60 protein-coding genes, 1 tRNA gene and 2 pseudogenes are annotated in these 115,343 nt (G+C 41.5%); 20 read left to right on the top strand and 43 right to left on the bottom strand.

Features of this window, described 5'->3' with window-relative positions:
* The first annotated feature begins 304 nt into the window (after positions 1-304).
* The 3 genes from DMZ48_RS08535 (at position 305) to DMZ48_RS08545 (ending at position 5,645) form a co-directional block, all read left to right on the top strand.
* Positions 305-2,830, top strand: a complete 2,526-nt coding sequence (locus tag DMZ48_RS08535; RefSeq protein WP_143954718.1) for a PIG-L family deacetylase — start codon at positions 305-307, stop codon at positions 2,828-2,830.
* A gap of 111 nt (positions 2,831-2,941) precedes the next feature.
* On the top strand, positions 2,942-4,669 hold the full coding sequence (locus tag DMZ48_RS08540) for a sodium:solute symporter family protein (protein ID WP_143954719.1): 1,728 nt from the start codon (positions 2,942-2,944) through the stop codon (positions 4,667-4,669).
* On the top strand, positions 4,653-5,645 hold the full coding sequence (locus tag DMZ48_RS08545) for a Gfo/Idh/MocA family protein (protein WP_143954720.1): 993 nt from the start codon (positions 4,653-4,655) through the stop codon (positions 5,643-5,645). The genes DMZ48_RS08540 and DMZ48_RS08545 overlap by 17 nt, the downstream gene beginning before the upstream one ends.
* 42 nt (positions 5,646-5,687) lie before the next feature.
* Here the strand turns inward: DMZ48_RS08545 and DMZ48_RS08550 are convergent, their stop codons facing one another.
* Positions 5,688-6,533: a DUF2911 domain-containing protein gene (locus tag DMZ48_RS08550; RefSeq protein WP_143954721.1), complete on the bottom strand. Its 846-nt coding sequence runs from the start codon at positions 6,531-6,533 to the stop codon at positions 5,688-5,690.
* Between the two features lie 176 nt (positions 6,534-6,709).
* Between DMZ48_RS08550 and DMZ48_RS08555 the strand changes: the two genes are divergently transcribed.
* Together DMZ48_RS08555 and DMZ48_RS08560 are read left to right on the top strand one after the other, a co-directional pair.
* Positions 6,710-7,171, top strand: coding sequence for an SRPBCC family protein (locus tag DMZ48_RS08555; protein WP_143954722.1), 462 nt, complete (start codon positions 6,710-6,712; stop codon positions 7,169-7,171).
* Between the two features lie 34 nt (positions 7,172-7,205).
* Complete coding sequence (locus DMZ48_RS08560; RefSeq protein ID WP_143954723.1) at positions 7,206-8,513, top strand: cryptochrome/photolyase family protein; 1,308 nt, start codon at positions 7,206-7,208, stop codon at positions 8,511-8,513.
* Between the two features lie 82 nt (positions 8,514-8,595).
* Here DMZ48_RS08560 and rpsA read toward each other — a convergent pair whose 3' ends face one another.
* The 3 genes from rpsA to lon all read right to left on the bottom strand — a co-directional run bounded on the left by rpsA (position 8,596) and on the right by lon (position 13,990).
* Positions 8,596-10,413 carry a 30S ribosomal protein S1 gene (gene rpsA, locus DMZ48_RS08565; protein ID WP_143954724.1) on the bottom strand — a complete coding sequence of 606 codons (1,818 nt, stop codon included), beginning with the start codon at positions 10,411-10,413 and terminating at the stop codon, positions 8,596-8,598.
* A 429-nt stretch (positions 10,414-10,842) separates the two neighbouring features.
* On the bottom strand, positions 10,843-11,541 hold the full coding sequence (gene cmk, locus DMZ48_RS08570; RefSeq protein WP_143954725.1) for a (d)CMP kinase: 699 nt from the start codon (positions 11,539-11,541) through the stop codon (positions 10,843-10,845).
* Position 11,542: 1 nt separating this feature from the next.
* Entirely contained in the window at positions 11,543-13,990 is a 2,448-nt protein-coding gene (lon, locus tag DMZ48_RS08575) for an endopeptidase La (protein ID WP_143954726.1), read from the bottom strand.
* 322 nt (positions 13,991-14,312) lie between these two features.
* Between lon and DMZ48_RS08580 the strand changes: the two genes are divergently transcribed.
* The 4 genes from DMZ48_RS08580 to DMZ48_RS08595 are packed head-to-tail and all read left to right on the top strand — an operon-like array spanning position 14,313 to position 17,262.
* Positions 14,313-14,870 (top strand): RNA polymerase sigma factor, encoded by a 558-nt coding sequence (locus DMZ48_RS08580; RefSeq protein WP_199287958.1) that lies wholly within the window; start codon positions 14,313-14,315, stop codon positions 14,868-14,870.
* Between the two features lie 10 nt (positions 14,871-14,880).
* Positions 14,881-15,444, top strand: a complete 564-nt coding sequence (locus tag DMZ48_RS08585; protein ID WP_143954727.1) for a hypothetical protein — start codon at positions 14,881-14,883, stop codon at positions 15,442-15,444.
* Positions 15,425-16,504: a hypothetical protein gene (locus DMZ48_RS08590; protein WP_143954728.1), complete on the top strand. Its 1,080-nt coding sequence runs from the start codon at positions 15,425-15,427 to the stop codon at positions 16,502-16,504. The genes DMZ48_RS08585 and DMZ48_RS08590 overlap by 20 nt, the downstream gene beginning before the upstream one ends.
* A gap of 23 nt (positions 16,505-16,527) precedes the next feature.
* Positions 16,528-17,262 (top strand): head GIN domain-containing protein, encoded by a 735-nt coding sequence (locus tag DMZ48_RS08595; protein ID WP_143954729.1) that lies wholly within the window; start codon positions 16,528-16,530, stop codon positions 17,260-17,262.
* 58 nt (positions 17,263-17,320) lie between these two features.
* On the opposite strand, the gene DMZ48_RS08600 is transcribed toward DMZ48_RS08595, so the two are convergent.
* Together DMZ48_RS08600 and trxB are read right to left on the bottom strand one after the other, a co-directional pair.
* Positions 17,321-19,498: a prolyl oligopeptidase family serine peptidase gene (locus DMZ48_RS08600; protein ID WP_143954730.1), complete on the bottom strand. Its 2,178-nt coding sequence runs from the start codon at positions 19,496-19,498 to the stop codon at positions 17,321-17,323.
* 365 nt (positions 19,499-19,863) lie between these two features.
* Complete coding sequence (gene trxB / locus DMZ48_RS08605; RefSeq protein ID WP_143954731.1) at positions 19,864-20,832, bottom strand: thioredoxin-disulfide reductase; 969 nt, start codon at positions 20,830-20,832, stop codon at positions 19,864-19,866.
* Between the two features lie 212 nt (positions 20,833-21,044).
* On the opposite strand from trxB, the gene DMZ48_RS08610 reads away from it, so the two are divergent.
* Positions 21,045-21,488: a hypothetical protein gene (locus DMZ48_RS08610; RefSeq protein ID WP_143954732.1), complete on the top strand. Its 444-nt coding sequence runs from the start codon at positions 21,045-21,047 to the stop codon at positions 21,486-21,488.
* Here DMZ48_RS08610 and DMZ48_RS08615 read toward each other — a convergent pair.
* From DMZ48_RS08615 to DMZ48_RS18770, 9 genes are all read right to left on the bottom strand, one after another.
* Complete coding sequence (locus DMZ48_RS08615) at positions 21,485-21,901, bottom strand: DUF6691 family protein (protein WP_143954733.1); 417 nt, start codon at positions 21,899-21,901, stop codon at positions 21,485-21,487. The two genes, DMZ48_RS08610 and DMZ48_RS08615, sit on opposite strands and share 4 nt — an antisense overlap.
* A gap of 10 nt (positions 21,902-21,911) precedes the next feature.
* Positions 21,912-22,469, bottom strand: a complete 558-nt coding sequence (locus DMZ48_RS08620) for a YeeE/YedE family protein (protein ID WP_143954734.1) — start codon at positions 22,467-22,469, stop codon at positions 21,912-21,914.
* Positions 22,470-22,757: 288 nt separating this feature from the next.
* Positions 22,758-23,795: a cytochrome d ubiquinol oxidase subunit II gene (cydB, locus tag DMZ48_RS08625; RefSeq protein WP_143954735.1), complete on the bottom strand. Its 1,038-nt coding sequence runs from the start codon at positions 23,793-23,795 to the stop codon at positions 22,758-22,760.
* Between the two features lie 2 nt (positions 23,796-23,797).
* Positions 23,798-25,183: a cytochrome ubiquinol oxidase subunit I gene (locus tag DMZ48_RS08630; RefSeq protein ID WP_143954736.1), complete on the bottom strand. Its 1,386-nt coding sequence runs from the start codon at positions 25,181-25,183 to the stop codon at positions 23,798-23,800.
* A gap of 148 nt (positions 25,184-25,331) precedes the next feature.
* A complete protein-coding gene (locus DMZ48_RS08635; protein WP_143954737.1) occupies positions 25,332-26,591 on the bottom strand; it encodes an NAD(P)/FAD-dependent oxidoreductase in 1,260 nt (419 codons plus the stop codon).
* A gap of 129 nt (positions 26,592-26,720) precedes the next feature.
* Positions 26,721-28,136, bottom strand: coding sequence for an MBL fold metallo-hydrolase (locus tag DMZ48_RS08640; RefSeq protein ID WP_143954738.1), 1,416 nt, complete (start codon positions 28,134-28,136; stop codon positions 26,721-26,723).
* A gap of 374 nt (positions 28,137-28,510) precedes the next feature.
* Entirely contained in the window at positions 28,511-29,143 is a 633-nt protein-coding gene (locus DMZ48_RS08645; protein WP_143954739.1) for a Crp/Fnr family transcriptional regulator, read from the bottom strand.
* Between the two features lie 130 nt (positions 29,144-29,273).
* Positions 29,274-36,188 carry a PKD domain-containing protein gene (locus DMZ48_RS08650; RefSeq protein WP_162558687.1) on the bottom strand — a complete coding sequence of 2,305 codons (6,915 nt, stop codon included), beginning with the start codon at positions 36,186-36,188 and terminating at the stop codon, positions 29,274-29,276.
* 524 nt (positions 36,189-36,712) lie between these two features.
* Positions 36,713-57,577: a malectin domain-containing carbohydrate-binding protein gene (locus DMZ48_RS18770; RefSeq protein ID WP_143954741.1), complete on the bottom strand. Its 20,865-nt coding sequence runs from the start codon at positions 57,575-57,577 to the stop codon at positions 36,713-36,715.
* A gap of 510 nt (positions 57,578-58,087) precedes the next feature.
* Here DMZ48_RS18770 and DMZ48_RS08660 point away from each other — a divergent pair.
* Positions 58,088-58,777, top strand: coding sequence for a Crp/Fnr family transcriptional regulator (locus DMZ48_RS08660; protein ID WP_242009160.1), 690 nt, complete (start codon positions 58,088-58,090; stop codon positions 58,775-58,777).
* A 500-nt stretch (positions 58,778-59,277) separates the two neighbouring features.
* On the opposite strand, the gene DMZ48_RS08665 is transcribed toward DMZ48_RS08660, so the two are convergent.
* The 16 genes from DMZ48_RS08665 to DMZ48_RS08740 all read right to left on the bottom strand — a co-directional run bounded on the left by DMZ48_RS08665 (position 59,278) and on the right by DMZ48_RS08740 (position 87,282).
* On the bottom strand, positions 59,278-60,678 hold the full coding sequence (locus DMZ48_RS08665; RefSeq protein WP_143954742.1) for a TlpA family protein disulfide reductase: 1,401 nt from the start codon (positions 60,676-60,678) through the stop codon (positions 59,278-59,280).
* Between the two features lie 18 nt (positions 60,679-60,696).
* The gene (locus tag DMZ48_RS08670) at positions 60,697-62,151 is read right to left on the bottom strand and encodes an aspartyl protease family protein (RefSeq protein ID WP_162558688.1); all 1,455 of its coding nucleotides are present in this window, start codon (positions 62,149-62,151) and stop codon (positions 60,697-60,699) included.
* Positions 62,152-62,288: 137 nt separating this feature from the next.
* Positions 62,289-63,668 (bottom strand): TlpA family protein disulfide reductase, encoded by a 1,380-nt coding sequence (locus DMZ48_RS08675; RefSeq protein ID WP_162558689.1) that lies wholly within the window; start codon positions 63,666-63,668, stop codon positions 62,289-62,291.
* Positions 63,669-63,678: 10 nt separating this feature from the next.
* Positions 63,679-64,833 (bottom strand): thioredoxin family protein, encoded by a 1,155-nt coding sequence (locus DMZ48_RS08680; protein WP_199287959.1) that lies wholly within the window; start codon positions 64,831-64,833, stop codon positions 63,679-63,681.
* Positions 64,834-65,002: 169 nt separating this feature from the next.
* The gene (locus tag DMZ48_RS08685; RefSeq protein ID WP_162558690.1) at positions 65,003-66,490 is read right to left on the bottom strand and encodes a PKD-like family lipoprotein; all 1,488 of its coding nucleotides are present in this window, start codon (positions 66,488-66,490) and stop codon (positions 65,003-65,005) included.
* A 19-nt stretch (positions 66,491-66,509) separates the two neighbouring features.
* Positions 66,510-67,283, bottom strand: coding sequence for a DUF4843 domain-containing protein (locus DMZ48_RS08690; RefSeq protein WP_143954747.1), 774 nt, complete (start codon positions 67,281-67,283; stop codon positions 66,510-66,512).
* Positions 67,284-67,298: 15 nt separating this feature from the next.
* Positions 67,299-68,741, bottom strand: coding sequence for a RagB/SusD family nutrient uptake outer membrane protein (locus DMZ48_RS08695; RefSeq protein WP_143954748.1), 1,443 nt, complete (start codon positions 68,739-68,741; stop codon positions 67,299-67,301).
* A 95-nt stretch (positions 68,742-68,836) separates the two neighbouring features.
* Entirely contained in the window at positions 68,837-72,172 is a 3,336-nt protein-coding gene (locus tag DMZ48_RS08700) for a SusC/RagA family TonB-linked outer membrane protein (protein ID WP_143954749.1), read from the bottom strand.
* Between the two features lie 102 nt (positions 72,173-72,274).
* Positions 72,275-73,510, bottom strand: coding sequence for a FecR family protein (locus DMZ48_RS08705; RefSeq protein WP_143954750.1), 1,236 nt, complete (start codon positions 73,508-73,510; stop codon positions 72,275-72,277).
* A gap of 105 nt (positions 73,511-73,615) precedes the next feature.
* The gene (locus DMZ48_RS08710) at positions 73,616-74,161 is read right to left on the bottom strand and encodes an RNA polymerase sigma-70 factor (protein ID WP_143954751.1); all 546 of its coding nucleotides are present in this window, start codon (positions 74,159-74,161) and stop codon (positions 73,616-73,618) included.
* A 273-nt stretch (positions 74,162-74,434) separates the two neighbouring features.
* On the bottom strand, positions 74,435-75,964 hold the full coding sequence (locus tag DMZ48_RS08715) for a peroxidase family protein (protein WP_143954752.1): 1,530 nt from the start codon (positions 75,962-75,964) through the stop codon (positions 74,435-74,437).
* Positions 75,965-76,170: 206 nt separating this feature from the next.
* Positions 76,171-77,715: a M61 family metallopeptidase gene (locus tag DMZ48_RS08720; RefSeq protein ID WP_162558691.1), complete on the bottom strand. Its 1,545-nt coding sequence runs from the start codon at positions 77,713-77,715 to the stop codon at positions 76,171-76,173.
* Positions 77,716-77,735: 20 nt separating this feature from the next.
* Positions 77,736-79,691: a glycoside hydrolase family 97 protein gene (locus DMZ48_RS08725; RefSeq protein ID WP_143954754.1), complete on the bottom strand. Its 1,956-nt coding sequence runs from the start codon at positions 79,689-79,691 to the stop codon at positions 77,736-77,738.
* 124 nt (positions 79,692-79,815) lie between these two features.
* Positions 79,816-82,509, bottom strand: a complete 2,694-nt coding sequence (locus DMZ48_RS08730; RefSeq protein WP_338420300.1) for a DUF5695 domain-containing protein — start codon at positions 82,507-82,509, stop codon at positions 79,816-79,818.
* A gap of 12 nt (positions 82,510-82,521) precedes the next feature.
* Entirely contained in the window at positions 82,522-84,855 is a 2,334-nt protein-coding gene (locus DMZ48_RS08735) for an alpha-L-arabinofuranosidase C-terminal domain-containing protein (protein ID WP_143954755.1), read from the bottom strand.
* A 174-nt stretch (positions 84,856-85,029) separates the two neighbouring features.
* The gene (locus DMZ48_RS08740) at positions 85,030-87,282 is read right to left on the bottom strand and encodes a S9 family peptidase (protein ID WP_143954756.1); all 2,253 of its coding nucleotides are present in this window, start codon (positions 87,280-87,282) and stop codon (positions 85,030-85,032) included.
* A 570-nt stretch (positions 87,283-87,852) separates the two neighbouring features.
* Between DMZ48_RS08740 and DMZ48_RS08745 the strand changes: the two genes are divergently transcribed.
* Together DMZ48_RS08745 and DMZ48_RS08750 are read left to right on the top strand one after the other, a co-directional pair.
* Entirely contained in the window at positions 87,853-90,852 is a 3,000-nt protein-coding gene (locus DMZ48_RS08745) for a SusC/RagA family TonB-linked outer membrane protein (protein ID WP_143954757.1), read from the top strand.
* Positions 90,853-90,863: 11 nt separating this feature from the next.
* A complete protein-coding gene (locus tag DMZ48_RS08750; protein ID WP_143954758.1) occupies positions 90,864-92,459 on the top strand; it encodes a RagB/SusD family nutrient uptake outer membrane protein in 1,596 nt (531 codons plus the stop codon).
* Between the two features lie 81 nt (positions 92,460-92,540).
* On the opposite strand, the gene DMZ48_RS08755 is transcribed toward DMZ48_RS08750, so the two are convergent.
* The 4 genes from DMZ48_RS08755 to DMZ48_RS08770 all read right to left on the bottom strand — a co-directional run bounded on the left by DMZ48_RS08755 (position 92,541) and on the right by DMZ48_RS08770 (position 100,761).
* The gene (locus DMZ48_RS08755) at positions 92,541-93,380 is read right to left on the bottom strand and encodes an AraC family transcriptional regulator (RefSeq protein WP_143954759.1); all 840 of its coding nucleotides are present in this window, start codon (positions 93,378-93,380) and stop codon (positions 92,541-92,543) included.
* 125 nt (positions 93,381-93,505) lie between these two features.
* Positions 93,506-96,310: an alpha/beta hydrolase family protein gene (locus DMZ48_RS08760; protein ID WP_143954760.1), complete on the bottom strand. Its 2,805-nt coding sequence runs from the start codon at positions 96,308-96,310 to the stop codon at positions 93,506-93,508.
* 232 nt (positions 96,311-96,542) lie between these two features.
* On the bottom strand, positions 96,543-99,185 hold the full coding sequence (locus DMZ48_RS08765) for a twin-arginine translocation pathway signal protein (protein WP_242009162.1): 2,643 nt from the start codon (positions 99,183-99,185) through the stop codon (positions 96,543-96,545).
* A 7-nt stretch (positions 99,186-99,192) separates the two neighbouring features.
* Entirely contained in the window at positions 99,193-100,761 is a 1,569-nt protein-coding gene (locus tag DMZ48_RS08770) for an arylsulfatase (RefSeq protein ID WP_143954762.1), read from the bottom strand.
* A 257-nt stretch (positions 100,762-101,018) separates the two neighbouring features.
* On the opposite strand from DMZ48_RS08770, the gene DMZ48_RS08775 reads away from it, so the two are divergent.
* On the top strand, positions 101,019-102,743 hold the full coding sequence (locus tag DMZ48_RS08775; RefSeq protein WP_143954763.1) for a SulP family inorganic anion transporter: 1,725 nt from the start codon (positions 101,019-101,021) through the stop codon (positions 102,741-102,743).
* Positions 102,744-102,857: 114 nt separating this feature from the next.
* Positions 102,858-104,267: an MBL fold metallo-hydrolase gene (locus tag DMZ48_RS08780; RefSeq protein ID WP_143954764.1), complete on the top strand. Its 1,410-nt coding sequence runs from the start codon at positions 102,858-102,860 to the stop codon at positions 104,265-104,267.
* Between the two features lie 209 nt (positions 104,268-104,476).
* Here DMZ48_RS08780 and DMZ48_RS08785 read toward each other — a convergent pair whose 3' ends face one another.
* A complete protein-coding gene (locus DMZ48_RS08785; RefSeq protein ID WP_143954765.1) occupies positions 104,477-104,896 on the bottom strand; it encodes a DUF6157 family protein in 420 nt (139 codons plus the stop codon).
* Positions 104,897-104,902: 6 nt separating this feature from the next.
* Complete coding sequence (locus DMZ48_RS08790) at positions 104,903-105,457, bottom strand: DUF4251 domain-containing protein (RefSeq protein WP_162558692.1); 555 nt, start codon at positions 105,455-105,457, stop codon at positions 104,903-104,905.
* Positions 105,458-105,721: 264 nt separating this feature from the next.
* Between DMZ48_RS08790 and DMZ48_RS08795 the strand changes: the two genes are divergently transcribed.
* The 4 genes and pseudogenes from DMZ48_RS08795 to DMZ48_RS08805 form a co-directional block, all read left to right on the top strand.
* Positions 105,722-105,795, top strand: a tRNA-Pro gene (locus DMZ48_RS08795).
* Positions 105,796-106,142: 347 nt separating this feature from the next.
* A pseudogene (locus DMZ48_RS18890) lies at positions 106,143-106,268 on the top strand (DUF4861 domain-containing protein); the annotation flags it as partial.
* Between the two features lie 12 nt (positions 106,269-106,280).
* Entirely contained in the window at positions 106,281-107,921 is a 1,641-nt protein-coding gene (locus DMZ48_RS08800) for a glycoside hydrolase family protein (protein ID WP_143954767.1), read from the top strand.
* 123 nt (positions 107,922-108,044) lie between these two features.
* Positions 108,045-108,182, top strand: a pseudogene (locus DMZ48_RS08805) (tyrosine-type recombinase/integrase); the annotation flags it as partial.
* A gap of 146 nt (positions 108,183-108,328) precedes the next feature.
* Here the strand turns inward: DMZ48_RS08805 and DMZ48_RS08810 are convergent.
* A complete protein-coding gene (locus DMZ48_RS08810) occupies positions 108,329-109,219 on the bottom strand; it encodes a LysR family transcriptional regulator (protein ID WP_143954768.1) in 891 nt (296 codons plus the stop codon).
* 106 nt (positions 109,220-109,325) lie between these two features.
* Between DMZ48_RS08810 and DMZ48_RS08815 the strand changes: the two genes are divergently transcribed.
* A complete protein-coding gene (locus DMZ48_RS08815; protein WP_143954769.1) occupies positions 109,326-109,946 on the top strand; it encodes a LysE family translocator in 621 nt (206 codons plus the stop codon).
* A 48-nt stretch (positions 109,947-109,994) separates the two neighbouring features.
* Here DMZ48_RS08815 and DMZ48_RS08820 read toward each other — a convergent pair whose 3' ends face one another.
* The 5 genes from DMZ48_RS08820 to DMZ48_RS08840 all read right to left on the bottom strand — a co-directional run bounded on the left by DMZ48_RS08820 (position 109,995) and on the right by DMZ48_RS08840 (position 115,052).
* Positions 109,995-110,216, bottom strand: coding sequence for a type 1 glutamine amidotransferase family protein (locus DMZ48_RS08820; protein ID WP_143954770.1), 222 nt, complete (start codon positions 110,214-110,216; stop codon positions 109,995-109,997).
* A gap of 65 nt (positions 110,217-110,281) precedes the next feature.
* Entirely contained in the window at positions 110,282-113,443 is a 3,162-nt protein-coding gene (locus DMZ48_RS08825; protein ID WP_143954771.1) for an ABC transporter permease/M1 family aminopeptidase, read from the bottom strand.
* Positions 113,440-114,315: an ABC transporter ATP-binding protein gene (locus DMZ48_RS08830; protein WP_143954772.1), complete on the bottom strand. Its 876-nt coding sequence runs from the start codon at positions 114,313-114,315 to the stop codon at positions 113,440-113,442. The genes DMZ48_RS08825 and DMZ48_RS08830 overlap by 4 nt, the downstream gene beginning before the upstream one ends.
* Before the next feature lie 21 nt (positions 114,316-114,336).
* Positions 114,337-114,540, bottom strand: coding sequence for a helix-turn-helix domain-containing protein (locus DMZ48_RS08835; RefSeq protein ID WP_143954773.1), 204 nt, complete (start codon positions 114,538-114,540; stop codon positions 114,337-114,339).
* Positions 114,541-114,542: 2 nt separating this feature from the next.
* Positions 114,543-115,052, bottom strand: a complete 510-nt coding sequence (locus DMZ48_RS08840) for a DUF2975 domain-containing protein (RefSeq protein WP_143954774.1) — start codon at positions 115,050-115,052, stop codon at positions 114,543-114,545.
* Positions 115,053-115,343 lie beyond the last annotated feature (291 nt).

Genomic DNA, 115,343 nt, shown 5'->3' on the forward strand with positions numbered 1-115,343 from the left:
TGTGTTACGAGGTGACGAAGTGACGATGTTACCTTTAACCTTGTAACTCGGTAACCTGTAACGGAAAACAGATTACAGTTTACTGCTTCACTGTGTTACGAGGTGACGAGGTGACGAGGTGACGATGTTACCTGTAACTCTGTAACCTTGTAACTCTGTAACCTTGTAACTCAGTAACCTGTAACAGAAGCCTAAAATCATCAATTATGAATATATAACGGTTTTCCGTTAAAAATAATGTAAAAACCGACGCTCACGGGTATTAATTTTTATATTTGAATCAACTACCTTAAACCAACCAAGTATGAACAAACTGCTAGTCTTTCTCTTCTGCACTTTGTGTTCCGCAGCATTTTTAAACGCTCAACGACCGGAAGCGCAATCATCAGCAGAGATCTATCAGTCTATTAAAAAATTGAATTTTCTGGGTACAGCCTTATATCTGGCTGCACATCCCGATGATGAAAATACGCGTCTCATCTCCTATCTTTCGAATGAACTCCACGCGAGAACTGCCTACCTCTCCCTTACCAGAGGTGATGGCGGACAAAATCTTATAGGTCCGGAATTACGAGAATTACTCGGCGTTCTCAGGACTCAGGAACTTCTCGCAGCCCGCAGGGTTGACGGAGGCGAACAATTCTTTACCCGTGCAAACGACTTCGGATATTCCAAACATTCCGATGAAACCCTGGAGATCTGGAATAAAGACAGTGTGCTGGCTGATGTAGTTAAGGTTATACGAACTTTTCAGCCTGATGTGATCATCAATCGATTTGATCACCGTACTCCCGGTACTACTCATGGTCATCATACCTCCTCCGCTATACTGAGTTATGAAGCATTTGATCTGGCTGGTAATAAATCGGTCTATCCGCAACAACTCACCTCTTTGGATCCATGGCAACCAAAACGGTTATTCTTTAATACTTCCTACTGGTTCTATGGAAGCCGTGAAAAGTTTGAAGCGGCCGATAAATCTAAATTATTATCCTTCCCTACAGGAGTGTATTACCCTTCACTCGGCGAAAGTAATAACGAGATCGCATCTGTGGCAAGCAGTCAGCATCTTAGTCAGGGTTTTGGTCGTATGACCTCAAGAGGTGAAGAAACTGAATATATCGAACTGCTAAAAGGTGATATGCCGGAAGAAAATGACCTTTTTAGTGGTATCAACACAAAATGGACGAGAGTTGAAGGGGGACAGGAGATTCTTAACCTCCTGAAGCCTATCGAGGAAAATTTCAATTTTAAAGATCCTTCGGTTCATATTCCAGATTTGATGAAGGCCTATGAATTGATCCAGGGATTAAACAATGAGTATTGGAAAAACTATAAATCGCATGAGATTCAGGAGATCATTCTGCAATGCGGAGGAATATTGCTTGAAGCTGTGGCGAATGAACATGCTGCAGTCCCTTCAGACAGTCTTCATATCGCTGCAGAAGCGCTGAATCGATCCAATCTCAACGTTCGTCTATTATCTCTTTCACTACAACCGGAGGGTACCACATGGCTTATCGCATCTCCTTTGGAGAACAATAAGGAAAATTCTTTTGATCTCGATACCAAGATTTCAGGAGGTACCGGATACAGTGGCCCATACTGGCTTCGCGAAAAGGCTACTCTAGGGATGTATCATGCAAAGTCTGAATATATCGGCTTGGCTGAGACGCCTGCCCCACTTCAGGTTACCTTTCAGTTAGCAATCGATGGAAAACCGCTTAAGATCACCAGAAATGTAATCCATAAGTTTGCTAAACCGGATAAAGGTGAGATTTATGAACCTTTTGAGATCCTGCCTGCCGTAACCGCTTCGATCACAAACAAAGTAAACCTTTTCACTAATGATCGTGCCAAGTTTGTACCTGTTGTGCTCACCGCAGGTAAGAATGAGATCGCCGGTACCGTGTCACTAGACCTGCCAGAAGGATGGAAATCAGAACCGGAAATATCCAACTTCAATATCGCCAATAAGGGAGATATTGAAACCATCACATTTCGGGTGATTCCACCAGCAGCGGAAAGTGAAGGAACAATACGTCCGGTGGTTCAAATGCAATACAGCTCCTTTGACAAAGAACTCGTCACCATCAATTATGAACATATCCCCCGACAATCGGTATTGATGCCTTCTGAAGCGAAGGTAGTTCGTTTAGATATTAAAAAATCCGGTGAATATATCGGATATATCAATGGTGCAGGTGACGAAGTAGCAGAAAGCCTTAGACAAATCGGTTATAAAGTTGTAATTATAGAACCTGAAGATATCAATGCAACTAACCTTCAGCGTTTCGATGCTGTGGTGGTTGGAATACGTGCCTACAATGTTTTGGACAATTTAAAGTTCAAGCAACACTACCTGTTCGATTATGTTAAAGAAGGGGGAAATCTTATCGTTCAATATAATACTGCAGGACGGAGAGATCCGGGACTCAGCAATCTGGCCCCTTACGAGTTAAGCCTGTCCAATGATCGGGTGACCGACGAAAATTCTAAAGTGAAGATTCTCGATAAGAAAAGTTCCCTGATCAACTTCCCGAATCAGATCACCGATAAGGATTTTGAAGGATGGGTACAGGAACGAGGCTTATATTTTCCTGATCAATGGGGACCGGAGTTTACACCTGTGCTATCCATGCACGACAAGGATGAATCTCCAAAAGAAGGAAGCCTGCTTGTTGCACCCTATGGAAAAGGACATTATATCTATACAGGGTTAAGCTTTTTCAGAGAATTACCGGCTGGTGTTCCCGGTGCTTTTAAAATATTTGCCAACATGCTATCCGTTGGCCGCGAGGAGACTCCAAAAGAAAAAATTAAAGGTTAAAAACAATGTTCGAAAAGTTCAAATGGACCCGAATTTATTCAGTGGTATTAATAGCCAATGCTGTCTATATTATCATATTTTATCTAATCATGACCTCAAACCGCTAGATTCATGGAGTTAATCGATTGGATCGTACTTGCCGGAACCCTTGCCTTTATCGTAATCTACGGATACCTTAAGACCAAGGGCAGCAAAGATGTTAAGGAATATATCCTGGGAGGAAATGACGCAAAATGGTGGACCATCGGTCTCTCCGTTATGGCAACCCAGGCAAGCGCCATAACTTTTCTATCAACACCAGGACAGGCCTTTCACGATGGTATGGGATTCGTTCAGTTCTATTTCGGACAACCGATAGCAATGGTATTTATCTGTTTGATCTTCATCCCTATCTATCATAAACTAAAGGTATATACCGCCTACGAATTACTGGAAAACCGTTTTGACCTTAAGACCCGTAAACTCGCAGCTATTTTATTCCTGATCCAGCGCGGACTTGCTGCCGGGATCACAATATATGCACCTGCGATCATCCTTTCTGCTGTATTGGGTTGGGACCTTAAAACCCTTAACATTATCATCGGTATTCTCGTGATTATCTATACTGTATCCGGAGGAACAAAAGCGGTGAGTGTAACCCAAAAGCAACAGATGTTTGTGATCATGGTGGGCATGTTTACTGCATTTTATTTAGTGCTAAGCTTTTTACCGGAAGACATCTCCTTCGGAAAAGCTCTTAAGATAGCAGGAGCGAACAATAAACTGGATATTCTTGATTTTTCACTGGATACCAGCAGTCGATATACCTTCTGGAGTGGTATAACAGGCGGATTCTTTCTGGCCTTTGCATATTTTGGTACGGATCAGAGTCAGGTTCAGCGATATCTTTCAGGAAAATCTGTGCGGGAGAGTCAACTCGGACTCGTTTTCAACGGGTTATTCAAAGTTCCGATGCAATTCTTCATCCTGTTGGTTGGCGTAATGGTATTCGTTTTCTATCAATATAATAATTCACCTCTGAATTTCAACCCGGCTGCTGCTGCTGCCATAGAAAATTCCCAATACAAGGAAGAATACCAGCACCTTGAAAAGGAACACGAAGAATTAGAACGCAAGAAGAAGATGGCTCAGGAACATTATTCCGCCGTTCTGGACGTTAAAGATTATGAAATGATCGTTGCCGGGAAGAACCGGATACAGGCTATCAACAAGATCGAAAGAGAACAACGTGAGAAAGCACGTGAGATTATTGAAAAAGCAGACCCTTCGATTGAAACCAACGATAAAGATTATGTTTTCATTCATTTTATTCTGAACAACATACCGAAAGGTTTGATCGGACTTTTACTTGCGGTGATCTTCTCTGCAGCCATGTCATCAACGGCGTCTGAACTAAATGCATTGGGTACCATCACGACCATGGACCTCTATAAGAGAGGCTTCAGAAACGATCGGTCTCAAAAACATTATCTTAATGCTTCCCGATGGTTTACCTTATTGTGGGGACTGGTCGCCATATTGTTTGCCAGTTTCGGATCACTCGTAGATAATCTTATCCAGTTGGTAAATATTATCGGTTCTATTTTCTATGGAACCGTGCTTGGAATTTTCCTGGTTGCATTCTTTATCAAATTTATCAGAGGGAATGCAGTTTTCTTTGGAGCTATTGTTACACAGCTTTTGGTAATTCTTATCTATTACTATTTTATCCACAGATATGAAGCCGGTGAAGAAAAATTAGGATATCTCTGGCTGAATTTTATAGGCTGTGCACTAATGATCGTAATTTCACTTTTCTTTGAACTTTTAAACAGATCAAGAAATGTCATCAACCGATAAGGCTATAAATTGGGGAATCGTCGGGCCGGGAAATATCGCCCGCAAATTCACGACTGATCTTATCCGAACAGAACAAGGAAGACTTTATGGAGTTGCTTCCCGCAGCATACATAAAGCTGAAGAATTCGCCTTAGAATTTGGAGCACAAAAGACTTTTGATTCATATGAATCCTTATTCTCTGATCCGGCTGTGGACGCAGTTTATATCGCCTTGCCTCATAGTTTTCATTGTGATATCACTATTTCAGCACTGAATCACGGCAAAGCTGTATTGTGTGAAAAACCTCTGGCACTCGATAGCGATCAAGTAGCTAAAATGTTCAGCGCAGCATTGAAAAACGATGTTTTGCTTATGGAAGCCTTATGGACCCGTTTTCTGCCTCATTTTAGCTATTTAATGGAATTACACAAAAAAGAAATCTATGGTAAACCCCTGCGATTGGAAGCCGATTTTGGTTTTGTCGCAGATCTGAATCCGGAAAGCAGGTTACTTGATAAAAGCCTGGGCGGCGGGAGTTTACTGGATATCGGGATATACCCCGTCTTTGCGGCTCAAACCCTTCTCGGTATACCGGACAACATCACCGCTAAAGCCACATTTTTCAATACCGGAGCCGACTCAGGCTGTGCCATCGAATTCGATTATCAGAAGGGTTGTAAAGCAAAATTACTTTCCACCTTGCTTAGGGAAACACCAACCCGCCTGAAAATTATCTATGAAAAGGCTGTGATTGAAACCAATCAGGATTTTTTCAGACCTTCTGATCTGACAATTACCACGGAATCCGAAAAGAAGACCATCACGTTTGATCGCTCTCATCTGGGATTTAAATATGAGATCGACCATTTCAATACGTTACTACTTACCGGGAAGACCAACAGCGACCTCTTCGGCAAAAATGAAAGTATAGCATTGATGAATACTTTGGACACCATCAAACGAATGATAGGACTCTCCTATAAAAAAAATGTGTGACCCATGGGCCACACATTCTTTTAAATTCTATGGAAAGGATTTTTACTTCCCTCCCCACTCTTCTAAAGACTTTTTATTCAATGCTACATAATCTTTATTGCCTGCCTTTTCTGCTGCAGCCAGCGATTGTTTTGCAGTAGCGATCGCTCCTTTCTTATCGCCATTTGCAGCCTGAATCAAAGATTTTTGTCTCAGCATCCAGTATGGTGGCTCATCTTGCATAGCGATAGCTTTGTCGATCCATTCTCCGGCTTGTTTCAGATCTTTACCTTCCTGCAGATAATATACAGCAGCACTGAAGTAATCCTGTGAACCGGGACCGTTCATCACTCTGTCGATACTTTCCATAACCATTTTATCGGTGGGAACATCAAATGGGATTCCAACATAAAGATCTTCCCAAAGTATTCCTATCAATGCACCATTATTCGTTAGATCATCAACAGACATGGTAAAGGTCTCGATCTTAGTTGGCATTTTTAATGGCTTCGTCATTACAGTGGCAACAACCTTCTTATCATCCCATTCCTGCGGCAATCCCCAGTTAGAAGTATCACTATAAAGCATTATTTCCCAATCTTCAACACCTGGCACTGTATAAAGTGCATAAGAACCTGCTTTTACCTCTTGTCCTCCGACGGTTACATCAGTACTGAAGGAAATTATGGTATTTGAGTTAGCTCCTGTTCTCCAAACTTCCCCGTAAGGCACAAGATCACCAAAAACGGCACGACCTCTCATAGAAGGTCTTGAATAGTTGATGGTAACATCTGTCAGACCCACCTTTTGTTCAATCTTGGAAGAAGGACTCGGTTGAGGTGTCTGGATCTGAGCACTTACTATAAAGGAAGCCAAAAAGAAACATACAGCGATAAACTTACTTTTCATTCTATATATATTTAATTAGTTTATTGGCTAATTTATAAATATCCTACTTTATTTTTCCATTTATCTCAAACAAATTAATTAACTTCTGTATTATCTTTAGTAACAGTTTGTTTCATCTATCTGTATTCTTATGTTTAGTTATTTTGTATTTTTGTTAAACAGAATATGTAAGTAGCATGAAGATTTACCGAATACATTGCAGGCAGGAATTAAAGACAGATCTTAAAACTGCCTGGGAATTTCTTTCAAACCCGAAGAATCTTTGCAATATTACCCCGGACCATATGAAGTTCGAGATCGTATCCGGGGCAGAAAAAGAGATGTATGCGGGTCAATTGATACAGTATGTGGTATGCCCCTTTCCCTGGATGAAGACCCGGTGGGTCACGGAGATAACCCACGTACAGGAAGGAAGCTTCTTTGTAGATGAACAAAGATTCGGTCCTTTTCGTCTTTGGCACCACAAACATTTTCTAGCACCTTCAGAACGAGGGGTTGTTATGGAAGATATTGTGGATTATAAAATACCATTCGGATATGTGGGACAGTTGGCTAACCATTTAATTGTAGGGAAGCAGGTTAAAATGATCTTTGATTACCGACAGGAAAAGCTGGCAGCACTATTCGGCACGCCTTAATGTCAAAATAAGAGTATAATTAAATAGTATAAAATTGAGTAGAGAATCCATCAATGTTTTCTGGTTTCGACGTGATCTGCGTTTAGAGGACAACCGGGGATTATCCGAAGCCTTACAGGGAAGTTTACCTGTTTTACCCATCTTTATTTTTGATCAGAACATATTAAAAGGTTTACCTCCTGATGACGCAAGAGTAACTTTTATATTCGACCGGTTGATGGCGATGAGAAAGATTCTTAAAGAAGAATATGGTAGTTCGCTGGCCATGTTTCATGGTACTCCGGAGTCGGTCTTTTCTGAGCTCCTGGAAGATTTTGAGATTGAAGCGGTATTCGCCAACCACGATTATGAACCTTACGCGGAAAAACGTGATGATCAGGTCAATGAATTGTTTGAAGAAGAGTATATCGAATTCAGAACGTTCAAGGACCAGGTGATCTTTGAACGAAAGGATATTGTAAAGGAAGATGGAGACCCTTATCTGGTCTATACCCCTTATATGAAAAAATGGAAATCATCCTTGAAGGACAAAGACCTGAAGCAACAGGAGATCGCCAGATTCGGAGATAATTTCCATAAAATAGATCATGTACCGGAGCTTACCTTAAAAGAGATAGGTTTTAAAACTTCTTCCATCAAAGTTCCTGAATATGACATTTCGAAATCTCTGATCGCTAATTACGGAGAAGAAAGGGATTACCCCTCAAAAGATGCCACCTCACATTTGGGACCTCATCTAAGGTTCGGCACCATTAGTATCCGTTTGCTGTGCCAAAAAGCGATGGATGAAAGAGACGAAACCTTCCTTGAAGAACTGATCTGGAGAGAATTCTTTATGCAACTCTTGTGGCACTTCCCTAAAACGGTCAATGATAGTTTCAAAAAGAAATACGACCGTATCGAATGGAGGAATAATGAAGAGGAGTTCAAAGCCTGGTGTGAAGGCAGAACTGGCTACCCTTTGGTGGATGCCGGTATGAGGCAACTCAATGAAACCGGATATATGCATAACAGGATTCGTATGGTAACCGGTAGTTTTCTTTGTAAACATCTCTTGATCGACTGGCGTTGGGGAGAAGCCTATTTCGCTGAAAAGCTGCTCGATTATGATATGTCCAGCAATATCGGGAACTGGCAATGGGTTGCTGGTTGTGGTGCAGACGCGGCTCCCTACTTCAGAATCTTTAATCCTACGACACAGATCACTAAATTTGATAAGGATCACCAGTATATTAAAACCTGGGTCAAGGATTTGAACGAACTCACCTATCCGGATCCAATAGTTGATCATAAGACCGCCAGGGAACGATGCCTGGAAGAATACGGAAAAGTAAATGAATAAAAATAAAGCGTATTAGAAATATAATTGAAATAAAAAAGCCTCCCGAAATCGGGAGGCTTTTATCTTATAGAAAGATGGTGGATTATTGTCCTTTACCTTCCATTTTGTCTTTAAGAGCCTGAAGCTGATCGTTAGCATCACCAAGAGTGGTTTTCTCTGCCTGAGTGCTTCTTTTAGCTGCGGCCTTAACATTCTTCTCTTCTTCTTCTTTGAAGATAGCGGTGTGAGAAGCTACAACTCTCTTGAATTCTTTATTGAATTCAATAATCTTAAAGTCAGCTGCTTCACCTTTCTTCAATTTCTTACCGTCTTCTTTTTCAAGGTGACGTGAAGGAATGAATGCTACGATATCTTCGTTGAATTTAACAGTAGCACCTTTGTCTACGATCTCATCGATCTCTGCATGGTGTACAGTTCCTTCAGCGAAATCTTCTTCATACTTATCCCAAGGATTCTCGGTAGTTTGCTTGTGTCCAAGGCTTAGTTTACGTCCATCAACATCAAGTTCAAGAACTTCAACTTCCAACTTATCTCCAACGTTTACAAACTCAGATGGGTGCTTGATCTTCTTAGTCCATGAAAGGTCTGAGATATAGATCAGTCCGTCGATACCTTCTTCAAGTTCAACGAATACACCGAAGTTAGTAAAGTTACGAACGATACCTGTGTGCTTAGAACCTACTGGGTACTTAGCTGTGATATCTGTCCATGGGTCTGGAGTAAGTTGTTTGATACCAAGTGACATCTTGCGCTCTTCACGATCAAGAGTAAGAACAACAGCTTCTACTTCATCACCAACATTTACGAAATCCTGAGCAGATCTCAAGTGAGTTGACCATGACATTTCAGAAACGTGGATAAGTCCTTCAACACCTTCAGCAACCTCGATAAATGCACCGTAATCTGCAATTACAACTACCTTACCTTTAACTTTATCACCAACTTTCACTTCATCACCAAGGGCTTCCCATGGATGCTTCTGAAGTTGCTTAAGTCCAAGCTGGATTCTCGATTTGTTATCATCGAAATCAAGGATAACAACGTTGAGTTTCTGATCAAGCTCAACAACTTCGTTAGGATGATTGATACGTGACCAAGAAAGGTCAGTGATATGGATAAGACCATCAACTCCACCAAGATCGATGAACACACCGTAAGAAGTGATGTTCTTAACAGTACCTTCAAGTACCTGACCTTTTTCAAGCTGACCGATGATCTCTTTTTTCTGTTCTTCGATATCTGCTTCGATAAGAGCTTTGTGAGAAACAACAACGTTTTTGAATTCATGGTTGATCTTAACAACTTTGAATTCCATTGTTTTACCAACGTAAGCATCGTAATCACGGATAGGCTTAACATCGATCTGAGAACCTGGCAAGAACGCCTCGATTCCGAATACATCAACGATCATACCTCCTTTAGTTCTGCACTTAACAAAACCGTTTACGATCTCTCCTTTATCGTGAGCAGCATTAACTCTATCCCAAGCCTTAATAGTTCTTGCCTTACGGTGAGATAATACCAATTGACCTGTTTTGTCTTCTCTAACGTCAATCAAAACTTCAACCTTATCTCCAACTTTTAAGTTCGGGTTGTAACGGAACTCATTTAAAGAGATAACCCCTTCAGATTTAGCGTTAATATCAATGATCGCTTCTCTGTCGGTAAGGTGAACTACAGTTCCCTCTACTACCTCTTCATCAGCAGTATCAACAAAATTCTCCTCTACAAGAGTTTCGAATTCCTTTAATTTAGCATCCTCTACCTGATCAATTCCTTCTTCGTAATTGTGCCAGTTAAAGTTTTGAAGGAAATCTTCCTTAGATACCGCTTCTTTTTTCACATCCTGAGTTTTGGCCTCTTGTGCCTTAACTTCTTGTGTTTCTTTAGTTTCAGCCATGTGCTGATTAAAATTTGTATTCTGTATCCGATCGGAAGGTAAACATCTCAGAAACAGAAGATTGTTAATTGAATGATTTTATCAAAATCCCTTTTGCCTTCCGTATTTGTCAAAAAGGAGTGCAAAAATACAACTATATTATTTGATTAACAAACGTTTAAAGAAAAATTAAACATAAGTTCGAATCCATAGGATGAATTGAGAATTTACTGTTCATTACACCCGCCAAGTAACAACCTAACTCAAATGAATTGAGAATGAAGGATTAGTTTCACGAAGCCCGTGAAGTTAGCCTTTTAATCCAAATGCTAACAAACGAGGACTAAAGGCCCTAAATAGCGATGACACCCGACGCTGCCGAAGGCCAGAAGCCAGGATCGTCACTCCATGATGCGCCAGCAGACGAAAGGTTTATATCTTTCAAAGGAATTACTCCTCTATAATCCCCTTCACATAATTAAGAATTCTTTCAAACTGATCTTCCAGCCCTAAATGACTGTTATCGATTTCTATGGCATCGTCTGCTTTGACCAAAGGGGAATCTTTACGGGTAGAATCGAGATGATCTCTGGAATTCACATTTTCAAGGACCTCTTCATAGGAAACATCATCACCTCGTTCCAGAAGTTCTTTATACCTTCTGCCTGCCCTGGTTTCAGGGGAAGCCGTCATGAAGAGTTTCAGTTCCGCCTCGGGGAAAACCACAGTGCCGATATCCCTTCCATCCATTACGATCCCTTTCGACTGCCCCATCCGTTTCTGTTGTTCCACAAGCTTTTGACGAACTTCCGGAATCGCAGCCACGCGACTCACCTGATCAGCTACTTCCATGGTCCGTATAGCATGTTCGACATTTTCATCATTCAAATAGATGTCGGCATTACCGGTATCCTGATTCACACGAAACTCCAGTGCGATCTCTGGCAGTGCCTTTATCAGGGAGATTAAATCAGCTGCTTCTCCGGTTGTACTGACAAATCCTTTGCGGATACCATACAGGGTTACCGCCCTGTACATGGCACCTGTATCAACATACACGTATCCAAGTGCTTTTGCCAGTCTTTTTGCGATCGTACTCTTCCCGGTAGATGAAAACCCATCGATAGCGATAATGATCTTTTTCTTCATTTTAAAGAGACTTGGCATTTTTCACTTTCTGATCAGTGATGGCGATATCGATCACCTCACTCATCTCCGTTACATAATGAAAGGTCAGTCCTTTTAAATAATCTTCTTTGATCTCTTCGATATCTCTGCGGTTTTCTTCACAAAGTATGATCTCTTTGATCCGTGCACGTTTAGCAGCCAGAATCTTCTCCTTGATCCCACCTACCGGTAAAACTTTACCGCGGAGTGTAATCTCTCCGGTCATGGCAAGGCTCTTTTTCACCTTCCTCTGGGTGAAAAGTGATACCAGTGAAGTCAACATCGTTATACCCGCACTTGGACCATCTTTTGGAGTTGCTCCTTCAGGTACGTGAATATGTACATTATATTTATCGAAAACTTCCGGATTAAGACCTAGTTGCTCGGCGTTGGATTTAATGTATTCCATGGCAATAGTAGCTGATTCCTTCATTACCTTCCCAAGATTACCGGTAATGGTAAGTCCGCCTTTACCTTTTGAGAGGATGGACTCAATGAAAAGAATATCTCCGCCCACACTGGTCCATGCCAGTCCGGTCACAACTCCTGCCACTTCATTATTTTCATATTTATCGCGCTCAAGTCTTGCTGGCCCCAGGATCTTTTCAACATCTTCTGCGGTGACCTTAACATGGTACTCTTCTTCCATCGCGATGGATTTTGCAGCATAACGCACCATTTTAGCGATCTGCTTCTCAAGTCCTCTCACTCCAGACTCACGGGTATATCCTTCTACGATTTTTTCGAGTTCCTTTTTACCGATCTTAAGATCATTTTTGGTAAGCCCATGTTCTTCGAGTTGTTTCGGTAACAAATGTCTTTTAGCGATCTCAACTTTCTCCTCAATCGTATACCCCGTTACATTGATAATCTCCATACGGTCACGAAGAGCAGGTTGAATTGTACTCAGATTATTTGCGGTAGCGATGAACATCACTTTAGACAGGTCGTATCCCATTTCAAGGAAATTGTCATGGAATTCGCTATTCTGCTCCGGATCCAATACTTCAAGCATCGCAGAGGAAGGATCCCCTGTATGGCTTGCAGATAATTTATCGATCTCATCCAGGATAAATACAGGATTCGAGGTCCCTGCCTTTTTAATCGACTGAATAATTCGTCCGGGCATAGCACCTATATAGGTTTTACGGTGTCCTCGTATCTCCGCTTCATCCCGTAAACCACCTAACGACATACGTACATATTCTCTCCCTAAGGCTTCCGCAACTGATTTACCAAGCGAAGTCTTACCCACACCCGGAGGACCATACAGACAGAGAATCGGTGATTTCATATCATTTCTAAGCTTAAGAACTGCGAGATATTCGATGATCCTGCGTTTCACATCCTCCAAACCGTAATGATCGCGATCCAGAATCCGTTCCGCCTGCTTAAGATCGAACTTATCTTCTGAGTATTCATTCCAGGGTAACTCCAAAAAGAGATCCAGATAATTACGCTGAATCGAATATTCAGCCACCTGAGGATTCATACGCTGAAGTTTCACAAGTTCCTTATCGAAATGCTCTTTAACCTTTTCACTCCATTTTTTCGATTTGGAACGTTCACGCATTTCTTCCACTTCTTCTTCAGAAGTACCTCCACCCAGTTCTTCCTGGATCGTTTTCATCTGTTGATGCAGAAAATATTCACGCTGTTGCTGATCCAGATCAGATCGCACTTTTGATTGAATATCATTTTTCAATGCAAGCTTCTGAAACTCGACATTCATATATTTTAACGTAGCCAATGCACGTTCCTGAAGATCGCTGTTCTCTAGAAGCTCCTGTTTTTCAGCAACCTCAAGGTTCATATTTGAGGAGATGAAATTGATCAGGAACGATGAACTTTCTATGTTCTTGATCGCAAACGATGCTTCCGATGGAATATTCGGACTGTCCTTAATGATCTGTAATGCCAGCTCCTTAATCGAATCAATAATTGTATCGAATTCTTCATTGGTTTCCGGCTTCACTTCAGGTAAAGCACTGATCTTTGCGGTAAAATAAGGTTCACTGGATACGATGTCATCGATCGCAAAACGTTTTTTACCTTGAATGATCACGGTGGTATTTCCGTCAGGCATCTTTAAGACTCTTAAGATGCGAGCTACAGTACCCACTTTATTCAAATCCTTTGCTTCAGGATCTTCGATATTCTCATCCTTCTGAGCCACCACACCGATCACCTTGTTACCATTGGTAGCATCCTGAATCAGTTTAATGGATTTATCCCTGCCTGCAGTAATCGGAATTACAACACCGGGAAATAATACCGTATTTCGAAGGGGTAAAATAGGTAGTGTCTCAGGCAATACCTCATTGTTGATCTCCTCTTCATCCTCAGGGGTCATAAGGGGGATCAGTTCCGCATCTTCATCAAAATTCTGCAGTGACAAACTGTCAATATTTAAAAACTTAGAGTTGCTCATATTTTAATTTAGGTCATTCTGTCAGACAGAATGGTGTACTTCATTCAGTTTCTATTCATCCTGATCGCCTGATATAACACAGATTACCTTCAACCTGTATCGTTATGTCGCAGCGATCATTTTCTTTAGACAATACTCATGCCAATAATTAAACCGACCTGACCAATCTTATCTACGAAAGTCAAAAAATATGCCGTAAACCCATATTCGTTATGGGGAAACAGACAAAGGTATTAACTTTAGGTGTTAGATTGCAATAACTTTTTTTTCAAAAACTGTAACATTTCAGTTTCGCTTTCATCTTTATATAAAGAACAACTTTTTGAGCCAGATTGTTAAAAATACTGATGATGTATTGGAACGATGCCTTAAAGGCGATTCCAGGGCCCAGATGGAGCTTTACAACAGTTATTACCATGCCATGTACAATACTGCGGTAAGAATTGTAAAGGATCCTTATGAAGCCGAGGATGTAATGCAGGAGTCTTTTCTAAACGCGTTTGACAAGCTGCATACGTTTCGAGGAGAAGTTGCTTTTGGCGCCTGGTTAAAACGCATCGTCATCAACAACAGCATCCAGCATTACAGAAAAAAACAATCAGAAAATGAAATACCAATAGACAATGTATTGTACAGGGTTGAAGACAATGACGGTATTGATCCTGATTATGAGTTTACAAACATTAAGGCTCAAAAAGTGTTGCAAACCATGAAAATGCTGAAGGAAAATTACCGGCTTGCTTTAACCCTTCATCTTATCGAAGGTTACGACTATGATGAAATGAGTGAGATCCTGCAGATCAGTTATGCCAATTGCAGGACCACTGTATCAAGGGCAAAGGAAAGCCTGAGACAAATACTGGCAACTCAATGTATCTAAAAATGACACCATGAGTACGAAAAAGGATAATTTGGAAACACTATTCAGTGAACTTCACGGAAGCTTCGATCTGGAAACACCTCAAGAAGGGCATCAGGAACGTTTTCTCGAAAAACTAAATCGTCATAACCATGCCGATAAAGTTGAAAACTCCCCCAAACCCCGACGCTTTAACTTGGTGCTACTTTCGGTAGCAGCATCACTGGCACTGATCCTGTCCATAGGATATGGCATCTTCAGTAAGCATGATAATGATTCCGGAAAAAGTCTTGAAGTCCAAAAAACTGAGTTCTACTTCGCCTCCCTGCTACAGGAAGAGATGGAAAAGATTCAGGCAGAAGCAAGTCCGGAAACCAAAAATATTATCGATGATGCTATGGCCCAAATGGATAAGCTGGAACTGGATTATTCCAAACTGGAATCCGAACTCAAAAACTCTGGAAACAGCAAGCCCATTTTACATGCTATGATCACCAATTTTCAAACTAGAATCAACCTCCTCCAGGATGTACTGGAACAAATCGAAGAAATTAAAAAATTAAAAAACGAAGAAAATGAAACGCATATTATCTAAAATTACGCTATTGATCTTACTTTCACCGTTGCTTTGTCTGGCAGGATCTCCAGGATGGACTGGCAAGTATACCAAGGAGAAAAAGATCAACAAGGAATTCACAGTAAGTCCTGATGCCCTGTTAAAGATCGATAACAGCTACGGCAATTTATATATCACTTCCTGGAACGAAAACAGAACCGTGATCGAAGTGCATATCAAAACCAATAGCAATAGCGAAGACAAGGCTCAGAAGAAACTCGATCAGATCACCGTTGAATTCGATGCTAATTCTGGAATGGTCTCCGCAAAGACTATCTTTGAAAAAAGCAGCTGGGGATGGAACTGGGGAAATAATAATAACGTGAGTATGGAGATCAATTACACGGTTAAAGTACCGGTAGGCAATCACGTTGACCTTAGTAACGATTACGGTAGTATCAATCTTGATCGTCTTGACGGGAATGCAGAGATCAGTTGTGATTACGGAAGAATCGATATCGGGTACCTGAACGGAAACAGCAACCGATTAAGCTTCGACTACACCTCTAAATCTGAGATCGAATATGTAAAGAATGCCAGAATCAGTGCCGATTATTCAGGGTACACCATCGCAAAAGCAGGAAATCTTGAGATCAGTGCCGATTATACAAATTCAACAATTGAAGAAGCCGCCAATGTGGAATACTCCTGCGATTACGGAAGCTTCAAGATCGACAAGGCAGGCAACGTAAAAGGTAGTGGTGATTATGTGACTATTAGGTTAGGTGAGATTCACGGTAATGTAGAATTGAGTTCAGATTATGGTTCCATCAGAATTGACGAACTCGCAGCCGATGCAGGAAATGTTGCCATAAGCAGTGATTACACAGGAATTAAAATCGGTTATAACAGCGGATATCACTTTGATTTCGAAATTAAAATGGAATACGCAGGATTAGGTGGAGGTGAGAACTTCCAGTATAATATCAAACGAGAAAGGTCTACCGAAAAATACTATACCGGATATCATGGAAGTACCGGAAAGAACAAGCTGGCCATCTCTACCGATTACGGAAGCGTACAATTCAATCAAAAATAAATCAATTATCAAAAACCACAGTTATGAAATCATTTCTAGTAATTATTACCGCCCTTCTAAGCCTGCAAGTTACAAACGCTCAATGGTGGGGCAGTAGTGAAAAAGTAAAGGGAAATGGCAATGTGATCACTGCCGATCGGGTAACCGAAGATTATGACGGAGTAAGCGTAGCCGGATCCTTTGATGTGGAACTCGTAGCCGGGTCAGAAGGAAAGTTAACTATTAAAGCCGAGGAAAACCTGATTCCGCATCTCGAAACAGAAGTGGTGGGTGGTATCCTGAAGATCAATCCTGAAAAAGGTTACAACCTGGTTCCCAGCCGTGGAAATAAGATCTTCATCACCGTTCCGGTTGAGGAGATCTCTAAAGTAAGCCTTGCAGGATCCGGAGATGTCGTTTCAAAAACGACCCTTAAATCTAAGAATCTTAAGGCATCTCTTGCAGGATCCGGAGATATCAAATTGATGTTGGACGCAACTAATGTTGAAGGCAGTATCGCAGGTTCAGGAGATATTCAACTGGAAGGTACTACAACAAATTTCGAATGCTCAATCGCAGGTTCAGGAGACGTAGATGCTTATGGACTGAAAGCTGAGAATGTAGAAGTTTCCATCGCCGGATCAGGAAATGCCAAGGTGTATTGCGACGGAAATCTCAAAGCAAGCCTCGTTGGATCAGGTGATCTTATCTACAAAGGAAATCCTAAGAAAGAAGACAGTAAAGCACTTGGATCCGGAGATATCAGAAAGGCCGGATAATCAATATATTTCTATAGAAAAAGAGGCTGATTCCACAGGAATCAGCCTCTTTGCTTTTTTAATGATCGGAAATGGCCAATCCCGGTTGAAATTCCGGATGTCCGGTTTGCCATAACATAAACACAAATTCTTTCGAAAGATTATCCAGTGTCTTCGATAAGGTTACTCTGCCTCCATGTCCGCCTTCAAAGTCTGTAAAGAGTAATACCGGTTTATCTGAGGAGGAACAGTTTTGCAGCTTTGCGGCAAATTTTGCCGGTTGCCAGGCGATCACCCTATTGTCGTTAAATCCGGCAGTGACATAGGTCGCCGGATAGGCTACGCCTTTTTTTAAGTGCAAATAAGAATCCATTTCCACTAATCCCCTGAACTCATCTTCATCGGTAACCGTTCCAAATTCAGGTGTATTTACAGGTCCGTTTGGAGTTGCCTCCATTCTCACGGGATTCATCACCCCTACCTCGGGTACTGCCGCCGCAAAGAGATCCGGTCGTTCAGTAATCGATCGACCCACGAAGATCCCTCCGGCACTACCTCCGGTAATCGCGAGCTTCTCCGGCTTAGTATACCCTTCAGCGACCAAATACTCTGCACAGGCGATCGCATCTTTCCATGTATTGGGTTTATTCAGTTTCTGTCCGGCTCTATGCCAGGCATCTCCTTTTTCACCCCCGCCCCGAACATGAGCCAAAGCATAAACCACCCCTTTATTTGCAAGCACGGCTCCTATGGGTTCAAAACCGGAAGGGATGGAATAACCATAGGCACCATAACCATACATGATCGCTGAATTGTTTCCATCAAGTTTCAGATCCTTATGATAGATCAATGACAAAGGAACCTCAACGCCATCATGGGATGACACCATCACTTCCTTTACTCTGAGATCCTTGATCCCTTTTACCTTTTTACGTTCAGCCATTGACATTTCCTGAAATTTTCCGGTAGACCGATCATAAAGAATCTTTGACAACGGGGTTAGCCATCCTGTATATTCAACAAGAAGATCATGGGATTCAGGATCATTCGTGGTGACTCCAATGAAACCTGCCGCTTCCGGTAAGTCGATCTCCTGAACATCAGATTCACCATTAGGAAGAAACCACAGTTTACCTTCTATCCCATCCTTCAATGTGGTGTAATACAACCCATCAGCATTCACAGCGATTTCCTGAATCACAGCCGAATCATCTTCAGGAATCAATAATTCTCCTGACTTATAGGCCGGATCATAAACGCTGGAGCGCACAATCTTAAAATTCGGTGCATTTTCGAAGGACTTATAATAAATATGATCTGCAGTAATAAAATAGTTATCCACTTTATCTTCGGCTGTAGTTAAGGTTTTCCAGGCAGAAGGTTTGTAAGGATCATCCCCTACTTTCAAATAGGAACGTCTGGCGTTATCCACGCTACCAATATTTCCGATCACGCCTTTCAGATCACGATCGTAATAGCTATTAGGAATTTCCAATGGCTTCATCCCCAGTTCAGGATTAGTCACAGAGGAGAAATATTCTATATCTTCATCCTGAGGAGTACCCAGTTTGTGAAGAAAGGTCTTGACGTTCTTCTTTAGATCGGTATCCTTGACGTTGTTAGAATTCCATCGAACATAGGTAAAATGTTCTCCGTCAGGTAGCCATGAAATTCTAGACGTGGAGTTCTTTACAAAATCATCGACAATATTTCCATCCAGATCCATGATCAATACTTCACAGATCTCTGTGCCGTTCGGTGCCAGTGCCACGGCTAACTTTTCGGCATCATGACTTGGAACCATTCCGTAAACCGCATAAAAGAGCCCTGATTCCGGTTTAAAGGTTTCAGGATTATACAATAATCGCTCTTTGCCTTTGTACGTATCTCTGTAATATACCTTGGAGACCTTACCATCGAATGCGAGTTTGGTATAAAAGAAACTCCCTTTACGGGTTCTTCTCAAGTTTCCAGTCATTTCAAATCCGGCTTCAACGGCTTCCTGAATTTCTTTCATAAGCAAATCCCGATTAGGAACTTCAGCCAAAACAGCGTTGGAATAGGTGGTATTCTCTTTGATCCAGTTGAGTACTTTCGGATCATCGAGATTCTCCATGTACCGGTAGTCATCGGTAACTTCTGTACCGAAATATTCATCATTCACAGGTTCAGATGGTGCCGGGGCCGGTTTAACGATCTCCTGAGCATAGGAGAGGTATCCGCAGATAATTGCGAAAATAAAAATTAGTTTTTTCATCGTAAAGCTTTATAAATTAGAATTGTTTATGCCTGTTTCAAGCGGTTAAGAAAGTTGCGTCAAAATTCTAAACCGTTGAATAAGTGGTCGGTTGTTTAGCCGGAAGATTAATTACCGGAAGAGCAGGGACAAGAAGAAATTCAAAACAGCGGTTGAGGGGAAAGTATTAAATAAAGAGACTGAACCCTTTTGAGCAGCAAAATAAATGTTATTCTTCCGAGGAAGATGCACAAATATATCAATAAATCAACTTGAAGCATCTAAATAACTGATTTTTAGAGCATATAAGTCGAAAATACAGGGTTTTTCCCCATAAAAAAAGCCCGTCATATGACGGGCTTAAAAATATTATTAAGGGTTTTGGCTTACGCTTCCACTTCTTCGTTACTTTCAATTGTAGCAAGATATCGCTCTGCATCTAAAGCAGACATACATCCGGTACCTGCAGCGGTGATCGCTTGTCGGTATTCTTTATCCTGAACATCACCACAAGCAAATACTCCTGGTTTTGAAGTCTTGGTAGACTTTCCTTTGGTAATTATATAACCGGTTTCATCCATTTCGAGTTGCCCCTTAAAGATATCGGTATTCGGTTTATGACCGATAGCGATGAAAAGTCCGGTAACCGGAACTACTTCTTTCTCTCCAGTTTGATTATTCACCATTCGGATACCTTCAACAACCTGCTCTCCCAAAACTTCATCGATCTCAGAAAAATAACGCACGTCCAGATTTGGAGTATTCTCCACCCGGTGCTGCATCGCTTTAGAAGCTCTCATTTCTCCTTTACGAACAAGCATGGTCACTTTATTACAGATATTAGACAAATAGGTCGCTTCTTCAGCAGCCGTATCTCCACCACCTACGATCGCAACATCCTGTCCTTTGTAGAAGAATCCGTCACAAACGGCACATGCAGATACACCACCACCACGCAAGCGTTGCTCGCTAGGTAAACCAAGATATTTAGCGGTAGCTCCAGTAGCGATGATAATGGTTTCAGCTTCGATATTTGTAGTATTATCTACCACTACTTTATGAATTCCTCCCTGCTCTTCACTGAAGTCAACAGAAGTAACCATTCCAATTCTTACCTGTGTACCAAAACGTTCTGCCTGTTGTTGTAATTGAATCATCATGGTAGGACCATCGATTCCTTCCGGATATCCCGGAAAGTTATCTACTTCGGTAGTTGTCGTCAACTGTCCTCCGGGTTCCATACCTGTATACATTACCGGTTTCATATCGGCACGAGCCGCATAGATCGCAGCCGTGTATCCTGCTGGTCCTGATCCAATGATCAGACATTTAATTCTTTCTACTTTATCAGCCATTTTCTAGTCATTCAAGTTAATCCAACAAAAGTAAATTTTTTAGCCAAATAGCCCTATGCTATTCTCTTAAAATATTCTGATAATTACATAAGGTTTATTTATACATCTCTCTTCAGAATTAATATTCAATAAAATTTATCGTATTTAAATATAATATTCGTAAATTAATAGTGATAATATTGTTAATCATTAATTTCTTTATCGAAGATGTTATGAAATCCTTATTTTATTTTCTTTTAATTGTTGTTTCGGTTGTTTTCATAGGATCCAAACCGAATCATGATCCGTCAAAACGTTCTCTTGAAGGCACCTGGGAGCTTCGTGACCAATATACCTACGATGGAACCAAAGTGGTTGACACCATTCCGAACACAGACGGATACCGTCAGATAAAAATGTATTACAACGGCAAAGTCATGTGGACTCGTTTTGTTCCCAAAGATTCCGTGGAATGGTTTGGGTATGGCACGTATTATATAACCGACACCTCACTGGTTGAAACCCTGGAATATGGCTCTGCCTCCATGATGCAGATCGTTGATACGATGCGCGTATTCAGTTTTAAACTGGAGCTTCAGGACAATTATTACAGTCAGATCGCAACTGATGGTGATGGTAATCCCATCTATTCAGAGAACTATATACGTATCGATTAATGCGGAAGTTTATCCCGAAGTAATCCATAAAAATAGGTTCCTGCTATAGCACCCAGGATCACTACGATTACCGGCAAAAATCCCGCTCCCAGCAATGTAAACATCGGGCCCGGACAAGCACCTGTGATCGCCCATCCCAAACCGAATAATATACCGCCCAATAAGTATCTTGCTATACTCATTTGTTTCGGATTAAAGGTAATCTTCTCTCCTTTAAAGGAGCGAACACCTTTTCTTTTAATGATTTGAACCATAATGATCCCTGCGATCACTGCCGTTCCTATGATTCCATACATATGGAAAGATTTGAACTGGAACATTTCATAAATTCGGAACCATGAAGCTGCTTCCGACTTGAACATGGTGATCCCGAAGACCATCCCTGTTATTATATAAACTAAAAATCTCTTCATTGTATTTCGATTAAAAAATTAGTGGAAAGATCACATGTACCATAATTAATCCTCCTATAAAGAATCCGATCACTGCGATCAATGAAGGCACCTGAAGATCACTTAATCCTGAAATCGCATGCCCGGAAGTACAACCTCCGGCATAGCGCGCACCAAAGCCAACCAGCATTCCTCCGATTGCCAGTATAAGCAAAGTGATAGGGTTAGTAAATGCCTCTGTACCAAAGAAACGATCAGGAGCATAGGCATTTCCTGCACTTTCAAACCCCATCTGCTGAAGATCGGTAACCACTTGCGGGTCGATATGAACTGCAGGATCCGGTGTTAAAAAGTGATATGCTATAAAACCACCCATTACGGCACCGGCCAGAAATAATAAATTCCAACGTTGATCTTTCCAGTTAAAGCGGAAAAATTCGCAATTTTTGTCTGCCCCACACATGGTGCACAGGGTTCTGAGGTTGGCCGAAACTCCAAAGTTCTTTCCCATCAATATCAGAAAGACCATGATGAAAGCGATCATCAATCCGGAAACATACCAGGGCCAGGTATTAAAAATCCAATCCATTTTTTATAATTTTTATACAAAGAACGGATTAGAAAGAGACTCCTACAGTAACAAATGTTACTTGAAAAAAGTTCGGATTGCCAATACCTTTTTAAGAAGAAACCAGGTTTTGGGTGATTGAGAATTGAGAATTGAGAATTGAGAATTGAGAATTGTGTACGTTGTACGTCCCTGATATAGGTTGACCACTGATCAGTAGACTAAAGGGATTTATGTAGTTAGAAAAATCACGAAGTGATTTTCCAATCAATTTTTAATTCTCAATTCTCAATTTATAATCCGGTACCCTTAATAGCTATGTTCGTCGAGCTTCACCTTTCCTCTGAAAGTTCGATAAACGAATACCGTATAACCCAGCACCAGCGGACCTCCAATAGCTACAAACAATAACATTATGCCCAGCGATTTATCGGATGCTGCCGCTTTATAGATATCAAGAGAGTACGCTTCATCGACTGTAGAAAAAAGCAACGTCGGGTAAAGTTCAACCGCTACCAGAACCATCATCAGACTTATGGTTAGCGATGTAAAGACGAAAGCCATACGATATTTACCCTTGCTTGCAAGACGGGGAACGTTCGCAATACTCAGAAAAGTAGCCAATGGCACTACGAATAATCCTGGATTATGACTAAAATCGTCTGAAAGATGCGGATAATACAATAACGTGTATAACGAAGTGATACCAAAACTAACCATAAAGAAGATCATACCTTTCTTTAACAACAGTTTTAATTTCTCATAAAGCTTACCTTCTGTCTTTAACAGCAGATAAATAGCTCCATGACTCATAAAAAGAAATAATGTTGTAAATCCGGTCATCAATGCATAAGGATTCAGGAATTCGAAAAACCCTGATCCGACATAATTATGATCTGGACCCAAGGCGATCCCGCCAAGTATATTTCCCATGACCACTCCCAACAGGAATGCCAGCATGATACTGGAGATACTGTAGCAAATATCCCAGGTCTTTTTCCACCATTTCATCGGTTCCTTACCTCTGAACTCTATCGAAATTGCCCTTAGAATAATAAAAAGCAGGAATAACATGAACGGTGTATACATAGCTGAGAATAGAGAGGCGTACATCACTGGAAAACCGGCGAATAAAGCTCCCCCACCGATGACCAACCAAACCTCATTCCCATCCCAAACCGGTCCAACAGCATTCAATGCGATCCTTCGGTTCTCTTCTTTATTAAAGAAGAGATGCCATGCACCGGCCCCAAAATCGAAGCCGTCAAGAATTGCATAACCCGAGAATAAACCACCGACTACCAGGAACCAGAGTGTTGGATAATCAATACCTAAAATCGTTTCCATATTCAATATTTTCCGGTTAATACCTCTGTGATCTCTCTTGTATGGGGTCTGTCATCGTCCGAATCATCTTCGGAATACGGACCGTTCTTAATCTTCTTATTCAAAAGATACACGAACAAAAGGAATAATAACAGATAGATCAAAAAGAACATAATCAGTGAAAACAACACCTGATTCGCGCTTACGGCCACTGACAACGCATCTGAAGTTCGCAATAATCCGTAAACCACCCAGGGTTGTCGGCCCATCTCAGCGGTAAACCAACCAGCCTGATTGGCGATTTGCGGTAAAATCGCTGCGAAAACGAAGATCCAAAGCAACCATCGCATTTTAAAGATACGCTCTTTTTTAAGCATAAAGATACCAACGACCGATAACAGGATTAATAGGGTACCTATGAATACCATAATATGATAGAATTGAAAGATTGCGTTTACCTGGGTAGGCCGGTCTTCCTTTGCAAAATCGCGTAACCCCTTTACCGGGTGATCAAAATCCTGAGCGAGTAAAAACGACAAGCCTCCGGGAATTCCCAATCCATGAACGGTCTCTTCGCCCTGATCTACCCAACCAAAGAGATAGAGATCGGCAGGAGATTCATTTTCGTAGTGACCTTCCATGGCAGCTAGTTTAGCCGGTTGATTTACCGAAACGCCATCAGCGGAGTGATGGCCCGTTAATAACTGCCCAAGTGAAAAAACCAGTGCTACGATAAGCGCTATACGGAATGCGGTTTTTGAAAGTTCTACATAGCGATTCCTCAATAAATAATAAGCATGTACACTTAGTACCAGAAAGGCACCTGAAAGAAATGCGCCGAGCCAGACATGAGTCAGTCGATCTACACTGGAAGGATTGAATACCATTGCCCAGAAATCGGTGATCTCAGCCCTTGCTTCCATTCCTTCTCCGACAATGTGATATCCGGCTGGTGTTTGTTGCCAACTATTGGCCACGACGATCCAAACCGCCGAAAACATAGAGCCCAGAAATACCCCTATCGTTGCTACCAGATGCACCCAGGGTTTCACCCTGTTCCATCCAAAGAGCAAAACTCCCAGGAATCCGCTTTCCAGTGCAAAGGCGAAAATTCCTTCTGCTGCAAGTGCACTTCCGAATACATCTCCCACGTATCGGGAATACGTGGCCCAGTTTGTTCCGAATTCAAATTCCATGACAATACCAGTCACCACACCGATTCCAAAGGTCAAAGCAAATATTTTTGTCCAGAATTTAGCGAGTTTATGATACGTATCATCTTTGGTTCTGATATAACTCGCCTCAAAGATCACCATCAGCAAACCAAGGCCGATGCTTAAAGGCGGATAGATGTAATGAAAGGCAACTGTGAAGGCAAATTGGATCCTTGCGAGTATCTCAACGTCCATGGAAGAAATTTTAGAATAAAGATACGCTGAATCGGGCATTCTGGAAGAAAAAAAATGAACTTTTATCCCATAGAATTTTCCTCTTCTAAAAATTGATAATAAAAAAAGGTGTACCGTTAAGCACACCTTTTATCAGTCAACAAATCAACTAAACATCCACTCCTTTCATCATTTTATTCCAATAGAGATAAGGAAGGATATATTTCTTCAGGATCCATAATCTCCAGTGTTCTTTAGAAGAATCTGTGATCAGCATTTGCTTTAACTTCGGATCTGGTGTAAACTTATTATTATAATCAAATTCCGCCAGTACCATTTTACCTTTAGCCGTCACCAGCGGACAACTAGAATAGCCATTATAGGCCATATTATCGGCTTTTTTACCTTGCATCAGCTTCAGTAGATTATCTACAACCACGGGCACCTGTTTGCGAACAGCTGCTCCGGTTTTTGCGGTAGGCAAGCCTGCTACATCTCCAAGTCCGAAAACCTCCGGATATTTTTTATGTTGCAAACTATGAATATCTACATCCAGCCAGCCACTTTCATTGACAAGACTTGATTTTAATATGAATTCCGGTGCAGCCTGTGGCGGAGCAAGGTGTAGCAGATTAAAAGGAACGGCAAGTAAACCTTCATCGGTTACATAGGCACCTGGCATACCTTCAGGAGAGCCTTCTGAATTGCCTTCCGGGGTTGTATTTTTAAAATATGCGATCTGCGCTTTTCCATCGATCTTAACCGGTGTATGAAAAGGTTTGAAATTTATACCATATCGCCTGATCACATTTTCGAGTGTTTCCTTTATTTCGGGAACACCAAAAATTACCGTACCCGGTGTGGCAAATATCATATTGGTATCCTTAAGCAAATTCTTTTGCTTTAGGTAGTCAGCAGCCAGATATGCTATTTTCTGTGGTGCACCACCACATTTAATAGGCGTTGCAGGTTGTGTAAATATGGCATTTCCTCCTTTGAAATTCTTCAATACTTCCCAGGTATGTTCCGGGTCGGTATAATTACTGCAAACAACCCCTTTATCGATAGCTTCCTCAAGGCCTTCGATCAGATCATTTCTCATCACCAGTCCGGGGGCCACAATAAGATATTCATATCCTATTTTACCATTATGAAGTGTATCAACAAATCTATTTTCAGCATCGATGGCAGTTGCATAATCTTTCACCCATGTTACACCCGCTGGAATTAATCCGGCCATCGGCTTTGCGGTATTTTTGAAGTCATAGGTACCAGCCCCGACAAGCGTCCAGGCAGGTTGATAATAATGCGTATCTGAGGGTTCTATGATAGCAATATCCATCGAAGGATCTGCTTTCCGCAGTCGGGCTGCAGTCATGATCCCTGCAGTACCACCGCCTATGATTAAAACCTGATGATTATTTTTCATAATATATTCATTTACAATAGTTCAAAGGTACAACTATACCCATACCCTATCAGTAACACAGGTTACAATACCCGGTTACTAAAGAAAGAAAAAGTCTCACTTTCGTGAGACTTTCAGTCCATTATTACGTTACAATAGCGTAGTAGGGCAAACGTAGTCAGTTTTGGGTATTTCAGTTTCTGCGATCGCTTTGAATCCACCACTTACATCCACGAAATTATCCCATCCGCGTTGTTTCAGGATAGAGGCTGCAATCATACTGCGATATCCACCTTCACAATGCAGTACAAAGAATTTATCTTTTGGGATCTCAGCCAGATGTTGATTGATTTCATTAAGCGGTATGTTAATGGCATCTACCACATGTTCAGAATCGAATTCACTTTTTCTTCTCACATCGATGATAACCGGTCTGTCATGATTGTACATTTCCACCAGGGCTTTAACACCGATTCTTTCTACTTCTTCTACTTCACGTCCCGCTTCCTTCCAGGCTTCAATACCACCATTGAGGAAACCGATAGTGTTGTCATAACCCACTCTTGAGAGTCTGGTTATCGCTTCTTCTTCTTTACCTGGATAGGTAACCAAAAGTATTTTTTGTTTCACATCCGGGATCATTTCACCTACCCAGGGAGCAAAATTCCCTTCAAGTCCGATATTGATGCTGTTCGGAATAAATCCCCGAGCAAAGTCCTCTGCATCCCTGGTGTCCAATACCAGTGCCTCAGTTTCATTAGCTACTAATTCAAAACTATCAGGTTCAAGCGGACTATCGGCTTTTTCCATGACCTCATCAAAACTTTCATATCCCTGAATATTCATCAGAACATTCTGTGGGAAATATCCGGGAGGTGCGGTGAGCCCAGTCAAGAGTTCTTCTATAAATTCTTCCCGGGTCATATCTGCTCGAAGTGCATAATTCACTGCTTTCTGATGCCCGAGTGTATCAGTAGTCTCCTTACTCATTTTTTTACCACATGCCGAGCCTGCTCCATGATTCGGATAAATAATCAGGTCATCGCTTAATGGCATGATCTTATTCCGGAGGGAATCAAACATATAGTTTGCCAGTTTGCGTTCGGTAAGATCTTCGATAACGTGCTGAGCAAGATCAGGCCTTCCTACATCTCCTATAAATAACGTATCTCCGGTGATGATCCCATGTTCCTTACCTTGCTCATCGATCAGCAAATAGGTAGTACTCTCAAGGGTATGTCCCGGTGTATGAATAACCTTCACTTTATAATCACCCACTTCAAATACCTGTCCGTCTTCGGCAACGATAGCCTCAAATCCGGGTTTGGCAGTTGGGCCGTACACTATAGCAGCACCGGTCTTCTTCTTTAGATCAAGATGTCCGCTTACAAAATCAGCATGAAAGTGTGTCTCAAAAACATATTTGATCTTTGCCCCTGATTTAGCCGCGCGGTCGATATAGGGCTGTACTTCCCGCAATGGATCGAATACGGCTGCTTCTCCTTTACTTTCCAGATAATATGCTGCATGCGCCAGACATCCTGTATAGATTTGTTCGATTTTCATAATGATCAGATTTATTGATTAACAAAACAAAAGTAACCTCACGTAAGGGCGCTTACAGTTACAATTGTTACAAAAGTCTGTAACCATCACCTAAAAAACACTGATAAATATCATATGAAAGTTCTGAGTGCGTAGTTTGAAGCAGGGGTATGGGTTATGAATGAAGAATGAAGAATGAAGAATTAAGAATTGAGAATTGAGAATTGAGGATTATGGATTATGGATTATTTACTGCGTTACTGTTTCACCGCTTCACAAGGTAACATGTAACAGTGTAACTAAATCGAATTGAGAATTGGGAATTGATTTAAAAGCTACTATTTACAATCTACCATCAAAACGGCTTCCGGCGGTACGCACTCGCGCTGTCTTGATCACAGATCAAGAACACTGATATAGTTTCTGTGAAGTTTTATCTGACCTTTCTTTTCGAGGGATTTCAACAAGCGGGAAACTACGACTCTTGAAGTGTGAAGATCATAGGCGATCTGTTGATGGGTGGTATTTAAGAGGTCATTCCCTAAGACCTTGGCCTTATCACGCAAGTATTTTAAAAGTCGTTCATCCATTCTTAAAAAAACAAGACTATCAATGGTTTCGAGCATTTCATCAAGGCGATGGTGGTAACTGTTCAATACAAAACTTCGCCAGGAATGATATTTTGTCATCCATTCTTCCATCTTTTCGATAGGTATCATAATGAGTTCGGTATCTCCTTCGGCGACGGCACGTATCTCACTTTTCTTGTTCCCAAGGCAGCAGGTCAGAGTCATCGCACAGGTATCCCCTCTTTCAAGAAAATAAAGCAATAATTCATCCCCATCACCGTCATCTCTCATGATCTTTACGGCACCGGAAAGCAATAAAGGCATGAACTTGATGTAGTCACCGATCTCAATGATGCGGCTACCATCTTCGTAGAATTTCAACATTCCTGCTTCATTGATTTCCTGTAACAGTTCATCCTCAAATAAATATCCGTAGTTTTCTTTAAGTTCGGTGATCATGAAATTGAAATATGACTTTCCCCAAAGTTAATTTTTTTGAGACAGGTAACCCAATTTTATTAACTGAAGGGAAATTTTCATACTTCCAAACTATTCGAGAATGATGATTCTTTTATTGAAAACAGACCAATTAATGTATGATCATCAATCGTTTGTTGAATATCGTTTTTCCATCTTCATCTACATTCAGAATATAAACTCCCTGCTGTAATCCGCGCACTGGTATTTTCAGGTTGGTACCATCGAAAATATTTACAGATTTATGTCTGCTTACCACACGTCCCTGCAGGTCATAAATAAAGACCTGTTGATCAACCGGGTTATACCGAAGACCAGAAATCACAACGTGATCATTCGCCGGATTCGGATAAAGGTTAACAACATCTTCCCCTAACACACCGATCATCTCCTCTTCTATCGAAGCTTCGGTCGGTATTGGTTTCGTCGCAATCTGAGGATTGGCTATACTGAACGATAAGGTTAATGACTGACCTGCGGTTCCTCCTCCACCGGAACTGCTGTATGGAGTTGCTGTCAAAGTGTAATTACCTGTCGGGAAATCCTGTGCATAATAATTACCCTGAAAATCTCCGTATAAAGTATACGGTGCACCACTTTCTGTTCTGGCGGCATTTAAAGCTCCGGTCATTTTCAGCTTTACACTTCCTACTGTTGAAGGACTGGTTACTGCCTCAATATTGAGTCCTACGCCGGATACCTGGGTTGCATCGATCACCATACCGTTGGTCAGCGAGGTTATCGGGGTATCTGTGTCTGCATTGATCAAAGTGAATGAAGTTACGGCATTGCCGGAAACAGTTGGAGTAACATTGATAGATACCGAAGCAGCATCAGTAAGTCCGTCATTATCGGTAATCAATAAAGTTGTTGTATAGGTACCGGCAGCGTTGTAAATATGAGTAGGATTGGCTTCGGTTGAAGTTCCGCCATCACCAAATGTCCAGGAATACGATACAATTGTTCCATCGGAATCAGTGGAACCGGCACTTGAAAAACTTACCGACAGCGGTGAAGTTCCCGATAACGGCAGCGCTGCTGCCTGCGCATCCGGAGCAACCAAACCGGTCACTTCCGTCATACTAAAATTGATCGTAAGGGGTGTTCCTGCGGTGCCTCCACCACCCGATGAAGAATAGGGTGTGGCGATAAGAGTATAATTTCCTACTGGAAGAACTTGTCCGGTATAATTTCCTGCATTATCCCCAAACAAGGCGTAGGGCGCCACCGATTCCACTCTGCTTGTATTTACCGGCCCGCTAAGTTCCATCACAACGCTTCCAACCTGTTGTGGATTAGTGATCGCTGCAACACTCAGGGGTGTGCTCCCGTACATATCTGTCCCCAGAACCGTACCATCAGACAATGTAGAAATGACTACATCCGTCTGTGCATTGATCAGGTTGAAACTGGATACCTGATCCCCGACCGGAGGGGCAGTTACGGAGATGCCGATCTGTTCAGTATCGGTTAAACCATCGCCGTCGGTAACGACCAGTGTAGCCGTATAATTTCCTGCAGAAAGATAATTATGGGATGGATTCGGAGCTGTTGAACTTCCACCATCACCAAAATTCCATGCATAGGATACGATACCGATATCATCGAAAGAACCGTTACTGCTGAATGCCACGTTGAGCGGTGCGGTACCGCTGGTTGGAACTGCCGCAACAACTGCAACAGGTGCGCTAAGTTGTATTTCACCCGTCACTGTGAATTGTATGGTTAACCCGGTGCCTGCAGTACCTTGTCCACCTGAATTTGTATAAGGAACAGCCGATAACGTATAGGAGCCTTCCGGAAGCGCCCCTACATTATAATTTCCATTACTGTCTCCAAATAAAGCATAGGGAGCTACCGATTCCGTTGCAGAAGTAGTAACCGTTCCGCTTAGATTCATCACCACGCTACCTACCACAGCTGGATTCGTATTCGCTCTTATATTTACCCCGGATGCGATCAGATCGAGATCGATCATACTACCATTCGTAAGATCTACGATATCCGTATTCGTATTCGGGTTTACCAAAGTCAGACTGTTGACTGTATTTCCTGAATTATTCCCTCCTTCCACCTGAAGAATGACTGTATCCGTGGTTCCGTTGTTATAATTGATCACCAGCTGGGCAGTATCGTTCGCGCCGCTTCCGGTATGGGAAATATTAACGGAGTAAGCAGTACCGGATGCTAAAAGCGAATTACTCAAAGGATTGATGATATTAAAGGAAGCTGCATTAGTTCCCGACAATGCCATACTATTGATCCAGATACCGATATTTCCATTCTGAACATTAAGGGGCACCGATTTCGTACTTCCAACTTCAAACAACTGACTGTCGGGTAAAACCAGGTCACTGGCATTACTTGGATTTCCCTGGGGAGAATTTTGATTGAAATATTCCATATTCTTTTGGTTCCCTCCCCCTCTATTGGGTGATCCTGCAATAATAAAAATACCCGGACCGGAGACGATTGTCTGCGTTCCGTGACGCGGGTTATTCATATCAGGTCCATCTGACCAGGTTTCTGTAACCGGGTCAAAAACCTCTGTTATTTCAAATGCCGCTGTCTGATAATCGACCTCACCACCCATTACGTATATTTTATTCTCGAAAAGTGCATTAGCTGCCGCTGCTCTTGGTGTAGGCAGATTTTTAGAAGCCGCAAGTGTAGTCCAGGATCCGGTGGCAATATTATAAACATCTACCTCGGGTACAAGAGGTGCAAAAACCCCTCCGGTACCTCCGGATAATCTACCGCCTATGGCATAAATTTTACCGTTATATACTTCAGCCTGAAAGTGATCTCTGGCATGAGGAGCATTCGGGAGTACGGTCCACTCACCTGTTGCCGGATCGAATTCATCCAGCCAGTTAACATAACCGCCATTATGACCTATTGTATTTCCTCCGACTACATAGAATTTATTGTTATAAATTACCAATCCGGCACCCCCTCTTCTTCGTTCCGCGGGTATTTGTGGTCCTTGTATCCATTGCTGTGAAGCCGGATTGAACATCCAGATGAATTCTGCGGGTTGTTCTGTCGGATAATTATTATCCTGAAAGGCACTAACTACCCAGATCAGTCCCTGATATTCTAATGCCTGGAAGTGATTGAATTGTTTGGGAGCACTATTAGTGAGTGCCGCCCAGGTATCCGAAGTATAGTCGTACACATTAAGAGTGGCTGCGCTTTCCCGACCTCCAAAAAGGTAGAACTTGTTACCTGCCTGTACAAAGGAACACTCATGCCGCGCTATATAAGAAGTATTTTCATTCGCTAAAAACCATTGCCCTGAACTCGCTGCCGTCACGGCCCAAGAGAAGGATTCAGTATCCGACTGGGAACTGGGTTTGGAAGCTGTTACCGTAACCTGATGCACCCCATTTCCGGAAGGACCACCTGATAGTGCTGCACTACCTATAGTTCCTGAAATGTGACCATTTGTGGGCTCTATCACCACTCCTGAAGGTTGGCCACTTATGGAATAGGTGAAATTTTCTGATGAACTACCTCCGCTTGCGCTAACACCCATGTCAATAACAGCCCCAACTGGGTCTGTACGATCAGGGATGTTGGTAATCGATATTGGTGTTGGGCTTGAAACAGATTTACTGATGACTTCTATTGCAGAAACCTTAGGTTGGTTGGCTCCTCCGTTCAACCAGTACGAATTAAAGTTAATATTAAGGACCCCATCCTGCACGTTTACGTCAAAAGGTTTAATAACGACAGTCTCTGATCCTACATCATCGATGATGCTGTAATCATTCAATACGAGAATATCTTCTATGGATACATCCATAATACGGGTACTTCCATCTCCGGAACCTCCTCCGGTAGCATTCCAATATATTTCGGCAAAATACAGGTTTACTTCATAATCTCCGTTGGAAACAGGTATGTTGTAATTAAACCCGGTTGGTGAAGACGTTGAGGTACGTTCCGTCTTGAACATTTCGGGTACATTCGCACTGCTATTGGTATACGAATACCCACCATCAGAAAAGTTATCTGCAGCGAAACTCTTTCCATTATAGGTAATAGCTCCTCCTCCTGCATTGATTCTGATCTCTGAAGTTGCAGACACTTCACCTACAAGCTGACCTGTCATGGCCACGGCCAGGGGAGAATTTGAACCTGTATGATTGAATTGCATCGTTGCTGATACACTTTTTACGGTACCATCGGGAATCAAATCAACATAAACCGGTGCTGATTCACCAGGACCTAAGATGAGCGGGAAAGTTGTAGATGAACTAAATAAACCGGCGTTGGCTCCGGAGAAACTTACACCATTAACCGTGATACTCTGATCCGTTGCTCCTCCCTGGTTGGTAAGTGTGACCGCCAGTTCACTTCCGGTATCATTGGTATCTACCTGTCCGAAGTTAAGCGAGGTGGGGTCTGTGGCCAGAACTCCTGATGCATTGTAGAATACATCGATATAATCCCAGGTGGCTGTATACGGAGAACTACCCCCATTGGTACTAATGATTCCTACCGCCAGACCGGCTCCATCAGACTGACTGAAGAACGATGCCGGAACGGTTTGCTGTGATCCAACAGGTATGAGTGTGGTACCATCATTCAGCGAATATAATGCCTGCACCGTAAGGCTGGCAGGATTAACATTCAGGTACAAACTTATGGTACTCGCCGATATCAATCCTGAAATATCATAACTAGTCTTAACAGGACTACCATTAACTTCTTTGACGATATCGATTCCGTTTACGCCATCACCGGAAGCCGTTCCTGTAGACACGGCTACTTTCAGGTAGTTATTCTGGTCACCAGTTCCCATGAAGATCCCATAAGACTGTCCGGTTACTGCTGCATTGTTATTAAATGGGGTCTCCACTCTACCGTGAATTGTGAATACCGGAGTTTGCTGATCCACATCGATTCCAAACTGAAAGGCATATTCCTGGTCATTTGCTGAGCCATAGGCATCTCCTGTGGTAGTAAAATCTACAGTGGCCTTACCAGCCGCTCCACCGAATGACATATTATTTACATCAAATTGATCGAGGTAGTCGGTATTTCCGGATGGATCGAGCATTAATCCGGTAAATCCAAGGCCCAGGAATCCGAATCCCGGATCATTGTTCCAAAAAGGATAGGCTATTGGGAGACTGGTAGATAAACCGTTATCTGCATCGATAGCAAAGGCATCGGATACATCAGGGATTCCATCATTATCATCATCGGTATCCAGAAGATCTGAAACCCCATCACCGTCATTATCCGCAGGTTTACTACCGGCAGAACAGATATTGGTTCCATTTGCTTCTTCATCTGCATTCGTATATCCATCATTATCATAATCAGCATTAGGATCATATCCCGTATCTCCGGGTAATAAACAATCGATAAAATCGACGGGTTCGAAAATGGTGATATTACTGGCCCCATAAGTTGCGGCCCAAATCGTTCCCGGAAAAATGTCATCATCACCCTGTGCAATAATATCCAGAGGCTGACTTCCGAAACCAGATAAGAAAGAAGTATTTTTGGAAATAAGTCCGGTTCCTGAAGCATTAGGTTTATATCTGAGAATATATCCGTCATTATAGGATGCGGCCAGAAGATCTCCCTGCATGGCTCCACTGAAATTAGTGGCAGTATATTCGCATAAACCGTTTACAGAAGAATTATAAATATCCAGCATATTAAGACTGGATTCATTGATGTCATCGGTAATATAATGGCCCTGTCTTGTATCTCCGGTGAAATCTGACGTAGTGATGCTACTGTCAAAATATCCTCTGACATTGATGAGCATTGCACTCAGATCATATTCATTCGAAAGAATCCAGGAACCATTGCTAAATACATAATTTGGTATTTTTGCTTTAAGCGGGAAGGCCCTGATCGGATCAGGATGCCCACCATAATAACTTCCGTTAGCACTTGTGGTCGTTCCGATATAATGCAACTGATCACCGTGCGTGATACCCGTGGTAACATTAAAACCGTTCGTTACATAATCACCAGATCCCGGGTCATAGATAGTTGTAAGATCACCCCCTTTTAAATTACCGGCACTGTTATAAATCGGTGGAATTCCTCCCCAACCACTATTAGGTCCGTTGTCAAAGGTGAATACTTTATTGGCAGCCGTAACAAGAATATCATAAGCATTTCTATATCCAGGTGAAAAAATCTGTACAGGACCTCCTGCTTCCGGAAAAGCCTGATTAAGTCCGTTATTCCCTCCGAAAGGATCACCGAGGTCGATCGTTGCATTTCGCATAGGGTGACCTGCAGGATAAGGAAACCGACTATCTGAACTGGTAATATCAATTCGGCTGGGATCATTAAGTGTTGGAAGATCATAAATAAACTTCGTACCGGTTCTCTGATCTGTATAGGGTCCGCCATTTGCGGTCTCCATTTGTTCAAGCTGCGTAATGTCTACGATCAAAATCGCACCGGAAAGGAAAGTTTCTGAAGAACCTGCAAAGTTATTGCTGGGTGCTCCCATATTGGTATTTCCCCCTTGGGCGATATACATATAGGTTCGTCCGTTTTTATTGAACATGGTCATACCGTTGGTGGAGTGATTCTCTTCACAACGGGGAAGACCACGAACTAAATCGGTCTTTTCCCAACTATTACCATTCCAATACAATCTGGAAAGTACGCCGGAATTTGTATCCAGATTCAGATCACGACCCAAACTGGATCCACCACCGATACGGTAATCAGAAGAAGTTGCATAGATCACCGGATTGTTAGCCGTTCCGGTAACATAGATTCCTGTGATCTGCCTGTTGGTGGAGGCGGTGAATATGGTACCATCATCATTGTGGTTTGGCGTAAGTGTCTGAATTAGATTGATAGAATTCTTACTTACTACCTGATAAGATACCACTCCGGCATTAATCTGACGTTCTACCTCCATTTCCCATATAATTCCCATTTGTTGTGAAACATATAATTTACCATTCGGGCCGAACTGAAGAGAGGTAGGATTCGTAAGCGTCTCTCCTTCAAGATTATATGCATCAAAACTCAAAGTCTGGGCGTAAAAAAACTGAGAGCAAAAGAGCAATACTATGCACGCTAAAAGATTGGTAATATTAGCGTTAGTTAGGTTAAGTTTACAAACTTGAGGCAATAAAAAACCGTTTTGTTGTAGTTTTTTTCTCATTGCCTGACAATTTAAAAATGAACAAAATGAACTATCTGAATGTACTTTGATATGCGCTTGGAGGAGAATTATTATTAAAGGTTATCAAAATTATTGTTCATGAAATTAGCTTTCGCTAAATCACGTATATAATCGATGAAAAGTAGAAGGTATTTCGGGCTAACGGTTACATATAGAATATTAGTTATATCACCATAAGAAAAGTACGGATATCCATGTGTAAAATCTGAATATTTAATTCTTACGACTTCCTTATTAACCTAAGAAAAAACTCATTTATTTCATACACCGATCCGTCTCTATTTCTTAAACTGAAATCGGCCAATATTTATTAAATAAGGAAGGAGTCAAATGACTCCTTCCTTTCTTTTTATTATTTCATTTTAAATTTACTGTGCATAAATAACCAGCATTTTGGTCTTTATCACGCCATTAGAAGTACCGATACTCAGAATATAAGTTCCTTGTGCAATTCCGGACACTTCCAGCGCATATTTATTATTACCCTGGCTCGTTTTATCCGCCTCATAAGTCCGGATCACTTTTCCGTTAAGGTCAAAGATTCTAAAGGATTCCAGTGTGTCAGAAATTCCGGTAACATTCAGGTTAACCCAATCGCTAGCCGGGTTTGGATACATGCTGACAGCAACTTCACCATGATCCTGGATGTCGATAAGATTTTCTTCAAATCCGGCAATATCTATACTCTCGGTTTCGGTGAGCCCGTTCAGTTGTTTGATCGGATCTATCTCAGATCTCAACGAACCATCCGAAGATATACTGAAACTGAACGTCATTGGTTCACCAACAATTCCTGAACCTCCACTACCTGAATATGGAGTTGCGGTAATGGTATAATTTCCGTTAGGTAAATTGATACCATAGTAATCTCCATTAGAGTCTCCAAACAGTGCATAAGGTTGAACAGACTCCATTCGGGTATAGTTCAAGGCACCGGACAATACAAACTTCACACTGCCCACTGATCCGGAAGCTGGATTAGCTCTCAGATTAAGCCCGACATTGCCAATATCATTCATATTGATATTTACACCGTTAACAAGGTTAAACAGATCTACGTCAGAAGTTGCGTTTATGAGGGTTATACTCTCAATAGCTACGGCATCTTCTTCACTTTCGATCACACTTATGATCAGGAAGTCCTGATCATCCAGTCCTTCTTGATCGGTAACTGTTAGTGTCACCAGATAACTTCCTGCAGTGGTAAAGGTATGTGACGGATTAGCTTCCGTTGAACTCGCACCATCACCAAATTGCCAGTCATAGCTTACAATTCCCTTATCATCAGTAGAACCTGTGCTATTAAAAGTAACATTGAACGGCGCTTCTCCCCCTTGTTCGCCAATTGTTGCTGCAACGGCATCAGGAGCAATATTCACCGCCGGATCTGTTTCATAAGCTTCCACAGATACGTTATCATAAACCGCGGTTGTCAATACACCATCATTATGAGATGTAGTAGCGAGTCCGACATAAACGGTCTCATTCATCGCGATAGTCTGAGATCCTACAAGGGTCCAGTTTCCATTGGTTTCAGACACATAACCTGTAAAGGTGTTCCCCTCGCGAACAAGTCGTACATAGTGAGGGAAACCTCCCGGTAATGCAGCCGGAGCCGTAAATCCTGGTGTTGCACCTGCGGTCGTTCTGGACTGGAAGGTGTATGCAGACACTCCTCCCGCCAATCCTGCATTCGGTGCAGTGGTCATCATGGCCCATGCCGAGTTTGCTGCCAAGGTATTTCGGAACATAACCCCAGCTTTAGCCCATGAGTTCGTAGATTCAAGACTCATAACCTGAGCAATGATTTCTCCATCTCCCTCGAGCGACTGATATACATAGTGGAACTCATCTGCACTATTCCAAATATCAGCTCCTGATGCTTCCACGGTAAAGACACCAGAATCATAACAGGTGCTTCCTGTAGCGCCTACCGCTCCGATATCACCATTAAGCCATGGCGTTGGAAGGGCACATAAAACAACCGGCTCATTCACGGTAATCGTGATCGATTGGGATGTATCACTCAATGGCTCGACATCATTTACCGTCAGTGTTGCCTGATAGGTTCCCGGAGTTACATAGGTATGCGTTGGATTGGCTTCAGTTGACGTACTTCCATCTCCGAAGTCCCACAGGTATCCGGTGATTGCTACATCATCACTACTTCCGGCACTGCTGAATGATACTTCAAACGGTGCATCTCCGGTAGTCTGACCAATCACTGAAGCCACGGCTTCCGGTGCTTCGTTCACCACCTCCAATTCATAGATCTCTAAAGCAGATACCTTAGGCTGATCCACTCCTCCTACAGCCGGTAAAGCTGAGAAGAAAAGGTTTAGTTGTCCGTCAATTACCGTTACCGTAAAGGTTTCCGTGGTCACGGTTTGTGGACCTACTTCAGCATTTATATCATAGTTATCCAGTTTCAGATCTCCTTCGATCGAAACATCAAAGATTCTTTTTCCAGTACCACCTGTACCACCTCCGGTCGCTCCATGATAGATCTCTGCAAAGTGCAGGATCACCTGGTAGGTTCCGTTCGGCACATCGAAGTTATATCCGAATTCCGGTGGTGAGGCACTGCGTTCTGTCTGATAAAGCGCAGGTACAGTTGCACTGGTATTGGCATAAACCTTACCGCCCGCAAAATTCTGATCGGCTTCAAAGAACTTACCATCAAAGCTCATTCCGGTTCCTCCGGCATTGATCAGCAAACTATACAGATCGGATACTGTCTCGTTTACCGTAATGGCAATGGCTTCAGCACTATCACTGGCACCAGCTGCATCTGTCACGGTCAATACAACATCGTAAATACCTGCAGTCGTGAATTGATGTGTCGGATTCGCTTCGGTTGACGTTGAACCGTCTCCGAAATCCCACAAATATTCTGTTACCAACACATCATCGGTTGAGGTATCCCCGGTAAAGTTTACCGTCAACGGAGCATCACCATTTGTGATATCAGAAGAGGCTACCGCTACAGGAGCAGCATTGATGGTATTTACAGATACATTTGCATAGGTTGCTGTTGTGATTACCCCGTCATTATGTGAGGTTGTTGATAAACCAACATACGCCGTCTCATTCATCGCTATGGTCTGAGATCCAACCAAGGTCCAGTTTCCTTCTGTTTCAGAAACATATCCTGTGATGGTATTTCCTTCACGTACCAATCTTACAAAGTATGGATATCCTCCCGGTACGGCAGTTGCCGGAGTGTTTACAGAGGTTCCTCCCGTTGTAGATCTCGACTGGAACGAATAAGCGGGTCCACCACCTGCAAGGTTAGCGGTAGGTGCGGTCATCATCATAGCCCATGCTGAATTTGCAGCTAAGGTATTTCGTATCATAACACCACCTTTAGCCCATGGATCCGTTTGGTCAAGACTCAATACCTGCGCGATGATTTCACCATTTCCTTCCAGTGTCTGGTATACGAAATGGAATTCATCCTGAGTACCCCAGATATCCGCTCCTGAAGCTTCCACGGTAAATACGCCGCCATCAAAGCAAGCACTACCGGCTGCTGCCACTGCTCCAATATCATTGTTAAGCCATGGTTCAGGTATCTCACAGATCACTACTGGTTCGTTCACGATAATTGTGATCGCTTCTGTAGTATCATTGAGAGGTTCCTCATCGTTAACAGTAAGTGTTACTTCATAAGTACCCGGTGTCTCATAGATATGCGTCGGATTCGCTTCTGATGAGGTAGAACCATCTCCGAAATCCCACAGGTATCCGGTGATCGCTACGTCATCACTACTACCCGCACTGCTGAATTCCACCTCGAACGGTGCATCCCCGGTGGTCTGACCAATCACTGAAGCTACGGCTTCCGGTGCTTCGTTCACCACCTCCAATTCATAGATCTCTAAAGCAGATACTTTAGGCTGATCCACTCCTCCCACAGCTGGTAAAGCTGAGAAGAACAGGTTTAACTGACCATCTTCCACAATTACCTCGAAGGTCTCCGTGGTTATGGTTTGCGGACCTACCTGGGCGTTAATATCATAATTATCAAGTTTCAGATCTCCTTCGATCGAAACATCAAAGATTCTTTTTCCGGTACCACCTGTACCACCTCCGGTCGCTCCATGATAGATCTCTGCAAAGTGCAGGATCACCTGGTAGGTTCCGTTCGGTACATCGAAGTTATATCCGAATTCCGGTGGTGAGGCACTGCGTTCTGTCTGATAAAGCGCAGGTACGGTTGCACTCGTATTGGTATAAACCTTACCGCCCGCAAAATTCTGATCGGCTTCAAAGATCTTGCCATCATAACTCATTCCGCTTCCTCCGGCATTGATCAATAAACTATACAGACCAGATGTCGGTTCATTAACGGTAATAGTGATTGCTTCTGCACTGTTGCTTTCATCTTCTGCATCAGTTACCGTTAATACTACCTCGTAGATACCCGGCGTTGCGAATTCATGCGTAGGATTCGCTTCAGCTGACGTTGAACCGTCTCCAAAATCCCACAGATATTCTGTTACCAGCTCATCATCGGTTGAAGTATCCCCTGTAAAATTCACGTTCAGGGGTGCAGGTCCGGAAGTTACATCTGCTAATGCTATAGCTACCGGTGCAGCATTCGGCACAAGAACCGTAATCGAAATTGTTTCAGAAACATCACTGTTATCCTGAGCATCCGTTACCGTTAGTGTAACCTCATAGTTTCCGGCATCAGTGAAGATATGTACAGGGCTCATTTCATCTGATGTGGTTCCATCTCCAAAATCCCAGGCATATTCCAATGCCCCGAATCCGGTCGATTCACTACCATCAAACTCAACGGTCAAAGGCGCATCACCTTCATTAAGATTCGCTGAAGCTATTGCTTCAACGTCCACCGCCGGAGTAAATTGAAGTACTTCGATCGCAGATAGTTTCGGTTGATTAACTCCTCCAACTGCTGCAAGTGCAGATAAATTCAGGTTTAGCACACCATCAGTTACGGTCACATCGAACGGTAATACTACCGGAGTTTCTGAACCATAGGTTGCATTGATATCAAAATTATCGAGGATCAATGTACCTTCCATATTTACATCAAAGATTCGCTGTCCTGCACTTGCCGGTGCTGAAGAACCTCCCGTGGCACCAAAATATATTTCAGCAAAATGCAGTCTGACTGTATATTCACCATTCGCTAATGGAATGTTATATGCAAATGTCTGTGATGCAGAGCTGCGTTCCGTCTGATAAAGCTGTGGAACCTGTGCATTCACATTGGTATAGGTACTACCTCCGGTGAAAGAATTATCCGCAACAAAGTTATCGCCATTATAGATTACATCGGTTGCTCCACCTGTATTAATTCTAAGAGCGAAAGATTCAACCAGCTCCGGTTGTACCTGTAAAGCTAATGTGGTATTTGCCGTTTTCGATCCATCAGAAACTTGCAGTGTGATTGTATAATTTCCAGGTTCGGTAAACGTATGAACCGGGTCTGCTTCGGTAGCGGTGCTTCCATCGCCGAAATCCCACAAATAGCTAACCTCAGAGAAGTCATCACTAGAATTACTTCCGGTGAATTGAACCTGTAGTGGTGCATTTCCGGTTTCCACATCCATAGAAGCTATGGCTATCGGTGCATTATCCTGTCCGGTTACGGTCACCTGAACGGTCGCTGTTGAGGTGAGTCCGGAGGTATCTTCAATCGTATAATCAAAGGAATCGGTTCCGATAAAGCTACCTAGCGGAGTATACGTCACCGTTTTACCTCCTTCATTCACAACGGCTAATCCATTGGATGCAGGTGTTACTCCGATGATCAGTAATTCATCGTTATTCGGATCAGAATCATTAACCAAAAGCTCGCTTAAGAGGGTTGGTGTATTCAACAACACATTTACCTCATCATCTACAGCAACCGGTGGTTGATTTACTGTTATATTAAACGTCGAAGACGCAGTAACCAGGTTATAATCGGTTGCGGTCACTTCGATCTCGTAGATCGCGGAAGCATCGGAAGGAGGTGTTCCTTCCAGTTGTCCGGTTTGCGGATTAACACTTAACCATTCCGGTAAAGCTCCACCATCAGCAGTAGCGCTGAATGTGAGTTTATTTCCAGCATATCCTTTATCGAAATATTCTACGGTACTGTATTGGAAGAACTCATCGATATCGGCTACATAATCAGGTATCTGTGTAGCCGTTGGAACAGCCTCCGGCCGGATATTGATAAAATAGAAGGTATTATCATTCCAGTCACAATTCGCAGAACCTGCCCCGCAACCATTCTGAATGAAATCCTGTAATACGATATATTCGTTCGGAACTACGTTGCCGTTATGATCGATCACACGATATACCCTGATTCCTAATATTTCATCTTCTAAATTTCCGCTAAGATTATTTCCTCCTGTGGAAAGATAGCCGGCAACAGCAATTCTGAACGGTGAAGAGATAGAATTTGCTACATCGTTGTTTATTAGATTCTCATTCGATGAAGATCTTGGCAATAATGTCTGATACCATGTCCCAAGATGGCTAAAGTTAATATCTCCCACAATTCCAGTACCGTTGACCGATCTAAATGAAGCTCCATTTTCACTCGGACCTCCATGTAAAGCCGATAATTGAATACCTCTGACCGGTTGCGTCGGATCTGCCTGTACGAAGGTACCTGGCTCGATCATATCTCCTTCATATCCCGCATCGATATTTGCCGGATCCGGGAAATTCGAACTAGGATTCGTCGTTAAGTTTCCGATCCCTCCATCATCATTGATTCTACTGATCATGCTGGTCTGGAATCCGAATGCATTGAAAACCTCCTGAGCATTGATCTCCTGACCACCTTCTGGAAAAGGAGTATGTCCTCCATGTAGCGTTGCCAATGCATCAGCGCTGTTATCTGCATTAGAAATGATATCGATATTTTCAACGTGAATTGAATTCACTCCGCTGGAACTGCTGTAAACGAAGGTCAGGTTAATATCTGTGAATTCACCCGGTGCAATCGCTATAGGGAATGTCAGTACTTCTCCTGTTCCCGGAACGGTAGCTGTAAACTTCCCAGCCGTAGAGAAATTGATCGCTGAGATCACCAGTTCTCCGGTACCGGTATTGTGCAGACGCATTACATTGGCATCATGAACCACTGCTGCTCCCGGTGATTCGATCCTGTAGAACGTATAGTAATCATCGGCCGGGAATCCGCGGTCGGTCCCTGGAACCTTGGTCATATTTTCCAGTGCAATCAACGCTCCTGTTGGTTCTTCGATAGTGAAGGGATAGCGTTTTTCAGCATAATTTCCATTGCCGTCTTCTGCCATTACCAGTAATTCATGATCACCGGCTTCTATCACAGAAATTGGTTCAGAATAAGCGGTTGCGGTACCTTCATCAAGAATATACTCCAGACGGGTTATTCCACTTTCACTATTATCTGTAGCTCCCAAAGCAATGGCAACCGAACCTCTGTATACATTTTCACTATTGAGTGTTCCATCGAAAACTGCGCTGATCGTCGGTGGTAATAAGGCAGTATTTAGTGGTGCCAATCTGATAAAGTTTGGTTTTGCATTCGCTCCGCCGTTACCCAATGATAATCGCAATATACCATCTGTGACTTCCACAATTTCTGTGTTGCTGAAATAGGTCAGATTATCAGGATTGTTATTCTCCTGATCAAAACTTAGTACGGTCGTACCGTTCACCTCCAAAATGTGATTACTATCATTATAATCCGGGTCACCTACACTGATGTTCACGTAGTAGGTTCCGTTCGGTACGTTCACGAGCCAGTCGCGGGTTGGGTACTGAGCTGTGGTACCATGACCGATGATGGTAAAGGTCTTCAATACCGGATCGTCGGTACCAGAATCTCTATTCCGTGCATTCGCACTGGCATCAGCTGGTTCCATGGTTCCTGGTAATACCCATCCGTATTGTAAATCTCCATCAGGAGTAGATTGCAATGAATACGGCACTCCGAAATCATCTATATAACCAGCCGGAGATATTTCCGGAGCTGATGGATCGTTGAAATTGAACTGATAAGTAAACACCAGTTCTTCCGTCAATGTAAGCTGCACATTAGCAACTGCATCCTGATAGTTTAACGCTGTAGCGAAGATAGTAGCCTGATAATTACCAGGTGCCAATCCATCGATATCAATACTGAAATCCATCGGTGTGCCCAGTGTAATAGTTTCTGGTACTACAAGCCATGACTCACTGGCAGAAAGTTCAATATCTGCAGCGGTAACACCGCCATTAGCGGTAAGTGTCATCGATTGTACCGGTAATTCTTCCTGATTGAGGAAGGCGTTATAATTTAAAGTATTCTTATTAAAGTTTAAGACCAGTGAACCATCTTCATAAGGCATTGCATTGGAGATCACGAATACATAATCCTGATAATCTCCATTTGTAGCATCCTCAAAACAGATCAGATAACTGTTCTGAACGATATTACCCTCTCTGTCTTTAACAGGATAGGTTCTTACACGGTGAGCTACCCCACCTGTATTCAGATCATCTTCTGTGAAATTCGTTCTTCCAAACGACTGAGAATCGACATAAACACCAAATACGGCTCCTTCCGGATCAAACGAAGTCGTTCCTGAAATCACATTTGGATACAGCGTTTGTGCTTCCGGTAAGGTACCTTCGAGTATGCCAACTTCATTGGTAATAATACTAATATCGTTGGTGTACCATCCAAATGGTAATACCTCTGCCGGTGAATATCTCGCAACCGGAGTAATGGTTATTTCTCCTGGACCGGCTTTTACGAAGAGGGAAGCAGGAACTTCATCTCCTTCCATCACGGGATTCGTCCCCTGATCTGAGGTAAGTCCGTTCCATCCAACATCGATACCGATACCCAGTGTATTCACCACATCCTGAAGATCCGGTTCTTCCCCACCTTCAAATCCAGCCTTCTTAAGCGCATAGAGTCCTACGGAATACAATGGATTCTCCGGATCATCGCTGCTAATCTCTAGAGCAGCCGATTGATACCCAAGGTTCGTGTTTGCTAATTCAGGGGCATAGGTAATCCCTATGGCCTGTGTTCCTCCTACCGGAATCGAATATGTGCCCGATACCGACTCAAACTGAGCTGCAAAGGTTCCTGTAATGGCAAGTCCTGAAATGTTCAACACCTCATTTCCATTATTGGTGATCTCAACAGTCTGAGTATCTGTGGTAGAACCTTCACCATTGGTGGTCATTTCAAAAATGAGTTCCTCAGGGTTCGCAGCGATCTCTGGTCCGAGTGTGGCGGGAATGGTAGCTCTCAACAGCGTCAATCGCGCTATACCGTTATCATCTCTGTCGTATTCAGAAATATATAGGTTACCGGTTCTAGGATCTTCAATAACATCCAGAGGATCATCGAAACCGCTTAATCCCGGAATACTACTGTAGGATTCAGCGATATCCCCATTGGTTTTCGGATCCATTACCAACAGGTCATCCTGACCGCTGAAACGAACAACCATGATCAATCCCTGAAGTTTACCTCCAAAGGCATCACTCTTATATTCTATTACTCCATTCGGAGATTTATTCTTTCCAAAATCAAAGGCTGGCTCCAGATAGTTAGGATCCGGTTGTAGATCATCCGGATACTTCTGAACATCCACATAGGAAGTTTCCGTTTGTCCCGGTAATCCACTATAGGATATACCTCCGTGGTTCAATACGAACTCACCACGATACGGATTTGGATGCCCGTGATAAGTTCCTCCCTTGGTTTTAAACAACCAGTCTTTCTGAGTTTCTCCTCCTCGAAGAGCCGGAGCAGATGGAATTGAGGTTAGTCCATCGAGCCTTCTTGCCAGCGGATAATCTGCTGTAGCCGGTGAATTCGGTGAAGAGGAATTATTACCTGCGGTACCATTCGTAGGTACATATAGCCAATTATTGGAATGCCATAACAGGTCATATGCATTTCTGATACCGGTTGCGAAAATGGTCAATGGCGCATTGGTCGCATAGGGGTTATAAGTTCCGTCACTCATAGTCAGGCTTAGCTCCGAAGCAGCATTTATAACGCTGATATCATCGGTCGTATAAGCATCCAACGGAAGTGTCGGCGGTAATTTAGAAAAGTCGAGCCTAAGTACGGCACCAGCCAATAGTCGCTCCGGACGCATACCCCAGGCATCATCTGGATCACCACCCGCAGTATTACTTCCCTGGGCGATATACATGACACCCTCGTCATCAAATACCATACTATTGGTCAGGTGATCTTTCAATGACCTTGGCAGGTGGACTACGACATCCTGTACTGTGGAAAGATCAGGACCACTTAAACGGGTGATCTTACCATCCCATTCGGGACCAGCAGTTACGGATGCCATACTATGAGTAACGTAAGCGATCAGGTTATCTGCAGTAGCAGCAGGATCGAATACCAGTCCGATGATCATTCGATCATTATTACTTCTTGCCGTACCATTAGGTGCCGGAGAACCTTGTAATTCCGGACTCAAAATCTCCAGATCGGTCAATGTTCCGTCCAATGGATCAATATTCCATCGGTAGATCTTACCGTCAGAACTGAAATCACCGATCGTACTACCGTATAATTTTCCATCAGGTCCGATCGCCAGGCTGGAGAAACGCTGATCAATGGTTCCTTCACCCAGATCTGTACCTCCTGGAACTTTTACAAATTCCACTCCGGTCAGGTCTCGTATTGGAACAACCTCATCATCCCTGTCTCCCGTTGTAAATCTCGATTCAAATGGCAGGAAGGCGATACGGTCATTAAGATCACCTATCAGATTCGCTTCGATCTGATCGGTAAGTCGGAATATATAAGACGTATTTTCTTTAAGATCTTCCAATGGTGTCAATGTGATCGCATCCCCTCCTCCGGTATCATTAGAATTTGAAGGAATAAGAATTTCATCACTACCAGACACTTCATAAAGATTGATCTGACCGGCAAGGGTAGCTTTATCCAGCTCATAACCGGATGGTACCACAATCTCCACATTGATCTGGAAATCAGTAAGTGACACATTGGTCGCAAAGTCTGCCGGCGTCACATTGGTAAAATACGGACTAATAACTCCTCCAACCGGAGTAATTCTTAAACTGTTAATTTTGGTATTAAAGCCTCCGAATGCATCTATGGTCAATCGGCCGTCAGTCACAACTACCGTACCTGAGCCGGAAGTAAATCGCGTCGCTTCTCCTTCCAGCCCGCTTGGAACATATCCATCCACAAGATTTACACCTTCAGCATTAATTGTATGCGATGGCGTTGTATTTTCCTGTCCGTCCAATGCAGGGTCTCCCACACCGACGAATACCTCATAATTACCATTCGGCACCACGATTTCCCAAATACCTTCCTGAGCAACTCCATTGTTACCTCCAACATTATTGAACTGCATGTGCATCAACGTATTCTGCAGGATATCGACTCCCGGAACATCTCTGTTTCTGGCATTTGCCGACAGATCAATAGGTGTTACACCTGATGCGTTCAGCCATCCATAGACATACCCGTTTCCTCGATCCCCAAAAGCATCACCTGAATCGGTAGTATAACCTGTAGGTGGAATGTCATCCGGAAGTGAGAAGTTGATATTAACAGCCTGGAAATCGCTAACAGGATTCTCCGGTGTTATAGCAAAATCTTCAAAGGTATAGTTGATATCCGCAGTGGCCTCTCTCCTTTTTGAAGTGAAGATTCCCGCAAAGCTCTGATCATCATAGCTTGAATTGCCGTTTATATAGGATACCGGAAGTGGTACAGAACCTACCAGGACTTCTTCTCCTCCATTAAGGCTGTAATACCCGGTAAGAAGATCATTCTCCAGATCTATGAATAGGCGAAGTTTAACGGTGCTGGTACTTAATGTTGTTAAACCTGTAGCAGCCACGGCATCGGTTGCTGTTGAACCTGAAACTCCCCCTTCTTCCTTACGTATTTCAACCTGGGCATTATTCGCTGCAACCAGTTTCACAAAATTATCTTCATTCAATCCGAACCAAATCCCTGCTTGTTCAGAATTGTTGGTAGCATCCGAATAAGGATTGACGATCGTTGTTGAAATACTGAAACTACCATAGGCATCAGCATCGATACCCACACCCAGTGTATTGATCTGAGAATTGGTTAATGTCGTAGCGGTATTGTTTGCATACGCTATTCCATTGGCAGCATTTATTATTAGGTTACCTCCTGAGAAACTCAGGCGCCCCGGTTCAAATCCAGGAACCTCAGCATAGGTGATAGGCCCGTCGGTTTCAAGTCGTGCAGATGGATTATCCACCATGGTAAATCCTGTATTGGCAAGTCCTCCTTCTGCACCTGTAAAGTCAAGTTGGAATGGCATTCCCACCATAATCTGGTCGCAATCGAGTAAACTGATCGGAGAACATGCCAATTCAGAAGAAGTTCCCGCTGGCTTTATGTTTCTCACGATCACAACGACATCCTGATAATCGAAACCTGAAATATGTTCCTCAGTGGCAATAATGTAAGCATTATTTTCACCTGGAAGTGCATACACTCTTATATGATGAGGAATCGCACCACTAAAGGTATTCAAAGCATCTTCACTAAAAAGATGTCGATCATTAAAATATGGCCATCGGTTATAGAATCCAAACTCAGCCACTCCCGGATCGAATTGAAGTATTCCTGTGATTTCAGGATTTAATGTTTGTCCGTTTCTAACTGGATCATTATCAACGGTGAATATCTCATTGGTCGCTGTGGCATTCCCGGTCAGGTACCAACCGAATCCTACGATAGGATCATTATCGGTCGGTCCGTAGACACTAAGAACTTCCACACTCACCGGTGCATCCGTAGCTCTCTCGAAGGACTGTATATCCAGTTCATCTCCAAGGATATCATTATAGTCAAGGCCTGTGCCCGGATCTATCTGATTGGTTGCCGGATTCGCATCCGCAACATCGATAACACCGGCACCTAATTGTGTATCTAAAATATATTGTAATGATGGTTCATTGGATCCTCCGGTTCCTGTTTTCCCCAATCCTCTTAGTGGTATATTCAAGGGATCTCCCGAATCTCCGCTAATCGTTAGCGTGGCAAACTTTGGTCCGGTGCTGGTCGGTGTAAAACTAATCGTTGCTGAAACCGAAGATTGCTGACCGATAGTCGTTGCCGAAGTGTTGAACGAGAACATTGATGCATCAGTACCTGTAATCGCAAGATCAAGTCCGGATAAGGCAGCATTTCCTGTATTGGAAATAATCAACTCTTCGGAATACGTTTGATTATTCGCGATCGCGTCTCCTACAATCTCCTCTACTGCAACGGTAAGTACCGGTTCAGGTGAAGCGAGATTACTCGGTCTGAGTAGTACGATCTTGTTTGTAGCAAAATCAGATACGTATATATTCCCTGTATTTACGTCTTCGATCAGATCCAATGGATCGCTGAAGCCGGTAAATCCAGGGATTCCCACCTTCATTGTTGCGATATCGCCATTCGGTCCATCCGGTACAAGGGCGATGATATCACTACCACCACTGTAACGTACTACAAGAATCGCACCCTGAAGATTTCCGTTCTCAGCATTACTTCTGTATTCGATGACCCCGTTTGGCGATTTATTGAATTCAAAATCGAATGCAGCACCTCTGTAATTAATATCAGGAGAAATTCCTGAATAATTATTTACATCGGTATCACCACGATTCAGTACGAACTCTCCTCTGAAAGGGTTTGGATGTCCGTAATATCCGATGGTAGTGGATGGATCCATACGGAATAACCAGTCACGTTGTACATTATTATTGAATACTGCCGGAATGACCGGATAATCAGAGTCGGAATGATCATAGATGGTTCCATCCGGACGCGGCATTCCATCGATGGATGCCGGGGAATTACTTCCTCCTGCCGTACCATTGGCCGGCACGTATAATTGTCCGTTTGTATGCCATACCAGATCATAGGCATTTCTTACTCCGGTTGCAAACAGCGTCAGTGGAGCATTGATGTAATATGGGTTATACATACCATCAAGAGTAGCCGAATTAGAGTCATAGTTCTTGATCGCATCTATATCTCTTGTCGTCTCCACATCAAGTGGAAGGCTATAGGTTGCCAGCAGGTTCAGATCAAGTCTCAGGGTCGCTGCTGACAATAAACTTTCTTCGCGGTTACCCCAGGCGCCGTCGGGTTGTCCTCCGGCTGACAAGCTTCCCTGATTGAAATAGATCACATCGGGTTCTCCCGGTCTGAACGTTAAACTATTGGTCAGGTGATCACGTAAAGATCTCGGAAGGTTCATGATTAAATGCTCTTCCGTTGCGAGATTCGGACCTGATATTCTTGATATATTTCCGTCCCAGTCAGGTGCACTGCTAAGTCCTGCCGACATATGGGTAATATAAGCAACAAGATTATCAGCTGTTGCAGTCGGATCAAAAACGAGTCCAACGGCTGTTCTGGAACTGTTATATTCTGTATTATCCATCCAATCATTAAGAATCTCCTCTCCACTCAAGGTACCATCGGATTCCATGGTCCATCGGTGAATATCTCCATCGATCTCTAGTCCGTATAGCTTATTATCAGGACCGATCACCAGAGAGGTATAACTACCATCTGCCACATTTCCTGCTTTATTGAAGGATACGTTATCCAGGTCTGTAACCGGACCTGTAGTGTTGGATCCGGTGGTAAAGGTGGATGTAAACGTTTCAAATGCCACCCCGGTAAGGTCTGTTACCCCATCAATGGTGAACACATAGGTTTGCTCAGCTTCCAGCGGTAAGGTTGGTACCAGATTAATGGCATCTCCCCCTCCTGTACCATTTACCGTGGCAGGTACCGGAGTTGAGCTTCCTTGTTTTGTAAGTTTAACGGTAGTAGTAGTGATGGTACTGTTATCGATACCGGCGACCCCGTTCGTGTCAAAATTCGGCATAAACAGTTCATTGGCAGATACACTGGTATTTACAGAAACACCGATTGCACCATCAGCAGGATTCACTCCCAGCACTAATGGCGTCTGCGATTCACCGGTACTACTGGTAATCTCAACACCAACGATTTTGGTATTGAAGCCTCCGTTTGCATCGATGGTCAGTTTACCATCATTGACTGCAATCAACCTTGAAGCCGTTTCAAATCGGACCGATCCGGCACCCGGTTCAAATCCTTCGATTATATTGAGGCCTTCAGCATTGATCACATGGGTTGGATAGTCATCTGCAGATCCGTCAACATTCGCATCACCAACCGTCACAGTAACCACATAAGATCCATTTGGAATTTCGATCTCCCATTTGGCATGGTTCAGGTAACCGTTACTGGCATTGGTGGAAACATCACCATATTGCATATGGATCATCGTATTATTGAACAAGGAATAGGTGGCTACATCTCGGTTCCTTCCGTTCAGTGTCAGATCGGCCGGAGCTGAAGAAGCTTCATCCAGCCATCCATAAAAATAGCCATTACCGCGATCTCCATAAGGATCTCCACCGTCTTTGATGTAACCTGTTGGTGCGGCAGAGGCAGGATCTGAAAAATTCATACTTATCGCAATAGGATCTACAGGTTCTTCTGTGATCACCAGATTGATCTGAATCTCCGCGTTCTCATAGCCGAGATCCGGTTGATCGATCGCAAATACAGTTGTGGAATAGTTTCCTGGTGCAAGACCATCCTGAATGCCAAATTCGATCGTTCCGATCGTAGGATTTTCAGGGAGTATTAACCACTGTGTTGCATCCGGATCATCTGAAAGGATTACGACAGGATCGCCAGTGTTGGCGGTAAGTTCTACCGATTGAGAAGCTATGGTCTCTCCCTGAACTCCACTGAAATTTAATGTAGACGCATCAAATGCCAGAACCGGTGCCACCGGTGCGGTGGAAACATTAAAGTTATCGAATACAGCCACATATTCGGATCCGGTGCGGTAGGTGGCATAAATTCCGGCGAATGAAACCCCGTCTATTCCTTCTGTAATGGATTTACCTGCAAGGTAAACCGACGGAAGGGCGAGGTTGTCTAAAGTCGAATTAGTCAGTTGAATATAGGTTTCATCGTTGATCGCATAAAAAGCGGTAATAGTCATTGCTGTTGGGTCGATCTCCAGTTTAAGGCTTACATCGTTCCCGGCAGCGCCAACGTTCAAGGAAATCTGATCCAATGTAACCCCATCATAATCAGTGATCCCTCCTTCTTCTTTTCTCAACTCTATCGTATTATCGGTCACATTGAGCTTTACAAAATTATCTTCATCCAGACCATACCATATCCCTGCTTGTGCAGATCCAGTGCCGGTAGATATCCCAAGTAATTTGGTTTCTATCGTGAGAACCGAGTTAATATTCTGGAGACCAACCCCAAGGGAATTGATCTGTGTATTGTTATTCGAGCTAAGTGGTGGTGCCGTAAATGCAATTCCTTTCGTTGCAGTAACCTCAAGGTTATTATTATTTATAAATAACTTCGAAGGTTCATATCCGTTAACTTCCGGATAAGTGGCAGGTCCGTCCTCCGTTAAACGAGGTTGAGAATGCGGATCAGCCATAGTAAATCCAGTACCTGCAAAATTCTGATCTTCCAGTCCTCCTTCCGTACCATCGAAATTCAGTGTAAAAGGCAAACTAGTTACGATATCATTACAATCCAGTAAACTTATCGGAGTACAAATCTCTACAACCTGTTCGGTAACTGAAACTGTCCAGTCTTCTGTAGATCCATCTTCCGCGGTCACAGTAAACACTACAGGATTCGTAAAGTCAGTTGCAATTCCTGACTCCGGTGAAATGGTTGCTCCGGCGGATAAAGTAATCTCCGGAACCAGTAAGGTAAGATCAGTCCCCTCAGGAACCTCTATAGCGATCATTTTCAAATCTGAATCAACGATCGGTTCTGCAACCTGTTCCGGAATACTGAATGCAGTGATCTCTTTTTCCGAACTCAATACGGTAGCTGGCAGTATTTCGATCGCCATAATAATTCCCCTGTCGATCGAAGCATTAAAGGCAATCGTCAGTAATTCATCTTCTACTGTGACCGCATAAGAATTGGCAGCCAGAACTCCCTGACCATATGCACTGAACAGATCGAGATCATCCTCAACCAGTACGTCTTCAATGGTTACATCGAAAACCCTGGCATTCGCTGCGGTATGGAAATTCTCGATCATATGAAGGACCACATTATACGCTCCGTCAGGTACCGGGAAATTATAACTGAACTCATCAGCATATCGTCTTGGATAATAGAGATCAGGGTAGCTTGCGGCATCCCCTTGTAAGGTGTATGCTGTATTGTTAGTCAGCATTTCTCCGGGGTAAGACAAGAACTGTGTTTCATCGGCAACGAAGGTCTCCCCTTCTTTAGTGGTTTCACCGCCAGCTGCATTCATACGGAATGGAATTCCGATAAATGAATTCACCGTTACTCCAACTTCGAGTGATGCCGGCATATAGCCTTTTTGCGTTGCAATCACTGTGTTATTTCGTGTCGATCCGGTTTCCAGTGCAGTTGTAGTAATTGCGACATCCAGACTTCCAGGAGAAAGCAATGCAGGAAGTGTAAGCCACTCATTACGTCCGGCAGCGTCATCGTCAATCAGATTGATATTATCATCGATCACCAGACCTACGACTTCTCCGGCGGCACCAGAAAGTACTGAGGATAATGTTGTAGATGCTCCCAGCTGAAGATCTGTATTTAAAGCATCCGGATCGAAAGCCAAAATACCTGATACAGGAGTTCCGGTACTTTCGGTAATATCTATATAATTGATCTTTGAATTATATCCTCCTTGTCCGGTCACAGTTAGTCTTCCATCGGTAACCTCTACGATCATTGTTTCGGCTCGGGTCTCCCCTTCTTCTGGTACAAAAGCCGGAATTATGGTATATCCTTCTACCGCAGCACTGTGCCTACTATCAATACTGGTTGATTTATCACCCAGACTCAGCGTAACTTCATACACTCCGTTCGGGACTTCGATCTCCCAGATAAATTCTCCAGCACGAGGTTGACCAGCCCAGGACAAGGTTCCATTATTGGCTAGCACATTATCACCCTGGAAATGAACCAGCGTACCCGTTAATTGTTCTTCAAGTGTTGCCGTTGCGTAATTTCCTATACGGACTCTACCTGTTCCGTTCCCATTATTGACAGCTTCTTCTGATATATCGGTAGCTATCAATGTAGCCGCATCTAGCCATCCATAGGCATAATCGGTACCATCAATAGCAATCGTAGCATTTCCAAACTCCTTTCCATAATCCTTAGAATAACCTGTTGGAGGATCCACCGAATTATTCTGGAAATTTATATGGGCTGCATAGGGAATCCCTTCCGGGATTACTGATACGGTATATTCTTTGGTCGTTTCATCTTCGGCGGTAACTGTATAAATTACCGGAGTGGTGAAATCGGTTGCGATTCCTGATTCCGGTGTAACTGTGGCTCCAGCTGATAACGTGATCTCAGGAACCAAAGCCGTCAGATCTGTTCCATTTGGAACCGAAACGGTAATCGTGTTCAAATCTATGTCAAAATCCGGTTCGGCAACCTGTTGCGGTATACTAAAGGCCAGAATATCTTTTTCGGAACTTAAAATTGTAGCTGGAATAATCTCAATAGCGTTGATAATGGCATTGTTTACCGAGGCATCAAATGCAATGGTCAATACCTCATCACTAACATTCACTGTATAACTTGGTGCATATAGTGTACCTTGACCGTAGCTACCGGCAAGGTCAAGATCATCAGCTACCAGTACATCTTCAACAGTTACATCGAAAACACGAGATCCGGCTACTGTGAAATAATTATCGATCATGTGCAGAACGACATTATAATCACCATTAGGCACAGGAATATTATAACTGAACTGGGGTGCAAATCTTCTCGGATAATACAGGTCCGGATAATTTGCAGCATCTCCGTTAAGTGCGTAGCTGGTAGTACTGGTCTGCATATTAACACCGGTTGGAACGGTGAGTAAATCAGTCATATCGGCGATATAGGTATCACTCTCTTTGGTGGTTTCTCCTCCGGCTGCATTCATTCTGAAAGGTAGGGAGACAAAGGCGTCAACAGTGACCTCAATCGGAAGTTCAGCCGGGACATACCCCTGCTGAGTAGCGATTACCGTGTTAGATCTGGTATCTGCCGGATTCAGTAATGCAGAAGTAATTGCGAAATCCATCGCCCCAGGAACAGTTGCCCCCGGAAGTGTCAGCCATTCATTGCTACCTGCTGCATTATCATCAAGCGTGTTTATGTTATCATCGATTACCAGTCCGATTGACTCAGCCGCTGCTCCGGAGAGTGTAGCAGTTAGAATGGTAGCTGCTCCGGCGGTCAGACTTGTATTCAATGAGGCCGGATCAAAACTCAGAATTCCGGAAACGGGTGTTCCGGTACTCTCGGTGATATCTATATAATTGATCTTGGAGTTATATCCTCCGTGTCCGGTCATTGTCAGTACACCATCGGTAACTTCGACAATGATGGTTCCAGCTCTTGTTTCTTCTATAGCCGGTGCGAAGGCCGGAACGACCGTGTAACCTTCAACAGTTGCGCTGTGACGGCTATCGATGCTTGTCGACTTATCACCGAGGCTCAAGGTTACTTCATAGATACCATTCGGGATCTCTATTTCCCAATAATGTTCTGAACCTCTTGGCTGTCCGTCCCATTGAAGAGTCCCATCTGTATTAAGAACATTATCTCCCTGAAAATGGATGAGTGAGCCTGTAAGTTTTTCCTGAATTGTTGCAGTTGCATAGTTACCGATTCGTATTCTACCGGCACCGGTGCTATTATTGGCAGCCTCTTCCGAGATATCCTCCGGTAGCTGAGAGGCTGAATTCTTCCAACCATAATTATAATCAGTCCCATTAATGTTCAGTGCACTAAACCCGAATTCTTTTCCATAATCCTTGAGGTAACCGGCAGGTGCATCATCTGAATTATTCTGGAAATTGATATGTGCCGCGAAAGGTTGCGTTTCAGCGATCACACTCACTTGATAATCAGTTGTCGTTGTACCATCTTCAGCTGTAACGGTATAGGTTACAGGACTTGTAAAATCTGTAGACACTCCGGAAGCCGGATCAACGGTTGCAAAAGGAGATACGGTGATATCCGGTGACAGTGCTGTAATATCGGTTCCAAAGGGAACATAGGTTTCAACGGTAGTACCGTTTATAATACCGGAAACTCCGAGATCAGGAATCCCGAAGCTTAACATTTCACTGGCATCATTAGGCATTTCACTGACGTCAAAGGAATCATAGGAAATGACCATACTACTGGCATCACCTCCTGTGTCGGTTCGTAAAGTGGTCATGATTCCTGCGAACGAAAGTGGATCGGTTCCGGAATCCTGATCATGATCAATCCCTTCCAAAAACGAATCAGGTATCGGCAGCGAGGCATTTCCAACCAGCACTTCCGATCCCGAATCCAGTATATAGTATCCGCGTACGGTATTGTCGAGGGGGGAAACTTCCAATCTAAGTTGTATATCCGTAATTCCTGCGATATTGAAATTAGCGGTATTCAATTCATCAAGTAACAATGCTCCGGTGGGATTGGCCGGATTCGTCTGCTCGACAAAAAGTTGAATTTTTTGCTGCGTTGCCGTGGCTTTGATCACTGAAAGTTTCACATAATTATCTTCATTCAATCCGAACCATATACCTGCTTGCTGAGATCTATTATCAGAGGTTTGTGAAAAATCAGGTTGCTGTAATGAAGCTTCCACATTCAAAACACGAACAGAGGTGGTAAAACCAACCCCAAGTGCATTCATCTGTGAATTTGTATTAGCACTGCCTGAAGGTTTGTTATAATTGATACCTCTGGTAGCATCGACCATCAGATAACCCGAAGACAGACTTAACCGATCGGCGATGAGCCCCGGTGTATCTGCATCCGCCTCCAGTACATCAGCACTCAAGGGAGTTGATGGCGGGTCGACCATGGTGAATCCGGTATTTAAAATACCTCCCTGTGCCCCATCAAAATTAAGGTTCACCGGTAATGACTGTGCAATTTCACTACAGTCTAATGGACTCAGTAAATAACAGGGGGCGATATAGAATGAACTATTGCCAATTCCCGGGTTATCGGTAAAACCTCCATTGAGATCGTTATTCTCATTGGTTTCTGCTTTGAGAATCAAAACAGCAAAGATCATTGTTAAGGCCATGAAAAGCCCTGCACGAGTAGCCAAAGCCCTCGTGAAATTACGGTAGTAGTAGTATCCCATGTTTAGAACTATTAAATTAATCTTTGCTATCAATCAATCTAATAGGATACCATTGTAATAAGTGAAAGTAATTGGAAAACAAGATTTTGAGGACAAACCTTGACATGAAGATAAAAAAAGGTTTATTCGAATATCAGATTTCATAGTTTATTCGATGAAAGGAATTTTTTTATAGATATACGAAATACCTTATAGTATTTTTTAATGTTTACCCCACATTGTTAGAATATATTCTATTTTTTATATGATTATATGCATATTTTTTAATCTTTTATGAAGATCTGATTGATTTATTATACTCTCTTCCTTCATCTAACGCTTGCCTATATATTGAAAGAAAAATAACACATTTCAAGATTAAAGGTTCATTTTAATGGACTACTGACCTAAAACTATCAGATTCTACTATGCATGCATTACAGTGCATAGTGGAAATGACATTTATCATTTGTAATACCACAAATACTCGCTAATTATGCAACATGGTCAGTTTTATAAAAAGAAATTGTTTTGAAAAGCAAATGTGAAACCTGTAAAATACGGGAATTGAATCAGTTAAAAGTATTATGCTTGCATGACCTGATGAAATTCACCAGTGAAAAGGATTATAACTCCTATCGTAAAGGTGAAGTCATCTTTAATGAAGGCGATCGACTTAGTGGTGTATTTTGTGTACACTCCGGGGTAATTAAATTAAGTAAACTCTCATCCAATGGTAAGACCCAGATCGTAAAACTGGTAAAACCCGGAGACCTTCTTGGTCAGCGTTCCGTAATCAGTGGTGAAAATGTCAATCTTACGGCCAAAGCATTAACCTCAGTCGAAGGCTGTTTTTTCCCAAGAGAATTGATCATGAAGACCATACATGAAAACAGTGACTTTGCTTTTGAAACCCTGAAATGTATCGCCTTTGATCTTAAAGAAGCCGACGATGAGATCGTGAAGATCTCACATAAAACCGTGAAGCAGCGTTTAGTTGAAATATTCCTGTATATACGGGATAAGTTTGGAATGGATCAGGCCGGATACCTGGACCTTGTACTTTCCCGAAAAGACTACGCAAATATGGTAGGATCCTCCGTAGAATCTACCATAAGGACCCTAAGCGAACTCAAGGATGAGGGCATTATCAAAACTTCAGGCAAACGGATAGGCATTCAAAATGTTGGGAAGGCACGAAATATACTTAATGGGTACTAACCCAGTGACGATCCCGCCTTCGGCCTTCGGCGAAGGGGGAGTGACGATCTCCTCCCTAATTCAGTCAAGCCTGACTTAGTATTCGTCGAGTGTCGCCGCGATCATAGTGCTGGCGCACGATGATGCTTGAGTGTCGTTTTTTGTTTTGTAAATTTATTATGGTTAGCGCATGCTGACGAAAACTTATTATAAAGGGCGATCCATGGGTCGCCCTTTATAATATCGTTATGATTCTTTCAAAATGTTGCCTTTGGCAACATAATAGACACACAAAGTTGCTTAAACTTATAGACGCAGGCTAAAAATACCATGAGCCTGCGAAGTTAACTTTATCACTGGTCACTCTAGCATTTGTGGCTAAAGGCCACAAATAGCGGCGACACTCGACGCCGCCGAAGGCAGGATCTTCACTGGGTTGGAATAAAGTCTATATAAAAAACCTAAACAAAAAAAAGACTGCCTTAAAAAGACAGTCTTTAACGCATACAAAAACTCAAAAATCACGATTTAAGCAAACGGTCAAATTCTTCTTTAAGTTTAGGGTTCGATGGCCGCATAGCATCAATCGAAATGATCTTTCCTTCTTTATCAAAAAGCAGGAATCTCGGGATGGCATTAATACCATAATTTTTCGTAATTCCCGAATTAAAAGCTTTGTCAGCCATTAATTGAACTCCTTTCAAAGACTCGCTTTTCACAAACTCCTTCCATTTATTACGGTCTTTCTCCGCATCTACAGACACGCTCATAAATACGATATCCTTACCTTTGTATTGTTCCTCGAGTTCCTTGAGGTATGGAATCTCTTTTTTGCAGGGACCACACCAGGTTGCCCATACATCTATATAAACATATTTTCCGCGAAAATCTTTAAAGGAAACCGGTTTGTCATTGGTATCAGTATAAGTGAATTCAAATCCAGGTTGCCCCTCGTTCTTATGCAGTTCCTTCTCCCTTTCCACAAGAAAGGCCTTACTCTCTTCAGAGATGAGATATTGGTATAATGGCGTTACGATATCGGTGTACTCCTGAGCGTTTATCTTATAGCGTTTCAAGCAATCGATAATATATGCTTCCTTGAGTTTCGGAACAGATATTTCCTGAACCGGCCCATAGATTCTGTCTTTAAGACCACCTTTGAAACCTCCTTGCATTTGCTTAAAGAAAAAGTAGGTTTCCATCCAATTGAAACCATTAGCCAGTCGGAAGATTTCAGGGTCATTAAATTTTATCCCGTCAACAACAAGGCTGTTATAAATTTCTGGAAAATCTTCCTTGGTAGGATGTGCAGTTCGCGGATACCGTACAAAACCGAACAATTCATTTTCAAAGTCACTTTGAATCGCCAATTTGAGAAGTTGATTGAATTCCGCATCCGGAGTACTGATACTATTCTTCAATGCTTCAACCTTAGTTACTCCCTCCTTCTCCAGGTAAGGAAAGAAATCCTTGAAGGTAACAATTCCCCCGAGTTTGTTGTATTCAGCAAATTCTTTAAAGAGGTCATTCGCTTTGAGCACAAGATCATTATGACCTATATTATCCCCGGAAAGAGATACAGAATCTCCTTTAATATTCAGATCGATATCAAAACCATTTTTCAGGTATAAGCGAAGTGACGGACTTTTAGAATTTCCGATCTTCGAATTATAATCGATATAATAGAATCCCGTTTCCGGTGCCGGAAGACTGAAACTAAAATCTCCATCCTTATTTATAAGGGTAGTAGAATGTACAACCAATCGGCCTTCTTTTGCATAGTTCAGGGAAATCTCCCTGTTCGCAGGTAATTCTGTAAAATGACCGTTCACCACCACTGAATTTGGGTGATCGTTCTGACAGGCTGACAAACCTAACATGAGGCTCAATCCAGCCAGAATTTTTAAAAATCGCTTTTTCATATAAATTAATTTACTGGTTTAAAGGGTAATTCGCATAGACCTTTCGCCATCGTTCAGGTATATTTCATAAGGACTATTTTCTTTATTACGCAGGTCATACATGGTATCGGGATTCTTTAATTCTTCAGCTTCAATACCATTGATCATGGTTATGAGGGTTCCCGGAACAATACCATTCTTTGCAGCTTCCGAACCTATAACAACCTCTCGTACCACTAGTGCCCCGGTTCGTTCAAAACCAATCTGCAAACCCGATATAGTTAAATCTGTCGGCAGACCAAACATCTCATTGGGTTCCAGATAGATTACCTTGTGTAAAAGATCAACAGTAAAATTGAACTTTTTGATGAGGTCTATACCCACAGAACCTGCTTTAAAGGCCCACTCCGTATTATCTTCCTGATACTCTTGTAAGGCTCCCTGAACATGATCAAAAGTGAAGTCCCCCATACCCACGGATGCTATATCACCCATGGCAATTCGGGTTGGATGTCCAAAACTGTAGTTCATAGAATAATAGTCAGGAGTAAATTCCATGTTCAACTTATTCTCATGAACAAACGGCCCAAAGCAAATGATCTGATACCCGGCTCCGGTATCGAAAACGAAACCGCCTTCAACCGACTTTTTTCCATCGATGCTTAGCTTAGCATCAAAAACGGGAACCATGTGGGTGTAATCTACCGACAAAGCTTTTCCTTTACCTTCAAATTGTCCGAAACTAAAAAGCTCGATAACGCCATTATCGAAATCGACCCGTGTTATATAATTTGAGAGAAAGTTACCCCCAAAAAGTCCGTCAAAGCCACCTCTGATTTCAGGAAAGACTACCAGGTTCTGTCGCGGGATTTCCAGAGAATCCAGACGAATGGTATTTCCCGAAGAAAATTTTACCTTCGAAGAACTCCCAACAAAAGAGGACTGGTGGTCTCTTATGTTTTTGATATTCGCACGGGACGCAGCTGCTTCCGAAAGTGCCATTCCATCGGCTCCTGTATCGAATAACATTTTAAAGGGCTCCGCAGTATCATTTAGCTTAATTTCCAAAGCTATTGAGCCATCAATCATCTCAAAGGGAATGGTTGCCACCTTTTTCGAAGGTCGGTTTCTAAAGGCTCTGTAGAGTTGGTCTAACAGATCCACATACAATATTTTTCCTTGTTGATCGAACTGAACCCCGGTTAGAAATGGTTTCTGACCTTTAAAATAACAGGTTGCATTAATCTTTTCACCAAGTTCATTTTGATTTCTGTTCTTCTCCACAAGAGAATCCAATTGATGATACTGTTTCAGGATACTCTTAAACATAGACTCGGTTGATTTTCCGGTATAAACACTAATGGTAAAATCATCCGCCAGCAAAGGTTTGACGGTCTCATAATCACGAAACCTGAAAGCAGATTCAAAAGCCGTTAACGCATTCTTATTTTTTGGCGCAGAACAGGAAAGTTGTACGGCCAAAACCATAATCATTATCAATCTCTTTATCATTGCATTAAATCTTCATTTGCTAGATTTGTCGATTTTATAAAAAGCCTGCCGGAGTCCGCGGAACGTCCTCCGGAAAGGCTTACTAACTAACAAAATCGCTAAATCAAATAATTAGAATGTTATAAATTCAGTTGTTCAAATTTTTCTTTTAAGTCTTCTTCCGACGGACGGTAGGCATCATACATAATTAGTTTTCCTGCTTTATCAATCAGAATGAATCGAGGGATTCCCGTGATCTTATAGAAGTCAAAGAAATCCTGGTTCTTTGTATACCATTCTCCTCCGGCATATAATTGCATCCACGGATGTGGATCTGCTGCGATAAAATCTTCCCATTTATCTTTATCCTTATCGATAGAAACACTGATAAAGATCAGATCATCACTATGGAATTCCTCATATACTGTTTCCAGAAATGGAATCTGGTATTTACAGGGAATACACCAGGTAGCCCATACATCGATATAAATGTTCTTCCCTCTAAGATCTTCCAGCGTAACTATATTCCCATCAGTGTCCTGAAATTCAAAATTAGGAGCTGGTGTACCCGGTTGATATGGGGTAATATTCTCAGCTATATATTCTTCTACCTTCTTAATTTGATCCTCAGTCTTCAGCAACGGACCATATAGTTTTTGCTTTTTCAGAAAGATCTCACCGAAAAGTTTCCGGTTCACCAATTCTTCCAGCGCCAGCTCTGCAGCTAATTCTTCACTGCCCAGGTTCTTTAATTCTTTCAGAAAAATTTCTGTATAATCATGGTTTGAGGGATGATTGCTGTAATCGTACGTATAATTCAACGCAAATCTCAGATAAGATTTAGCCAGTACCAATCCCATAGGATACCGCTGTAATGCTTTGTTTACATATTTATGATCCTCATAAAGATTTCTGTAAAATACCGGTAAATCCTCCTTAGCAGGAAATCTCATAATCGGATTCGTAAGAACACGCAGATAGAGGTTCTCCTGATCGAGTGTACTTAGGTTTTTAAAGAAATTCCGATAGGTCTCGTTATTCGGTATGTTTTGCAGAAATTTCGTTAAGCCTACTGGAAAATTTACCAGTTTTTTATATTCAGTGTTAAGGTTATCTGTATATCTTCCTATACTTTTATTGTATTCGTTCAGGAAACCTTTCCAATCATGAAAATGTTGCATAGATGCAATATTATCCGATTGAATAATCTTATAATCAGTATCTTCAAAATCAAGAATAACTTCATCACCGGGAACCAGGTAACACTGATTCTCAGGATATTTTTTTCCTATGGCAAAAATCGAAGGTTCATTAACTGCTATGGTTACCGTAAAACCGGATTCATCGATCAATAGGGTATCCTGTACAGCGAAGTGCCCTGTCTCAACCCCAAAAAGATAAAGCGTATCGGAAGCTTTAAACCTTTCTCCACTAAATGTTCCTGAAAATTTTACGGTTTTTGATTCGTTGCATGCCGTGAATAAGAGTACGATACTAAAAAGACAAGCTAATTTTTTCATATTCATAGTTTTAATTCATCACCAAAGGTGCTATCTGTTTTACCAGAACTCCTTTATAATTCGGATCCTTTTGACTAATTGCATTCTTTAAAGCAAGAATCTCTTCTTTAGAGAGTCCGTAAGCAGAAACAGTATCATCGGTTTTTTCGATATAAGCAGCTGCAGCAGCATAATCTTTAAGGAAATAGGAAACCAATGCCAATTCATACATATCAGGAGTTTTCAATGAACTTTCATCTAAACTTCTGTATGCGTTCCGAATTTTATTCAGGATTTCCTGGTCCTCTTTATAGTTCAGAATCAATTGAGAAAATGCATTAGCTTTTTCCTCTTTAAAATAGGCTTCCTCCTGTATTTTTTCAAGGTACCAATCTGTATTACCCGAGGTGTTGTAAAAGGGTGTCAAAAAAATTTTGATACCAAAGCGCAACCAGTCACCATCTTCAAATAATGGCCGTATTTCTTGAAGTGTCTTATTATATCCACTCACATTGTTTACTACTCCAGAGTTATTAGCGCGGTTGCTCATCATCCCGATCAATTCGGAGGCGACCCGATTTCGGCCATAGCTTTCTGCCAGTGTAACGGCGTTATCTATATAGGTGTCTGCATATTTACCATCATGAATCATTACGGAAGCGATCACAAAGGCTTTGTCATCTTTCAGCAAGTCTTTATCTGCCAGATATGCTGCGAGTCCTTCTGCATTAGCATTACCTTTTCTATCCATAAAGTCGACATAGAACTGAGGATAATCATTTTCAAATGCTGCAGAATACCTAAGGAATTTTTTGTTTCTGAAATTATCCAGAGAAGTTGATAAGATCTCAAGTAATGGATCCACCCCTGAAAATCCGGCCTCAATGGTTAAAATTTCTTTATCCGGTGAGAATATTAAAAAGGTAGGAAAACCGGTGATCCCGTATTTTTTCATGAGCTCGATTCCGAAATCGTCTTTGAAAACATCGATCTTCCACGGGATATAATTTTCATTGAGCATCCGGGAAACCTTTGCATTTGGGAATACTTCCTTATCCATTTTCGCACAGGGCATACAGCCGGTAAAATAGAGGTCTGCGAAGATCGGTTTATTTTCCTTTTTTGCCTTTGCTATAGCTTCATCCCAACTTCCTTCCAGGAAAGTAGTCTGAGAGAAACCCATCATAGAACACAGAGTTAAGAATATCGTAAATTGTAGTTTAAATAGTTTCATCATTGCTGAATATTAGATAATAGGTATCTGCCTCAGGTCATCCGGAGTTTTTAAATCAAAATATATACTGTGGTGTTAATTGAAGGCGGAGTTTTATCACCCGCCTTCAATTCAGGTAAAATTAACGTTGCCTGTAGGAAGCACTAACCACTTTTCCAAAGCCTTCCCACTTATAAAGATTGATAAGATCACCATTCACAGGAGGTACGTCATAGATCTCAAAGGTACCCTCGCCAGAACCTTCATCATAGGCTCCGATGATCAGGTCTCTATTAAAATCAGTCACATATCCGGTAGTCTTTCTAAACTTTAGCAACGAGATGCTTTCTTCTCCCCGATCCATCATCAATTTTGATTGCTGGATCCCGAAATCATATTCGTATAGTTTTCCACCGATATTATAGAATACATATCCAAATTCCGGACTTACAGCGAAATGTTCCGCCTGATCCATCTGTAAAGCTACTTCTTCTGGTATCTCGGCGTAATAGACCTGATTAACAGAATTCACCCCGGAGGACATCCGTGCCAGATAAAATTTATTATCCGCAGGATCTTTTAAGATCGCGAAGACCTCTCCTCCGTTATAACCGGATCGCTGCATATAAATAAGATCCTTACCTGTATTATAATCAAATAATGTTCCGGCTGGCATCGTTTTGCTGGTAGTACCTGACCATGGGACCTGCACGAAACGCTTATTGTCGGTATCATAGAGCAGTGTCACACCTGATACATTATACCCTGTTCCGATAAAAGGAGCGACTTTAAAAGTTTCGGTTCCTATTGAATTGACCGGTATTCCGTATCGATACTGATAGATACCCAGATATTTATAGACATCACCATCTTTATACATATAACTTTCCCTGGAGGCAATAGGAGCAATGAAATCAGCCCCAAAATCAGTCGGCACATTGGCCAGCATTTCAAAAGAAAGCGCATATTCCACGGACCAGTCAAAGGTATCAGGCTGTAACTTCGTGGTACCATTACCTTCGGTGGTCACATAAACCCCGTACATCGACAGATCATAAGGGTAACAAAGTACATCCACAGGTCTACCACTAAGTTGTAATGATGAACCTGCATAGTTCAAGACATCATGTATCGGCAAAAATTCTTCATTAATTTGTGATACCATATCCAGCCTTGCGGTACCTGCAACATCATTTAACACCATCCAACCTTCGTAAATCGTGCTGACGATCTCCAGACGGCATTGTTGATTCCAGGTTACTCCGGTTTCATTATCCTTTACCCATAAATAAAAGGGATACATACCTGGCGCAATGGTCAAAGATTCCAGATCTAATACTTTTTGGGTGCCAAGCGTTACACGTTCCTCCACCCCAATTCTGGAAGCGTCGATAAGGACCCATTCATAAGAATACCGTGCTTCGTCATTACCACCATCCTTAGAATATTCCAGTTCCGGATCGAGTTTAAAAGGTTCTCCAAAAAATGCAGTGATTGTATCTTTTACATTCAACACTTTCACCTCATTAATCTCCTGGTAATCATAATTTCCGAGATCTTCGGCACAAGATCCCAGCATTGCGACCACCAATAGGATCAGCAATGCTTTAATCGATATATATTTAGACATAAAGTTCTTTTTTAGTTGATTATTGTACATAGATACCCATGATCATCTCGGTGCCATCATCTTCAAAGATCGTCTCCCCGGCAGCCTTCTTTTCGTTCAAATAGCGTTGCATGAATTGACCATGATACTGACATTCTGAAATACTGATCTGATTCATATAATAATTAAAGGGGATGCCCAGTAATTCAGCCATCAGGTTCATTTTCTTCACGGTAAAATCCCCGAGGTAGGGTGAGAACCAATAAGACGGTACTGCGAACATGTCGTTCACAGTAAGCTGAAACATGGTGAGGGTTTTACCTTCCAATGTATTCTCATCTTCAATTTCAAACTTCATCTGGGTTGCGAAATTCTCATTTTCCAGTAATTCCAAAAAAATAGAGAATTCCTGTTCCTTCATATCCTCCGTACGATTCAACGTTACATAAAGTGTGTCTACGGCTAAATTCGCACGAAAGATAAATTTTTCAGGTAATTCGAAATGAACACCTTCAACCGCATTCGATTCCGAACGCACTTGTACCGAATATTCTCTATCTTCTTCCGAAAGATACCCCTGTACACTTACGGGTATTCCAAACTTTGCCTGAGAGACGGTACCTTCTACCAGGGCAAAAGAATAACTCAGGCTATCGGATGCAAACCAGGTTCCTCCCACAAAAGCTCCGATACCCGGCCAGGTGAAATATATATTATCTTTCGCATGATAGTTATCGATCTCGTCTACAGAACAACTCAAGGTCATTCCGGCAATGATCAGGGCGATTATATAGTATATTCTTGTGATTTTCATAATACTCAGATTTGATTATTGGAAATTGGTTTCTGAATCCGGTAAGGGTACCACATACTGATCTTCACCCATGGTCTTATACGAATAGCTGGAAGAAGAGGAACCGTTGCGAATTCTTGAAGTATTGGTTCTTTTATAATAAAAGAATAATTGACCTTCTCCATAGAATTCTTTCTGATATTCCTTACTTAATTCTTCCAGAATATCCACTCCTGCTTCCAGGTCTACTAAACCACGGTTATGTCTCACTTCATTTAACAACATTAAACCCTCTGTTTCCGGTGCTGTTTCCGCGGCGATATAATACATCTCTGATTTTTTGATCAGTGGTAACATAAACCTGAAGTCCATTCGGTTATCCGTAACATCGGCATATTTGAAGAAAGTGCGACTAGTGATCTCTCCTGTAGAAGGAATGATCCAGGATGAATTATACCGATAGTCATTTTCATTATTTTCGAAAACCCCACTTAATCTTGTAGGATTAGCGGTAAGTATGCTATTCGCTTTATTTTCACTTCCAAAGAGCTCCATTTGAGACTCATATAACTTTGTGGTATACGGTGCAAACAACAACTCTTTTGAAAATACCCGATCCGGATTACCCCCTGCAGAAATAATATCTGCTGGATCGGTCCATTCAAAGTATTGTCCTCCTTCATTGATCACATCCATTGCCGCGGTATAAGCGGCCGTTGAATTACCCGCATAAAGTTCCATTCTTGCCTCTAAGGCCTTTACCGCAAAATAGTTCATTCGAAAATGACGTCTCGAAGTATAGAAATCAATACTCTCATCATCCTCATCGATGTAGATCTTATGGGTTCTCGCATAATCATTCGCCAGCAGTTCCTGAGACGTAGCCAAGTCTTGTCGCACCAGTTCTAAAACCTCTGAGGCTGGTAAGATCGGAGCGTTTTTAGCTTCTGCCACGGTTACGTATGGTATCGCCATATTCTCCGGATTCACACTGTATACGGGTCCGAAAATCCTAAGCAGATCGAAATGCAACATCGCACGTATGGCATAGGCTTCTCCCAGAATAATATCACTTTTCTCCTCAGTCAGGATCGGATACTTGTCCATATTGGCGATCAGATCATTGACTTTCAGAATAGTTACATAGGCCGAAGACCAGATCGCATCAAAAGAAGCTTCAACATTGGCTTCCCCATAAGAGTAGTTCACATAATTATAGCCCCAATGAGAATTAGAAGAAGCTGTAAAACGTTGGCCTAGCAACTCCAAAGTACTCATGGTAAGTTGCCTTCCGTACAGGTTATTCCCAACCATATCTAGGTAGATCCCATTCAATACGTTCTGAACGCCCAGTTCAGTTTCAAAAACCTGGGTTTCCAGAAATTTGTCTTCCGGTTCCACATCCAGATAATTATCACAGGAGAATGACAACACTCCTGTAAGGGTCAGCAGTATAATATGCCTTATATATTTTTTCATGTGTATATTTTTTATTGCCTTTTAATGATCTAATTAGCTCCTTTAAATTTTCATCAAAAAAACTTCAACATTCGGGAGTACTATTAAGATCCTGATTAAAAGGATGCGTTAATACTAAATGAAACTGATCTTGCAAACGGATACGAAATTCCGCGTTCCACCTCGACTGTAGATATTCTGAAAATATCATTCATATATGCAGTAAAACTCAGACTACTCATTCCCAGATGCTGCAAAAAAGCCTTATTGCTCAGTTGATATCCCAAGTTGAAAGATTCCCCGATCAACACATTTTCATCCTGTACGAATCTCGATGAAGGTGGTGTAGTCTCCGAAATGGAAATAGCCTTGAATTTTGCTATATCTCCCGGTTGTTGCCAACGATCATATAAAGCACGACGATCCTGGTTCAAGAGCGCATCAGCTCTTGAAATATTTTCCACCTTCCCCCAAAGCGCCGTGTTAAAAACCTGTCCACCAAAACGATAGCGTAAACGAGCTCCAAAATTGAAGGATTTAAAATAGAAGTTGGTACTGATCACACCCTCGGCATCCGGGCGTAAATTCCCAACTACCACTTCATCACTAGCATCATAAATGAAGGTGGTCGAACCATCCTTTTTCAGGAACACTTCTCTTCCTGTAGCCGGATCAATACCCATGGATCGTACCGCCCAGATCGCATCCGGATCATTACCATCAATATATCTTCTAAAAGATCCGCTTTCCAATTCTTCTTTATTCAGGTCATCAAGCAGATTATTGAAACCGCTGTATTCCGAATTAACGATTGCGGTGGTCAGTCCAACTCTCCATACCAGACCTTTTTCCATGTTGTTGATGATCGCATATCGCAAGGTTGCCTCAAAACCATTTACCTCAAGTGCTCCCACATTTAAGGGATATGCATTCAACCCGGAAGATGCCGCCAAATTTACCGGTACCACCAGTGGATCAGTTTTCTTACGGTATAATTGAAGATTCGCATCAAAACGATTATCAAACATCGTCGCCAACAAGGCGAAGTTCATATCAAAGGTCTTCTGCCATTCCAGATTCGGATTTGCCAGCGTTGTTAATCCTACACCAGAACCAAAATAGTTGGTCAGGTTATCATAATTGTAAACCGAGATAGAGGCAACACTCCCAAGGTTTTGATTCCCGGTCTCCCCGAAGGTTTGTGTCAAGCGTAAAGAGTTGATCGTCTTTCCTTCGATACCCAGTTCCTTATGGATGTTCCACCCAAAACCAACCGACCAGAAAGGTGAATATTTTTTATTCGAGCCAAAGGCGGTGGATCCGTCCAAACGATAGGTGGCATCCACTAAATATTTATTTTTATATCCGTAATGCCCAAGTGCCGTGATATTGTTTCTGCGGTAAACCCTGGTTGCATAGGATGGTTTCCCATAGATTTCATAGGAATTGGCAAAACTTGGAATTCCATTCACTCCGGCAGGAAAACCGATCGCTTTTGTGGAATAACTCTCATTATTCACCTCACTGATTTCAGATCGTAAACTCCCGGTAATTGTATGGTCTTTTCCAAAAGTATTAAAGTAAGTGAGCATGGCATTGGCCGTATAGCTAAACAACTCTTGCTGCCGATTTGTATAAGAGCCCTTTTCCTCAATTACCGTATTGTCAAAGGAGGCTGCTAAGGGAGAAATATAAGTTTCAGTCGTTGTAGATTGTTTTCTTAACTGAATATTCGTATTAAAACGAAACGATGGCGAAATATCCCAGATCGCTCCAAAATTATTGGTAAGTTCGAACAGATCAGTACCATCATAGTTATTCAAGGTAGTCTGATACAAGGGATTTGTGATATCATAGCTAAAATAACCATAGGCGACCATTTCCTCCAGATACTTATCGATCCCTCCTAATTCATTATACTTTCGGTAATACGGGTTTGCATAGGCGTAATCCGAAAAATCACCGTAAGGAGATTCTTTTGATTTGGATCCGTTGATACGTAAGGTATTGGTAAATTTCACCTTTCCTGCCAGATAATTAAGTCCGAGCATTGCACCCCAGTTATCACGTCCGGAACCTTTCATCACTCCTTCCACGTTCTTATAGTTGATCGAAGAATTAAAGATCAGTTTTTCGGTACCTCCACTTATATTGACGGTATGGCCCTGTGTAAAAGCGGTTCGTACCGGTTCATTCAACCAATAGGTATTTACCCCACGTTTAATTTCAGCGAGTTTTGAATTATAAACACTATCCATTTCCATTTGCCAGGCTTGAGTAGCATCATAGGTATAGACTCCAGACAAACGTTCGAATTCTAACTTTTCTTCCGCATTCATCAGGTTATAGTCGCTGAGATCAGGAAACTCCACATTGAAATTCCCGGCATAGGCTACGATCACTCTTCCTCCCTTGGGCTTCTTGGTTTCGACAACCACCACCCCATTCGCTGCTCTGGAACCATACATGGCAGTAGAAGCCGCATCTTTCATAATGGTGATAGACTCCACAAGATTAATATCCAGATCTGTGATGGTTCTCAGATCGGTTTCAAAACCATTTAAGATGAATAACGGACTGTTCGGATCGGTTCCGAACTCATCACGAAGCGCTTCTGAAGACACACTAGTCTTTCCACGGATTTCAATGGTAGGCAGTACGTTCGGGTTCGACCCTTGTATATTATTTTCCAGAATAACGAAGGACGGATCCAGGGCACGAATACTTTCGATCACGTTCTGGTTTCCTACTTCTAATAACTGATCGCTTTTAATGGTTGTGGTCGACCCGGTGTAAGTCTCCTTATTTCTGTCAACGATACCGGTAACTACTACTTCAGAAAGTTGTGATACATCCGGCACCAGGCTGATATTGATCTCCTTCTGCCCTTTTACTGTGATCTTTTGGGTAATATATCCCAAATAACTAAAGGTCAGTTCTGCATCCTCGAGTACATCGATCTCGTAATTTCCATCGAAATCGGTGGAAACTCCTTCACGTTCCTTTTCATTTAAAACGGTAACTCCCGGAAGCCCTAATCCATTTTCATCGACTACCCGACCCTTGACGATAATACGCTCCTGATCGAGTTCCCACATCGGAATGATCAGTATGAGTCCGTCACCTTCTTTTTCCACATAATAGTCGGATCCGACGAGACGTTCGATGATACTGCTCACTTCCATATCTCTGAAATTGACACGAACTATTTTGGTAACATCAAGTACTTCATCGCTATAAAAGAAATCGACATCCGCTTCCGCACTGATCTTTTTCAAAGCCTCAGACAGGGTGACTTTACCCAGATTTACAGAGATCTTCTGTGAAAATGCAAAGGCAGAAACATTAAATAGTATTAGTAATAAAAATTGGGACCTCTTCATTATGCGCAGCAATAGTTCCTTATGACGCGTAAGTAATCCACATGTTTTTGTGGATGTAATTTTTTCCATACATTTACATGTTTAGTTAGTTAATTTTATCGGTTTGTAAATTCAATTGACGGCTAAAATATACACGGGGAATGCGGCAACATTTCCCGTTTTTTTATAGCCTTAGTTTTCAGAAATTAATACTTCATAGGCTTGGTTTGATTTATAATAGTTGATTTGATAGTTGATCTTTGATGCTTTGGCGATCATCCCCAGTAAACGTTCCAGTGGATAATCTTTTCGGACCACTCCGGTAAACAATCGCTCCTTTAGTTCCGGATCGGTGAATGAAAACTTAAAATCATACCACCTTCCAGCTTTGGTCAGAATATTTTCAAGATTCTCTTTTTCAAAATAGAACTTCCCATCCTTCCATGCGGTATAACGCTCCGTATCTACATCGCTCACCTGCATAGTCCTACCATTACGCATTTGTACTGCTCTTTCCCCAGGATTCATATATACGGTTTGCGACTCAGGTTGCCCTTCCGAATTTAATTTTACCTTCCCTTCCACCAGCGTGGTGGCGAAGAAATTATCATCGGAATAATTACTGACGTTAAATTCAGTACCCAGAACTGTAATATCTTTCACAGAAGTTTTAACCACAAAAGGTTTAGCCGCATCCTTTTTGATATCGAAATAAGCTTCACCCTTTAATTCAACGATGCGTCGGCTACCGGAAAAGGTTTCCGGAAATTTAAGAGAGGAGGAAGAGTTAAGCCAAACCAGCGAACCATCCGGTAGTTCCAGTTTGTAGATTCCACCTTTCGGTACATAAAGTGTATGGTAAAGGGGAACCAGGGGGGATTCATCCGGTTCTTCGTTATTTTTATACACGAGCATATTATCGGTATTCTGTACCTGTACGACCTTATTGTTCAAAATGAACTGATCACGGTTCTTCTCCAGATTCACTTCGGTACCATCAGAAAGTACCAGGGTAGCTTTTTCAAAACCCGGCTGTAAGGTATTCACAACTTCAACATCGCGATCGATAATGGCATGATTATTTCCTTCATTAAAGAAAGTCAGATAGGCAGTAGCAAGTACGGCAATCAAAATAGCGGCATATTTTAACAGTGAGGTAATCGAGCGATGATTCTTCACTTCAACCAAATCTTCCTGATGGTTGAGCTTTTTGAGGAATCTTTCGTAAGCATCATCTACATTAAGTTCGGCATAGATCCTTCTTTTTTCAGCAAAGATCTTTTCACTTAGTATTCTATCATAAAGTTGCCGGTTCTCATCATTTTTCAACCATGTATTCAGTGCTGCCTCTTCAGAAGCGCTTAAAGAATCAGTTACGGATCGATAGATCAGATCGGCGATGTAATAGTTCTGTTCGTAATCAGACATAAGTATGTATTCAGGACTTGTATTCGTCTCTTATTCTTAAAGAGTATATTTTATCTGAAAAGGGTGGAAAAGAATGTGAAAAAAATATCATTTTTTCGAAAAGTCTCAGAATTCCCCAAGGAAAAAGAGTAAAAGCGGCGAATCCTTTAATTTGACTTTAAGGATCTCTATAGCACGTGTTCTTTGGGATTTAACCGTATTTACCGAAATATCCAGATCTTCGGCAATATCTTTATATGAAATCCCATGAAGACATGATTTGATAAAGACTTCCCTGCATTTCACAGGTAGTTCATCAATGGCTTTCATGAGTTTTGCATGAACTTCTTCTTCAATAATATCGGGAGTTGGTTCCTGATCTTCTATTTCCAGACCAGAGGTATCGAGAAGGTGTAACGGACGGTTCTTTCTCAGGTATAACAATGCATGATTGCGCACCACGATATAGAGATAGGATTTGACATCTCTGATCTCCGATATCCTGTCGCGTTGGCCCCATAACGCTAACATAGCATCTCCTACGATCTCTTCCGCGACAAATTCATCCTTCACATACTTCAGGCAATTGGAATACAGTCTGGGATAAAGGTCATAAAAGAGTTCTCTAAAAGTTCCGGGGGTAAGATTTTTATGTTCAGAAACTGAATTAATCTTTAAATAACCTTTTAATAACTCTAATTTTCAAGCCCTAAATATAGGTTAATATTTTAAACCCGATTCACAGCATTTCTGAATATCTAATTGAATTACTGAATTATTAAAACGGAATAGAATAAATTCTTTCCTTTTAACCGGAAAATAGATAATTCTTAAAATAATTCAAAAATCACCCTCCCACAGTCCGGTCAAATATCTGAATATACAGACCGGACATGGTCAGGATTTTCAAGGGTCACTACTAAGTTTCGGTTATTCCGTCATAAATCAAATGGGCACTTCTGCATATTTTAAGAGATCCAACATGGTTTTTACAGGTGTCGTTGCTCCTGGTAAAGTGATACCATCGGTACTCACCGCCTCATGGTGCATATTATTCATGTAACTGTTAAAATCACCTTTCACAAGCCCCACGAGCGTTTCGGATACTAACATACTACCTACATAGCCGAGTGAATCCCCTCCGCTTTGAACTTTTCCTTCCTGTAGTATATAATACCATAAAGGAGTACGAGCACTAAACCCTGAATCATACATAACACATTTCTGCTCGTCATTTAATCCGTCGACAAGTTCCTCATGACGCATCGGATCAATACGCATAGCCTTTGCAATAGCCTGCCCTGTAGGCATTCCAAGCAAATATCCGCGGAGTAAATTTCGCTGGGCCAGATTTGCCAATGGAGAAGGTGGCGCCGGCTCACCGACCGGACTCAGGTCGAAAAGCCCTTTAGCAATAAACGGATCGATCTTTCTCGATACATTTACCGGTAAAACAGGTGTATCGGTAACAAAATTAGACCAATGAATTACATTTTCCGGTTTTAAACTGGCATTTGCAGGATTGATCAGATCACCCATTGAGGGACCCAGCAATTTCATAATGGTTTTGACATTTCCTGTATTGAGGGTATAAAATGGTCTGATCATCGCATGTCCAAACCTGAAGGCTGCTACAGAAAACTCTAAAGGCATAAAGGGAATACTGGTATTATAGAAAAACGGACCATTACAAATCACATCTGCCACTACCCCCTTATTGCAGACATTTTTCAGATAATCATTGATCACGATATACTGGTATGCCCAACGTGTCAGTTTACGGGCCTCACAGTAGGCTTCTTCATTGGTATGGGTAGGCTCCAGAATATCACTTATCTTATTAAAAGTTTTGATAAATGCTGCATGCATTTGACTAACCACAAGATTTTCATCATTACGAGCATCCGCAATACGCGCACGATACACCACTTTAGGATTTTCAGTCGTACCTGCCTGAGCTTCATCTCTCCTAAGATCTATATACCCGGGTGATTCATTGAGGTATAATTTCAAACTTGTATTATTATAGATCCGATCTGCTTCAGCAGTATAGGAGGGTAAGAAACTCGGACCCTCCCCAAAAACACTATCCAGATCCAGTTGAGGCCTACGACCATTTCGCAAGTTCTCGACAACTTCAGCCGCCTTTCTGGGTTTAATGCCTTCAACCGGTTCCAAGGAGTTAAAATCAGAATTTCTGTCTGTACGAGCAGTGATATCATGGTCTATGAACTGTCCCAGGTAGGTATAAATAGATGGAATCTTCGAATTTTGATCCGTCAATTCATCGGCCTCCGTACCCATATCGGCCATCACTTTACCCAATTCCTGAAGATAATGCAAGGTCTGCGGACCTCGCGGGAGCAAATAATGATTACATCCGCAAAGATATTCGAACATATAGCCAAACGGAGTGTCGTAGAGAATTTCATTGTCGTTTCTCTCTCCAACAAAATGTGAAAGATTTGAAATCATAACATATCGAATTAATTGGTTAATAAATCAATCGTTTTGAGTTCGGAGGAATCTTTCGTAGATCTTTGAGGAATAAAACGCAGATACGGGAGAAATAAAAAAGGAGTTCGTTCTGAATTTAGTACAACAGAACCAACTCCTTTAAATTTAAGACTTTGAATTAGAATATGAAAATATTTCAGCTATTAAAGGGAAAAAACCTTTCCTTAATTTTCATGCAGCCAGGATTTTAAAATCTTTTTCTGCAATACCGAAGGATTTTCCACTTTCACGAGTCTATACGTTTCTATATCATTATCCATGCCTCTTTCCAATCGCAATCCGGCATATCCTAAATAGGTATCATAATCCAGCTCCGTTGTAGAAAAGACATATTCAAAAATGCCATTCAAAGATTTACCCGCAATTTGCTCACAGGTCTGCTGCAATTCTGCATCTGTAAACCCTCTTCCTTCTGCCTTATAATATCGGTTATAGAGTAGTCGCATCACATCATCCAAAGACCTTTCATTTTGCGTAGCATTCCTGATCGCGAAATCCAGTAGCAAGCCTACCACCGGTCCTTTGTTATAATAACTGATGGTTTTTCCTTTCTCTACGTTCATCGTGCCAAAAGGACCGTCACTCCAGGTATTATAACTTGACTGTGCCAAGGTTTGCCATTTCCTGCCCTGATTGTTCTGCAAGGTATTGATGTGATGATTGAAGTCGTCAAAAAAAACGTCTTCGGTAATGGCTCCGGACATCTTTGCGATGATATATTCATAGTACACCGTGAGTCCTTCGATTACCCATAATTGATTGGTTCGATTCTCCTGACTATAATCAAAAGGACCTAATTCATAAGGTCGTATTCTTTTTGCATTAAAATGATGGAAGTATTCATGCCCGAGAAAATTCAACATTCGGTTCATACCTTCTGCGGTTTGAAGCTGACTACCGTCAAAACTAACGGTAGTATTGTTTAGATGTTCGATTCCTCCTCTACCCGGACCTATCGCGATGAAGGTATATTCTTCATAGGGAATGTCACCCATGATCGATACTGCTGCTTCCACTACTCCTTTTAATTTTTTCAAAAAGGGTTCGGCATCAAATTCTCCCATCTTATACCCCATAAATCGATGGTTTATACCCTGCACTTCAAAAGAAGGTAATACTTCGAGGTCTCCAACCAGTATAGGACTATCATACAGGATATCAAAATCGGAAGCAAGATAGGTGTTGTCTTTGATTTGCTTTAAACCTGTAGCGATCTTGTTCCATGCAGGATTATTTTCCAGATCAATGGTAATCTCCACCGGATTTCGCAACCATTCATCCGTATACAGAAAATTATTAGTAGGCACTATGTAGGCTCTGTTCTCATCCAGATAACTATTTGCAACAAATTCCTTTTCTGCTAAGACCTTATACGTAACTGTAAAATCGCTACCACCGGTCACAATCTTCCAGGTATTGACATCTATCTGTGAGATCTCAAGTTCCTTTTTCCCATTTTTCGCATGAAGGTCCTTAACAAATTGTCCGTAATTGAGAAACTGATAATATCCTGGCATCCAGCCCGGCATTTTAAGCATCACGGTGTCTTTTGAATTTCCGGTAACCTTTAATTTCATTTCATACAAATGGGTTGCCGGATCCGGCATTGAAACTTCGTATGTAATTATCGGGGACTTTTGTCCCCAAAGCACAGATGTAGTTCCAAGTAAGCCCACTACCAATAGGAGTGTGCATAGACTTCTTTTCATTTTCATAGCAATTTTTACGCTTAATTTCTGGATATGATCGCAACCCAACCTCCATCGCGATGCATAGACACATCGAGTTTAGAATTTCTGGTTACGGCTTGTTTACTATAGGTATAATCTTTTGCCATTTTATCACTATTCACACCATCCTGGATCCATTCGATCGTGTACCCGGTATTCTCTTCAAGAAATGAAAGATCAAGACTCAACTGAATGCCTTCTCCTGCATTCATTCCGCCCACATACCAATCATCTCCATGTTTTCTGGCTAGCAGCAGGTGCTTACCGATTTTAGCATCCATCACTTTTGTATCAGTCCATGTAGTTGGAATCCGTGAAATAAAGCTAGTGCACTCCGGTTCTTTATAATAATTAGAAGGTGAATCGGCCAGCATTTGAAGCGGTGCTTCGTAAACTACATACATCGCCATTTGATGTGCGCGGGTCCCCATCGACATCGGGCGCGTAAAGCGATCGATAAAATTAGTTCGGCTTGCATTATCCATTGCTCCGGGAGTATAATCCATAACCCCTGCAGTCATGCGTGTAAAAGGGATGGTCAGATCATGTTCCGGGGTGATCTTATCTTCCCATTTACAATTTTCAAGTCCTTTTACACCTTCAAAATTAATGATGTTCGGATACCCTTTTCGCATTCCTGAAGGTTTGAACGCACCGTGGTAATCCACAAGCAGTTCATAAGACGCAGCTGTTTTCGCTAATCTTTCATAAAAATTCACCACATACTGATCGGCGCGTTGTATAAAATCAACTTTAACTCCCTTCACCCCCCATTCACGGTATTGTGTCAGCAAGGCATCCATATTCTCATCCAAAGGTCTCCAGAGGCTCCAAAGTATAATCCCTACATTCTTCCCTTTACCATAATTAACGAGTTCCTGTACATCGATATCCGGGTTAGGCTCCATTACGTTTAAGGTTGATTTCGACCATCCTTCATCAAGAATGATATACTCCAGACCATACTCAGAGGCAAAATCGATATAATATTTATAGGTTTCTGTATTCAACCCGGATTCGAAATCAACGCCATAGATATTATTGGCATTCCACCAATCCCAGGCGACCTTTCCGGGTTTGATCCATGAAATATCCTTTATTTTTAAAGGAGAAGCCAATTGGTAGACCAGATTGTTCGTGAGTAAATCAGCATCGCTGGAGGCGATCATAAATATTCTCCAGGGAAAACTCCGTTTTCCGGACGTGGCGGCTATATAAGGCGCTGCTTCTTCAACTTCTTCAAGTCGATCCTTCCCGGCAGGAAGGTCTTTCATCTTGAGCACATGATTTGGAAAATGACTTTCAAAACCTCCTGAAACCGATTTTTTCAGAAAAAGGTTCGGATAATCATAAACATCCGACTCCGTTACCGATACGCTAACCCCTTCCCCATCTGTGAACAAAAACGGAAGATTAGCCAGTGTTCCTTCCGGAATTTCTGCAGGTGTTGTTGATGTATAGTAATTTTCAAAATGTGAGATCAGGCTCTGCTCCTCCGGCAGATAACAGCTGAATTCCGAATTCACTTCAAAAGATAATTCTTCATCGATCACTTCGATATCCGAACGTTGATTAGTTACATATCGATAGGCTACCCCATTATCATAAATTCTGAATTCTATATCGAATTTTCTAAACTTCAATACAAATTCCTGGTATGGCATCTCAACCTTCCCGAATTTGGTAGGAACTGTGGCAACAAAACTATCCATCCCCTTACCTGATTGAAGTTTATATTTCCCGGATGACAAATTGAGTTTTCCAACTTTCCCGATCTCCAAACCGGTCATAATCCCGCTTACCAGGATCTTACCGTTTAATGCAATGGTTAATCCGGATTCCTTGTTTTCCGGAATCGATACCGTGATCTTTTTGTCGGGTGATGTCAATACTGTTTCCTGTCCGTATCCTTGTATCAGGAACAAACCACAAAGCAGCAACATTAGTTTTTTCATACTGGTCTAAATTTTAAGTTCAGGTTGGTTAAAAATAGGTAATCTTTTTATGAAGAAACCCCTCAGCGATCATAAATGATCACTGAAGGGCGCAACAAACTAACTAAATAATAAGAACCAACTCTTATTGTATTCTGATATTCTTAACCTCGTTTTCAAGTTTCACCTTATAAGCTCCTCTTTCAGAAGGAAAAGAAAGTTCACCTTTGTTCGTTCTGATATAGGCATATGGTGTATATTCATCAGAAGCATTCAATTGCAGGTTTACTTCTCCTGTTTTTTCATTATACACCACCGATCTTATCGTTCCGGCATCCATCGTGATCCATAGGTTCTCAGGAGCGATAAAAACCTTGCTTCTTGCTGCGGTGGTCAAATCTATTGTCCACTCTTTACCTTTTTTAACCGCATTTCCACCAAACACCTGAATTCCCAGTGCATCATCTTCAGCAATTACGGTTGACGAGTTCACTGCATAACCATAAAATCCTGATCCGTAATCCCCGGATAAATAATCTATTTCCAATGTTGAAGGAAATGAATGGAATGCTGCAGGTCCGAAACCGTCCTGAGTGATATTAGAAATACCTCCCAATAAACCTCCATAGGCAACCCGAAGCAAATAAAAATCTTCCGGATTATTCCTAAATGCTTTCATTACCGGTATTGCATTGAGTGCCGAACCATAATGATGAATCTGACGTTCGACTCTGCTTAATTTTCCGCCATACAGAAAATCCCAGTATCTTCTTGCATTTCCGTTGTAGGCCCAGTGTGGCATCACCGGCATATAAGCAAGGATCGCATTCAGTGTGATCTGGGCTTTATTATCATATCCAAAGTAATCTGACCACATATAAACTTCTTCCTGACCGGTTGAATCCCATGGCATCTCACTACCAAAAGGATAGTTTAGAGACTCCCAGTGATCAGCACGTACTTTCATTCTTTTTTCCAGATCTTCCGCCATTTCTGTTAAGCCTTCATGCTTGAGATCTTCCAGTATACTTAAAAATACAGAACCTTCCATTTGACCGAATTGCGCATAATATGGTGCCAGCTCAACCATGGCCACCGTAGTTTTATAGGCATTTGTCAGGTACCACTCCCAGGAGTGATTATCTACCAAACCAACATAATTGCGAGCCAGTCTGTACATCACCCAATGTGCTGCAGCGACATGAGGATAATTATAAGATCTTCCCGGGTCTCCGGCATGTTCTTTATTCCATGCAGCCCAGGTTTTATAGTTGATAGTGTCACTGTAGGTTCCCGCAGGCATACTGTCAGGCTCATAAAAGAATACACTTTTACGAACACCCCATTTATTCTTCCCTTCTGTATATTGAAGATCTCCCCATAGCGTACCGTCAACAAACTGCTCCAACTTTGCGATCTCCTGAGCATCCGGTTGGATCAATTGTTTCATAATCGCTCCAAGCCAGCCTCCGGCTCCACCTTCATCGCTTAACCCACAGATCCAGGCTCTGCTATCCTGAGTCACTTGCTTTTTCGTTTCATAATCATAACTGATCACAGAAGGATCTCTGTGGAAAGGATCATCCTTATCATCGAACCATTGTTCTGTGGTGAGAAAATGACCAAAATCCTTAACGGTTTCTGATTCAGATTTAATCACTTTATAATTGACCGTTTGCTTTTTACCGTCCTTATAATTTATAGTAACCCTGGCTCTTCCCCATGTGTTACCTGCTACATCATATACGGTATATCCTTTTATCTTTCTGGAAGATTTTTTAAGAGTCAGTGCATTGGCAGGAACCACCGAAATATCTTTTACGGAATGACCATAATTCAGATATAACGCTCCGGTTACATCCATAGGCAGTACATAGCCGGGAACACCTACGGCAACCGGTTGATCTTCTGCTTCTAGTTTATCCTGTATATCACGGAGTCCGTTTGTCACCACTAATTTTATACTGAAGCTCTTGCTTTCTCCCGGTGCCAATGTTAATGAAGATGGCGAATTCCATTGGTTGACTCCCTCCCAATCCGAATCTGCATAGGCTTTACTATAGGCCATCCACTCATGAAAGCCTTCAAATACGATACTGCGTCTGGTAGGATCATCCAATAATGGACGATAGGCTTCAAATGGCATATTTTCCTCCGGCATCACCAATAATGATGGTCCTTTACCACTTAAGCGCTTTACTTCAAGATACCCTGCATCCATTCCTATATAGGGATCAAAGAACACATTTTGAGCATGAGTTTCATCAAGAGATTTTCCTTCCAGAATATTATTGAAGATCATAGGTATCCCTAAGGCTCCTATCTCTATTTCCTGTTCTGAAATATTACTGATCTCAAAACGCATAACCAAATGATTTCCCTCCTTTTCATAATAGCGTTCGATACGAACCGGCAAACCTGAAGGTAAGGTTCCCGTAAGATCAGCTGCAGCTAAGGTAGCTCCTTTTACTTCCAGCGGACTAACCGCCCCTCTTTTATAAGAGGTTGAATAGGATTTCCAATCACCATTAGTGGTTCGAAGCCTGAAATTAAGATCGCCCAGTTGATATAAAGTATCCTTATCTCTGATCTCCAGTCGATCGGATGGAGTAAAATCGAAAGTTGGCTCATTTAGTGGTTTTAATCCGGCTACGGTTTGAGAGGCATTAACCAGTGTAAGTTTCAATCCGCCCACCTCAAAATCGGTGTATCCCTTTTCGAGTCCTAAGGTCGAAGGCCTCTTTTTAACATTATCCCAGTAATCCTGAGCCTGTACGGTACAAGTTCCCAATGCGACCATCAAGGCAGCGAACATGCTGTATTTATTCTTTTTCATCATGATTTCTTTCCGTTATTTAACTAACTCAAACTTATATATGTTGGCACTTTTTGCCGGAACTGAAAGCTTATTTCCTTCCATGGTTACCGACGTTTCTTCGATATAGATATTCTCAGGATGGTCTTCATCATTAAAGATCATATCATCTGCACCGGTAATGGTATATCGCAATCCGGATTCTTTAAAATTCTCTCCTTCGATATTTAAAGCAACCGGAAACTCCTGCAGGGTGGCATTAATCACTGAAACGGTGAGATATTTCCCGTCTTCTGTTATGGTAGCGGCAATATCCAGCGGTCGAAGATCTCCGCTTACGGCAACAGGTCGCGTTCCAAATTCATTTCTGTATAGTTTTAACACCAGTCCTGTACCTTCCAGCCAAGAACCCGTAGGTGTTGTTTTTATCGCCCCGATCACATTTACCGTTTGAGCATAATTCGCCATATAATAAATATCCGACTGTCTTGAAAATTCATTAATACCTGCAGCAATTCCCAGAGCATCACGTAAAAAATAACGTGTACCCAATAACCCATACACATGTGGACCATACCAATAATTCCATTCATCCATCGCAATTTTAATATTCTTATCAGCTATCCCCGGAATTTCTTCTCTGCATCTGCGATGTTCTTCTGCTACTTCACGAATCACATCAGGAATCTGTTTCACATGGGTAAGCAACCCCCCTGCATGCCAATCCTGTTTGTAAAAATGTTCACTGATATAGGTCATATTTTCGGCGCAATTCTCATACATCATATCATTCCAGTGACCCGGATACCCAACACCGATCAATTCGATATCAGGATCTGCTTTCCACATGGTTTCTGCGACCTCGTTATGTTTCTTCACATAATCTTCTATCGGCATATGACCCAATTGCCAATCGCCAAACATCTCATTTCCCACAGCCCATAACTTTACCCCATATGGTTCGGAGCGACCGTTTTCTGCACGCCATTTCCCCATCGGAGTACTAACATCACCATTGAAATATTCAACCTCTGTTCGAGCCAATTCAGCCGTTCCCAATCCTGTATTCACTGCAACATTGGCTTCTGCTCCCAGTATCTTACATAATTCCATGAATTCATGTATACCAACATCATTGAATTCGAGTCCGTTCCATGCCCGTTCATATTTAGTAGGTCTCGTATCAGGGTCTCCTAAACCATCTTTCCAATCATATCCTGAGACGAAATTTCCACCAGGCCATCTGTAAATAGGTGAATTCAATTCTTTCATCAAAGCGATAACATCCTTTCGAAATCCCTTTATATTATCTGCAGGCATCAGGGAAGTTGCTGCTAACGTCAGTCGACCACTTCCTTTGGCTTCAATTTTAAACACTGCATTTTCAGTAGTCTCTCCTGCTTTTAAAGTAAAAGGCACCTTAATAACTCCGCTACCGTTAATCTCAGGTTCAACTTCTGCTACTTTATCACCGGTCATAAGACTGATTTTAAGATCTGAAATCTCACCATCGACACTTAAAGTTATTCTTCCGTCATATTTCATACCGGTAAAAACCGCCAGAGAATCCTGCAGGAGTTCAATGCCGTCTTCGTTTAATGAAAAAACCGGAATATCTCCTTTTGAATAACCATGGGTACGGTCAAATCCTACCGCTGAAGTATCGATATTGATATCCCAGGGGGAATCAGAGCCACCCGGCACATAATAAAATTTACGGTCCTTTAACATTTCTGCCCACATCCCTCCATAGATACATCTTCCCATATGTTCGATGAATTGTCCGTATATATAGGGAGACATTGGTTCGCTTTCCTTCTTTAAGGAAATACTGATCTTCGGAGCTAATTCCTCTTGTGCGAGTTGTTCAAGCTTAATATCTTCGAACCAAACACTCCCTTTTGCAGGGCCTGTAACTCCAAGTAAACATTCAATAATAAAACTATCCTCCCCACCTGTCTCGAATTCGATGGTTACAGGGGTCCAATCGGTATTCCCTTTGTAGACCTGTGGTTCACTTTTCACCCCATTGATCGAGATCGCTGCACCCGTTTTTTCATTTACTCCGGTAACTCCTTCAGTACGAATAAAACCAGTCACTCTGTATCGGCTATACGGAGTTGCATTAATCTTTTTATACCACTTATCAAAAGCGAGTGTATCTGATGATATACTCAATGTTCGGGAATCTGAACGCGCGGAAGCCGAATCTGCATAATGCTCCTGATTACTCCAGTATTCAGTTTCCCATCCCGAAGATCTGGCGTCTATGGATATTTCTGACATAGGAACGATCTTCTCTTTCTCTGAATCAGTACAGGAAACAAAAGCGACCAGAATAAGTAGTCTGTATATTATGCTTTTCAACATGGTAAAAAGTGTTTGGTGGTTAACTTAATTATATCGTGTTCAGCCTATTTTATGACGCTCTCAACGTTTGATTAATTCAATATTATTTTATCATCACCGGATATCGCGAAAGGTTAGTTCCAAACCGGGATGAAAATCGTTTTTTTTGAACAAGGATTGTTGATTTTACAACGATCAATCGTGATAAACTTCACTCCATTTGGGCGGATTAACACCTAACAGATGTTTCACAAAAAAGTCTCTTCGTTTTCTTTCACCGAATGTTCCTCCCGAAGAATGTCCCATTCCCGGTACGGTGATCAACTCAAAGTCTTTATTGGCTTTGATCAGTGCATTAGCGAACTGATAGGTGGATGCCGGATCAACGTTATCATCCACTTCTCCCACGATCAACATGAGATTACCTTCCATTTGAGCGGCATTCTCTATATTGGAACATTCAGCATATTGCGGACCAATCGGATATCCCATCCATTGTTCATTCCACCATATCTTATCCATTCGATTATCATGACAGCCACAGGAAGCCACGGCAACATCATAAAAATCTGAATTAAAAACCAATGCAGCAGCTGCATTCTGACCTCCTGCCGAGGTTCCGCGAATACCCACTTTATCGATGTTCATATAGGGGTACTTTGCTGCCGCTGCTTTCATCCATAGTTTGCGATCCGGAAAACCGGCATCTTTAAGATTCTTCCAGCAAACATCATGAAAAGCCTTTGAACGATTAGAGGTTCCCATTCCATCGATCTGTACGACGATAAATCCCAGCTCTGCCAATGGATGCATTCTGGAATTATAGGCACTGAAAGATTTTGGAACGAAAGAACTATGTGGCCCTGCATAGATATATTCTATGATCGGATATGATTTTTCAGGAGAAAAATTAACAGGTCTGATAATAATTCCCCAAATATCGGTTTCACCATCACGGCCCTTTGCTGAAAATACTTCAGGAGCCTTCCATCCGACTGCTTCCAGACGGCTGATATCAGCCTTCTCCAACTGCATGACCACCTTTCCGGACTTTGCATCCTTCAACACGGTCACCGGTGCCATATCGACACGGGAATACTGGTCGACATAATAGCTATTCTTTTCTGAAAAGTTGACAGAATGATTTGCGTTCTCTGTGGTATATCGTTTAAAATCTGATCCGTCGAATGCAATACTACAATAATGCGTGAGGTAAGGATCCTGATCCTTGTCGAGTCCGCTTGCTACAAAATAGATTCGCTGAGCCTCATCATCCACTTTGATCACCTCTCTAACAGGCCAATTGCCTTTTGTGATCTGATTGATCATTTTTCCGGTAGTACCGTCAAATCGATATAGGTGATTCCATCCATCTCTTTCCGAAGCCCAGATGATCGATTCACCATCATTGACATCATGACGATATACTTTCCCGCTATAATCGATAAAGGTTTTACTCTGCTCCTCTACTAAAACGGAAACCTTTCCGGTAGTCGCATTTACTTCCAAGACTTTATATACCTGATGACCGCGTTGGTTATATTCAAAAGTAAAGGCTCGGCTGTCTTTTCTCCATTGAAATCTGCCCAGATTGAATTGTTCATCAAACAAGGTTGTTGGCACCACTAGCTGTTTTTTAGTGGCGACATCGAAAAGCTGCGGACTTCTGAAAGGTACTACATCGCCCGGCTTACGGTAATCTCTGGATTCCAGTTTTGGCTGGAGCTGATCTTCAGGACTGGAAGAAACGAAGTAAATCTTATGATCTTCCCCCGGTCTAACTTTATATGCCATCAGTTTTTTCCCGTCGGGAGACCATTGCACATGGCTGGAATAATAAAATCCCGTCGAGCCATCATAGCTTAGTTGCCACTCTTCTTTTGACTGATTATCTTTTACATATACATTACTATTCCTGATAAAAGCGGTCATTTTTTTATCTGGAGAAGGAACCGGCTTACCTCCTTGCTCATCGAAAAAATTCCCCCAGTAACCACGATTCCAATTATTTTTATCGACCTTTCCTGTGACCTCAAGCTTATAGGAAGGAAGCTTACACTTCAGCTTCAAACTATCATCTTCGAAAGTAAAATAACCCTTACCGGTAAAATCCAACGATCTTAACTTCAACCGAAACGGATCAACCTTTTCCTTATAAAGTTCAGAAAGCTTCCCTGCCAGTTTTTTATGATCAAAGGCCACTTTACGAGACGACTTTTCGGCATCCACCAACATATAAATGTCACCTTCAGAGGTATTATTAACATACCATAATAAATGGTCATTGTTCCAGTTAAATGAGCGTGGTATATTAAAAACCTTATCTTCAAAAAGAGAGTCGATGTTATTTGCTCTTTGATAGTCATCCAGAGTTCCCTGGGCACTGAGAATGTTAACACTAATTATAAGTGTTAAAATTACACATATTTTTAGGCGTAAATTTTTCATAGTAAAAGATTGTAGTAAAATTATTAAATAAGGTTAAAGGCATTTTACAACATATTAGCTGATACTAATATTATATTACCCCCAACACTTATTGTTTGTCCGCTTTTAAGATTCTCTTGAATTTATAGCCCAAAATTTACATTAAAACTCAATAACCACTTTACATCCCAAAAACCTATCGGTTCTAAACAGTAAAATATTACCCTTGACCCTTTATTGGTACACCACTAGTCTCCTAATTGAGTACCCTCTTATACATGAAATAAAGCAGAAGTCATATTAACTGAGATTCAGCCATATATATGTACATCTTAAAAGCACTATAAATACTATCCCAAAACACCCGTTTCACGACAACGTTTGCGCCAAATAGGGTTGTCAGCCCTGCTAAAACACGTCTAATTGCTAATATAGTACCATCATCTGCTAATATTACCATAATTCCCGCATCTATTAATTCTAATTTTACAAGTGTTAAAAAAACACTAAACACTAACAATTATTATTAATCCTTCAAAAACACTTCTATTACACACCTACATTTTTGAGTATAAACTATAAACTTAACAGATGAAACTAACCAATTACAAGTACAGATCTCCGGGGTTCCCGAGATTTGGCAACAGGCATGTTCCTATTACTTTATTTATGATGTTACTATCGCTTTACACATTTGCTCAGCAAACGGTAAAGGGAGTAGTTAAAGATCAGAACGGCATTCCGATTGCCGGAGCAACCATTATCGAAAAAGGCACTACAGCTAACGGAATCTCAACCGGATTTGACGGGGATTTTGAGATCACAACCTCCTCAGAAACAGCAATTCTGATCGTTTCCTATATTGGATTCACAACTCAGGAAGTCCTTGTTAACGGTCAAACCTTCCTGGAAATCACAATGGCGGAAGACACTCAGGAACTCGACGAAGTGGTGGTGATCGGTTACGGTACGCAGAAAAAAGCAGATGTGACCAGTGCAGTAGCAACCGTAAAATCAGAAGATTTCATACAGGGTAACGTTAAGGATGCTGCGCAACTAATACAAGGTAAGGTTGCCGGTTTAACGATTTCAACCCCTTCGGGAGACCCTACTGCAGGATCACAGATCAAACTAAGAGGTATTTCCTCTCTTACCGGGGGTACAGGCCCCTTGGTTCTTGTAGATGGAGTACCGGGAAGTTTGAATACCGTGGCACCGGAAGATATCGAATCCATTGATGTTTTAAAGGATGGTTCTGCAACAGCGATCTATGGTACTCGTGGAACGAATGGTGTGATCATCATTACTACAAAATCCGGGGCCTATAATATGAAACCTACCATTGAATACAACGGATATGCCTCGATGTCGATCATTGCCAACGAAATGGATTTTCTAAATGCCGATGAACTTCGTCAGAAATGGGATGAGGGGTATACTTTTAACGGAGCGAATTTCGAAGATTTCGGCAGCAGCACTGACTGGGTGGATGAGATCACCAGAAATGCCTATAGCCAGGTGCATAACCTGATCCTGAGAGGTGGTAATGAAACAACCAACCTGACCGCATCGGTAAACTACAGGGATATCGAAGGTATCTTCCTGAAATCCGACAATAAGAAATATACCGGAAGAGTCAATGTGAATCATGCCATGTTCGACAATAAACTGAAAGCCAACATGGGGATCATCGTGAGTGAACAACAATTCAATGCACTTGGAGACGGAACTAGTTTCAACCCGTACATTTACCGTCAGGCTTTGATTCGTAACCCCACAGAACCGGTTAAGGACGAGGAAGGCAACTGGTTTGAACGCGATGTTTATTTTTATGACAACCCTGTAGGTTATATCGAAGAGACCATAGGGATGAATCGTTACAGAAATGTAAGGTTCGATGCTTCCCTGACTTATGACTTCAATGATCATCTTTCTGTGAAAGGACTATATACCCGAAAGGGGAATTCGAATATCCGAGGATTCTATCAAACAAAGAACCATGTATCAACCGTAAAATACGGCCAGGATGGGTTCGCTTCGAGAGGAACCGATGATTATGTTGGTAATTACGGTCAGTTTACACTGGATTACAACCAATCTTTTGGTGATCATCGTTTTACTGGTCTGCTTGGATACAACTATGAAGATAATACCAATGAAGGTTTCTGGGCTACCAACAGACGTTTTCCGACGGATGGTTTTACCTATAACAATATCGGAAGTGGTCAGGGATTACAGGAAGGAGAAGCCGGAATGGGCAGCTATAAGAACTCAGACAAACTTATCGCATTCTTTACCCGTGTCACTTACAATTACGATGATCGTTACCTGTTGATGGCAAGTTTACGACGAGAAGGATCTTCTCGTTTCGGGGAAGATAACAAATGGGGGTATTTCCCTGGAGTTTCTGCCGGATGGAGAATCAACAACGAATCATTTATGGAAAGTGCCACGTGGTTAACCAATTTAAAACTTCGTGCCGGTTTTGGTGTTACCGGAATCAATGCGGGAGCTAATTACCAATCACTGAGCGGACTTAATTACGGGAGCTATTTTCTTTATAACGGACAATGGATTCGATCACTGATCCCTTCAAGAAATGCGAATCCTGACCTGAAATGGGAAAAAAAGGAAGAAATCAATATCGGACTTGATTTTGGAATACTTAGTGACAGAATCACAGGGTCTATCGACTATTACAACAGACGTACGAACGACGCACTTTACAATTACAGTGTACCAACCCCGCCGTATTTTTATGGAACCATAGCAGCAAACGTTGCAGAAGTTAAGAATACCGGTCTTGAATTCCTTCTAAATGTTACACCATTCCAGACTGAGAACTTCAACTGGACCGCAAACCTGACGTATTCCACCAATACGAATGAGATCGTTTCTTTATCAAATGATGAATTCCAACTTACCAATGATTTCTTCGATGAAGGCTATACAGGAGAACCGATCCAGATCAGTACTCACCGTGTTCAGGAAGGACAGCCTATCGGGAATTTCTTCGGATGGAAGAGTGTGGATATTACAGAAGATGGTATATGGCTCATCGAAACCCCGGATGGTGAAATCATTCCGGCAACAGAAGCCTCTACCGATGACCGTCAGGTTCTAGGGAATGGATTGCCAAAAAGCTATTTCAGCTGGAACAATACCGTGCGCTATAAAAACTGGGATTTTAACATAAACCTCCGAGGAGCTTTTGACTATCAGATTCTTAACTTCTCAAGAATGTTCTATGAAAACCCAACTATTAGCTATAATGTTCTTGACTCTGCCTTCGACGAGGTATATGGCAAGGCAGTATTGAGTGATGTACAGCGTTATGTTAGTTATTATGTTGAGGATGGTGATTTCCTGAAGATCGATAATGTGACTATCGGATATACGTTACCAAAGGATGTATTGAAATTTGCCAAAGATTTCAGGATCTATGCGACCGGACTTAATCTTGCTACCTTCACCAGCTACAAAGGGATCGACCCGGAGGTGAACAGAGACGGACTTTCACCGGGAAATGACGACAGAGATAAATATCCATCCACCACTACTTTCAGTGTGGGCTTAAACTTTACCTTATAAAAATTAGAACTATGAGAACCTTAATATACAGAACCCATACGCTTAAGAAACTAGCTCTTAGTTTGACTGTATTCAGTCTGGTAATTACCGGCTGTACCGACCTGGACGAGGAAGTATTTTCAGAAGTTACTGAAGAATCCTTTGTTCCAGCAGAATCTGATATCGTGTCAGTAATGGCCTCTGCATACACACCCTTGCGATATGTAATGGACTGGCAGGGTTATTTTGATGTTCAGGAAGAACCTGCAGACATGATCGTCACTCCTACCCGCCCGAATGGATGGGATGATGGTGGAACCTATAAAAGAATGCACTTCCACAACTGGGATAATACTCAGTGGCAACCGAGAAATACCTGGATCAATTGTTTCAATGGAATCAACAGTGTAAACCGGGTAATTCTTCAAATTGAAAATGGACAACTTCCTGTCAGTGAAGAACAGGCTACTTCTATAATTGCAGAAATGAGAGCATTGAGAGCTTTGTATTATTCCATGCTGGTAGACACTCATGGAAATGTACCGATCATCGCATCCTATTCCGACGAGCTACCGGTTCAGAGTAGTCGTTCTGAAGTCTATGATTTCATCGTTTCTGAACTGAGTGCAGTAATCTCTTCTTTACCGGAAGAAGTAGATCAGTCTACATATGGTCGCGTTACCAAATGGACCGCATATCAGATTCTTGCCCGGGTTTACCTGAATGCTGAAGTATATACAGGTACCGCACAATGGCAAAAATGTATCGAAGCCTGTGACATGATCATCAATAGTGGTCAATACACATTATCTTCCTCGTACAGTGATATCTTCAGTGCACAAAATGAAAATAATGCGGAACTGGTTTTCGCTATTCCTTATGATCAGATCTACGCAGGTCAATTCAACGCTCATATGAAGATGTTACTACCAGATCACAGATTGGTATTTGGAATGGAATCTCAACCTTGGGGTGGCTCCAGCTGTAATCCTCAATTTATCGATAGTTATGATCCTAATGACAAAAGACTTACTGATACCTGGCTGCAGGGAGACCAGCTAAATGCCTCCGATGGAAGTGTGGTTATGACTTTGGTAAAGGAAATGCCAAGCATCTATTTCTGTGAGTTTACCGAGGGATACCGATGTGGAAAATATCAGATCGAACCGGGAGCAACCGGTGCGCTTAATAACGATTTTCCTTTTATGCGTTATACAGAAGTTCTCATGATGAAGGCTGAATCATTGCTTCGTACCGGTCAGGGAGCGGCTGCTGCTGAACTGGTATCCACTGTACGTGAACGATCTTTTGACAATCCTGCAGATGCCGTTGTTACTGCTGAAGAACTGAGTGGAGATACGACCGTTGCCTATGGAACGCTCGCTGAAGATGGAAGTATCGACGAAGCCGGTGACCAGAGTCCGGTAGCTTACGGTAGATTCCTCGACGAACTTGGGTGGGAATTTGCCGCAGAAGCCAAAAGAAGAACTGATCTAATCCGATTCGGTGTGTATCAAACAAAAAACTGGTATAACCATACCCCTAAAGGTGATTATACAACCTTATTCCCTATAGGTTTGGAAGAATTAAATACAAATTCAAATTTACAGCAAAACCCCGGATACTAATAATTCCGGAGTTAGTTTACCTATCAAGTTATAGGTGTGTTTTTTACGAGAGGATGTCCGGATGGACATCCTTTTTTATTTTCAGAACTGACTTCTGTATTGTGAAGGGGTTACCCCTTTCAGTTCTTTAAACTTTCGGTTGAAATTCGTTATGTTCTGAAAGCCACAAAGCTCAGCCACCGATGCGATTGGCATATCTTTATTTTTATAAAGCAACTTGCAGGCATTCTCGATCCTGATCTCGATCAGGAATTGAAAGAAGGTTTTATTGGTACGCTTTTTAAAATACCTGCAAAAAGCATTTCTGGTCATGCTGGCTTTTTCAGCGATCTCTTCCAAACTGATCTGTTCATGAAAATTCTCCATGGCATGCTGGAAAACCGCACTCATACGCTTACCCTCATCATCCGTGTATTTCTTTCCGTAAACGAATGTTGACAGTTTGCTTCGCTTAGCGTTCATTATGGTATCAATGATGTTCAATAAAGACGCAACCCGCTTTATTCGGTTCATCCGATGTAATTTATTGAATCTGATCGCCAGCTTCTTAGAGGCAGGCAATATCAATCCTAATTCCGATTCTTTGAAGAACGCCTCCATTTCACGAAGTTCAGGAGAATTGAAAAAATCTCTTCCAAAAGAATTTCTGGTAAAGAAGAGTGTCAGCATTACCGAATCCGGAGACATGTCCGGATCACTTTTAAAAACGTGAGGTACATTACCACCGATGACCAACACATCATTAGGTTCATAACTACTGATCGTATCCCCTACAATGATGCTTCCATATCCTTTGACAATATAACTGATCTGTATCTCCTCATGCTGATGGAGCTGATCATAGAAAACATCAACCCTGTCTTCCTGGTAAACCAGCGATTGTTGTTCCTGTTTCGGGATCTTAAAAGGTAAGACTTTCACGGGATAGAATTGATTTGCGAGGTTAACAATGGGTAAAGATAACCAAATTCAAATCATCATACATAGCGGTGATAAAGAAAACACCCCGGATCTATTCGTTAGCCGGGGTGTTATAATTCAAAGAATTACTTATAGGTTTTTTTAAGTTCAGTCTGCTGTGTATCATAAGGAACACTTTTCACCATCCAGTCCTGGGAAGGCTCTCCCTTCAGGTAATGACCGAACCATTGCAGAATACGTTGCTGGTAATCGATGCGATTCTTATCCTCTCTCAAGCCATGGCCTTCCTTAGCGTATACCAATAAAACAAAATCTTTTCCGGCTCGTCTTGCTGCATTATAATAAGCAAGTCCCTGAGACCAGTTTACATTGGTATCGTTATCTCCTACTTCAAATAAAAGCGGTGTATTCAATTTCTCGATCTGCATAACCGATGAATTTTTCAAATACCGGTCTGCATCAACCCATGGAGCTACTTCCATACGTTCCTGACCTACTTCAAAATGATTGTTCTCAGGCGCCCCCCTGAAACCAGGTGTGATCGCCAGATTCATACTGATCAGATCGGTTAGTCCGGCTCCTGCAACACAAGCCGCAAAAATATCGGTTTGGGTAGGTACGAAACCAGCCTGATAACCTCCCCATGAATGGCCGATGAGGCCAACCTTTTCTTCATCCACATCTCCTTTTTCGACAATAGAAGCTACGGCAAGTTCTAAATTACGGGTTGAAGAAACTCCCGGATTTCCCGCTTCAAACTCTATATCGGGATTAAAAACGAAATAACCGTTCTGCACCCAAATAGTGGTATTATAATAATCGTTCTTCGCAGGTGTGATATACCTGTGCAGATTTCTGGAAAGTTTTTCATAGATATAGGTGATCATCGGGTATTTTTTCCCCTTTTCGTAGTTCGCCGGATAATACAAGACTCCCTGAGCCTCCTTCCCCATCGCATTCGTATATCGAACCAATTCTGCTTTACCCCAGGCGAACTCCGATTGAAACGGATTCAATGCGGTAATCTTTTCAGAGCTCTTAAAATCGGAATCGGCCACATAGATATCCGGTGCCTTTTCGTAGGTCGAACGAGAGTAAGTAATCATATCATTATCTTCATCATATCCTCCAAAACCAACGCTCTCCGGTTCATAAATAAGTGTCCTTACGGTTCCATCTTTTTTCAATTTCGCTAATCCGCTACTTTTGTCATTTTCATTGAACATGCTGAAAAATATCGGGTCCTTATCTTTCAACGGCTCCGTTGAATACCGGTATTGAGCATCACGATAAACGATTCCGGAGGCAGCTCCATCAGTAAGGCGCTTCATTTTACCATTGACAGATAACTGCCAAACATCGAATTCTGAATAAAGCAGACACGATTTTCCATTCTCAAACCATCCCCCAAACCCGTACGCTGGTTGCTGCGGTACCGGGTGATCATTATTATGGTCTGTAAAGGATATATTCAACCCCTCCGTTACATTAAGAGACGATTCTTTTTGCAGGTCATATAGATGTAAAGCATCATCTTTAAGGTACACGAAGTATCGGTTCTTCGGATCCACAGTAAAAGCCGAATGAACATCTTCCAATAGCTTTTTCTTTTCTCCGGAATTCACCTCCACCAAATAGATATCTGTACTGGGACGTCCAAACATCGCTTCGAAATCATAAGGGGTTCCGTCATAGCCGATCAGTCTATCATTATTCACCTGTAAATTAATACGTTCGGTCAGTTCATCCTCAAGAATTTTCATCGAACCATTGTCCCTGAACCACACACATAACTGTGGCGTACGACTACTTTTATAGGAGCTCGCTTTTTGCTGACTTATCGTCATCCGATCCTTACTGTTCCATACATCAACCGCCGGTGCCTCCTCGTATTGAAATGTATATGGAGCCGGATCAACTGAGCCGTGATCAGCATTATTTTCAGCCACTTCTTCCTGCTCCTTATCCTTTGTGTTCACCTTTTCATTCCTCACCATTATATTGAAGAAAACACGCTTTCCATCTTCAGAAAATCTCAGGTTATCTGACATCACCCGATATCCTTCCGGGAATTCGCTCATCAACTTCTGATCAAAGATCACCGGATCAGTTGCATTTTGCGGGTCATTCCAGGTAAGAATATTAAAAGTCACCTCCTCATAGGAGTCATCTTCCACCTTTGTTAGTACGACCAAAGTTTCACCCTCATTAACCCAACGCAATCCGGAATACTCTTTCGGTTCCTTATCAAGAACCTGAAGTATACCTTTTTCCAGGTCAAATAATTGAAGGGCATTTGCTTCCTTATCTGATGAAGAAAGTGTCATCGCTAACAGATCAGTCTCATCCTTCCAGGCAAAATCTTCCACATTTCCAAAGGAAACCTCCTTCTGTGTATCCAGGTTTTTAATCAGTAATACTTTGTTTTTATCCTTTCCTTTTTTATATGCAAGGTAGTTACCCGTAGGACTGAATTGAAAATTATCAGCATCCTGAAACTCTACAGTTTTCCATGAGCTCAGATCGACCAATGTATATTTCAAAGGAATAGGTTTCTTACTCTTCCTCAATTTTTTTACTTCTTCACCGGGTACTGCATTTACATAGAGGAACCATTTCCCGTCTTCCGAAAAAACACCGTTACTACTGTTCATTATAAGGGTATCCTTCTCCTTTTGAAGATCTCTGAGCAATAATTTATAATCTCCTCCCCGGTTTGAGATCTCAACACTGATCCAGTTTCCATCTGATGATAGTTTCCCTCCTCGAGAAGATTCCCATCGGTCGTAATTGTCAGGTGTAATAATCTTGCCGGAAGTGGAATTCTGATCACTCTGGCCAGCTACACCTGAAGCAAAAGTAAGACTCATCAACAAAGGGAGTCCGAATAATTGCTTTCGCCATGGTTGGTATGCTTTGATTTTTGTCATAGTACTATTATGAGTAAATATTAATTTGTCTTCAGTAGCCTAACGCATGAAACTTTATATTCCCTTAAAATTCTTTTCCACTTTTATAAAGATTTAACATTTTCCTTTTAAAAATGCCATTGAAAAGTGATTTGAAGAATACAGTTCCTGAAGTCTGCATTAAATTACAAGAAATCAGGATAATGTCCATACAAAAGAGAAAATCTAACCTAAATCACTTATTTCTGATCATTCAGACTTTGATTCCTATGACTTTTAATTGTAACTGGTCCTCCATGGCTAAAAGTGTATTAATCCTTTTCGTGAACCCAATTTCCGGAATATCGATCTGAATAGAGTAGGTTCCGGGTTTCCTCACCAGAGGTTGGTATTCATTTGCAGGTATACGCAAACTATATACAAGTTTTTCGTTATTATCCAGGATTTGGATTACAGGCAGAAATTCTTGGTTGTTTTTAAAGTGCAAAGATGGAAGGAAATGTTTGGCCTGGAGCAGGTAATTATCCTCCTGACGCACCGTAACCGGCCATCCGGGATATTGCCCCTCTTCACTCAAAGGATCTTTAAAACGTTCAAAACAGGACGTGGTGATCGTTCGTTTCTTCTTGTCAAATTCAACCAGTCCGAAACCATTCGCACGATTATAAAGTGTCTCGGGTTGCCGATGCCTGTTATAGGGATTACCGACAGCAAGTGCCGTAAATCGATTTCCGAAACCATCGATATGATCTCCGGTATAGGCCGGTGTATTTCGGGTATGATTTTCAGGATTTGTCTCGGGCCAGAACCTTCGGGGCCATATATTGTTCAGCGCGGGCCCTGCGAAAGCAAATCCGGCATCCTTATGCTCTTCCACTCCATACTGAATAAAACTTCCCAGATGCTGATCCCCGGCTATATGGAAAGCCAGTGCCTTTCGAATAATGGAAACAGCCTTGTCTCTTTTCTGCTTTGGCCATCCATTGGAATCCATATCTGCCGTAGGAGCATCTCCCATAATATATTCGTTTCTTTCCGGGATATACAGCTTCGGAATGATATCATCTCCTTTGGTTCCCTTTGGTAAGGTTGCTACGGTCGCAAAGTTCGTTTGCGATAAGACGGCCTTCATCATAATACCTTCCGACCAGTCTACCGCCCAGTCTTCCAAAAACTCTTCCTGTCTTTCGCCTAAAAGCTCAGCATCGAGATGTCCATATTCTTTGATGTCAAAATCTTCATTAAAGATCCAGCCATTCCATATTTCGGCTTCTTCCGGAAGTACGTGTTTCGGTGCCGATTTAAATTTTCTGTCTTCAAGGATGGCAAAACTAATCCCTCCATAGTTCCAGTTTGTAAAATATACTCCTATTCCATTTTTAACCGGACGAGGATCCACCGGATCGGGAAGATGACTGGTCTGTGTGAATTGAACCATGTTAACCCATTCCGGAGGCATTTTATAGCCGCCACTATCCTGGGCTGAGGCTCCAAAACCATCAGCAACATCGGCCGGTTTTCCTTCTTCTCCCCAGACATTTCCGTGAAACACATCATGATCATCCGGAATGATCGCACAGGGTTTATGCCTGAAGATCTCCCGGTATGACCAGCCGAACATCATCCATTTCCTCAAATAATCCAAACAGATCTTATCATACTCACCGGAGTACTGAACTCCGTATCCCCCAGAACCTTCGTAGAATTGATCTCCCAGAAAAACACTCATATCGTATTCCAGTTTCTCCAGAGATTCAGGAATATCATTATCTGGAAATCCATAATGAAAATTACAGCTGAAAACGGCTACCTTCAGTTTATCCTCCATGGCAGGTTCTTTGGCGATCGTACCTTCATAAATGTAATCATACAGCTCCTTCCCAACCGGAATTTCCACTCGTAAACGGTAAGGAATCGCTGATGTTTCTTCCCAATCCGAAATCCTGAAATTCACCGCCCTGCCGGAATGTACCAGTCTGGTAGTTTCGAAGATCTCCCATTTTCCATTCCTTTTAAACTCGAGAATTACCTTATGTTTCAGAAGGCGTTCAATTGGTGCTAATTGCCCGGTGATCTTTAATATTTTATCATGAAGCGTATATTGTGCAAAACAGATCGGACCAAAAAGATTCGAATGATTGACATATAGAGCAGAAGATTCAATATGCCAATGCTCAAATGCTATGGAAGGTAGCTCCTGCTCTTCTATTTTCTTTTCTCCAAAATCTGCCAGTAAGGCCAGATTTCCGGAAAGTTCATTTTCTGTTAAGGAGATCGATGATTTTTCGGCTAAAATTTTTCCGGATTTATCGACGACCTTTACACTGGCCATATTTCCGGAAGTGACAGGTATTGATTGAAATTCTAAGAAGAATTCCTCCGGAATGCCCTGTAATACTGTATCATACTGTTTATCTCCGACCTTCAAAGTGCCTTTAGGAGTTAATCCGATCTGGAGTCCTTTGCCAAATACAGCTGCAGACCTGTAATCATCAAAAGGGCCCTTGGCTCCCAATAAAAAACCGACACAACCCTGGGAATAATTATTGACCGATCCGTTAATTCGATTTACTCGTACACTACATTTCAATGGAGCCTTTCCATCAGCATTTTGAAACGTTAATACGTGTAACGTGCGAAACATACCGGTATGATCGCAAACCAATTTCCCATTTTCTATCTTCCAATCCTGTAAACGGTTACCCCAATATTCCGGACCTGCCCAGCTCATATCTTCCCAAAGATGCCAGTCACTTTCGAACTTAACAGGTTGTGGCCCCTCAAAAAAAGAATGCGTTAGACTTCCCAATCCGTACCCTTTCATACTCAGGGGTAACACAGACCCCAATACGATTTTTTTTAAATAATCTCTTCGCTTCATCGTTTCATGTGTCATTCCCTGATTATTGTCCCAAATCGCTTAATAATCCGTTTGATATAACCGGGATCCTGAAGTTTTCTGTAGCTGCATCCTGATGCTCAGCCTTAAAGATCGCTGCTGCTTTCTCAATAATTTCCGGATGCTGTTCGGCGACATTTAATGCTTCTTCCGGATCTGAATCCAAATTATAAAGTTCCAGCGTTGCCGCTATTTTCTCATTTTTCAAATTTCTGCGAATCACCTTCCATGGCCCCATTCTTATAGCAACCTGCCCGCCATATTCCGGAAATTCCCAATAAAGAAAATCGTGTAATTCGTTCCCCTCCGGATCTCCCAACAATGTGGGCAGAAAACTGATTCCATCATTATCTCCCGGTTCAAACCCAGTTATTTCAGCAAGTGTAGCATACACATCATATTGAGCCGAGATCAGATCTGTGCTACTTCCTGCTTCGACATGACCAGGCCAGGATACGATCATGGGAACGCGTATTCCCCCCTCATAGACAAATCCTTTACCCTTACCGTATACTTCTCCGAACGGACCTGAACTATTGAAGAATTCCCCGTCTGTACCACCGCTATAGGTTACACCGTTATCTGAAGTGAAGACGATAATGGTATTTTCATAAAGTCCCGACCGCTTTAAATAAGCCACGAGCTTCCCAACATTTTCATCGAGATAAGAGATCTGGGCTGCATAACCCGCTCTCGGCGAAATATGTGGAAAGTATCCCTTTTGCCCGGTATAAGGTTCTTCCTCTCCGAATTTCTCTTGGTAATACGCCACCCATTTCGGGGGAGCCTGAATCGGGTTATGTGGAATAGGTGAAGCCCAGTAAAAAAAGAAGGGATTATCACGATTCGTTTCTATAAAATTCATCATCTCCCTGAACATCACTTCCGGAGCATAGCTTTTCAACGTATAATTGCTGTAGCTTTCAGGATCATTGGGATCCGCATTTTCCGGTAATTTAGTTCCCGGAGGAATGGTATCATTTCCCAAAAAGACCCGATTCTCATTGTGATAAAGATGTACCGGATAATAGGTATGTGCCTGTCGTTGACAATTATATCCGAAAAAGAAATCGAATCCTTTTCGAGTGGGGATGCTATTGGTTTGAGGTGCACCAAGTCCCCATTTACCCGACATTCCCGTGGTATAGCCAACGTCTTTCAGCAATTGTGGAAAAAAAATCACAGAATCCGGCACTGGCCGTTGCCCTTCCAAAGAAGCATCTTTAACAGCCGCTTTAAAATTCCAGACCTCACCTCTCTCTGACCATTCGTCATTGCCTCGGATAAAAGCATGACCGGAATGGGAACCTGTCATCAGCATATATCTGGCCGGGGCACAAACCGGAGCACTGGAATAATGCTGTGTAAACATCATTCCATCGGCAGCTAATGCATCGATATTCGGGGTTTCAATTAATTTCTGTCCATAGGCTCCAAGCTCGCCATAGCCCAGATCATCGGCCAGGATATAGATTATGTTAGGTCCCTGTACCAAAGAATGGGCAGTATCCACAGGTTTTTTACAGGCAACCTGGATAAAAATGAGACTTCCCAAACACAGTTTTCTTATCATTTTAAGTGTAATCATAATAGTCTTTAAATGGAGTCAACCTGTAACCCCTTAATCAAGAACCACTTGTAATAAAACCATAGGTCTCGGGTAGCAGGAATTAAAATATGTAAAGGTTGAAAATACAATTTTCCTGCAAGAGGATGAATTTTTCATGAGAAATCTGAACCGAAAATAAGGAAGTGATCCGTTATAAATGTAACCTAAGTTACTGCAAGCCGTCCCCTCGAATCCTACTTTTGCAACTTAAACCTAAATTGATGATCAAAAAATATTTTCCAATACTCGACTGGCTTCCAAAGTACAGGAAAGAATATATTCAGGGTGACCTCGCCGCAGGAATTACCGTGGGTATTATGCTTATTCCGCAGGGTATGGCGTATGCCATGCTTGCCGGATTGCCACCGGTATTCGGCTTATATGCTTCACTGATCCCTCAGATCATCTATTCCCTAACGGGAACTTCCCGACAGCTTGCTGTAGGACCGGTAGCTATGGACTCCCTATTAGTAGCCTCCGGGCTTGGGGCTCTGGCTTTGTCAGGAATTGATGAATATATTGCAATGGCCATCTTTTTAGCACTGTTTATGGGTACGATTCAATTGTTACTCGGACTTTTCAAGATGGGATTTTTGGTCAATTTCCTTTCGAAACCGGTAATTAGCGGTTTTACCTCTGCCGCTGCCATCATCATAGGTTTAAGTCAGTTAAAACACCTTTTAGGAACAGAAATAGGACGAAGTAACCAAATACATATTCTGCTTAAGAACGCATTTGAAACGATTGGCTCAATAAATCTTATCACGTTGGCGATCGGTATCGGATCCATTGTGCTTCTGAAAGTAATCAAAAAAGTCAATCGCAAGATACCCGCTGCTATTGTAGTTGTGGTTCTGGGTATCGGTCTGGTCTATGGTTTCGGATTGCAAAATGCCGGAGTCTCCATAGTCAGAGAAGTACCCGGTGGACTCCCCGGTTTAATAGTTCCTGAGATCCCATTTTCCAGAATAGAGGAATTATTACCTATCGCCCTGACACTTGCACTTATCGCATTTATGGAGGCTATCTCGGTTGCCAAAGCAGTAGAGAGTCGGCATAATGATTATGAACTGGATGCTAATCAGGAAATGGTTGCTTTAGGCGCATCGAATATCGTTGGTTCATTTTTTCAATCCTATCCTACTACAGGCGGATTTTCCCGAACTGCAGTCAATGATGAAGCTGGCGCAAAAACCGGAGTGGCACCCCTGATCAGCGCTTTGATCGTTGGACTGACACTGTTATTTCTAACGCCATTGTTTTACTATTTGCCAAATGCCGTGCTGGCCGCGATCATCATGGTAGCCGTATTCGGACTAATCGATTTTAAATACCCGGTTCAATTGTTCAATCACCGAAAAGATGAATTCCTCCTCTTACTACTGACGTTTATAATCACCTTAACCGTAGGGATTCGTGAGGGTATTCTTATCGGCGTTCTTTTCTCACTGCTTTTACTCGTGTACAGAACTTCGAAACCTCATATCGCGGTATTAGGAAGGATCAAAGGGACTCGTTATTTCAGGAATGTAGAACGATTCAGTAAGGATATTGAGAAAGATGACCGAATTCTGGTTATCCGATTCGATGCCCAGCTCTATTTCGGAAATAAAGACTATTTCAAGACAAAGGTACTGGAGCTTGTCACCAAAAGAAAACCTGTACTTACAGCGCTGATCATCAATGCTGAACCCATCAATTATATCGACAGTAGTGCCATATTCATGCTCCGACAGTTACTGGAGAATTTAAACGCTGACGGAATAAGAGTGGTCTTTTCAGGAGTGATCGGACCTACACGGGATATCCTTCACCGTTCCGGACTAATAGAAAGAATCGGTACCGAAAATCTGTTTGCAGACACCGCGGAAGCTTATGATCATATAGCTGCCCAGACCCCCTATAATGATATCAACCGCAGAATCTCACTACAAACTCAGTATTAATAGCAGATTAATATGCGGAAGGTGTAGCATACCGAACTTCCCACTGTAACATAGGTTACTGTGAGTCAGTATCTCCTATAGTAATTTAGCATTGTCAAATTAAGAGAGTTAAATATGAAAATAGAACAAATTTACACCGGGTGTCTGGCACAAGGCGCCTATTATATAGAAAGCAAGGGTGAGGCCTGTATTATTGACCCTTTACGAGAGGTTCAACCTTATATCGAGAAGGCGAAACAGGATAATGCCCAAATCAAATATATTTTTGAAACGCATTTCCATGCAGATTTTGTAAGCGGGCATGTTACATTATCGAAAGAGACGGGTGCTCCGATAATCTATGGTCCTAATGCAAATCCATCTTTTGATGCGATCATCGCCAGAGATGGTCAGGAATTCAAACTTGGAGAATTGACATTTGTCGTACTGCATACCCCTGGACATACCATGGAAAGCACCACGTATCTGTTACGTGACAAGGACGGTAAGGATGTTGCGATCTTTAGTGGGGACACCCTTTTTCTTGGGGATGTGGGGCGACCTGACCTTGCACAAAAAGCTGCAGATATGACACAGGAGCAGTTGGCAGAAACCTTGTTCGACAGTTTGAGAAATAAGATCATGCCACTTGCGGATGATGTGATGGTCTACCCGGCTCATGGTGCAGGTTCTGCCTGTGGAAAGAACATGATGAAAGAAACGGTGGATACCCTTGGGAACCAGAAGAAGATGAATTATGCGTTAAGAGCAGATATGACGAAGGCAGAGTTCGTTAAAGAGGTTACCGATGGTTTATTACCTCCCCCAAAGTATTTCCCCCTCAATGTTAAACTGAACAAAGAAGGATACGAGGATATCGATGTGGTATTACAACGTGGAACCCGAGCTCTGAAACCGAATGATTTTGAAGCTGTTGCCAATGAAACAGGGGCGATAGTTCTCGATGTACGTCATCAGGATGATTTCTCCAAAGGTCATATACCGCGATCGATCTTTATCGGACTTGAAGGTGATTTTGCACCCTGGGCGGGAGCATTGATCGCTGATGTTAAACAACCGATACTACTGGTAACACCCCAAGGTCAGGAAGAAGAAGCGGTAACCCGTTTATCGCGGGTAGGATTCGATGGAACTCTTGGTTATCTCGAGGGAGGATTCCAAAGCTGGAAGGATTCCGGAAAAGAATATGATCAGGTTAAATCGGTAAGTCCGGATGAATTAAAAAGAATCCTTGATAATGGAGAAGTTCCGGTATTCGATGTAAGGAAACATAGTGAATTTCTTTCGGAACATGTATTAGGTGCTGAAAATACACCTTTGGATTACATCAATGATCATTTGGGGGCATTCCCAGAGGGGGATAATTTCTATGTACATTGTGCCGGTGGTTATCGTAGTATGATCACGGCCTCTATTTTAAAAAGCAGAGGAATACATAATCTTACGGATGTTTCCGGCGGATTCAAAGCAATTAAGGAAACAGAAATTCCTGTATCCGATTATGTATGTCCTTCAACCCTATAAAAAATGCATTACCGTAATTAATTCATGAATGTCTGATCACTGAAAAGATTTAATGCGGTAATACTTTGATTGCTTGTTAGAACGATCGCCTCCGGGCGGTCGTTTTTTTTATATACTATCGAAATATTAGAATAAGCGCATAAACAATTCTCCATTATAGATTTAAAATCCAAAATTGAATTTATCTACACGTAAAACAGAAATGCAATTCAGTGCTTTTTAGAGGATCGCATGGCTGCGACTTGCTTAATACCTGGATCGGTACTGAATTTTTGATAGGCTTCAGATTCCATTGGGATCATTGCAATTTTGCCATCCGCATCACAGTGTATACCCCAGCCGTATTTTTTGGTTAAGGGGGAGGCACGAAAACAAGGCTGCCCTTTGGAGAAATATTTAAGTCTTTCCGTGCCCATTATTTCAGTAGGCACTCCTTTCCTCCTGGAAAAAACTTCGAACAGAACATCATCAGAAGTATATTGATAATCATGATTGTTCATTATTTTGAACTCGATTCCTGCAATGGTCAATTCACCATTTCTTTCCGGAGGGATTGTTCCCTTTGACACCGGGCAATCCGGAGCTACTGAAATAAATGTATTGTAATAATTAGTGGTATGATCCTTCATGTATAGCTATTTTTCAGGTATTGGCATGATCTTACCATCATACCTGATATTATTCCTGTCTGAACTGTTTATAGAAATTGCGGAAGATCCATTTCCAAATACATTGATGATGATGTTGAAGATCTCTGTCTTTCTTTTAGCCGAGAATTTAATATCATACCGGTTCTTGGAATTATTATAGGAAACATCCATATCGGTAACCTTATCTTCAAATTTAATCCCATTTCCATCGGTATCATATCCCGCTCCTCTTTGTCGCTCCCCAAAATACGGAAGGTCAGCCTTCACGGAATCACCCTTTACTTCCAGAAAATTTGGATTACCGATAAGACTTACACGTTGAATATTATTTCCGGGTGCCATGAGCCCGCTATTTGCCAGTTGAGCCATACTTGTAGTCATCAGTGGATTTGCCCAGTCATTTTCAATACGGAATTCTCTGGCTTCGATCATATCATCTACGATCTTCTGTTGTTCCGGAGAGACTGCTACATTGGAAGATCCACAACCAACGGTAATAACGATACTTAAGATTGCTAATGGGAGGAACAGGCGTTTCATAATATTTATGATTAATTTTGATTTATTAAGATACAGAAATTCGCAGAATTCTCCATGAAACACCGGCAATAAATACATTTACCGCTCGTAAATCACATGAATTGCGCCGACAAGATCACCAAGGATTTTGTATTTTTTGGGACAAAAGAATTCTTTGCTATTTTTTACAAATATTTTTTGTTTTACCCTGATAATTTGGCTGAACTTTATATTTTTGCAGACCACATTTCCTGCTATGTATATGGCAGAAATACCAGAAGGAATCGGGATGTGGCGCAGTCTGGTAGCGTACACGCATGGGGTGCGTGTGGTCGCTGGTTCGAATCCAGTCATCCCGACTTTTTGAGATAACAAATTACGGTAATTAAAAGGGTAATTATATGGTTTACATGTAGTTACCCTTTTTTAATGCGCTAAAATGAACTAAATAACATCGTTATTAAGGTGAGTTAATCGTGAGTCGATTTTTCGAATATTGAACCTCCAACTCCAAATCAGGACCTATAAAATAGTTGGCTTTCGTACCTCAAATTATTGATGCATTTAAACAACAATCCTTAGCTAAAAGAAGACAGTTATATTAATATGAAAAATGTTAATTTTAAAACTTCGATACGAACTAAAACTGAGATCTAAAGTGTCCAATTAAGTTTGAAGATTTACAATTTGAAATGCTAAAAACAATCTTACATATTTTGCCGGATTTGTATGGAAAAAAAGTGGACAGGTAAATACTGTGGATGATTGGGATATGATACTTGATCAACAGATTAAAATTTTGGCAAGCCCACTTTTAATTAATTTAAAATAGTAAAAATCATACATGAAAAAATTCAATACATACATTTTAGTATTAATCGTTTGTCTTTTATCATTTCAATCTTTAATAGCTCAGGCAGAGGACAGGTCACGTCCTGAAGAATGGAAAAACCTGGTTCCGGGAGCTCGGTTAATGGATTTATTTCTACCTATGGAAGGGTATGTTTATTCTTCTGAAACCTGGGGTGCAAATAATGTTTTACCAAGATATATTGATAATGGTATTGAAGACTTTATTTGGTCATATTGGGGAGGAAATATTAAACAGGACGAAAATGGTAAATACCATTTATTCGTTGCCGGATGGCTTGAAAATTCTGATAAAGGGCATATGACCTGGCCGGATTCTTATGTGTTTAATACTGTATCCGATAGTATCCAAGGGCCTTATAAACCTATAAACATTATTGGAAGCGGTCACAACCCTGAGATTTTTCAAATAGATGATGGCCGATATGTGTTATATGTGATTGATGGAAGGTATGTCTCAAATAACCTCAATGGGAAATGGGAATACGGAAAATTCGATTTTAATAACCGGGACCGCAAAATAATAGAAGGATTGTCGAATATTTCGTTTGCAAAAAGAGAAGATGGTTCTTTTATAGCTGTTGACAGAGGTGGTGGAATCTGGGTGAGTAAAGATGGCTTATCACAATATAATCTAATTACAGATTCCAGAGTGTATCCAAATGTAGAAGGAAGATTTGAAGACCCGGTGATCTGGAAAGATCATATACAATATCACCTAATTGTAAATGACTGGTTAGGTAGAATAGCGTGGTATTTGAGGTCTAAAGATGGAATTAACTGGGTAACCGATCCTGGTGAGGCTTATGCTCCGGGAATTGCGGTCCACAAGGATGGCACGGAAGAGGACTGGTTTAAATATGAACGTTTAAAATTTTATCAGGATAAATTTGGCAGACCAATTCAAGCGAATTTTGCCGTAATCGATACGATTAAATGGGAAGATAAACCTTATGATAATCATAGCTCTAAAAATATAAGCATTCCATTTAATCCGGGTTTACTCTTGGAAATTGAAAATGATAAACGTATTACTTCCAAAACCAGTTCCATTCGCCTAAGAATTAAAGCAGAAGAACATTTTAATCCTTCCGAAGATATCGATATTGAATCGTTGAAATTTGGAGCCCCATCGGAAGTTAATTTCGGGCGTGGTGTAAAAGCAATCGATAGTCATAGAGATGGCGACGATTTAATCGTAATTTTTGATGGAAAAGGAAATGGGATTACAGAAGAAAATTTTACAGCTAAATTGATTGGTAAATCTATTAAAGGAGAGCTGCTGTATGGATACTCAAGATTACCAGGTGTAGCGTATTTAGTACCAATTTTGTCTGCACGAGCACCTAAATTTTCACTAGGTTCCGCCACAGTTGAAATTCAAAATTTTGGCCAGGTTGCTTCTGAAAAGACCTCCATAAAAATTGAAAAGATTGATGGGGAAAATAGAAAAATAGTGGCTACAGGAAGAGTTCAAGTACTCCAGCCATTTGAAAAAACCGAAGTTAAACTTTCAGTAAAAGGAAATGGAATTAATATTTCTGAAACTGATCATTTTTTGGTCACTATTTATACCGGAAATAAAATATTATCAAAATTCAATACAAATCAGTGATAGTATAAACGTTACAAACACTTTGTCAAATTGGGAATTAATTAATTATGCTCTGGATAAGACCCGACGGGTTTTCCAATGAGTAACGCCTCCCATGGATCGCGAGCGCAGGGAGTAATCCTATGCAGAATCCACAAAGAAGTAAGCTTTCATAGCGCCCGACATACCTTTGCAACCACAGTAACACTTTCCAATGAAGTCCTCATCGAAACGGTTTCAAAAATGCTAGGCCATACTAAGCTCTCGACCACTCAAATTTAGGCCAGGGTTTTGGAACAAAAAGTTGGGGAGGATATGCAGAAGTTGATGAGGTTGTATGGGGGTGAATTGGGAAGAGGTCAAAATGATGATAATATTGTACTTAATAAGAGTTCTATTGAAGGGGTAGCCGACACCAGGTATACCCATCACATGAAATCTCTCCTATTGCCCGATGTTTTAAGTGAATTCTCAGCTAATTCAATAACTTTTTTAACAGTGATATTGAGTTCGTTTTTCCTCCAGTTCATAAAAAGATCGATTCGTTCTTCTAATTCTATAAATACTACATTTTTAATGCCTGCTGCTTGAAACGATAAAGGCAATATTGAAATACCAAGTCCTTTTGAAACCAGATTTACAATCATACCTCCAAAGTCAGATTCAATTATTGTTTTGGGTTCAAGGTCATTTTTAGCAAACCATGTTCGTAATAAAGAAGCGAAAAAAGTTGTTCGGTGTAAACCGGAAATAATGAATTTTTCCTTCCCTAAATCCGTTAATTCACCCTTGCTTAATCGATGATGCTCAGGCACGACCAAACATATGGGTTCGGAATAGAGCTTTTTAGAATCGATATTGGTATTGTTTATTTTGTCTCTGCTAAAAGCTAAATCTGTTTGATAATCCAATAAAAGTCTTTCGTGATCTTCATCTTTTGGTTCCGTTAACTCTACTTTTAAGTCGGGTAAATTGTCGCTTAAAACACTCAGGAAATCAGGTAAAAAATCATATGTGATAGAACCGGGATAGGTAATTGCAATAGTGCCCGTTTTACCCTCATCTATTTTTTTTGCCTGTCTTATTACCTGATCAAACTCCTCAATAGTTTTCGTCCATCGTTCCTGAAGAAATTTACCTGCATTGGTCAGTTTAACATTCCTCTTATCCCTTTCAAAAAGTTGTATTTGTAATTCATCTTCCAAGGCTTGAATTTGTCTGCTTAAGGAAGATTGCGAAATAAACATCTTTTCTGCTGTATTCCAGAAATGAAGCTCCTTCGCTAGTGCTAAAAAATATTTGATTTGTTGAATCGTCATAACTAATGCGTTTTTTGCATTAATAGCTCAAAAATATGTATTTTTTAAATCACTTCAAAACTACTTCTTTGTGCTAAATATTTCATTCATTTTAAGACTAAAGATTATGGGAATTGAAAATTTAATGACATTTATGATAACGTCATTTTTATTCATTATGACACCAGGCATTGATACTGTATTCGTATTAAACAAGTCAATCGGCCAGGGAAGAAAATCTGGAATTTATGCCACTCTTGGTATAAATTCAGGTGTTTTGACTCACACTTTCCTTGCTGCAATCGGCTTGTCTGTTCTCATTGCAAAGTCTGATTTTGTGGTAACTTTAATCAAATTTCTAGGCTCAGGATATTTGATTTATCTGGGTTTCCTGAAGCTGAAAAATAAAAAGGACCTATTTCAGCCTGATCACAAAAAAGAAATTGATAATTCTAAAAACGACTTTTGGAGTGGATTTTTAACCAACACTTTAAATCCGAAAGTTGCATTATTCTTTTTAGCGTTTTTTCCTCAGTTCATTCAGGCCGACCAATTAGAAAACCCAATTCCATTTATAGTATTAGGAATCACATATGCTATAATCGGTATTATGTGGTTTCTGATATTGACCGTATTCGCAAGTGTATTTCGTCAAAAGTTACAGGATAGTCCAAAATCAGGAGTATGGATCAATGCCTTAAGCGGTTTGGTCTTTATCATACTAGGGATAAAAATCGTAATGAGCTGAATTTAACAACTATGATACCTCACAGGTGTTGTGAGGTGCTATAACCCCTTAAAAATAAAGGTTCAGATTGTGGTTTAATACACACTCCAGAAATTTTGTGACCAACTTATGTGGATTTTCGCGTGATGAATTATCCTGGGGTACAAAGAGCGTAGCGATAAAGAACCGATGATTGGCGAGTTCCAGAATCCTGGCTTCTCGTCCATCGTCAGTTCCCACGATTTTAAAACCGTTTTTGTGAACGTTTCGTATTCCAAAGATCACTGTCATTATATACGTTAATCGTGAATTTAAAATCTATTAAGAACCCTCAATATCTATACTTCCATCACTTCTTATTCAAAAAGTGATCTTACTCGTTCATGATCAGAGATATTACTTACCCCTAGTATTTCATGAAGTAAATCTGTAGAAACAGGTCTTTCATTTGAATTGCCATATTTTATTATAAAATTCTTCAATGCCCTGTTCAATCGATCTTCTCCTATAATTTCACTTATGGCCACAAATACCATTGCACCTTTGTAATAGGATAAATAAGTATCATCAGGAGCAACTCTCAATAAAGATTTAGTGCTGTTAAATCCCTTTTCTGCTTCATAAATCTGCTGATAGATAGCCAAACGCTCATTCATTTTCTTCCTCCCATACATTTTTTTATAAATCATCAACTCGGTATACATTGCCAGACTTTCAGTCAGCATCGAATACCCTTCGCGATAATCGGGAACAATTTGGTTGGTACCCCACCAAAAATGTGATACCTCATGTCCTGCGAGTTCATTCACTACATCACCATTACGGGCTGTTCTGAGGTCTGCATTAAAGGTCATGTTCTCGGTCATAAATATAGTTCCGGGATAAGCCGTTCCTGCAAAACCCTGTGTAAACGAAGAAACTTCAGCATAATTGATGGTATTAAAACTATAGGGACCAAAATTATCCAAGCAATAATCCAGGCTTAATTTGGTATTTTCTATGAGATGATCAACATTAGCTTTATGCTTCGGATGATGATAAACATTCACGGCTATATCTCTGTAGGAGGTACTTTTGATCTGATAAATCGCGGAGGATATTGCAAACCGAAAGGGTATAGATTCTGCCACATATGTATAATAATTTCTTGCTCCCTCTTGCCAATGACTTTGTAATTCTCCGGTACCAATGGCCATTTGATTAACGTAGGTGGAAATTTGCATTTCGAGATCAATAGCATCATCCACCTCTTCTTTAGGTGCTTCCAACTTCAACAACTTCGTAGGTTTACCCAACCCATATTTCTCTCTGTGCTGAACATTCGTAAGCTCTTTTTCCTGATCATATCCAAATTGAGGATAAAATCTGCTAATTCTCATAAAGGAACCATTTTTCACGATCGCATTAAAGGGATGATGCCCGTTTACAGGATCCCATTTATAAGTTATTTCAAAGGATAATTTAGCAGAATCCCGGTATTTAATCGGGAATTCCAAAATCAGTTCAGAAATCGAATTATGTATTTCAATTTTTTCATTCTTGTATTGGTAATAAAGGTATTTGATCTCAAATTCTTCCGGAACCTGTACCAAAATAGAGTCGATAGGGTCTCTTCGCATATTCATGACCATATATTCCCCTTGAATTTTATAGAATCGTTCGTCCGGATAAAGATCAATTTCGGTTGTAACTTTTTTTATTACCGGTTGATTTACAGATTGATATTTTCGATATTTCTTTTCATAAGAAATATATTCTGCACGCTGTTCATCCTTGTCTTTTTTGGGTATGTAATTTGAAGTGTATTGTAACGCTGCCAGCACCGCCAGTATCAGGAAGGTGACAACAGCAATATTTTTTTTCCATCCATTTAGTGGAAACCTTTTACGATTATGCAGAAGAATAAGAATGCTGATCGAGGAAAAACCGAAGAGGAGTCTCCAAAGAAAAGGATAAAAGTATTCGCCATAACCTATAAAGTCACTGTATGTCCCTTTGTATCCGGTAAAAAAACGTAATAATGAAGGACCTATAAAACTTCTTACAATGGGGGTTGCAAGAAGTAAATAACAAAGGATAGAGAGACCTAATGCTATCGATTTGGTTTTGCTCAAGGAATTTATGAAAAACAAAAACAGTGCTAATAACACTAAGGGAAATGTAGTAAAGAAAAACACACCCAGATAGGCCTCCCAATCGATAAAAGGGAACTGGAATACGTATTGAAAAACGATTCCCTCAAGAACTAATATTCCTGTTAGAATCAGAATCAAAAGTATGATACTCGAGATATGTCCTGTAAGTTGTTCAACGGAATAATAGGTGGTATACTCAATCGTGAAAAATCCACTCATCTTGCTGCGCCAAAAAATATCATTCACAAAATAGATTATCACCAACCCTCCCAATTCATAAAATGTCCTATTGATCGTTTGAGCCAGTAAACCCGAACTGGCATATAGTTGTGGTAAACGAATTCCCTGGTTGATATCATCAAACATATCCACTCCCACATAAAACACTAACAACACGCATATGGCTAAAAAAGCAATGCTCTTAAGCATATAGATCAGATCTACCCTGATAAATGAATTAACCGCTTTCCATTTTGAAGTATTATTGAATTTAGTTTCGGCTACAAAATAATTAAGATACCAGGTGAATCGTTGTATTTCCGCCCCCTTTTTAAGGGTTTTCCCTTTAAATCCAGGTAAGGAAGAAAAGGTGTGCATGCCGAAATATATCATAGCCAATGAAACTAGTATGAAAAGTATTCTATTGACAAGGAATAGATTTGACAGGGGAACAACCTGTTGATTGCGTTGAAAAACACTAAGATCTCTGGCTTCATAAAAATATCCCGAAATTCCAAAAATATCCGACAATGCAGAAATACGCTGGAGCTCTAACGATTGTGGTAATGCCTGTGCCATAAAAGGTGCATTAGAAAACATCATGGCGATCATGTAAAACACATATAATGATAACCCGGCAACAGCAACCAAAAGTTTATTCTTAAACTTTTGGGCGATCATAAAGAGGATACTACACACCACCAACGTATTTATTGCACCAAAAATTAGAAACGGATATATAAAATGCCAGGGACTAAAGCCCGGGTTAATCTGGGCATCCTGCTTCAGGTGAAGCCCAATGGTATAACCGATGACCAATAGTAAAAACCAGCATAGAGTTATTATATAGAAAGAGCAAAATCGTTCCAGAGCAAATGCGTCCTTGTTAATTGGTGTGGAGAAGATAATTGATCCGAAATTTGTGTCCTGCTCTTTAAACAATAAAGAAAATGACTGCACCGTAGCGATCAATATTATAGACAGGCTCCATAACCCGATCATAAAACCTACTGAATAAGGGGCATTCACAAATACTTCATCCCCCATCGAAATATTGAACTTTAATCCACCCAGGATACCCATCCCAATTAAAGCGGTTAAAGCAACATAGGCAACCTTTTGATTTAACAAAGTTTGTATATCATTATAAAAAATGGTTCTCACAACGCCGCTGTATTTAGATGAGTGAAGTAAGCATGTTCTAAACCAGGTTCCATAGGAGTGAAATCATTGGGGTGATTTTTAGCAAAAACCGTAACTTTTATAACCCTTTCCGACAACTGTGTACTGACGATCTGGTGCCGGGCTTCCATTTGTAACAATTCCTCTCTACTGACCACCTTACTCCATAATTTTCCTTTTAGATGGTTGAGAAAATCTTTTGGAGATCCCATAGCGATAATATTTCCCTTTTTAATTATCGCCATCTGAGAACAAAGATTTTTTACATCTTCAACCAGATGAGTAGACAAAATGACGATAATGTCGTTACTGATCTCACTCAACATCATATTGAACCGGTTTCTTTCTTCCGGATCCAACCCAGCTGTTGGTTCATCTACTATTACAATCTGTGGTGCTCCTAATAAAGCCTGAGCCACCCCAAAACGTTGTTTCATACCACCGGAAAAGGTATGAACTTCCTTATTTTTTACTTCGGTCAAATTCACCCGATCCAATAAACTCAGAATTTGTTCATGACGCTGCTTCCTGTCTGCCAGACCTTTTAATCTGGCTAAATGGTCCATTAAATTGTAGGCGGATACCCTGGGATAAACACCAAAGTATTGCGGTAAAAAACCCAAATGCTTTTGGAAATCCCTTGGATTCTCTACTACATCTATTCCGTTGAAACAAATGCTTCCAGTAGTGGGCCTTTGCAAGCCGACAATGGTATTCATCAGAGAAGATTTACCGGCACCATTCGGTCCTAATAAACCAAAGATCCCATTGTTGATCTCAAGATTTAAGGCAGTAAGCGCCTTATACCCGTTGCTGTATACAACGGATACATTATCGATTTTTAATGTATTCATAGTTAAAATTAGTTGGAAGATCTACGCTATATAGTCAATAATATCTCCTGGTTTACAGTCCAATGCATTACAAATAGCTTCCAGCGTTTCAAAACGAATCCCTTTTGCCTTACCATTTTTAAGGATGGATAGATTCGCCGGGGTAATACCGATCATATCAGCAAGATCTTTGCTCTTTATCTTTCGCTTTGCAAGCATCACATCAATATTTATAATAATCGGCATAATTAAATATATAAGTCTTGTTCGTTCTGCAAGGATAGTCCTTGATCGAAAATTTCTGAAATGATGAAAATGAAAACTCCCAGTAGCAGATGTAAGGTTACTATGATGAATATTCCTTTTTCAATCGCTATAAAAAAAGATGAAACCATCACTAAAACAATGGGTAAGATGATATTGGTAAGATAAAAACGTTTTAAATGGCCAATATTAGGTTGTGTAAAAAGCTTATCCTGATAAAACACCTTAAATACATTGGAGAGCAACCAAAAGAATAAGGCATAGGCAAAAAAAGGTATTAAAAAGGCAAAGAAAAGATACGACCAGTTGTTTTCCAATATCAGAAAGGAAACGGCTGTTAAAGGATAATTTATGATTGTCCTTGCATCATCGTTTTGAATATTGGTATCTGTAATCCATGAAAAAGCTCCATATAATGCGATCAACAAATAAATCCATCCAAGACTTCGGGATATCGCAAATAGAATTTTAGATAATATCTTCGTTTTATTCATTACTAAAAATACTAAAATGTTTCTGCAAACATATAATAAATTATCGTAAAACAATAATTTATTATCATTTTATTAAACTTAATTAATATTGAAAAACTCAAAAATGATCCATGCTTCCCAAAGTACAGTCCCTTCTATATCGCTTATTAAACACAAACTTAACCTAGCGTAAAAAAACTCGTAAGCAGTTCTATAGTATGACTCCAAATCTATCATAAGGCAACTGTACAGTGTGGTGAATGGTTTATGTTCTTTAGAAAGAAATCGAATATCTCCAAGCGAAACTATTTC

Source organism: Robertkochia solimangrovi (assembly GCF_007279655.1).
Lineage (GTDB): Bacteria > Bacteroidota > Bacteroidia > Flavobacteriales > Flavobacteriaceae > Robertkochia > Robertkochia solimangrovi.

Coding starts and splice junctions, on each gene's coding strand:
- DMZ48_RS08700 (WP_143954749.1), bottom strand. CDS start 72,172: ATGGAAAAAATTACATCCACAAAAACATGTGGATTACTTACGCGTCAT.
- DMZ48_RS08745 (WP_143954757.1), top strand. CDS start 87,853: ATGAAACTAACCAATTACAAGTACAGATCTCCGGGGTTCCCGAGATTT.
- DMZ48_RS08585 (WP_143954727.1), top strand. CDS start 14,881: ATGAGTACGAAAAAGGATAATTTGGAAACACTATTCAGTGAACTTCAC.
- DMZ48_RS08715 (WP_143954752.1), bottom strand. CDS start 75,964: ATGATTTCAAATCTTTCACATTTTGTTGGAGAGAGAAACGACAATGAA.
- DMZ48_RS08725 (WP_143954754.1), bottom strand. CDS start 79,691: ATGAAAAAACTAATGTTGCTGCTTTGTGGTTTGTTCCTGATACAAGGA.
- DMZ48_RS08630 (WP_143954736.1), bottom strand. CDS start 25,183: ATGGACGTTGAGATACTCGCAAGGATCCAATTTGCCTTCACAGTTGCC.
- DMZ48_RS08590 (WP_143954728.1), top strand. CDS start 15,425: ATGAAACGCATATTATCTAAAATTACGCTATTGATCTTACTTTCACCG.
- DMZ48_RS08620 (WP_143954734.1), bottom strand. CDS start 22,469: ATGGATTGGATTTTTAATACCTGGCCCTGGTATGTTTCCGGATTGATG.
- DMZ48_RS08665 (WP_143954742.1), bottom strand. CDS start 60,678: ATGAAAAAGCGATTTTTAAAAATTCTGGCTGGATTGAGCCTCATGTTA.
- DMZ48_RS08820 (WP_143954770.1), bottom strand. CDS start 110,216: ATGACAGTGATCTTTGGAATACGAAACGTTCACAAAAACGGTTTTAAA.
- DMZ48_RS08760 (WP_143954760.1), bottom strand. CDS start 96,310: ATGACAAAAATCAAAGCATACCAACCATGGCGAAAGCAATTATTCGGA.
- DMZ48_RS08685 (WP_162558690.1), bottom strand. CDS start 66,490: ATGTCTAAATATATATCGATTAAAGCATTGCTGATCCTATTGGTGGTC.
- trxB (WP_143954731.1), bottom strand. CDS start 20,832: ATGGCTGATAAAGTAGAAAGAATTAAATGTCTGATCATTGGATCAGGA.
- DMZ48_RS08780 (WP_143954764.1), top strand. CDS start 102,858: ATGAAAATAGAACAAATTTACACCGGGTGTCTGGCACAAGGCGCCTAT.
- DMZ48_RS08555 (WP_143954722.1), top strand. CDS start 6,710: ATGAAGATTTACCGAATACATTGCAGGCAGGAATTAAAGACAGATCTT.
- DMZ48_RS08680 (WP_199287959.1), bottom strand. CDS start 64,833: ATGATGGGTTTCTCTCAGACTACTTTCCTGGAAGGAAGTTGGGATGAA.
- DMZ48_RS08815 (WP_143954769.1), top strand. CDS start 109,326: ATGGGAATTGAAAATTTAATGACATTTATGATAACGTCATTTTTATTC.
- cmk (WP_143954725.1), bottom strand. CDS start 11,541: ATGAAGAAAAAGATCATTATCGCTATCGATGGGTTTTCATCTACCGGG.
- DMZ48_RS08775 (WP_143954763.1), top strand. CDS start 101,019: ATGATCAAAAAATATTTTCCAATACTCGACTGGCTTCCAAAGTACAGG.
- DMZ48_RS08600 (WP_143954730.1), bottom strand. CDS start 19,498: ATGAAAAAACTAATTTTTATTTTCGCAATTATCTGCGGATACCTCTCC.
- DMZ48_RS08765 (WP_242009162.1), bottom strand. CDS start 99,185: ATGACACATGAAACGATGAAGCGAAGAGATTATTTAAAAAAAATCGTA.
- cydB (WP_143954735.1), bottom strand. CDS start 23,795: ATGGAAACGATTTTAGGTATTGATTATCCAACACTCTGGTTCCTGGTA.
- DMZ48_RS08670 (WP_162558688.1), bottom strand. CDS start 62,151: ATGATTATGGTTTTGGCCGTACAACTTTCCTGTTCTGCGCCAAAAAAT.
- DMZ48_RS08550 (WP_143954721.1), bottom strand. CDS start 6,533: ATGAAAAGTAAGTTTATCGCTGTATGTTTCTTTTTGGCTTCCTTTATA.
- DMZ48_RS08810 (WP_143954768.1), bottom strand. CDS start 109,219: ATGACGATTCAACAAATCAAATATTTTTTAGCACTAGCGAAGGAGCTT.
- DMZ48_RS08840 (WP_143954774.1), bottom strand. CDS start 115,052: ATGAATAAAACGAAGATATTATCTAAAATTCTATTTGCGATATCCCGA.
- DMZ48_RS08545 (WP_143954720.1), top strand. CDS start 4,653: ATGTCATCAACCGATAAGGCTATAAATTGGGGAATCGTCGGGCCGGGA.
- DMZ48_RS08800 (WP_143954767.1), top strand. CDS start 106,281: ATGAAAAAATTCAATACATACATTTTAGTATTAATCGTTTGTCTTTTA.
- DMZ48_RS08720 (WP_162558691.1), bottom strand. CDS start 77,715: ATGAAAAGAAGTCTATGCACACTCCTATTGGTAGTGGGCTTACTTGGA.
- DMZ48_RS08615 (WP_143954733.1), bottom strand. CDS start 21,901: ATGAAGAGATTTTTAGTTTATATAATAACAGGGATGGTCTTCGGGATC.
- DMZ48_RS08790 (WP_162558692.1), bottom strand. CDS start 105,457: ATGAAACGCCTGTTCCTCCCATTAGCAATCTTAAGTATCGTTATTACC.
- DMZ48_RS08610 (WP_143954732.1), top strand. CDS start 21,045: ATGAAATCCTTATTTTATTTTCTTTTAATTGTTGTTTCGGTTGTTTTC.
- DMZ48_RS08835 (WP_143954773.1), bottom strand. CDS start 114,540: ATGCCGATTATTATAAATATTGATGTGATGCTTGCAAAGCGAAAGATA.
- DMZ48_RS18770 (WP_143954741.1), bottom strand. CDS start 57,577: ATGGGATACTACTACTACCGTAATTTCACGAGGGCTTTGGCTACTCGT.
- DMZ48_RS08785 (WP_143954765.1), bottom strand. CDS start 104,896: ATGAAGGATCATACCACTAATTATTACAATACATTTATTTCAGTAGCT.
- DMZ48_RS08540 (WP_143954719.1), top strand. CDS start 2,942: ATGGAGTTAATCGATTGGATCGTACTTGCCGGAACCCTTGCCTTTATC.
- DMZ48_RS08635 (WP_143954737.1), bottom strand. CDS start 26,591: ATGAAAAATAATCATCAGGTTTTAATCATAGGCGGTGGTACTGCAGGG.
- DMZ48_RS08730 (WP_338420300.1), bottom strand. CDS start 82,509: ATGATGAAAAAGAATAAATACAGCATGTTCGCTGCCTTGATGGTCGCA.
- DMZ48_RS08640 (WP_143954738.1), bottom strand. CDS start 28,136: ATGAAAATCGAACAAATCTATACAGGATGTCTGGCGCATGCAGCATAT.
- DMZ48_RS08535 (WP_143954718.1), top strand. CDS start 305: ATGAACAAACTGCTAGTCTTTCTCTTCTGCACTTTGTGTTCCGCAGCA.
- lon (WP_143954726.1), bottom strand. CDS start 13,990: ATGAGCAACTCTAAGTTTTTAAATATTGACAGTTTGTCACTGCAGAAT.
- DMZ48_RS08595 (WP_143954729.1), top strand. CDS start 16,528: ATGAAATCATTTCTAGTAATTATTACCGCCCTTCTAAGCCTGCAAGTT.
- DMZ48_RS08690 (WP_143954747.1), bottom strand. CDS start 67,283: ATGAAAATCACAAGAATATACTATATAATCGCCCTGATCATTGCCGGA.
- rpsA (WP_143954724.1), bottom strand. CDS start 10,413: ATGGCTGAAACTAAAGAAACACAAGAAGTTAAGGCACAAGAGGCCAAA.
- DMZ48_RS08750 (WP_143954758.1), top strand. CDS start 90,864: ATGAGAACCTTAATATACAGAACCCATACGCTTAAGAAACTAGCTCTT.
- DMZ48_RS08770 (WP_143954762.1), bottom strand. CDS start 100,761: ATGATAAGAAAACTGTGTTTGGGAAGTCTCATTTTTATCCAGGTTGCC.
- DMZ48_RS08675 (WP_162558689.1), bottom strand. CDS start 63,668: ATGAAAAAATTAGCTTGTCTTTTTAGTATCGTACTCTTATTCACGGCA.
- DMZ48_RS08740 (WP_143954756.1), bottom strand. CDS start 87,282: ATGAAAAATTTACGCCTAAAAATATGTGTAATTTTAACACTTATAATT.
- DMZ48_RS08645 (WP_143954739.1), bottom strand. CDS start 29,143: ATGATCACCGAACTTAAAGAAAACTACGGATATTTATTTGAGGATGAA.
- DMZ48_RS08695 (WP_143954748.1), bottom strand. CDS start 68,741: ATGAAAAAATATATAAGGCATATTATACTGCTGACCCTTACAGGAGTG.
- DMZ48_RS08735 (WP_143954755.1), bottom strand. CDS start 84,855: ATGTTGAAAAGCATAATATACAGACTACTTATTCTGGTCGCTTTTGTT.
- DMZ48_RS08830 (WP_143954772.1), bottom strand. CDS start 114,315: ATGAATACATTAAAAATCGATAATGTATCCGTTGTATACAGCAACGGG.
- DMZ48_RS08705 (WP_143954750.1), bottom strand. CDS start 73,510: ATGTCTGATTACGAACAGAACTATTACATCGCCGATCTGATCTATCGA.